The sequence below is a fragment of the Bremerella sp. JC817 genome (assembly GCF_040718835.1).
Classification (GTDB): Bacteria; Planctomycetota; Planctomycetia; order Pirellulales; family Pirellulaceae; genus Bremerella.
The window spans coordinates 115,344-230,686 of sequence record NZ_JBFEFG010000253.1; the positions used below are offsets into that span (position 1 = coordinate 115,344).

91 protein-coding genes and 3 tRNA genes (1 of these 94 only partly in view) are annotated in these 115,343 nt (G+C 54.8%); 45 read left to right on the forward strand and 49 right to left on the reverse strand.

What is annotated here, in order from left to right:
* A protein-coding gene (locus AB1L30_RS04370; RefSeq protein ID WP_367012185.1) for a hypothetical protein crosses the window boundary here: on the reverse strand, nucleotides 1-641 show its beginning. The gene continues 646 nt to the left of window position 1, outside the view; 641 of the gene's 1,287 nt are visible here — the first part of the coding sequence; its start codon is at nucleotides 639-641; the stop codon falls past the left edge of the window.
* 540 nt (nucleotides 642-1,181) lie between these two features.
* Here AB1L30_RS04370 and AB1L30_RS04375 point away from each other — a divergent pair.
* Entirely contained in the window at nucleotides 1,182-1,907 is a 726-nt protein-coding gene (locus tag AB1L30_RS04375; protein WP_367012186.1) for a PHB depolymerase family esterase, read from the forward strand.
* Here AB1L30_RS04375 and AB1L30_RS04380 read toward each other — a convergent pair.
* Nucleotides 1,876-2,661, reverse strand: a complete 786-nt coding sequence (locus tag AB1L30_RS04380) for a VOC family protein (RefSeq protein WP_367012187.1) — start codon at nucleotides 2,659-2,661, stop codon at nucleotides 1,876-1,878. The genes AB1L30_RS04375 and AB1L30_RS04380 overlap by 32 nt on opposite strands.
* A 146-nt stretch (nucleotides 2,662-2,807) precedes the next feature.
* Between AB1L30_RS04380 and AB1L30_RS04385 the strand changes: the two genes are divergently transcribed.
* Both AB1L30_RS04385 and AB1L30_RS04390 read left to right on the forward strand, forming a co-directional pair.
* Nucleotides 2,808-3,302, forward strand: a complete 495-nt coding sequence (locus AB1L30_RS04385; protein WP_367012188.1) for a peptidylprolyl isomerase — start codon at nucleotides 2,808-2,810, stop codon at nucleotides 3,300-3,302.
* A 139-nt stretch (nucleotides 3,303-3,441) separates the two neighbouring features.
* Nucleotides 3,442-5,283 (forward strand): UbiD family decarboxylase, encoded by a 1,842-nt coding sequence (locus AB1L30_RS04390; protein ID WP_367012189.1) that lies wholly within the window; start codon nucleotides 3,442-3,444, stop codon nucleotides 5,281-5,283.
* Between the two features lie 39 nt (nucleotides 5,284-5,322).
* Here the strand turns inward: AB1L30_RS04390 and AB1L30_RS04395 are convergent, their stop codons facing one another.
* Both AB1L30_RS04395 and AB1L30_RS04400 read right to left on the reverse strand, forming a co-directional pair.
* Nucleotides 5,323-6,474, reverse strand: coding sequence for a VCBS repeat-containing protein (locus AB1L30_RS04395; protein ID WP_367012190.1), 1,152 nt, complete (start codon nucleotides 6,472-6,474; stop codon nucleotides 5,323-5,325).
* 47 nt (nucleotides 6,475-6,521) lie between these two features.
* Nucleotides 6,522-6,785, reverse strand: coding sequence for a MoaD/ThiS family protein (locus AB1L30_RS04400; protein ID WP_367012191.1), 264 nt, complete (start codon nucleotides 6,783-6,785; stop codon nucleotides 6,522-6,524).
* 130 nt (nucleotides 6,786-6,915) lie between these two features.
* Here AB1L30_RS04400 and AB1L30_RS04405 point away from each other — a divergent pair, with 130 nt between their 5' ends.
* The 3 genes from AB1L30_RS04405 to AB1L30_RS04415 all read left to right on the forward strand — a co-directional run bounded on the left by AB1L30_RS04405 (nucleotide 6,916) and on the right by AB1L30_RS04415 (nucleotide 12,501).
* Entirely contained in the window at nucleotides 6,916-8,325 is a 1,410-nt protein-coding gene (locus AB1L30_RS04405; RefSeq protein WP_367012193.1) for a HAMP domain-containing sensor histidine kinase, read from the forward strand.
* Nucleotides 8,326-8,335: 10 nt separating this feature from the next.
* Nucleotides 8,336-9,754: a sigma-54 dependent transcriptional regulator gene (locus AB1L30_RS04410; RefSeq protein ID WP_367012194.1), complete on the forward strand. Its 1,419-nt coding sequence runs from the start codon at nucleotides 8,336-8,338 to the stop codon at nucleotides 9,752-9,754.
* Between the two features lie 104 nt (nucleotides 9,755-9,858).
* Nucleotides 9,859-12,501: a M1 family aminopeptidase gene (locus tag AB1L30_RS04415; RefSeq protein WP_367012195.1), complete on the forward strand. Its 2,643-nt coding sequence runs from the start codon at nucleotides 9,859-9,861 to the stop codon at nucleotides 12,499-12,501.
* A 107-nt stretch (nucleotides 12,502-12,608) separates the two neighbouring features.
* On the opposite strand, the gene AB1L30_RS04420 is transcribed toward AB1L30_RS04415, so the two are convergent.
* The 5 genes from AB1L30_RS04420 to AB1L30_RS04440 all read right to left on the reverse strand — a co-directional run bounded on the left by AB1L30_RS04420 (nucleotide 12,609) and on the right by AB1L30_RS04440 (nucleotide 17,275).
* Nucleotides 12,609-13,829, reverse strand: coding sequence for a glycosyltransferase (locus AB1L30_RS04420; RefSeq protein WP_367012196.1), 1,221 nt, complete (start codon nucleotides 13,827-13,829; stop codon nucleotides 12,609-12,611).
* Nucleotides 13,830-13,901: 72 nt separating this feature from the next.
* Nucleotides 13,902-15,113 (reverse strand): hypothetical protein, encoded by a 1,212-nt coding sequence (locus AB1L30_RS04425; protein WP_367012197.1) that lies wholly within the window; start codon nucleotides 15,111-15,113, stop codon nucleotides 13,902-13,904.
* Between the two features lie 31 nt (nucleotides 15,114-15,144).
* Nucleotides 15,145-15,996, reverse strand: a complete 852-nt coding sequence (locus AB1L30_RS04430) for an FkbM family methyltransferase (protein ID WP_367012199.1) — start codon at nucleotides 15,994-15,996, stop codon at nucleotides 15,145-15,147.
* Nucleotides 15,997-16,139: 143 nt separating this feature from the next.
* Entirely contained in the window at nucleotides 16,140-16,901 is a 762-nt protein-coding gene (locus tag AB1L30_RS04435) for a glycosyltransferase family 2 protein (RefSeq protein ID WP_367012292.1), read from the reverse strand.
* Between the two features lie 53 nt (nucleotides 16,902-16,954).
* Nucleotides 16,955-17,275, reverse strand: a complete 321-nt coding sequence (locus AB1L30_RS04440) for a hypothetical protein (protein ID WP_367012201.1) — start codon at nucleotides 17,273-17,275, stop codon at nucleotides 16,955-16,957.
* Nucleotides 17,276-17,536: 261 nt separating this feature from the next.
* On the opposite strand from AB1L30_RS04440, the gene AB1L30_RS04445 reads away from it, so the two are divergent.
* The gene (locus AB1L30_RS04445; RefSeq protein ID WP_367012203.1) at nucleotides 17,537-18,208 is read left to right on the forward strand and encodes a hypothetical protein; all 672 of its coding nucleotides are present in this window, start codon (nucleotides 17,537-17,539) and stop codon (nucleotides 18,206-18,208) included.
* A gap of 3 nt (nucleotides 18,209-18,211) precedes the next feature.
* On the forward strand, nucleotides 18,212-18,859 hold the full coding sequence (locus AB1L30_RS04450; protein ID WP_367012204.1) for an HAD family phosphatase: 648 nt from the start codon (nucleotides 18,212-18,214) through the stop codon (nucleotides 18,857-18,859).
* A gap of 121 nt (nucleotides 18,860-18,980) precedes the next feature.
* Here AB1L30_RS04450 and AB1L30_RS04455 read toward each other — a convergent pair whose 3' ends face one another.
* From AB1L30_RS04455 to AB1L30_RS04465, 3 genes are all read right to left on the reverse strand, one after another.
* Nucleotides 18,981-19,907 (reverse strand): hypothetical protein, encoded by a 927-nt coding sequence (locus AB1L30_RS04455; protein WP_367012206.1) that lies wholly within the window; start codon nucleotides 19,905-19,907, stop codon nucleotides 18,981-18,983.
* A 449-nt stretch (nucleotides 19,908-20,356) separates the two neighbouring features.
* Nucleotides 20,357-20,429, reverse strand: a tRNA-Ala gene (locus AB1L30_RS04460).
* Between the two features lie 70 nt (nucleotides 20,430-20,499).
* Nucleotides 20,500-21,915 (reverse strand): extracellular solute-binding protein, encoded by a 1,416-nt coding sequence (locus AB1L30_RS04465; RefSeq protein WP_367012208.1) that lies wholly within the window; start codon nucleotides 21,913-21,915, stop codon nucleotides 20,500-20,502.
* A gap of 249 nt (nucleotides 21,916-22,164) precedes the next feature.
* On the opposite strand from AB1L30_RS04465, the gene AB1L30_RS04470 reads away from it, so the two are divergent.
* Nucleotides 22,165-22,932, forward strand: coding sequence for an SDR family NAD(P)-dependent oxidoreductase (locus AB1L30_RS04470; RefSeq protein ID WP_367012209.1), 768 nt, complete (start codon nucleotides 22,165-22,167; stop codon nucleotides 22,930-22,932).
* On the opposite strand, the gene AB1L30_RS04475 is transcribed toward AB1L30_RS04470, so the two are convergent.
* Nucleotides 22,929-23,432: an RNA methyltransferase gene (locus tag AB1L30_RS04475; RefSeq protein WP_367012210.1), complete on the reverse strand. Its 504-nt coding sequence runs from the start codon at nucleotides 23,430-23,432 to the stop codon at nucleotides 22,929-22,931. The genes AB1L30_RS04470 and AB1L30_RS04475 overlap by 4 nt on opposite strands.
* Nucleotides 23,433-23,559: 127 nt before the next feature.
* On the opposite strand from AB1L30_RS04475, the gene AB1L30_RS04480 reads away from it, so the two are divergent.
* Nucleotides 23,560-24,150: a TlpA disulfide reductase family protein gene (locus tag AB1L30_RS04480; RefSeq protein WP_367012211.1), complete on the forward strand. Its 591-nt coding sequence runs from the start codon at nucleotides 23,560-23,562 to the stop codon at nucleotides 24,148-24,150.
* A gap of 91 nt (nucleotides 24,151-24,241) precedes the next feature.
* Here AB1L30_RS04480 and AB1L30_RS04485 read toward each other — a convergent pair whose 3' ends face one another.
* Nucleotides 24,242-24,733: a metalloregulator ArsR/SmtB family transcription factor gene (locus AB1L30_RS04485; RefSeq protein ID WP_367012212.1), complete on the reverse strand. Its 492-nt coding sequence runs from the start codon at nucleotides 24,731-24,733 to the stop codon at nucleotides 24,242-24,244.
* A 499-nt stretch (nucleotides 24,734-25,232) separates the two neighbouring features.
* On the opposite strand from AB1L30_RS04485, the gene AB1L30_RS04490 reads away from it, so the two are divergent.
* From AB1L30_RS04490 to AB1L30_RS04510, 5 genes are read left to right on the forward strand one after another with little or no spacing between them, the layout of a single operon-like run.
* On the forward strand, nucleotides 25,233-27,233 hold the full coding sequence (locus AB1L30_RS04490; RefSeq protein WP_367012213.1) for a peptide ABC transporter substrate-binding protein: 2,001 nt from the start codon (nucleotides 25,233-25,235) through the stop codon (nucleotides 27,231-27,233).
* Nucleotides 27,230-28,153 (forward strand): ABC transporter permease, encoded by a 924-nt coding sequence (locus tag AB1L30_RS04495; protein ID WP_367012215.1) that lies wholly within the window; start codon nucleotides 27,230-27,232, stop codon nucleotides 28,151-28,153. Before AB1L30_RS04490 ends, AB1L30_RS04495 begins: the two co-directional genes overlap by 4 nt.
* Before the next feature lie 24 nt (nucleotides 28,154-28,177).
* Nucleotides 28,178-29,350, forward strand: coding sequence for an ABC transporter permease (locus AB1L30_RS04500; RefSeq protein ID WP_367012216.1), 1,173 nt, complete (start codon nucleotides 28,178-28,180; stop codon nucleotides 29,348-29,350).
* A gap of 8 nt (nucleotides 29,351-29,358) precedes the next feature.
* Nucleotides 29,359-30,414: an ABC transporter ATP-binding protein gene (locus AB1L30_RS04505; protein WP_367012217.1), complete on the forward strand. Its 1,056-nt coding sequence runs from the start codon at nucleotides 29,359-29,361 to the stop codon at nucleotides 30,412-30,414.
* Between the two features lie 24 nt (nucleotides 30,415-30,438).
* Complete coding sequence (locus AB1L30_RS04510) at nucleotides 30,439-31,440, forward strand: oligopeptide/dipeptide ABC transporter ATP-binding protein (protein ID WP_345094828.1); 1,002 nt, start codon at nucleotides 30,439-30,441, stop codon at nucleotides 31,438-31,440.
* Here AB1L30_RS04510 and AB1L30_RS04515 read toward each other — a convergent pair.
* The 8 genes from AB1L30_RS04515 to AB1L30_RS04550 form a co-directional block, all read right to left on the reverse strand.
* Complete coding sequence (locus AB1L30_RS04515; protein WP_345094827.1) at nucleotides 31,437-31,943, reverse strand: hypothetical protein; 507 nt, start codon at nucleotides 31,941-31,943, stop codon at nucleotides 31,437-31,439. The two genes, AB1L30_RS04510 and AB1L30_RS04515, sit on opposite strands and share 4 nt — an antisense overlap.
* Nucleotides 31,944-31,993: 50 nt before the next feature.
* Nucleotides 31,994-32,365, reverse strand: a complete 372-nt coding sequence (locus AB1L30_RS04520; RefSeq protein ID WP_367012218.1) for a hypothetical protein — start codon at nucleotides 32,363-32,365, stop codon at nucleotides 31,994-31,996.
* Complete coding sequence (locus AB1L30_RS04525; RefSeq protein WP_367012219.1) at nucleotides 32,365-33,720, reverse strand: amidohydrolase; 1,356 nt, start codon at nucleotides 33,718-33,720, stop codon at nucleotides 32,365-32,367. The genes AB1L30_RS04520 and AB1L30_RS04525 overlap by 1 nt, the downstream gene beginning before the upstream one ends.
* A 134-nt stretch (nucleotides 33,721-33,854) precedes the next feature.
* Complete coding sequence (gene rdgB, locus AB1L30_RS04530; RefSeq protein WP_367012220.1) at nucleotides 33,855-34,496, reverse strand: RdgB/HAM1 family non-canonical purine NTP pyrophosphatase; 642 nt, start codon at nucleotides 34,494-34,496, stop codon at nucleotides 33,855-33,857.
* A gap of 169 nt (nucleotides 34,497-34,665) precedes the next feature.
* Entirely contained in the window at nucleotides 34,666-35,787 is a 1,122-nt protein-coding gene (locus tag AB1L30_RS04535) for a hypothetical protein (RefSeq protein WP_367012221.1), read from the reverse strand.
* Nucleotides 35,788-36,036: 249 nt separating this feature from the next.
* Nucleotides 36,037-36,984, reverse strand: a complete 948-nt coding sequence (locus tag AB1L30_RS04540; RefSeq protein ID WP_367012222.1) for a chemotaxis protein — start codon at nucleotides 36,982-36,984, stop codon at nucleotides 36,037-36,039.
* 137 nt (nucleotides 36,985-37,121) lie between these two features.
* Nucleotides 37,122-38,402, reverse strand: a complete 1,281-nt coding sequence (gene mtaB / locus AB1L30_RS04545; RefSeq protein ID WP_367012223.1) for a tRNA (N(6)-L-threonylcarbamoyladenosine(37)-C(2))-methylthiotransferase MtaB — start codon at nucleotides 38,400-38,402, stop codon at nucleotides 37,122-37,124.
* A 66-nt stretch (nucleotides 38,403-38,468) separates the two neighbouring features.
* Nucleotides 38,469-38,828 (reverse strand): ATP-dependent Clp protease adaptor ClpS, encoded by a 360-nt coding sequence (locus AB1L30_RS04550; protein WP_345094813.1) that lies wholly within the window; start codon nucleotides 38,826-38,828, stop codon nucleotides 38,469-38,471.
* A 185-nt stretch (nucleotides 38,829-39,013) separates the two neighbouring features.
* Between AB1L30_RS04550 and AB1L30_RS04555 the strand changes: the two genes are divergently transcribed.
* From AB1L30_RS04555 to AB1L30_RS04565, 3 genes are read left to right on the forward strand one after another with little or no spacing between them, the layout of a single operon-like run.
* Nucleotides 39,014-40,384 carry a dipeptidase gene (locus tag AB1L30_RS04555; RefSeq protein ID WP_367012224.1) on the forward strand — a complete coding sequence of 457 codons (1,371 nt, stop codon included), beginning with the start codon at nucleotides 39,014-39,016 and terminating at the stop codon, nucleotides 40,382-40,384.
* 24 nt (nucleotides 40,385-40,408) lie between these two features.
* Nucleotides 40,409-41,689: a serine--tRNA ligase gene (gene serS / locus AB1L30_RS04560; RefSeq protein WP_367012225.1), complete on the forward strand. Its 1,281-nt coding sequence runs from the start codon at nucleotides 40,409-40,411 to the stop codon at nucleotides 41,687-41,689.
* Nucleotides 41,690-41,717: 28 nt separating this feature from the next.
* A complete protein-coding gene (locus tag AB1L30_RS04565; RefSeq protein WP_367012226.1) occupies nucleotides 41,718-42,302 on the forward strand; it encodes a hypothetical protein in 585 nt (194 codons plus the stop codon).
* Here the strand turns inward: AB1L30_RS04565 and glmM are convergent.
* Complete coding sequence (gene glmM / locus AB1L30_RS04570; RefSeq protein WP_367012227.1) at nucleotides 42,299-43,645, reverse strand: phosphoglucosamine mutase; 1,347 nt, start codon at nucleotides 43,643-43,645, stop codon at nucleotides 42,299-42,301. The genes AB1L30_RS04565 and glmM overlap by 4 nt on opposite strands.
* 218 nt (nucleotides 43,646-43,863) lie before the next feature.
* On the opposite strand from glmM, the gene AB1L30_RS04575 reads away from it, so the two are divergent.
* From AB1L30_RS04575 to AB1L30_RS04585, 3 genes are all read left to right on the forward strand, one after another.
* Nucleotides 43,864-45,681 carry a phospho-sugar mutase gene (locus AB1L30_RS04575; protein ID WP_367012228.1) on the forward strand — a complete coding sequence of 606 codons (1,818 nt, stop codon included), beginning with the start codon at nucleotides 43,864-43,866 and terminating at the stop codon, nucleotides 45,679-45,681.
* A 146-nt stretch (nucleotides 45,682-45,827) separates the two neighbouring features.
* A complete protein-coding gene (locus AB1L30_RS04580) occupies nucleotides 45,828-47,213 on the forward strand; it encodes an excinuclease ABC subunit UvrC (protein WP_345094801.1) in 1,386 nt (461 codons plus the stop codon).
* A 126-nt stretch (nucleotides 47,214-47,339) separates the two neighbouring features.
* Nucleotides 47,340-48,362 (forward strand): WYL domain-containing transcriptional regulator, encoded by a 1,023-nt coding sequence (locus AB1L30_RS04585; RefSeq protein ID WP_367012229.1) that lies wholly within the window; start codon nucleotides 47,340-47,342, stop codon nucleotides 48,360-48,362.
* On the opposite strand, the gene AB1L30_RS04590 is transcribed toward AB1L30_RS04585, so the two are convergent.
* The 10 genes from AB1L30_RS04590 to AB1L30_RS04635 form a co-directional block, all read right to left on the reverse strand.
* Nucleotides 48,347-48,757: a gamma-glutamylcyclotransferase family protein gene (locus AB1L30_RS04590; RefSeq protein WP_367012230.1), complete on the reverse strand. Its 411-nt coding sequence runs from the start codon at nucleotides 48,755-48,757 to the stop codon at nucleotides 48,347-48,349. The genes AB1L30_RS04585 and AB1L30_RS04590 overlap by 16 nt on opposite strands.
* 1 nt (nucleotide 48,758) lies before the next feature.
* Nucleotides 48,759-52,307 carry an AAA family ATPase gene (locus AB1L30_RS04595; RefSeq protein WP_367012231.1) on the reverse strand — a complete coding sequence of 1,183 codons (3,549 nt, stop codon included), beginning with the start codon at nucleotides 52,305-52,307 and terminating at the stop codon, nucleotides 48,759-48,761.
* Nucleotides 52,304-53,563, reverse strand: a complete 1,260-nt coding sequence (locus AB1L30_RS04600) for a DNA repair exonuclease (protein ID WP_367012233.1) — start codon at nucleotides 53,561-53,563, stop codon at nucleotides 52,304-52,306. Before AB1L30_RS04600 ends, AB1L30_RS04595 begins: the two co-directional genes overlap by 4 nt.
* Complete coding sequence (locus AB1L30_RS04605; RefSeq protein ID WP_367012234.1) at nucleotides 53,560-56,727, reverse strand: UvrD-helicase domain-containing protein; 3,168 nt, start codon at nucleotides 56,725-56,727, stop codon at nucleotides 53,560-53,562. The genes AB1L30_RS04600 and AB1L30_RS04605 overlap by 4 nt, the downstream gene beginning before the upstream one ends.
* Nucleotides 56,724-59,528, reverse strand: a complete 2,805-nt coding sequence (locus AB1L30_RS04610) for a PD-(D/E)XK nuclease family protein (protein ID WP_367012235.1) — start codon at nucleotides 59,526-59,528, stop codon at nucleotides 56,724-56,726. The genes AB1L30_RS04605 and AB1L30_RS04610 overlap by 4 nt, the downstream gene beginning before the upstream one ends.
* Before the next feature lie 134 nt (nucleotides 59,529-59,662).
* A complete protein-coding gene (locus AB1L30_RS04615) occupies nucleotides 59,663-60,832 on the reverse strand; it encodes a glycosyltransferase family 4 protein (RefSeq protein WP_367012236.1) in 1,170 nt (389 codons plus the stop codon).
* Nucleotides 60,833-60,973: 141 nt separating this feature from the next.
* Nucleotides 60,974-62,707, reverse strand: a complete 1,734-nt coding sequence (locus AB1L30_RS04620; RefSeq protein ID WP_367012238.1) for an Nramp family divalent metal transporter — start codon at nucleotides 62,705-62,707, stop codon at nucleotides 60,974-60,976.
* Between the two features lie 148 nt (nucleotides 62,708-62,855).
* Nucleotides 62,856-63,089: a hypothetical protein gene (locus AB1L30_RS04625; RefSeq protein WP_367012239.1), complete on the reverse strand. Its 234-nt coding sequence runs from the start codon at nucleotides 63,087-63,089 to the stop codon at nucleotides 62,856-62,858.
* A gap of 190 nt (nucleotides 63,090-63,279) precedes the next feature.
* Complete coding sequence (locus AB1L30_RS04630; protein ID WP_367012240.1) at nucleotides 63,280-64,053, reverse strand: NTP transferase domain-containing protein; 774 nt, start codon at nucleotides 64,051-64,053, stop codon at nucleotides 63,280-63,282.
* 146 nt (nucleotides 64,054-64,199) lie between these two features.
* Nucleotides 64,200-64,865 carry an HAD-IA family hydrolase gene (locus AB1L30_RS04635; protein ID WP_367012242.1) on the reverse strand — a complete coding sequence of 222 codons (666 nt, stop codon included), beginning with the start codon at nucleotides 64,863-64,865 and terminating at the stop codon, nucleotides 64,200-64,202.
* Nucleotides 64,866-65,068: 203 nt separating this feature from the next.
* Between AB1L30_RS04635 and AB1L30_RS04640 the strand changes: the two genes are divergently transcribed.
* Both AB1L30_RS04640 and AB1L30_RS04645 read left to right on the forward strand, forming a co-directional pair.
* Nucleotides 65,069-65,150, forward strand: a tRNA-Leu gene (locus AB1L30_RS04640).
* 505 nt (nucleotides 65,151-65,655) lie between these two features.
* On the forward strand, nucleotides 65,656-65,958 hold the full coding sequence (locus AB1L30_RS04645; RefSeq protein ID WP_367012243.1) for a hypothetical protein: 303 nt from the start codon (nucleotides 65,656-65,658) through the stop codon (nucleotides 65,956-65,958).
* A gap of 37 nt (nucleotides 65,959-65,995) precedes the next feature.
* Here the strand turns inward: AB1L30_RS04645 and AB1L30_RS04650 are convergent, their stop codons facing one another.
* Nucleotides 65,996-67,195, reverse strand: coding sequence for a HEAT repeat domain-containing protein (locus tag AB1L30_RS04650; RefSeq protein ID WP_367012244.1), 1,200 nt, complete (start codon nucleotides 67,193-67,195; stop codon nucleotides 65,996-65,998).
* A 174-nt stretch (nucleotides 67,196-67,369) separates the two neighbouring features.
* Here AB1L30_RS04650 and AB1L30_RS04655 point away from each other — a divergent pair, with 174 nt between their 5' ends.
* On the forward strand, nucleotides 67,370-68,428 hold the full coding sequence (locus AB1L30_RS04655; protein ID WP_367012245.1) for a hypothetical protein: 1,059 nt from the start codon (nucleotides 67,370-67,372) through the stop codon (nucleotides 68,426-68,428).
* Between the two features lie 249 nt (nucleotides 68,429-68,677).
* Here the strand turns inward: AB1L30_RS04655 and AB1L30_RS04660 are convergent, their stop codons facing one another.
* Both AB1L30_RS04660 and AB1L30_RS04665 read right to left on the reverse strand, forming a co-directional pair.
* Nucleotides 68,678-72,508 carry an MFS transporter gene (locus tag AB1L30_RS04660; RefSeq protein WP_367012247.1) on the reverse strand — a complete coding sequence of 1,277 codons (3,831 nt, stop codon included), beginning with the start codon at nucleotides 72,506-72,508 and terminating at the stop codon, nucleotides 68,678-68,680.
* A 201-nt stretch (nucleotides 72,509-72,709) separates the two neighbouring features.
* Complete coding sequence (locus tag AB1L30_RS04665; protein ID WP_367012249.1) at nucleotides 72,710-73,105, reverse strand: response regulator; 396 nt, start codon at nucleotides 73,103-73,105, stop codon at nucleotides 72,710-72,712.
* A 313-nt stretch (nucleotides 73,106-73,418) separates the two neighbouring features.
* Between AB1L30_RS04665 and AB1L30_RS04670 the strand changes: the two genes are divergently transcribed.
* Nucleotides 73,419-73,721, forward strand: a complete 303-nt coding sequence (locus tag AB1L30_RS04670) for a hypothetical protein (RefSeq protein WP_367012250.1) — start codon at nucleotides 73,419-73,421, stop codon at nucleotides 73,719-73,721.
* Between the two features lie 35 nt (nucleotides 73,722-73,756).
* Here the strand turns inward: AB1L30_RS04670 and AB1L30_RS04675 are convergent, their stop codons facing one another.
* Nucleotides 73,757-74,686, reverse strand: coding sequence for a hypothetical protein (locus AB1L30_RS04675; RefSeq protein WP_367012252.1), 930 nt, complete (start codon nucleotides 74,684-74,686; stop codon nucleotides 73,757-73,759).
* A gap of 273 nt (nucleotides 74,687-74,959) precedes the next feature.
* Here AB1L30_RS04675 and AB1L30_RS04680 point away from each other — a divergent pair, with 273 nt between their 5' ends.
* The 4 genes from AB1L30_RS04680 (at nucleotide 74,960) to AB1L30_RS04695 (ending at nucleotide 76,763) form a co-directional block, all read left to right on the forward strand.
* On the forward strand, nucleotides 74,960-75,373 hold the full coding sequence (locus AB1L30_RS04680; RefSeq protein WP_367012253.1) for a hypothetical protein: 414 nt from the start codon (nucleotides 74,960-74,962) through the stop codon (nucleotides 75,371-75,373).
* A gap of 221 nt (nucleotides 75,374-75,594) precedes the next feature.
* The gene (locus tag AB1L30_RS04685) at nucleotides 75,595-75,954 is read left to right on the forward strand and encodes an STAS domain-containing protein (RefSeq protein ID WP_367012255.1); all 360 of its coding nucleotides are present in this window, start codon (nucleotides 75,595-75,597) and stop codon (nucleotides 75,952-75,954) included.
* 163 nt (nucleotides 75,955-76,117) lie between these two features.
* Nucleotides 76,118-76,546 carry an ATP-binding protein gene (locus AB1L30_RS04690; protein ID WP_367012256.1) on the forward strand — a complete coding sequence of 143 codons (429 nt, stop codon included), beginning with the start codon at nucleotides 76,118-76,120 and terminating at the stop codon, nucleotides 76,544-76,546.
* A 144-nt stretch (nucleotides 76,547-76,690) separates the two neighbouring features.
* Nucleotides 76,691-76,763, forward strand: a tRNA-Asn gene (locus tag AB1L30_RS04695).
* A gap of 360 nt (nucleotides 76,764-77,123) precedes the next feature.
* Here AB1L30_RS04695 and AB1L30_RS04700 read toward each other — a convergent pair.
* From AB1L30_RS04700 to AB1L30_RS04720, 5 genes are all read right to left on the reverse strand, one after another.
* Nucleotides 77,124-80,255 carry a type I restriction endonuclease subunit R gene (locus AB1L30_RS04700; RefSeq protein ID WP_367012257.1) on the reverse strand — a complete coding sequence of 1,044 codons (3,132 nt, stop codon included), beginning with the start codon at nucleotides 80,253-80,255 and terminating at the stop codon, nucleotides 77,124-77,126.
* Nucleotides 80,252-81,409 carry a hypothetical protein gene (locus AB1L30_RS04705; RefSeq protein WP_367012258.1) on the reverse strand — a complete coding sequence of 386 codons (1,158 nt, stop codon included), beginning with the start codon at nucleotides 81,407-81,409 and terminating at the stop codon, nucleotides 80,252-80,254. Before AB1L30_RS04705 ends, AB1L30_RS04700 begins: the two co-directional genes overlap by 4 nt.
* A 1-nt stretch (nucleotide 81,410) precedes the next feature.
* Nucleotides 81,411-82,613, reverse strand: a complete 1,203-nt coding sequence (locus AB1L30_RS04710; RefSeq protein WP_367012259.1) for a restriction endonuclease subunit S — start codon at nucleotides 82,611-82,613, stop codon at nucleotides 81,411-81,413.
* Nucleotides 82,610-84,172 (reverse strand): type I restriction-modification system subunit M, encoded by a 1,563-nt coding sequence (locus AB1L30_RS04715; RefSeq protein WP_367012261.1) that lies wholly within the window; start codon nucleotides 84,170-84,172, stop codon nucleotides 82,610-82,612. The genes AB1L30_RS04710 and AB1L30_RS04715 overlap by 4 nt, the downstream gene beginning before the upstream one ends.
* A 242-nt stretch (nucleotides 84,173-84,414) precedes the next feature.
* Nucleotides 84,415-85,227 carry a GIY-YIG nuclease family protein gene (locus AB1L30_RS04720; protein ID WP_367012262.1) on the reverse strand — a complete coding sequence of 271 codons (813 nt, stop codon included), beginning with the start codon at nucleotides 85,225-85,227 and terminating at the stop codon, nucleotides 84,415-84,417.
* A gap of 382 nt (nucleotides 85,228-85,609) precedes the next feature.
* On the opposite strand from AB1L30_RS04720, the gene AB1L30_RS04725 reads away from it, so the two are divergent.
* The 4 genes from AB1L30_RS04725 (at nucleotide 85,610) to AB1L30_RS04740 (ending at nucleotide 88,977) form a co-directional block, all read left to right on the forward strand.
* Entirely contained in the window at nucleotides 85,610-86,392 is a 783-nt protein-coding gene (locus AB1L30_RS04725) for an HTH domain-containing protein (protein ID WP_367012263.1), read from the forward strand.
* Between the two features lie 15 nt (nucleotides 86,393-86,407).
* Nucleotides 86,408-87,103 carry a hypothetical protein gene (locus AB1L30_RS04730; RefSeq protein ID WP_367012265.1) on the forward strand — a complete coding sequence of 232 codons (696 nt, stop codon included), beginning with the start codon at nucleotides 86,408-86,410 and terminating at the stop codon, nucleotides 87,101-87,103.
* Between the two features lie 108 nt (nucleotides 87,104-87,211).
* Entirely contained in the window at nucleotides 87,212-87,748 is a 537-nt protein-coding gene (locus AB1L30_RS04735; RefSeq protein ID WP_367012267.1) for a hypothetical protein, read from the forward strand.
* 251 nt (nucleotides 87,749-87,999) lie between these two features.
* Nucleotides 88,000-88,977: a hypothetical protein gene (locus AB1L30_RS04740; protein ID WP_367012268.1), complete on the forward strand. Its 978-nt coding sequence runs from the start codon at nucleotides 88,000-88,002 to the stop codon at nucleotides 88,975-88,977.
* Nucleotides 88,978-89,537: 560 nt separating this feature from the next.
* On the opposite strand, the gene AB1L30_RS04745 is transcribed toward AB1L30_RS04740, so the two are convergent.
* The 3 genes from AB1L30_RS04745 to AB1L30_RS04755 are packed head-to-tail and all read right to left on the reverse strand — an operon-like array spanning nucleotide 89,538 to nucleotide 91,986.
* Complete coding sequence (locus AB1L30_RS04745; RefSeq protein ID WP_367012269.1) at nucleotides 89,538-89,936, reverse strand: hypothetical protein; 399 nt, start codon at nucleotides 89,934-89,936, stop codon at nucleotides 89,538-89,540.
* Nucleotides 89,933-91,492, reverse strand: a complete 1,560-nt coding sequence (locus AB1L30_RS04750) for a recombinase family protein (RefSeq protein WP_367012270.1) — start codon at nucleotides 91,490-91,492, stop codon at nucleotides 89,933-89,935. The genes AB1L30_RS04745 and AB1L30_RS04750 overlap by 4 nt, the downstream gene beginning before the upstream one ends.
* Nucleotides 91,489-91,986, reverse strand: a complete 498-nt coding sequence (locus AB1L30_RS04755; protein WP_367012271.1) for a DUF2924 domain-containing protein — start codon at nucleotides 91,984-91,986, stop codon at nucleotides 91,489-91,491. Before AB1L30_RS04755 ends, AB1L30_RS04750 begins: the two co-directional genes overlap by 4 nt.
* Nucleotides 91,987-92,656: 670 nt before the next feature.
* Between AB1L30_RS04755 and AB1L30_RS04760 the strand changes: the two genes are divergently transcribed.
* From AB1L30_RS04760 to AB1L30_RS04795, 8 genes are all read left to right on the forward strand, one after another.
* A complete protein-coding gene (locus tag AB1L30_RS04760; RefSeq protein WP_367012272.1) occupies nucleotides 92,657-93,871 on the forward strand; it encodes a hypothetical protein in 1,215 nt (404 codons plus the stop codon).
* Complete coding sequence (locus AB1L30_RS04765) at nucleotides 93,852-94,736, forward strand: hypothetical protein (RefSeq protein ID WP_367012273.1); 885 nt, start codon at nucleotides 93,852-93,854, stop codon at nucleotides 94,734-94,736. Before AB1L30_RS04760 ends, AB1L30_RS04765 begins: the two co-directional genes overlap by 20 nt.
* Nucleotides 94,737-94,919: 183 nt before the next feature.
* Entirely contained in the window at nucleotides 94,920-95,537 is a 618-nt protein-coding gene (locus tag AB1L30_RS04770) for a sigma-70 family RNA polymerase sigma factor (RefSeq protein WP_367012274.1), read from the forward strand.
* A gap of 66 nt (nucleotides 95,538-95,603) precedes the next feature.
* Nucleotides 95,604-95,897 carry a hypothetical protein gene (locus tag AB1L30_RS04775; RefSeq protein WP_367012275.1) on the forward strand — a complete coding sequence of 98 codons (294 nt, stop codon included), beginning with the start codon at nucleotides 95,604-95,606 and terminating at the stop codon, nucleotides 95,895-95,897.
* A gap of 39 nt (nucleotides 95,898-95,936) precedes the next feature.
* Nucleotides 95,937-98,615, forward strand: a complete 2,679-nt coding sequence (locus AB1L30_RS04780; protein WP_367012276.1) for a hypothetical protein — start codon at nucleotides 95,937-95,939, stop codon at nucleotides 98,613-98,615.
* 550 nt (nucleotides 98,616-99,165) lie between these two features.
* Complete coding sequence (locus tag AB1L30_RS04785; RefSeq protein WP_367012278.1) at nucleotides 99,166-100,449, forward strand: DNA modification methylase; 1,284 nt, start codon at nucleotides 99,166-99,168, stop codon at nucleotides 100,447-100,449.
* Nucleotides 100,446-101,354, forward strand: coding sequence for a hypothetical protein (locus tag AB1L30_RS04790; RefSeq protein WP_367012279.1), 909 nt, complete (start codon nucleotides 100,446-100,448; stop codon nucleotides 101,352-101,354). The genes AB1L30_RS04785 and AB1L30_RS04790 overlap by 4 nt, the downstream gene beginning before the upstream one ends.
* Before the next feature lie 132 nt (nucleotides 101,355-101,486).
* Nucleotides 101,487-102,110 carry a site-specific integrase gene (locus AB1L30_RS04795; RefSeq protein ID WP_367012281.1) on the forward strand — a complete coding sequence of 208 codons (624 nt, stop codon included), beginning with the start codon at nucleotides 101,487-101,489 and terminating at the stop codon, nucleotides 102,108-102,110.
* 72 nt (nucleotides 102,111-102,182) lie between these two features.
* Here AB1L30_RS04795 and AB1L30_RS04800 read toward each other — a convergent pair whose 3' ends face one another.
* The 3 genes from AB1L30_RS04800 to AB1L30_RS04810 all read right to left on the reverse strand — a co-directional run bounded on the left by AB1L30_RS04800 (nucleotide 102,183) and on the right by AB1L30_RS04810 (nucleotide 103,787).
* Nucleotides 102,183-102,848 carry a hypothetical protein gene (locus AB1L30_RS04800; protein ID WP_367012282.1) on the reverse strand — a complete coding sequence of 222 codons (666 nt, stop codon included), beginning with the start codon at nucleotides 102,846-102,848 and terminating at the stop codon, nucleotides 102,183-102,185.
* Nucleotides 102,849-102,962: 114 nt separating this feature from the next.
* Nucleotides 102,963-103,208: a hypothetical protein gene (locus AB1L30_RS04805; RefSeq protein ID WP_367012283.1), complete on the reverse strand. Its 246-nt coding sequence runs from the start codon at nucleotides 103,206-103,208 to the stop codon at nucleotides 102,963-102,965.
* A gap of 219 nt (nucleotides 103,209-103,427) precedes the next feature.
* Entirely contained in the window at nucleotides 103,428-103,787 is a 360-nt protein-coding gene (locus AB1L30_RS04810; protein ID WP_367012284.1) for a winged helix-turn-helix domain-containing protein, read from the reverse strand.
* Nucleotides 103,788-103,918: 131 nt separating this feature from the next.
* Here AB1L30_RS04810 and AB1L30_RS04815 point away from each other — a divergent pair, with 131 nt between their 5' ends.
* The 4 genes from AB1L30_RS04815 to AB1L30_RS04830 all read left to right on the forward strand — a co-directional run bounded on the left by AB1L30_RS04815 (nucleotide 103,919) and on the right by AB1L30_RS04830 (nucleotide 114,215).
* A complete protein-coding gene (locus AB1L30_RS04815) occupies nucleotides 103,919-104,092 on the forward strand; it encodes a hypothetical protein (protein ID WP_367012285.1) in 174 nt (57 codons plus the stop codon).
* Between the two features lie 720 nt (nucleotides 104,093-104,812).
* Nucleotides 104,813-106,903: a tetratricopeptide repeat protein gene (locus AB1L30_RS04820; RefSeq protein WP_367012287.1), complete on the forward strand. Its 2,091-nt coding sequence runs from the start codon at nucleotides 104,813-104,815 to the stop codon at nucleotides 106,901-106,903.
* An 884-nt stretch (nucleotides 106,904-107,787) separates the two neighbouring features.
* Nucleotides 107,788-113,559 carry an RHS repeat-associated core domain-containing protein gene (locus tag AB1L30_RS04825; protein ID WP_367012288.1) on the forward strand — a complete coding sequence of 1,924 codons (5,772 nt, stop codon included), beginning with the start codon at nucleotides 107,788-107,790 and terminating at the stop codon, nucleotides 113,557-113,559.
* A gap of 2 nt (nucleotides 113,560-113,561) precedes the next feature.
* Complete coding sequence (locus tag AB1L30_RS04830; protein ID WP_367012289.1) at nucleotides 113,562-114,215, forward strand: hypothetical protein; 654 nt, start codon at nucleotides 113,562-113,564, stop codon at nucleotides 114,213-114,215.
* 388 nt (nucleotides 114,216-114,603) lie between these two features.
* Here the strand turns inward: AB1L30_RS04830 and AB1L30_RS04835 are convergent, their stop codons facing one another.
* The gene (locus AB1L30_RS04835) at nucleotides 114,604-114,729 is read right to left on the reverse strand and encodes a type I restriction enzyme endonuclease domain-containing protein (protein WP_367012293.1); all 126 of its coding nucleotides are present in this window, start codon (nucleotides 114,727-114,729) and stop codon (nucleotides 114,604-114,606) included.
* Nucleotides 114,730-115,343 lie beyond the last annotated feature (614 nt).

The following is a 115,343-nucleotide window of genomic DNA, read 5'->3' on the forward strand; positions in this document are numbered from 1 at the left end:
TCGTCCGTTTGCGAAGCCAGATCGCAGAGGCTGCTCTGCAACTTCCAATGCGAATCGACCGTGGCGGTCAGTTCTGGCATGAGGCACTGCTGGTTGATCAACTGCTGCTGGACAAGTTCGATCGAAGCCAGCGATTCCTGGGCTTTGTAGACCTGTGGACCACTCTTTTCCAGGCGAGCTGCCAGGGTTTCCAGTTCGTCCACACGCTGCTGGGCGGCGGCCAGCTTCATGTTGGCGTAGTCGAGGTTCGACTGCAGGGTGGCCAGCTTTTCGGCCGTTTGTTCTGCTGATCCAAGCTTCGTGGCGAGCACGCCGATTTCGGTGTGCAGGTCATTCGAGCGTTGGATCGTTTGACCCGACTTGTAGAGCATGCCGCTCTGCGATTCGAGTTGTGCCAGAAGCGAATTGGTTCGCTGGGTGGCGTCGCGGAATCCAGTCAGTTGGTCGAGCGGGTGGTGTGTTGCTTTGACATCCCGTTGAACCGCGGCCAGTTGTTTGACCAGATCTTGTTGCAGCCAGTACTGGGTGAAGGCGACACCCAGAGCGATTCCAAGTACGAGACAGAAACCGCCAATGATGCCCGGGTTGTGCGTGGCCCAACCGAGATCGGCATCGTCTGAGTAATGATCGTTAATCGGCATATGAAACTCCTCCGTGTTTTGATTGGCAACGTCCGTGCTCCTCGTGAGCACTTATCTTATCGAAAAGGACGCCTCGTTCGGAAAAGTCATCCCCTACCAATTCCCAAAGGTTTACTAGCACCCCGCACCCATCACCCAAATAACCGACACAGCCTGACCGTTATGTTAAGGTGATACAAATCTCTTTACCGAGCCGTAAAACTCGCGGTTTTCGCTCAAGTAGCGATCTCCCCCGGGCATGCTAAAAGGCTCTCATCGTTAAGCTTTTTCAAACGGTTGAACCCGTTTCGAGGGGAAGTTGGGGCGACTTATGAAGTTGCGGTGATTGTGAAAAAATGTTTAGTATTTTGTAAGTAGTGTTTGTGTCTCTAGTCACTTTTCATGCAGCGATCAGCCTCGTTTCAGCCATTCAAGGGGCTGACGCATCGCGATTGACCAATTCGTGGTCATGCTTATTCGTTCGAGGTAGGCTGACAGGTATAATCGGCCAACTTTCTATCGATACGATGTGTTCAATCGGTATTCTCGTTACGGCTACGCATGGGCAAGACCATTCTCCTGCTGATCATCACCGCCGCGGTCGTTGGTTGTCAGTTTGACTCACCACCGCAATTGCCGACGCAGACTTTAACTGTCGACGACGAGGTGCGACGTTTTCAATTGAGGGTGCCTTTGGACACGTCCAGGGGGCTGCCGCTGGTGATTGCCTGGCATGGGATCGGTGATTCCGCCGATTCGTTCATGCAGTATTCGCAGTGGGATCGGCTCGCGGTGAAGGAAGGCTTTGTGTTGGCCGTGCCTGATTCCGGAGGAAAGATGTGGCAGATCCCGGCTACGGACGATGATGCCGAGGCGACGTCTCGCGATATAAAGTTTTTCGATCATCTGGTGAATGATGTTGCCCGTAAGGTGCCGGTCGACCGCGATCGTATCTATGTCATGGGAATGTCGCAGGGAGCGATCTTTGTCTATGCCTTGGCAAAGCAGCGACCAGACGAGATTGCGGCGGCGGTGGTGCACTCCGCGAGTGTGCCGCGTGGAATGAAACTCGATGCGACGATGCCGCCGCTGTTCATGATTGCCGGGACGGAAGATCTCGTTTGCGAAGCGATGCGAGAGGATGCCGAGTCACTCGCGGCGTCTGGGGTACACTGTCAGATGACCGAAGTGCCAGGGATCGGGCATCAATGGTCGACGCAGCACAATGACGCGATGTGGACCTACTTAAAGTCGTTCAAGCGAACTGTTCCGGCTGAACAAGAATGACTGTTCTTCCGTCCGGATCGCGAACGATTGCCTGACGGCCCCATTCCATCGATTCCGGTTGCCGGACAATATCGGTTCCGCTCGCGGTCAGCCCAGCAAGCAGATTGTCGACTTCGACCACGTTGAATCCAATGCTCGTCGTCGGCTTTTCAACGGTCCCTTCTGTTCGGGGATAGATCTCGAAGACAAACTGTTCGACCGTGGTTGACCAATGCAAGGGACCAGAGCCGTGACGTTCTTCTTGAAACGTAAGCCCCAGTTGTTCATAAAATGCGACAAGTCGACTTGGCTCGCTGGTGCGAATGACCAACAAGTTTGGGCGAGAGGCGAGATAGGACGCGTCCGGAAAGGTCATCGCGACTTCCGACAACAGGCCAGGCGAAAGATCGTGTGGGCCGCTCGCGGTGACTTGCTGGACGGCAGACTCGAGGGAGATCTTATTGACCTGGGCGAGAGCTGCCGCCGTAATGATTGGCGAACGACTCATGCCGCCGCTACAAGCAACCACGGTAGGGCGTTCGTCTTGGATCAGTTCGACGAGCGAGAGCACCGAACAATTGAGAACCGCCCGCTCGTTTCCGCTTCCATCGAGTAGTGGAAAGCGGGCATACAAGATGTCTCGCGGAAAGGCGATGGGAGGCTCTTCCATCGCCAGGTCGATGATTGCCGTGACCCCTTCTGCCAGCACGCTTCGGATGTCGCGGACTTGACGGGCATTGGCAATCCAGAGCTTTCCGGGAAGGATGTTACGCATGACAGGGGCCTTTGCTAGTAATCCTACGGTTTCTCCCTCGACTTTCCTATGAGCCGAGATTGAGCCCAACCCCCTCGCGCAGTATGCTGAGGACATCGCGCCCCATTGATTCGTAGGGCCTTCATGGCATTGCCTGGGATAATTCGATGAAAGTTGCCAAGAATACGGTTGTTTCCATTGCTTACACGCTGAAAGACGCGGAAGGTAACGTCCTCGACGCTGCCGATGCCTCCGAGCCTTTGGCCTATCTGCATGGTATCGGAAACTTGATTCCCGGCATGGAAAAGGCTCTGGATAATCGCGATTCTGGCGAAAGCTTCGAGGTCGTCATTCCTCCGGAAGAAGGCTATGGCGCCTTCGACGACGACCTGGTCTGGGAACTGGACAAAGACCAGTTCGGTGAACTTGGCGAAGTGGAAGTCGGCACTCAGTTTGTTCTGGAAACCGAGGATGATCAGGTCCTGGTGACCGTGGTCGAAATCCGTGACGAAGTCGTGATTGTCGACGGAAATCACGAACTCGCCGACGAGACACTTTTCTTCGAGATCACCGTCCTCGAAGTTCGCGATGCCACTCCGGAAGAGCTCGACCATGGCCATGCTCACGGTCCCGGTAGCGCTCACGATCACGACCACGGTTAATCCGTCGGTCTGCTCCAGACGGCTAAGGTCGGTTGCGACCGGCCTGGGTTCGCGGTAACTTCCTTGGTTTCCGATTGATATTCAATCTGCGGAATTCCCTGCGCTGCCGGGAGTTCCCGCTGTGATGGATCCCAAGACGATGGGTTATCGAACTCTCAAAGCATGCGTGGACGACTTGAAACGGCATGGTCACCTGGTGGTGGTCGATGCGCCAGTCGATGCGCGACTCGAAATTGCCGAGATTCAGCGTCGTATCTATGCCAATGGTGGCCCAGCGGTTCTGTTCACGAACGTCCAGCGATGCAAGTTTCCGATGCTTGGCAACTTGTTCGGTTCGATCGAACGGGCTCGGTTCATCTTTCGCGATACGCTCGAAACGGTTCGTCGGCTGATCGAATTGAAGATCGATCCGAATCAACTGTTCAAGTCGCCTTTTCGCTATGCCAGGGCTCCGCTGGGGGCCCTGTCGATGCTGCCGAAAAAGGTTCGCGGTGGGGCGATCTTTCAAAATGAAATCCCGCTGAGTGAGTTACCGCAGTTGGTTTCGTGGCCGGACGATGGCGGCCCGTACGTAACCTTGCCGCAGGTCTACACCGAAGATCCACGCAGCGGCGGGCTCGCGCACTCGAACCTTGGGATGTACCGCGTTCAGTTGGCGGGTAATCAGTTCAATCCCTTTGGCGAAGTTGGCCTGCACTATCAGATCCATCGCGGGATCGGGGTGCATCATGCCGCCGCGATTGCCAAGGGAGAACCGCTGCGAGTGAACATCTTTGTCGGTGGCACGCCATCGATGACCTTGTCGGCCGTGATGCCGCTGCCGGAAGGTTTGTCGGAACTTGGTTTCGCAGGCGCCTTGGCCGGACATCGAATTCAGATGGCAACGTCGCGTTCAGATCTGCCAATCTACGCCGAAGCCGACTTCTGCATTCAAGGGACTATCCACGCTGGCGAAGAAAAGCCGGAAGGCCCGTTTGGCGATCACCTGGGTTATTACAGTTTGAAGCATCCTTTCCCGACGATGCGTGTCGAGAAGGTCTATCATCGCAACGGAGCGATCTGGCCATTCACCGTCGTTGGGCGACCTCCACAGGAAGACACGACGTTCGGTGAACTGATTCACGAGATCACCGGACCGGTCATTCCCACCGTGCTGCCAGGCGTGAAAGAAGTGCACGCGGTCGATGTTGCCGGGGTGCATCCGCTGCTGCTTGCGATCGGTAGCGAACGCTACGTACCGTACGAAGAACGACGACGTCCCAAAGAGTTGATGACCCAGGCCTCGGCGATTCTTGGACAAGGTCAGATGTCGCTGGCCAAGTATCTGTGGATCTCTGCCGAACAGGACGCTCCGGATCTGAATCTGCACGAGATCGCACCGTTCCTGCTGCACATGCTGCGACGCGTGAACTGGCGCCGCGATATTCATTTCCTCACCGAGACCACCATCGATACGCTCGATTATTCGAGTGGTGAGTTCAATCATGGATCGAAGGCGATCATCGCTGCGGTGGGGCCACCGATTCGAGAGCTATCGACCGAACTGCCGTTGGGATTGAATCTGCCCGATGGTTTCCATACGCCGAAGGTGGCGATGCCGGGCGTGTTAGCGGTTTGCGGACCGAAATATACGGCGGCGCATCAAGAGGTGGAGCCAGCCATCGAACGTTTCGCCGGAGCGTTTTCCAGCAGCGATCCGATCAACCAGTTTCCGCTGATCCTGGTGGTCGACGACAGCGACTTCGCCGCGAAGTCGCTCGATAACTTGCTGTGGGTGACGTTTACCCGCAGCAATCCGGCTGCCGATGTGCATGGGATCGGCAGTTCGACGCGTCAGAAGCATTGGGGCTGCGAGGGTTCGCTGATCATCGATGCCCGGCTGAAGCCTTGGAATGCACCGCCACTGATCGAAGATCCAGCGGTCACCGCAAAAATCGATGCGATGGCAGCCGCAGGGGGCCCGTTGGCCAAGTTCCTGTAATCAGGCCCCCCAAGAGCAATTGCCCGTGCGAGTTTCGCACTAGTCCTTCAACGGATTGTACAAGATCTGCGTACCATCCTTGCCTGCGACGACGATATCGATGTCGCCATCGCCGTCGATATCCGCGGTGCGAATTTGCAGGCCGATGCCGACTTCGCCTCGGTTGACGAAGTGGCGGGTGAAGTTGCCTTCGCCATCCCACTTGTAGTAGCTGACCACGGGCGGTTCTTTGCCACCAGGATCGTTGCCGTTGTGGGCACGAACGCGTTTGCCGGTGATCAGTTCCTCTTTGCCGTCACCATCCAAGTCGGCCAGATGGAGGCAGTGTGCCTGGCTAAAGGTGTCGTCGATCATCTTCTGTTCGAAGGCGAGCTTGCCATCTTTGTCGACGCCTTGTCCGAGCCAAACCCACAGGCCGAAACCATGCGCCTTGCTGGCGATGATGTCGTTCTTGCCGTCGCCGTTGACGTCGGTCACCAGCATTGGGCAAGGAAGGCCTTCATTCCAATCGGCGTGGAAAGTCCACTCGCCGGAGAATGGTCCTTGCTCAGGCCCTTCGTACCAACCTTGCCCCACCAGGATATCGATGCGGCCGTCATTGTTAATGTCGCCCACGCCGATGCCATGGCCGTTCTGACCACCGATCTTGAACGAGACCAGTTTCGGTTCGCCCTTCTCGGTTTTGTCGAAGCGACAAGCGAGCAGTGGGTTCGATGGATTCCATTGGTTCGTGATCCACTCGGCGACACCATCACCATCCAGGTCGGCCATGATGGTTGCTTCGTTGGTGGTCAGCTTGGTGTCGATCAGGTTGTGTTCTTTCCAGAGGTAACCTTGCGTCAGGCCAGGGTTGCCGGGGTTCTCGAACCAATTGACTTTGCCCTGGAAGAAGTCGCCCGCGACAACGTCCACTTTGCCATCGCCGTTGACGTCCATAGCGAAGTCGCCGTTGGAATGAACGTACCCGTTGGCATCTTCAATCAGGCGAACCGGACGAGGAAGCCAATCGCCGTTGCGGTACCAGTTACGACCCGCGACGACGTCGAGCTTGCCGTCGCCATCGAAGTCAGCCACATCGCACCCTTCGTTCGCATCGACGCCGAGAACTTGAACGCGGAAGTTTTCCGGCGGGCCTGCCATCGCCAGGCAGGGGAGAGCACAAAGAAGGGTTAGCGAGAAAAGGGATCGCATGGTCAGTTTTCCTGAAGGTGGGAAATGGTGAGGGGTGGTGGCCAGGTCTATCCTCCGCCAATTGCGGGAAGGAAATGGACTTCGTTTTCCGAGGTGAGTGGCGTGCGGAGGTTGCGGGAGGTGAGGATGCCATCGACCGAGATTTGAATCGAGGGTCGGACGGCATCTCCCTGGCACAAACGAGTATGAATTCCCGGAAACCGCCGATCAAGCTGGTCGACCAGCTCTCGCAGGGAAGGGGCGTCGATTTCGACGCGACTTTGCTGGTCGGTCAAATCGCGCCATTGAGCCGGAATGAAAACCGTTGCCATCGGCGGCACCAAGGGGAATGGAACGACGGAAATTCAACTACGAACTATAATAAAGGGTTTGGGGCCCTGGTTTTAGCATCTAGGGCAAGTTTTCAGCAATCTTCCTGCTTCCCTGCTGGTGAAAGCCACGATGCGTTGGCCGTTGATTTATCAGGTAACCTTGCCGCTGGCGTTCTGGACGCTGGTTACCGTCTTCGCGCTTTCGCTGCTGAATCTGTGGTATGCCCAGGTCGAAACGGGAGAAGAAGTGGAGGCCCGGCTGGTCGCCATCAGCCAGCAACTGGCGGACGTTCGTTTTCCCCTCTCACAACCGGTGCTGGAGCAAATCCAAGGGCTGACCGGAACCGAATTGGCCGTAACCGACAGCCAGGGGAAGTTGCTTCGCTCGACCACCAAAGTGTCTCCTGAAGAATTGCCGCTGCTGGTCACCAAAGAAAAGCCAGGCGTCGTCGACCTTTCGGAAGTGATCGAGATCGACGGCCAATCGTACTTCCACAGCACGACTCGCTCGCGCTTTACAGGCAGTGGCGAGGTGACGGTCCACCTTCTGTTCCCCAAACGAAATTACGATCGCCGTGTCGCCCAGTCGTTCTGGCCGCTGATGCTTTTGGGGCTGGTCGCGGTCGGGCCGATGCTGCTGGTCGCGTCGTTTCTGGCCGCACGCATTACACGCCCGATCGCTCGTTTGCAAAAGCAGGTCGGGCGAATCGCCGAAGGGGACTTTGTCGAGGTGCCACCAGGGAACACGAAAGACGAGCTCCGCGACCTTTCGCTCGCGATCAATCAGATGTCGCAGCAACTGCAGAGCTACGAGACCAAGGTCCGCACAATGGAACGGGCCCAGGTATTAGGGCAAATTGGTGCCGGGTTCTCGCATCAGATACGCAATGCCATGACCGGCGGACAAATGGCGTTGGGGCTGCATCGCCTCGACTGCAATATTCCCAACTGCGAAAGCCTGGAGGTCGCTCAGCGGCAGATGGCGATGGTCGAGCATATGGTTCAGTCGATGCTTCGGCTGGGTCGCAAGCAGCAGATCGAACGCAAGTCGATCAATGTGCCGCAGTTGATCGAGAACACGGTTTCGATGGTCGCCCCGCAGGCCCAGCATCATAGCCTGACGATTCGGCAATCGATCACGTTGCCCAGCGACGCGACGATTCCTGGCGACTTTGTGCTGCTGCAGACCTGCCTGATGAACCTGCTGCTCAACGGCATCGAAGCGATGCTGGCCGCCCATGCGATTCGCGTTGGGGAAGGGCAGGGAGGCGGCGATCCGGGCGGACTGGATATTGAAGCGGCTCCCCATGAACGGGAAAATTGGATTACAATTCGAATATGCGACGAGGGAATGGGCCCGTCTCCGAATATCGCCGAACAACTGTTCGAGCCGCTGGTCACCACCAAACAGGAAGGGACCGGCCTTGGCTTGCCAGTCGTTCGGGAGATCGTCGAGCTGCACGGGGGAACGATAGAGTGGTACCGAGTCGACGAGAAAACGTGTTTTCAAATCACCCTTCCTCGTGCCGAATCGAAATAGCGGTCCCTCTATGGCGAATATCCACGTAATTGACGACGAATCAAGCGTCTGCTGGGCAATTGAAAAGCTTGGTACCAAGCTCGGCCACGAAGTGCGAGTCGCTTCGACCGCTGAGCAAGGACTCGACCTGCTCCAAGAATCTCGCCCTGACCTGATGTTTCTCGATGTCCGCCTGCCGGGGATGTCGGGGCTGGAAGCGCTTCCGAAGGTCAAGTCGATTGTCCCTGACACGCCCGTGGTTCTGATCACCGCGTTCGGCGATCTGGAAGTTGCCGTTGAAGCAGTTCGCCAAGGAACGTTCGACTACCTGGTCAAACCGTTCTCGGTCGAAGATATCCAAACGGTCATCGATCGGGCACTGACTCAGCAATCGGAAATTACCGAGGTTCGCCCGGCAAGCGTCTCGGCCGATCTCGTCGGTACATCTTCGTCGATGCAAGAGGTATTCAAACGAGTTGCCCTCGCAGCCAGTAGTGTCGCCCCGATCTTGATTCAGGGGGAAAGCGGAACGGGCAAGGAACTTGTTGCTCAGGCCATCCATCGTTATGGCCCTCGTCACGAACGTCCCTTTGTCGCCGTGAACATTGCTTCGCTCGCACCTTCGCTAATCGAGAGCGAACTGTTCGGCCACGTGCGCGGAGCGTTCACTAATGCGATTCAAGACAAACGCGGCTTCCTGCAATTGGCCAACGGCGGAACGTTGTTTCTGGACGAGGTCGCCGAGATTCCGTTGCCGACCCAGGCCAAGCTGCTACGAGCCCTCGAACAGCGAGAAGTGGTTCCCGTTGGTGGCGCGGTCGGCGAAAAGACCGACTTCCGCATCGTCTGTGCGTCGCATCAAGACTTATCGGAATGCGTCAAACAAGGAACGTTTCGCCATGACTTGCTGTTCCGACTGAATACGTTTCGTATCGATCTGCCACCACTGCGTGACCGCCGCGAAGACGTTCCGCCATTGGTGCATCATTTCCTCAATTTGCTTGAGAAAGAGTATGGCAAGCCGCTTCGGATTTCGGCGGCTGCAATGGAAGAACTGCAGGGGCGACCATGGTATGGGAACGTTCGCGAACTGCGGAACGCAATCGAGCATGCTCACATTCTGGCGCGAAGCGGCGTCATTGAAGTCGAGCATCTGCCTGCGGCGGTGTCGAAGGCCTGGTTCGATCGGAGCGACGACGAAGGGAGCATCGAAGAGAATCTGGCTCGCGAGATCGGAGCATGGACCCGGAACCGGCTATCGGTGGGGGATTCGGAGAATTTGTGGGCACGTTTCCAGGCTTTGGCCGAGAAAGAGATGCTGCAAGAGTTGCTCCAACAGTGTGATGGACAATATTTAGCAATTGCAAGAGTTTTGGGTATCCATCGAACTACCGTAAAAAAGAAGTGCGAGCAGTACGGACTCCTTTCCCCTGACCAGAAAGATGATTAGGCTGGACTTGTCCATCTACGAAAAAGCGCACTAAATCGACGGGCCTGCGGTAGTAAGACGCATGCTTGTAGCGCTTCCGCACTAATCCTCTAAGTCGATTCGATATGAAATCTATTTTCCGCGCTCTTATTGTGGCGGCCGTGATTCTGGCGGCGCCGATGGTTCAGTCGATTGCTTTGGCTGAAGAAGCTTTTTGTACTTGTCGCTATTGCGAGTCGGCCGCCGCGCGAGTTGCGTTTGGGGTCGACCTTGGGAACGACGGGCCGCATTACGCCCCGATTCGTGAAGTGGATATTGAGCATATCAAGCTGGACATCACGCCTGATTTCAAGAAGCGAACCGTCGGTGGAACGACGACCATTCGATTTGTTCCCCTGCGTAAGCCGCTGGAAAGCTTGAAGCTCGACGCAGTCGAACTGACGATCAACAAGGTCGAAGGTTCTTCGCCGGTTGCCGATTTTGAAAGCACCACCTCCGACCTGACGATCGCCTTTGAAAAGCCGATTCCGGTGGGTCAGGAAGCGTGGGTTAGCATCGAACATCATTGCGAACCGAAAGGTGGTTTCTACTTTCGAACGGCTGAACTGGGCTACCCCGAAGAAGACACCCACTGCTGGACCCAAGGTGAGTCGCACTATGCCCGGCAGTGGTTCCCTTGCTTCGACTACCCGAACGAAAAGTCGACGACCGAAGTCATCTGCCACGTTCCTTTAGAAATGACAGTCGTCTCGAACGGTCGCCTGCTGGGGGATAGCGTCAATCCCGACACCAAGCTGAAGTCGGTCCACTGGCTGCAAGACAAGCCGCACGTGAACTATTTGATCTGCGTCGTCGCAGGCTACTTTGACAAGCTGGAAGACAAGGCAGGCGACATTGCCCTCGGTTATTACAGCCAGCCAACGCTGTCGAAGTACGCGGCCAATTCGTTCCAGGATACGGCTTCGATCATGAAGTTTTATCAGGAAGAGATTGGCGTTCCTTACCCTTGGCACAAGTACGATCAGGCCACCATCCGCGACTTCCTGGCCGGTGGGATGGAAAACACAACCATCACCACGCTGACGCACAACACGATCTTTTCGTCGGCTACGGAAAACATCCGTTCGTCGCGCGGTCTCGACGCTCACGAACTGGCCCACCAGTGGTTCGGTGACTATGTGACCTGTGAAGACTGGAGCCATCTTTGGCTAAACGAAGGTTTTGCAACCTATTACACGCACCTTTACGAAGGCTCAAAGTTTGGCCGCGATGCCACGCTGTACGGCTTGTACAAAGACGCCAAGAACCGAGTTCTATCGAGTGGTGTCCGGGACCATCGTCCGATTGTCTGGAAGCGTTATTCGAACGCAGGTGACCAGTTCGACTTCCGAGCTTATCCGAAAGGGAGCTGGGTTCTGCATATGCTGCGAAGCCAACTCGGCGACGACATGTTTCGTCAGGCGATCCAGGCTTACCTGGCACGCCATGGTTTAACCACCGTGACCACGCCTGAGCTTCAGGCCGCCATCGAAGAAACCAGTGGTCGAACGTTCGATCGATTCTTCGATCAATGGGTTTATCATGGTCGCCACCCAGATGTGAAGATTCGCTATCGCTTCGATCCGAAGCTATCGCTGGCCAAGATCACGCTCGAGCAGACCCACAAGGTCGAAGACGACGTGATGATGTTCCACTTCCCAGCGACGTTCGCTTTCCTTTGCGATGGCGAAGTCGTCCTGCACACCGAAGACATTACCGGTCCGAAGAGCGAGTTCTACGTTTCGCTTCCATCGAAGCCGACCATGGTGCAGTTCGACCCTGAGTACACCCTGCTGGCGACTGTCGACTTCGAGAAGCCAGAAGAGTTGTGGTTGGCGGAACTCGAAAACTCGAAGCGTGCCATCGGTCGTATCTTTGCGATCGAAGCCTTGGCCAAGAAGAAGACGAACAAAGGAATCGAAGCGATCGCCAAGGCGTTGGAATCGGATCCGTTCTACGGCGTGCGTGTCGAGGCCGCCCAGGCCCTTGGCAAGATCGGTAACGAGGACGCTCGCCAGGCACTGCAGCAGGTTCCCGCTCAGGAGGACGCACGCGTTCGCCTGGAGGTGGTGAAGAGCCTGGTGCGTGGCTATCAGCCGGAAATGGTCGATCAGTTGATTGCCGGTGCCCAGAAGGAAAAGAATCCAGCCATCGAATCGGCCTGGATTGCTGGCATGGCGAAGTACTCGGACCCGGCTGTTGGTCAGTATTTGCGAGCCGCGTTAAAGAAGGAATCGTTCCGCAACGAAATCGCTGAATCGGCGGTGGAAGCGATGATTGCCAGCGGTTCGCCGGAGTACGTCGCCGACATCACCGCAGAGCTGAAGTCGAATTCTGACAACTACACCAACCGCGGTGTCGTAAAGTTGCTCTCAGGCCTGGCTCTGTTGAGCGACGACGAAGAACAAAGCCGCAAGACGATGGACGTCGTCACGCCGTTCGTCAACGATCCACGCACCGACATCCAAAAGGCCGCGATCATCGCCCTGGGGCAACTCGGCGTGAAGGAAGCCAAGCCCATCCTGCAGTCGTTTGCCGAAACGTCGAATGACGAAGAACTCTCGAAAGCAGCGGAAGGAGCCATCACGGCCCTCGACAAAGATCGCAACCTGAAACCAGCCGAGATCGTCGAACTCCGCAAGCAACTCAAAGAACTCGAAAAGTCGAGCGAGTCGCTAGAAGAGAAAGTCAAAGACCTGCAAAAGCAACTGGAAGCCACCGGAAGCTAAAGCAAGACGGACGATTATTCAAGAAGTAGAAAAGGTCCTGGTCCCACGAATGTGAGACCAGGACCTTTCTTTGTTTTAGCTTAGACTGCCGATGCAATCGAGCGCTTTTAGGCAGCAGCCAGTTGAATCGCGGCACTTGTGTTAATCTTGGGATTATGATCCCCCAGGGCAGCGCATAAAGTCTTGAGTACGTGAACTGTGCTGAATGCGTCCACGGTCCACCGCTGAAGGCTTTGGTGATCAAATGGCTCATCGATCATTGCCTCCAGAATCTTGCCATTCTCAGCGACATCGTCCGCCAGGAATTCGGCGCCTGGGCCGGTGAGATCGCACATCGGTCGCTTATCACGAACCATGACCCGACAACCGTGTGCCTGGGCTTCGAGAATCGGCAGACCTAGTCCTTCGTCAAAGGAAGGGAAGAGCAATGCCTTTGATTCCCGGAACAGTTGATGGGTAATGGCCGAAGATGCGTTCGGATACCAGACGACGGACTCAACCTGCAGGTCTTCAAAGAACTCGTACACATCTTTCGGTGCGCAGCGAACGCCGCCATAAATGACGAGCTTTTCGATTTTGGATTTGGCTTGGTTGAGGATCGCAGGCATGACTTTCAATCCCTTTCGAAGATCGAAAGGCGAAGCCAGAATCACTTGGGCATCACGCTTATTTTCCGCGACAGGTATCCGGTGATAAGACGATGGTAGCAGCGGCGGAAGGCCGGTGACACGTCCTTCTGGGATTCTAAAAGTCTCTTGGAATGAAGAGGCGACTTGTTCGCTGATTGTCAGGATCGCGTCGCAGTGATCGCGATAGTAAACAAAGCCCTGGCAATGACGGGCGGCAAAGTCGTATGGCTTCTCTTCTCGGGCGAAAACATAGGTGTTCGGTACCATGTCGTAGACGATACCGACGAGTTGTTTCATGGGAAGGCGGTGCGTAAATTCGACGAGCCATGGTGTCGTGATAATTCCCAGGTCGTAGTTCTCCACCTGCAGGTCTGGGCCAATGTGTGACTTATAGAACGTGGCCGCACCGTGGGCACCGCTTTGATGGTCGGTAGCATCGAACTGAGTTAGGATCTTCTGAGGTGTTCCTGAAAAGGATAGATCCTCGGCGGATGTGTTTCCCCATAGTTGGTTGGGATTTTGCGGCGTCAGGCGATACCAGTTGAGGGCACCTGTTGGCGAACGGTAGTAGGATACGAAATCAACATGGGAATTTGTTGAAAGAAGCCGCGCCAACGAATAGATATAATTGCGAACACCGACGTGGTGATACATGAACAACGGCTCGCAGATTAATGCAATTCGGTTCTTCATTTTCATCTACGCCTATTCCATTCGTTTAACATGATGCTCGCCCGAATGTCCGGGCCTTTCAATCGCACTTGGTCGGAGCTATGCGGAACGCTTCTTCAGCTTCCGCAGGTAAGGGCGAAGTCGTCGTTCAATCTTCCGGCCCGAGTCCTTGAGGATGTTCTTGAACGAGATAATCGCCTTGGAGGGTGCTTTGGGGAAGGGGACGAATGTCTTGGTGTATTCTGGTGTGATACCCAAAGTCGTGGCTCGCGAGAAGCAATTCATTCGAGGTGGGAGGCTATGCAAACGGAACGTGTAGGACAGCTCCATATCTTCTGCTTGATTCCAAAGTAGCATGTCGTTGAAGCGGACCGCTCGTAAGGTTTCGGTCTTCGCAATCAGAAAGCCACCATTTAGAAATTGGTTGGGATGAATTTGGTTGTAGTCTTCACAAACCAACGGGACCTGCCAGGTGAGTTCTGGTCCAATCATCCCGACGTAGGCTGGAAAATGACTGCCACATTCATATTGCTGCAAGACAGCGAGGAAATCGAAGTCATAACCATATCGATCAAAACCGTCGAAGAAACCTTCGTCAAGGACGTACCTATCGTGGATAATTAGTAGGTTGGCACCAGTAGCGATTTCCGCGAGATCGTTCTTCTTGCGAGAGATTTCCGCGAGTTTGTCTCTATAAGGCCGACCATTCGCGGGGCCCGAGTGGTAACGTACCTGGTACTTCTCGTACGCTTCATTTTCCGGCCCACAGACAATGATCTCGTGCGAGAAATTTGGATCGGCGCTGCGGACGCTTTCAAGAAAGCGGACGACGTTCTCAACACGGGTTCCTTGCGTAATGATCGCCAGCGACCAGTCTGTTCTTCGGTATTGATCCAGGTTCAAACGCTTGACGGCGAACACCGTCGTGAAAACACCATTGTGTTGTGATTCGGATTCAATGGATATTTCAGTGTTATATCGCCGACCAAGGAAATGTTTGAGGCGGATGACAGTGAAGTGTTCGCTCTGCGAGTATCGAACGACCAGTTTCCCTTCTTCGCCAATGAGTCGTAGCAACTCGTCAAATAGAAGTTCGTATTGATTCCCCACGAGAGTGGCAGGGTCCAGTTCATAGCACCAGACAACGTCGTAACGGTGGTGATGTCCCGGCGTCAATCGGAAATTAATACTATCGGTGATGTTTGCCGTCGCGAAGTCAAACGGTGGATGCTGACCGACCCAGAAATGGTTCTGGTTGTTCTTGACCAGGTCTAGCAGTTGTTCTTCGAGGTGCGGGGGTTGGAGTTGCATGATCGCTCCACGCGTAAACAAATTGGGGGGTCTAGAGCTGAGCCAAGTAATCAGTGTGGACTAGCAGGCAGTCCAACTCGGTAAGCCGGCCAATTGGACGTTCTTGGAAGATTCGCTTGTGCTCGCGATAGAACGGATTGATGTCGTAAACGACAAAACCGTAGCCTTTAAGTTGGTTCAGCAACTCCAACAGGTCTGCCGACCCTTCGTACTTTGCTTCGGTAACAAGTTCGATAAGGATCGTCTTTACTCTTCCACTCTGAAGCAGCTTATCTGCACCAGCAAGCACCTTGTCTTCGAATCCTTGGACGTCAATCTTCAACGCGACCTGTGGAAACACTTCCGTCGCAGGGGTTTCTGCGAGAAAGTCATCAATGCGGATGACTTCCACATCATGCAGATGGAACGTCTTGTCGTCGAACCACTCGCCGAGGTAGTGGTAGCCTTCCTCAAAAGGCAAGAGCGAGCTGAGGCCATCGCATTGAGGATAGACCCGAAGCGACAATTGACCAGGTGCATCGCCTACTGCTTTGGGAATTACAGTCAGGTCGTCAAATACACTTTGACGGGCTTGAAGGTTTGCGGTCATTGCCGGATTGGGCTCGAAGGCGATAACGTGCAAGTTCTTTTGGAAATTGGCGATTCGATCGAGGAACCATCCATCATGCGCTCCGATGTCCAACAGCAGGAACTCCTGATGGTTGACTATCGTCGTTAGCATATTTTTGATGATGGCGTCTTGAGCAGCATTGATCTGGCGAATGCCCAAGTACGCCTCTCGGTTCACATCCTTCTCGGCCAGACGTAAAACGACCTGCAGGAGCTCTCGGAAATCTTCGAGCGAAAGTGAGTCTGAGCGTTCTAACTGGCGAAGGGTTCGCATGAAGTGCTCTGAGTTACCAGAGCTTGCGGAACGTCGTAAGATTGAGAACACGTTACACTCCGGGAGCAGGGTCGTAAGAGGAGAAGGGATAAAGTGCGTCTGGATATGAAGTTCCAGACGCACTATTTTTGTTCCCGAAAGTATTATGCAGCGGCAGTTCGTGATGGTTTGGTTACTGCAGCAAGGGCTTTTTCGCAGGCATCGTTCTTAAGAAACTTCTTCAAGTCTTCAGGAGTGCCAAGTCCGTGCATGCCATTGCCTACGGTACCAATGTTGAACGGGACGATTTTCTTTCCCTGCTCAATCATGATGTTGTAAGCCGGGGCCAGATAAAACTCGTTGTTGACTCGCAAGTCGCGAACGATCATCTCTTCCGCAGCGGCAACGAAATCTCGACCGTGTTGGAAGTTGTAGATCCCGACGGTAGCTTCATTCGAGATAACTTGTTTCTCGGCGACTTCGAGAATTGCACCTTCTTTGTTCATGCGAACAAAAGACCACTTGGGATCGTCGGCGCTCATCGTCATGATCAGCCCATCCGCATTAGACTCGGATAAGGCATCAAGGTAAGCGTTCACGTCCAGATCAACCCATTGATCACTATTGACGACCATCAAGGAATCGTCAGAGTCAATCAGACCCTTCGCGAGCAGGACGGTGCAAGCGGCCCCCTGGGTGACACCTTCGACAGGGACGATTTCACAATTGGGATCAATGCTTCGCAGGATCTGCTCGGTCGGATATTGCTCCAAGTGGTCTTGCAGGCAGAGAAACACAAATCGATGCGGGCGATTCGGGCGAAGATTGCTCATTGCAAGCTGGATCATCGGGACGCCGCGTACATCGATCAGTGGTTTCGGGAGCTTGAAACCCTCTTTCGCAAAACGGCTCCCTCGGCCCGCCATGGGAACGACAATATTTAACACTTGCGATTCCTTTCGCGTTGTGACTGATTTATTTAATCAAGGTATTTGTCGCCGGGTACGCTTGGGCGTTTTACGACAACGGTGATTGTTGGCTCGAGAGCCTCGAACGCAGTGGACTCCCCTGGTTCGAGTTGAACGATAGTTCCCGCTTCAATGACTTGATCACACATCACGACCTTCCCAGAGGCAATCACCGTGATTTCTTCAGCGATCTTATGATGGTGTTTGGGTTCTTTGTCGCCAGCCGCATAGGTCTTGATGGCCACTTCTAGTTCTTTGGTAGGCAAGATCGTTGGATTGAAGTCCCCGACGATCCAACCCCCCTTCATATCTTCTAGACGATGCGTCTGCATGTTTTGTGCAGTCCTGTGCGACTCAATTTAAATTGATGTGCGAGGAGCCGATTAAACCAGTAATGCCTGGTTTTCCAAAGCACAATCCGCGTGCGGAATTCCGCAAATAAATCGATTTGATTTTCGATCGCAGCAAAATACTTCAATTGGCCTCGTCAGCCAACGGCAATTCGGGCCGACGGTTGATTTATCGCAATTTCGACATTGAGAGAAATTGCCGACTTTGATACCTATGGGCACGAACCTGTGCAAAGTTTGACCGTGAGCAAGAATGTCATGGCTTTTATCGAGTTGCTCGCCCATCGTGGGCTTTGGGAGCAATTGGAAGAACGTAATCAGCCGAAAGCCCTAGAAGCCGCACTTCGGGCGGGGTTTGGGGTAGAGACCGATATACGTGATTTCCAGGGAACGTTGGTCATCAGCCACGACATGCCGAATGGGGAAGAACAGACTTTCGAGCAGTTCCTCGCCCAGTACCAGGCTCTCGGATGTAAATCCACACTGGCTTTGAATATCAAGGCCGATGGAATGGCAAAGCAGATTCAAGCCTTGCTTGAACAATTCCAGGTAACGAATTACTTCTGCTTTGACATGGCAATTCCCGACTTGCTGGCATATTGGCAAAGTGGCATGACCTACTTCGCTCGTCGCAGTGAGTACGAACCATTAACACCGATTACTGATATCGCACCTGGTATTTGGCTGGATGCGTTTCAAGGGCAGTGGTTTTCGGTTGACGACATTTGGGAGCATTTGAAACGAGGACAGGATGTCTGCGTTGTATCTCCCGAACTTCATCGCCGAGACTATGAGACGACGTGGCATCAATTGGTGGAACTGCGAGATCGATTGAATTCGCTGGATTCAGCGACTCAAGAGGCGGCAGGTCAATTGATGTTGTGTACTGACTTTCCTCAAAAATTCCCGGTCTAGACAATGTCTATTAAAGCAATCGTTTTCGACATGGACGGCGTTCTGATTGATGCTAAAGAATGGCATTACGACGCTTTGAATCAGGCACTCGAGTTGTTCGGTTTCACAATTCCCCGAGTGGACCACGAGACTCGTTACGATGGCCTCCCGACGAAGACCAAGCTAGGCCAGCTTTCTGAGTGCACGACGCTGCCGACTGCACTACATGGTTTCATTAATCAGATGAAGCAAGTGTATACGTTGAGTTTAGCCCGTGAATTGTTGCGACCTGATCCGCAGCATGTAGAAATGCTCAGCACACTGAAGGCGAATGGTTACGTCCTAGGTGTCGCTTCGAATTCTGTGCGAACGAGCGTCGATCTGATGATGGACCTGGCTGGTCTGTCTCCGTTTCTCGATTTCACGCTCAGCAACGATGACGTCGTTTCGCCAAAGCCAGCTCCCGAGATTTATACCACGGCCATGCGGCTTGCTCGGGTGATGCCTCATGAATGTCTGGTCGTCGAAGACAATCCATTTGGCTGGAAAGCCGCTTTGGGGGCTGGTGCTCATTTGCTGAAAGTGGCAAACGTCCAAGAGGTGAGTTACGAAAATGTCATCGGCGCTGTAAATCAGGCCAACGCCGAAGTGCCACGTTCCCGGGCCGCCTAACGAATCTGAAGTTCGCCGAACCAGCAAAGTGCTAGCAGCCTTCGACCTGCTAGCAACACACCATGGTCGGCTTCAGCATCTAACGAAGTCTATGAGTTAATGCAACGAAGCCATCTTCACGCTAACCAGCCCAACGCTGCCCGGGCTTGATCTCTTTTACGCGGTTGGCCGATTGGTAAAGATTGCCGGTCGAGCCGAGGACGCCTCGGTGGAGGTGTTTGAGGGCCTGACCTTCGGCGATTTCCGTCGGTGTCCACTGGGTGTAGGCCAGATTATAGAGCCACTGGCTTCGTGAAGGCATCGACGGCGTTTCGATCTCTTCCAGACGACGGTTCAGTACTGCGTCGCCGTTCTCACTATCTTCCGCGACGAATACCGGGATTCCGGCCAGGGTTGCTTCGACTCCGGCGTTGGAGTTGAACGTGACCATCGCCCAGGCATCGTACAGATCTTCCTGCAACCTAGGGGCGTTTGAGATCTGCACGTCGACACTTCGCATGTCGATTGCATCGCGGTGCAAGGGATGCGGTCGAAAGACGATTGGGCGACGGGTCAGGTAACGCAGTTGCATCGCGGTCGCGCGGCACCACTGGGCGTGGTCGGTATGCTGGACCGAACTGCCCCAGGGAATCTGACCGCAAAGCAGGACATGCTTGCCAGTATTCCGCCAGGGCATCACGCGAACTTTCAGCAGCTCCCAGCGATCGGCCGGGCAATTCAAATTGCAAAAGTTCACGCGTCTATCCGGCCCGCCCCAGCCAACGGTGAAGTAGTGCTCGCGATGGATGATCCCGTCCTCGACAACGATATGCTGTCCCGTTCGCGACGCTGACTTGTGCTGGGCAACGATCGAGCTATTCCCACATTTGGCGTCGGGGATCGTTCTTGCCAGGCCAAATGTGACGGCAACTTCGCACGGCGAATATCCTTCCTCTATCGGAAAGATCGAGCAGGGAACGTCGAGCGATCTCAAACCCTCGGCAAATGCCAAAAGGGCCTGCTTGTGACGTGGTTGATCGTTGGGAATGAAAACTCCGAAGTAGGTCATAAACAACAGTCCTTGTCGTTGTTATGTGAAGACCTGGGGTGGCATTCAGCACTGGAACTTGGGACAGCGAATCTTCCTGGGGTGTCGAATTCAATTCAGGTATCGTCTAGCACTTCTGCAAGGCACGATAAGAGACCGTTACTACGGCTGTCGATATCAAAGTGCCGAATCCTGCCCTGCTGCTATCCGCAGCGTTTCTCTCGCGTTGTCGCGGGTAAATGAAAGAGTCGCCAGATGCAGTTTCGTTTGCACGGAAAAACCCAGTGGTTGCAAGTCGAAAGACCTGGTCCCCAGCGACGGTCAGCAGTGCATGCAATTTCCAAGCGAGAGACGCGGCGAATGCGTATTTCAGGCTGAAATGCCAGACAACCAATCTGTCGCCGCGATAAAGTGAGCCAACGGACTCACTTGAAGAATGCCTTCCGAAGGAGATGGAAGGAAAATAAAAGTGGAGCTGATGAGGATTGAACTCACGACCTCTGCATTGCGAACGCAGCGCTCTCCCAGCTGAGCTACAGCCCCTTGGTATCGTTTTAATTTTAGGTTGGCGAAATGGTGTCGTCCAGATGAAAGCTGAAGGAAAACTATCTGGTTAAAAGGCGTTTTCGCCGATGCTCTGGCTGTTGCGGAACGACTTAATGTGCGTTGGCATGCCCTGTTTTTCGGACAGCGAATCCCATTCGGAAGCCGCCTCTTTCCAAATGGTGTCGATATCTTCTGGTCTGGCAATTGTCTTCTGAATCGCTTCCGCGACCACCTGGCGATAGGCATCCCGCTCGGGGATTCGCAGTGCCGACAGGTGCTTGGGCGACTGAAGCTGTTGCATCGAGACCTGGGCGTATTGCCGTAGGGCTGTCCCTGGCAGGTTGCCCGGCATCCACGCATCGGACATTGGTAAAGAGGAGATTCGGCACAAAGTGGTTCGCGAAGAAGCAGGAGAAATCAACGGCAAAACCTCTGCGCTGGTAAGCAAAGCCAAGAGGTCTGCGGCTTTGACTGTCTGTCCACTGGACGAGGATACCGAGCCGACCAGGCCTGAAGTCGAAAGCAGCGGAACGCTTACGACTTCACCGCTTGGGCTAGACAGCCACTGGCCGTTGGAGATTTGGTAAGTCTGTTTCGAACCGGGAATTGGAGCGAAGATGATGTCGTCCGGCACGGTATCAGCCACGATCGTTTCTTTGCAGATCCAACCCAAGGCCAGCACTGATTTGCCGGAAAGGAAGGCTTCGGCCGAGGCTTTCGGATCAAGCGAGTTGTACTCGTCTGGAATGGTCGCCGCGATTTGGGCGAGTTCTTTGGCGGCCCGAGTGAAGCCAGGCGTATCGATCCGGGCCTTGCCGCTGGTGAAATCGAAGTAGGTCGAAAGGTTCTCGCCATGCTTCACGTACGAGGCACTGCGGGCAAGCCAGAGACTTGGCACGTACGCTTCGTCGAGTGGCTCGAGCGTGGCGGCGGCGATCACGTCGTTCGTCTTCAGAAACTCGCTGTTGTGGATCTTCTCGACTGCGGAGGCGTACTCTTCCCAGGTTTGTGGAACTTGAAGGTCGAACTGTTTCAAGATGTCGGTCCGTGCCATCAGCATCAGGACGGGGCTGCCGAGCGGAAGGGCGTAGGGCTTGGCGCCCCAGCGAAGTTCGGAGTGGGCGATACCCTGGGCAATATCGGGCATCTGCACCATGTCGCCATTCAACGTGGCACTGGGAACCGGAACGATCCAGTCGCGTGCGATCAGGTCGCCCATCATCGCTGGCGGGTAAATCAAGATGTCCTTCGTGAATCGCTTTTCGTTGAACAGCACTTCGGTCGTTACGACATCGACTGTGATGGCGTCTTCGCTACGGGCAGCCAGTTCGCGGCGAATCGTTTCGGCGATTGCTTGGTCGCCGACGATGGCAATCGACAGTGGTGGCGTCTTGATTTCTGGCAGGTCCTTCGAGCCGGAACGGCCGGTACAACCCACAAACCAGGCAGACAGGAATAGCAGCAGCGAGATGCGAAACGTCATGAGATTTTCAAACGATAAGCTGTTGTTCACCAATAGAGAACCCGCATCGTAGTCCGATTATCGATGGGCCACAATGCTTCCAGGGGGCTTCCGTCATCGCTCGCGATAACTTCAGAAAAGTCATGAACACCTAGCCCATGCAACCCGTAGAAAAAGATTTGGCGTGCGTCTCGATAAGTCCGCTGATAGACTGGCCAGCCAGGCAAAAGAAACGATCCGGCAAGTTCGACTAGGGCAGGGCGGTTGGTTATGCGAATGCACGAGAAGGTCGCGGTGGTCACCGGCGGCGCTCAGGGTATCGGGGCAGGCTGTGTTAAGATTCTGGCACGTGAAGGGGCTCATGTTGCCATTTTGGATGTGAATCGCGAAGCTGCCTCTTCTTTGATCGACGAGATCAACTCCGCCGGACTTGGTCGAGCGTTCTTTGTGCCGTGCGATGTGACCCAGCGTGAAGAACTTCGCGAGGCGATCGACGAATCGTCCCGGGCCTGGGGAAGGATCGATTGCCTGGTCAATAATGCGGGGTATCATCCACCGGCAACTTCGCTGGAAACATCGACGCCGGAACTGTTGCGAGAAACCTTCGCCATCAATTTCGACAGCACCTTCTTTGCCTGTCAGTTCGCCTTGCCTCACTTGCGTTCGTCGCGAGGAACGATCATCAACATCAGCTCGATGACGGCCGTTCTCGGGCAGAAAGATTCGACGGCCTACGCGGCGACGAAAGGGGCTCAACTTAGCTTCACGAAAGCCTTGGCCTTGGAACTGGGGCCTGAAGGAATTCGCGTTAACGCGGTTCTTCCCAGTAACGTCGATACCCCCATGATGCATCGCTGGGCGAACACGCTCGATAATCCGGAAAGTGCCTTGCAGCAAATCGCCGAACTGCAAGTGCTCGGGCGGATGGCTTCGATTGAAGAGATCGGCCGCGTCGTACTATTTCTGGCGAGCGAAGACTCCAGTTTCATCACCGGTCAGGGAATCGAAGTCGACGGCGGCGCGAGTCTCGATTACTAGCCGCCAGGAAACTGTCGGCAGAACTCGTACAACGCCATGCAGGTCGCTGTGGCGGCATTGTAACTGTAAGGCATGCCATAAACCGGAATCTCGACGGTCGCATCGAGCAGGCTCAAGATGTCTTCGGTGATACCTAGGCGTTCGTTGCCGATCACCAGGATCGTTTTTCTGACGAACTCGAAGTGGTGAATGTCGTGCGAGTTGGTCGTCTGCTCGAGACCGACCAGGGTGTAGCCTTCCTTTTTATAGTCTCGGAGCACAGGGGCGAGGCTACGGTGTTTCGAGATCGGAAGTTTCTCGGCGCCATCGCGGGCGATCTTCGGATCGATCTTCACGTTTCCGCATACGATCACCTTGCTGACCGCGCAACACGATGCTGCTCGAACAATTCGAGAAACGTTGACGTTGCTTCGCATCGGACAGCAGGCGACGATCAAGTCGCGCGGCTTGTCCAGCACGGTAGGTGGCTTGTGGCGAAGGTGTTCGAAATCGGAATCCATGGTCGATCGGCCTTGGGCAGGACTGGGTTGCTTGGGGACCAGTCGCTACGATACAAACGAGTTTGGTAGATATCCCTTGGGGTTATCGTAATCTGCGGACAATTGATCGAGGAAGGCGGGGCGAGATATGAAATCCCATTGGTATGCCATCTTACTTTTGGCGGCCGTTTGTGGCTGCAATGCCGAGTCTCCGGAAGGGATGAGTTCGCCGGTCGAAGTCGCCTCGACTCCAGAGCCTGCCTCGACCGAGGTGACCACGAAGGTGCTGGATTCCAGCGGAATCCAGATGCTGATCGAGTCGTACCGAGGCAAGGTGGTTGTCGTCGACTATTGGTCGACCAATTGCCCACCTTGCATTCGGGAACTGCCTGGGCTGGTGAAGCTGTCGCAAGAGTATCCGGCCAGCGAAGTGAAGTGCATGACGGTCAGTCTCGACTATATCGGTGTCGCGGGTGAAAAGCCGGAAGACAGTACTGAAGCGGTCATGAGGATTTTGAAGCACGTCGATGCCCGGTTCGACAATATTATCGCCGCCGATGATTCGGAAGCGATGCTGAAGAAGCTCGACCTGAGTGCTCCCCCGGCCGTTTACGTTTACGGAAAAGATGGCAAGCTGGTCAAGCGTTTCGATAACGAGAACGCGACCGGTGAAGGTGACGAATTCACCTACGCCAAAGACGTACAGCCGCTGGTGGCAGAGCTGTTACAGCAGAAGTAGAGCCTGGAAGTGGCTCAAGAAACAAAGAAGGCTACCTGAGGACACGTTCAGGTAGCCTTCTTGCGAGCCTCGTATTGAGGAGTGAGGGTTCTTACCGGGCAGCGGCAACCTCTGGCGTTTCCGTTTCTAGTCGTACCATCATGGCTTCACCGAAGTCGATCTTGTCGTCTTCGAGGCCTGGGACGCGGCGGAACAACACTTCCGCAAAGCGGCCGAATTGTTCGGGGATCACGCGATAGAAGTTGTTCTTGCCATCGCGACGCGATTCGATCAGGCCACAAGTCTTCAGCAGTGCCAGGTGATGGCTGACTGCGGGTTGGCTTTGGTCGAGCAGGTCGCAGAGCGAGCGAACATTCAGCTCCCCAGCTTGCAGCAAGTAGCTGAGGATCTTCAGCCGAGTTTCGTCGGCCAGAAGCTTGAAGAGTTGCACCAACTGGCGGGCAACGTCTTCGTTCAAGGGTTCGTAAGGCGAGGGTTCTTTGCCTGAATCAACAGGCTCGGAAACGTGAGCGGGACTATCGCTCTCGGCGTAGTACCCTTTGGACAGCGATTGTCCGTTGGCTGGTGTGGCCAAGAACATCATGGTAGTTCTTCTCCGTGAGAGTAAGGCTTGGGCCCCTACCTGAAAAGTTAAGTCAACTGGCCCCATAACTGGATAAGTCACGCCTCGGAGATAGCTTGACGCGGCCAATGCTTAACTCGTATTCGCCCAATGATGGCGAAATGGAGAAATGCAGGTTCCAACGAAGACGCGTAAAGTTAAACCAAGCGGCGCTGAGCAAACCCAAATTCGGTAGTTGAACCAAGCGCTAACGGCTCGCTTACCAAAATCGAGCCTCGCCACACCGTACGACCGACATGACGAAGGGGTTCGCTCATTTCCGGAGTATCGAACAATTCACATCAAACTGCAACATTCCATCGAAATTTGAGGGGGTGCTGTTGCGCCTTTGTTGCGGGTGGTTCGATTGAGATCAGCATATCGTCATCTCTTGCGGGATTTGATACAATCATTAATTCGGGTGATAATAAGCCCTTGCACTACATGCTGCCGACTGCCTGATCGAGCGAGAAATCACCGGATGAAATGGTCATTGCGTGGATTGTTCCCTTACGTTATCCCGCTAGTCTTCGTAGTCGCCCTCTTTTTCGCGTTCCGGATGGGGTCGCTCCCCCCGGCCGATTTCACTTTTTCGAACGGTACCGAAATTCAATCGGTCGACCCGGCGAAAAGTACGGGTGCCCCGGAAGGACGGATTATCGATGCCATCTTCGAGGGGCTCTATCGAAAACTGCCTGATCCGACGAGCCCCGACGACATGGTGCCCTTGCCCGGAATGGCCAAGTCGCACGACCTGTCGGAAGACTTGAAGACCTATACCTTCCACATGCGGGAGGGGGCCAAGTGGACGAACGGCGAACCCGTGACCGCTTACGACTGGACGTTCTCTTGGATGCGATTCTTGCATCCCGAATCGGGGACCCAGTACGCCTACCAGTTGTGGTACATCAAAAACGCCAAACGCTACACGACCGGTGACCTGAAAGAAGGGGATCGCGTTGAAGTCGAATTGGCTGATCGAAAAGACAAGGCCCAGATGTTCCCGCGAGGCACGATGGTCTCGGGGATCGTGAAGAAGATTGATACCTTCGAGGAAGGAGGTAAGCAGTCGAGCGGCGGACATGATGAAGAGGAAGCAATCCAGTACCACGTCTACACGGTGGACTGTGTCCCAGAGAAAGATGGAGAGCCTGATTGGGAGGGCCCTGTCAAACAGCGGGTCTTCTATACCGAAGGCACCCCTGCGAAGTACCTGACCAAGTTCCCAGGTGCGGAAGCTGCCATGCATGTGTTGTTGCACTTCAGCGAAGTCGGTATCAAAGCTCCTGACGAAAAGACATTGATCGTCGAACTGGAAGCACCGACGCCTTACTTCCTGGAGCTGGCGTCCTTTTACCCAATGCATCCCGTCAATCGCACTTGTGTCGAAACGTTCGGTTACCCCGATTGGACCAAGCCTGAAAACATCGTCACGTGCGGGCCTTATCAAATCAAAGAACGTCGCATTCGTGACCGAATTCGTTTGACGAAGAATCCTACTTATTGGAACGCCGACGAAGTCAGCCTCGAGACGATTGATGCCCTGGCCGTCCAGTCCGATACGACGCAGCTCAATATGTTCATGAGCGGGCAGATGGAATGGGCGACCGTGGTACCGAATTCGGTGCTCGACCAACTTCGCGAACGAGATGTTAATAAGAAGGAAGACCCGCAGCGCGAAGAAGAACGGGACGACCTGCTGATCGCACCGATGCTGTCGACCTACTTCTATCGGGTGAATACCAAGCGACCTCCGCTCGATGATCCTCGCGTGCGTCAGGCCTTGAACCTGGCGATCAACAAACAAGAGATTGTCGATCACGTGACGCGTGGTGGTCAGGTTCCGGCTGGCTCGCTCGTTCCGCCCGGGATCACCGGCTATGAAGGTCCAGTGACCCAGTCGTACAACCCAGAGCGAGCTCGCGAGCTGTTGGCCGAGGCAGGCTTTGGTCCCGGCGGCAAGACGATGCGACCGATCCAGATTCTGTACAACACTTCGGAAGGGCATAAGTCGATTGCCGAAGTAATTCAGCAGCAGTGGAAGAAGAATCTGCACATCGATGTTCAACTGCGAAATGTCGAGTGGGGGGTCTACCTGACCACGCAGCGGGAAATGGATTACGACGTCTGCCGTGCCGGTTGGATTGGTGACTACCCCGATCCGAACACTTTCCTCGATATGTTTATCACCGATGGTGAGAACAACGAGACCGGCTGGAGTAATCCCGAGTACGATAAGTTGATCGAAGAGGCTCGCTCGGAGCCAGACCCCGAGAAACGCATGAAGATCTTGCAGGATGCCGAGCAACTGCTGGTCGATCAGATGCCGATCTTGCCGGTCTACTTCTATGTTTCGATCAACATGGTTCGACCCTACGTAAAGAATTTCTATCCCAACCTTCAGGATCTCCATCCATTGCACATCCTGGAAATTGACGAAGAACAACGCGAGAAGATTCGCGAGATGGAGGGGCTGAAGTGATTCGCTTTTTGCTGAAGCGGCTGATGTGGATGGTGATCACCATGTGGGTCGTCTTCACTATCAGCTTCTATTTGATGTGGACGGTCTCGCCGGAAGGGGCATTGCTGAGCGAACGCCAGTTGCCAGCGGCGATCAAACGCAACCTCGAGCAGTACTACGATCTCGACAAACCGCTTACCACCCGATACTTCAAGGTGATGGGCAACTACCTGACGCTCAACCCAGGGCCGAGCATGAAGCTGATCGACAAGTCAGTGCTCGACATCCTCAAAGAAGGTCTCCCGATTTCGGTTTCTTTGGGTGTGCTCGGGCTCAGCTTCGCGCTCCTGATTGGCTTCAGCACCGGGATTGTATCTGCCTTAAGGCGGCAGTCACTGATCGACGTGACCTTCCGTATGGTGGCGACCTTAGGGATCGCGATTCCTAACTTCGTGTTGGCTGGCTTCGCGATCATCATCTTTGTGTTTACGCTCAACTTGTTCCCGGCTGGTGGCTGGGGACGGCCGATCGACCTGGTGCTGCCATCGCTTTGCCTGGCGGCTCCGTTCGCGGCCTATATCTCTCGTCTGACACGAACAGGCATGTTGGAAGTGCTGGGGCAAGACTATATCCGAACTGCTTACGCCAAAGGTTTGATGCCGACTACGGTCGTGCTCAAGCATGCCTTTCGCGGGGCTATCTTGCCGGTCGTTTCGTACCTGGGACCTGCCACGGCAGGTATCTTGACCGGTTCGCTCGTGTTGGAACGCATCTTCTTTATCCCTGGTTTGGGAAGTCACTTTATCGAGGCCGTGTTGCAAAAAGATCACCCGGTCAGCCTGGCGGTGGTGATGGTCTACACGTTCGTACTGTTCTCGATGAATACGCTGGTCGACCTTTCGTACGGGTTGATCGATCCTCGGGTGAAGTTGGACAAGTAATTACTCTCTGCGAAGGTCAGAGCTTTGGATTCCCTCGAAAAGAACGATCCCTACGCAGCCGCATTGCCGCCGATCGACAAGTATCGGGACATGTACAACGAGGCGAAATCGATTCGCGGTATCTCGTTGTGGCAAGATGCCTGGCGACGATTGCGTCGTGACTGGGTATCGATGACGGCACTTTGTTTTCTGGTATGCCTGGCATTGGCAGCGATCTTCACGCCGCTGTTGCCGCTGCAATCGCCACGGGAACAATACCTAGCAACACGCGTTGCCTTACCACCTCAGTTCAGTTCTACGACCAAAATCACTAACCAGGCCGGAGACGAAGAGACCGTGCCCGTTAGTTTGAACCTGGCAGACTTGGAAGGTGAGGAATTTGAGCGACGCGTTGGGGAACTTTGGTCAGATCCAAGTCCATTCGATCGCGGATTGTTGAATGTGCGGTTGGCTTTGTTTCACGACTGGTGCATGCCGAGCCTTTGCGGCACCGACCTGCTAGGACGCGATTTGCTGGCGCGACTATTTTACGGCGCTCGCGTTTCGTTGATTGTGGGTCTGGTGGCAACGCTCGTCTCGCTGATCATTGGGGTCAGTTACGGCGCGATTGCTGGCTATTCAGGTGGGATCGTCGACGACTTCATGATGCGAATCGTCGATATCATGTACTCGGTGCCGTTCATCTTCTTGGTGCTGTTTGTGATTACGATCCTCAGCGAAGACTCGGTGAAAGCCCAGCTCGAAAGCTATGGCATCAGCCGAATCGTGATCTTGTATATCTTGATCGGCGCCGTTTACTGGCTGACGATGGCCCGCGTGGTTCGTGGTCAGATTATCAGTTTGAAGAACGAACAGTTTGTCGACGCCGCTCGCACGATTGGAGCAAGTGGCCTGCGAATCGTCTTTTTGCACCTGGTGCCGAACGTGCTGAGTATCGTGATCGTGTACCTCACGTTGACGATTCCCGCGGTGATGCTGTTCGAGGCATTTCTTTCGTTCCTGGGGCTGGGAGTCGAGCCGCCAGACGTGAGCTGGGGGATGCTTTCCGAAGAAGGTACCCGCGTGATCACGCCGGTGAAGATCTATTGGTGGTTGATCGTGTTTCCTGCCCTGGCGTTAGCATCGACGCTGTACTCCCTAAACTTCCTGGGGGACGGCCTGCGTGATGCTCTCGACCCACGAATGAAGAATCGATGAGGTAAGTCGTGGCTGAAGAAACAACAACGAACCACTCCTCGACGACGTCTTCCAGCGGCAAAGCGCTGCTGGAAGTGCGTGACCTGGCGGTCGAGTTTCGTACCGACGATGGTATCTACAAAGCAGTGCGCGGCGTCAACTTCGACCTGCGTGCCGGTGAAACGTTGGGAATCGTGGGCGAGTCTGGCTCTGGCAAGTCGGTCACCAACCTGGCCATGCTGGGACTGATCCCACAACCTCCCGGAAAGATTACCAGCGGGTCCGCCATGTATGCCGGCAAAGACCTGCTGAAGATGAGCGATAAAGAGCTCTCGAAAATTCGAGGCAACCGCATCGCCATGATCTTCCAGGATCCGATGACGACGCTCAATCCGTTTCTGACCATCGACGAGCAGTTGACCGAGGTCACGCGCAAGCACCTCGGGCTGTCGTACAACGAAGCACTCGACCGCGCGATCGAGATGCTCGAAAAGGTCGGCATCCCTGGGGCTAAGCGTCGCGTCTTCAATTACCCGCACGAATTTTCTGGCGGGATGCGTCAGCGTGTGGTGATTGCGATGGCATTGTCTTGCGATCCTGAGATTCTGATCGCCGACGAGCCGACCACCGCCTTGGACGTGACGATTCAGGCCCAGATTTTGGAGCTGATGCAGAAGCTTCAGGAAGAGCATAACACCGCGATCGTGATGATCACGCACGATCTGGGGGTGATTGCCAACATGGCAACCGACGTGCTGGTGATGTATGCCGGCCGCAAGGTCGAGCAAGCCAAGGTGCACGATTTGTTCGCCGATCCGCGGCACCCTTACACGCTGGGATTGTTGAACTCGATTCCACGCATCGACGAAGAAGTCGGTGCAAAGCTTTCGCCCGTTAGTGGCCAGCCGCCAGAGATGAGTCAACCAATTCCTGGGTGCTCGTTCTACCCGCGCTGCCCGTACCATATCGAGCAATGCTTGCAGATCGATCCACCGCTGATTCAAGTTGATTCCGGAACGCAGCACGCGTGCCTTCGCGACGTGACAACGCTCGAACCGCCGGTTTCGCAAAGTGCTCACATCTAACGACTCCAATCCACGATTGCATTCATGTCCCTAGATATCACGCCCGTTCTCGAAGTTCGCGATCTGCAGGTACATTTCCCAGTTCGTCGTGGCAGCTGGTTTGCTTCGCAGACTGAAGTGGTGCGCGCTGTCGATGGAGTTTCGTTCGACGTCAAGCCAGGTGAAACCTTCGGCCTGGTCGGGGAAAGTGGCTGCGGCAAGTCGACCACGGCCCGCGCGATCATGAACCTGGTGAAGCCGACCAACGGCGAGATCTACCTCAATGGCAAACGCATTGATGGTCTTTCTCCGTCCGGCATGCGGCGTTATCGCAGCGACCTGCAGATGATCTTTCAAGATCCGTACGCCTCGCTGAATCCGCGCATGACGGTCGGCTCGATCATCGGTGAACCGCTCACGATCTTTGGACTGAAGAGCGGCATCGATCGTAAGCTGGAAGTGATGCGGTTGATGGATATCGTCGGACTGAATCCTCGCTTCGTGAATCGCTATCCGCACGAGTTCTCTGGCGGACAGCGTCAGCGTATCGGCATTGCCCGGGCGTTGGCGGCACGTCCCAAGGTGATCGTGTGTGACGAACCGATTTCCGCACTCGACGTTTCGATTCAAGCTCAGGTGATTAACCTGCTGATGGATCTGCAGCAGAAGCTGGGGGTCGCGTATGTGTTCATCGCCCACGACTTGAGTGTCGTGAGGCACATCTCGCACCGCATCGCCGTGATGTACCTTGGTCGAATCGTGGAAGTATCGCAGTCGCAGGAACTGTTTCAGCATCCAATGCATCCTTACACCCAGGCGTTGCTCTCGGCGATTCCGGTGCCAGATCCTGATATCGAACGCAAGCGGAAGCGTATCGTCCTGCAGGGCGAAGTGCCGTCGCCAGACACGTTTTATCCTGGCTGTCCGTTTGCCGATCGTTGTCCGATTGTTCAGCCAGAGGTATGCACCCACGGTGCACCTCCGCTGGAAGGCACGCCGCATCCGGCTGCTTGCTACTTCGCTGGCAAAGAAGCCCCAGGCGTTTAAGACGCTTCCGACTTCGAGTTCGAGAAGTCGTCTGCCATGCGAACAATCGAAGAGCCAGTTCGCAGGCGACGCGATTCCATGTAGAAACGGACGATCGATTCCAGTTCTGGCCGCATCTTCCGGCAAGCCAGGTCAATCGAGGTGAAGCCGGCCAAAGGTGATTCGTCCTGGGTCAGATAGAGGACAACCCCTTGCTCGTGTAGTTCATACCGGGCGATCTCGCGCCAGGGGGTCTTCCGGCTTCCGAGGAACGATGTCTGAATGATCCCGCGCGGTCCCAGGTCGATTTTCACCGGAACGAACATCTTCCAACTGGCGACCAGACAGGCCAGCACGACGACTAAAGAGATCCAGACGCTGACGGTCCCTGAGTAGGTCAACGAAGCCAGCACGACCAGCATCACGGCCATGGCGGCCTGAGCGAAGTGGTCGTCGCGGATCGGCAGCCGTACCAGGGATAACTCCGGCGATTGGGTCTCGAATTCCCGGCTGGATGGAGCCATAAATCGCCGATCAATACTTCCCGATGAAACGGGGCGTTCTGGTGTCTAAATCAATGGGGTGCGTCATCATCCGACGCAGGAACATGACTAGGTGTTCGCAGTGCACCGACCATCATTATTCCCACGCTCCAATATAGGATACTCAGAAAAACGACCGACCAGATGACGATAGCAGCAAAGTTCTCTGAAAACAGAATCTTGATAGGGGGCTGCTGGCTACCTGGAGTCCTTCGTTTGACGGGCGAATGGCCTTCATTTTGCCCTTCGCTAATCGCCTGACGAAAATCGTTCCACTTTTCTGTCTCGCTGGGGGTGTCGTACGTTGCCAGCACCCAGGTGCGCGCCTGCACCAGGCCGGTGAGGCCCAGTGCTACCAGAAGGGCATACACGATACCCAGAACAACCCACGTCCGTCCCGGCATCACTCTTTTTCCGCGGGGTTCTGGAAGAGTTCCAGCAGCGCGATCGAAGTGGCCGTGACCCCGGTTGACAGGCACTCATCGGCATCGGGGTAATAAAGAGGCGAGTGAAGCGATGGTGGCTCTTGTCCCAACTGCTTGAAACGAGTCAGACGCTTCTGATCAACCGACCCCAAGCGAAACATGAAAATCGGAACGCCGGCGATCCCGTAGCGGCTGAAGTCTTCACCACCCATCGAAGGCTCGACCGGGACGACTTGATCCGCACCCAGGGCATGGTTGAACGTGCGAACGATTTGCCAGGTCAACTGCTTGTCGTTGAACAGGCTGGGCGTACCTTCCGAGACCGTGATCTCTGGTTCCGGTGCACGATAGCTGATCGCGACCGCCTTGGCCTTTCGTTTGATGGCTTCAATCAGATGCTTGCGTGTTTCGTCCCCATAGCTGCGAACGGTCAACTGCAACAAACAGTCATCGCCAATGACGTTGTGCTTCGTGCCACCATGGATGGCCCCAACCGTGATCACGGCGGGTTCCGCTGGATTCAACTCGCGGCTGACCACCGTTTGTAAATCGAGGATCAACTGAGCGGCTTCCACGATCGGGTCGACTGTGGCGTCAGGATGGGCACCATGGCCTCCTTTGCCTTTGATCCGAATATCGACACTGTCGACGTTGGCCATCGCGTAGCCGCTGCGGTAGCCGACGGTGCCGGTTGGCAGATTCGGGTCGACATGCAGGGCAATCGCGAAGTCTGGCTTGGGGAAGCGCTCGAACAGGCCGCCTTTCAGCATCGCTTTGGCCCCTTCGCCTTTTTCTTCGGCCGGCTGGCCAATGATCATCAGCGTTCCTTTCCAGTAGTCGCGGTGCGACGCCATGAAGCGGGCAACACCCACGACGTTGGTCATATGAATATCGTGGCCGCACGCATGCATCACGCCGGTCGAGGTCCCGTCTTCAAGCTGAACGACCTTCTTCGAGGCATAGACGAGCTCGGTGTTTTCGGTCACCGGCAGGGCGTCCAAGTCGGTTCGCAGCATGACGGTCGGGCCGTCGCCGTTCTTCAGAATCGCCACCAACCCATTGCCGCCAATCGATGGCGTCACATCGTAGCCTGCCTCGGTGAGCAGCTTGCCGAGGTGCTTGGCCGTCTCGACTTCCTCGAACGAAAGCTCGGGGGTGGTATGGAAGTGGCGATAGACTTCGATCAGCGAGTCGTGCTCCCCTTTCACCCAGGTCTTCAGCGTTTCGATTTGCGGTTCTGGGGGATCGGCCATCGCACGCGAGGGGGTGCCCAGTGTGGTCGAGGTAAGAAGCAACAGCCCAGCAATGCGCAGAAGAACGTGAGCCCGGCTCATGGGAGAATTTCTCAGAAAAAGGTGCGGTTTACGGCTTGCAATTTCGGGGAAAAAGAGATTAAGATCCCCGGTAGATTATAGCACGGTCTAATTTTATACGAGCAGACGTCGGCGATTCATCCAACGGCGTCTGCTTATTTTGTTTCTTGCCGCAAAAGTTCTGGGTTTTGCTCCAGCATCTGGCGGAGACCGGCCACAAAGGCACGCGTGGCCTTCGCTCGGTGGCTGATCAGCCCTTTTACGGCTGGGCCGAGTTGGCCGAAGGTCAGGTGGTACTCGCGAATCTGAAAGAGCGGATCGTAGCCGAACCCGTGCGTTCCGTGTCGCTCTGTCATAATCCGGCCGTGGCACTTGTCTTCCGATTCCAGGATCACCTCGCCGGCCGGGTTGGAAAGGGTGATGTGGCAGACATAGTGCGCGCCACGCTTTTCGGGCGGCAAGCCATCCAGCTTTTCGAGTAGCAGATCGTTGTTCTTTTCGTCGGTCGCATCTTCGCCCGAGAACCGGGCCGAATAGATTCCCGGGGCTCCCTTCAGGGCATCGACACACAGCCCGCTGTCTTCCGCCAGGACCCACTGGTTCAGGTGCACGGCCTGTTGGGTAGCCTTCTTGGCGGCGTTCTCACCGAACGAGTTCCCGTCTTCGACCACTTCGATGGCGGCCGGAAAGTCCTGGAGCGACTTCAGCTCGATTCCCAGCGGGGCCAGCAGTTGCTGAAGTTCGTTTCGTTTCTTTTGGTTGTAGGTGCCAAGCACCATCTGCCGTGCATCAGGCATCGGGCAACTCTTTCGGGCCAGGTTTCCAGCGGGAAGGTTCGACAACATATCGGCGGATAGAACCACGCCGAGAGGGCCATCGTAGCGGGAAACCGGCGCATAAAAAAGGTTCCACGCAGAGGTGGAACCTTTCGATGATTTCCGTTCAAGCGGCTTTCGCTGCCGGCCATTAGCGAACTGGTGGGCGAGCGTAATTCGCCGCGATACTAACACGCGGGACTTCCACAGGAACAGGCTGCACGTCGAACATAATCCCGGCAAGCGACTTTGGCTTGAAGCCTGGGGTCAGGGTGCTGGTGTTCGCCGTTTCCGAACCTTTGTAGCCGTCCATGATGCGTTTGACCTGAGGATTGATCTCGATCTTGCCGTCTCGGCGAGGCGAGCCAACGGTCTCGAAACTACCAACGGTCACAATGCTCTCCGAGCGATCGTGGAAGCAATAGGCTTCGACGCCCTGACCGCGGAGGGCCGAGGCGAGTGTCTCTGCCTTTTCAGCGGCTTTCGCCAGACGCGTTCCGCTGACGATGTTTTTCTGTTCGATCTCTTGGATCTTCTTCTGATCCATTTCGACGGCACCGCGGAAGGTGGCAACGCGAACGGTGTACTTGCCAGGACAGTTGAGCAAGCTGTGCTTCGAGTCTTTGTTCATGGCGATGACCAGCTCGTCCATGCCTTTAGGACGGAAGTATTCTTCCGGCAGCAGGGGATTGCGGGTCACAAAGGCAGTGCCCATCGGGCCCTTTTCTTTGTTCTCTTCTGACTTCATCGCGTTGGTGATCTGGCGGCGGATCGACTTGATGGTGTCGTCTTTGACGCTGTAACCGGTCTTAAACACCTTCGGATGAATGGTCTTCACCTTCGACAGAACGCCTTCGAGACCGTTCTGGTCAACCGATTCGTAGTTTCCGACCAGCACCGCATAGCTGGTGTACGAAACGTCGTTCATGTACTTCATCTTCTTCGGGCCGCCGTAACGGTCGTAGCCCTTGCCGACCACGGTGTCGGTGTAGTCGTACTTTTGATGCCAGACGTAAGCTTCGAGGCCGAAGTCTTTGCGAAGCTCGAGCACCAGGTCGTTGGCGTCCTTTTCGGCACCGGTACCGGTGAAGCTGGTCGCCATGATCATCCAAGGGCCATTCGCTTCGGTCAGTTCGTACTTCTTCTCAGTGCTCGCTTCCACACGCTGGAATGGAATCAGGCTGGCCCAAGGAGGCGCGGCCCAGGTTGTCGAAGCAGCAGCGGCAACCAGGGCGATCGCAAGAGCCTGGCGCAAATTAGTGTGGACAAACATCCTTGCTTGTTCCCCTCATTTGACAACAATACGTCGGCGCCGGTCCGAGCCTGGACCGGTTTCGTGTCGGGGAACAGTAGCAAGTCGGTGTCGGTCACGACAAGGCGAATCTTGAGAGAAAACGCCCCGAATTCAGACGATCTCTCCGCTAGACTGCTAGCGGAGTGGTTTTCATGGCAAGTCGGATCGGTACACCGAATCTAAAATCTGGTCGTTGGACCATCCGTCTCACGCAGATAGCGACTTCGCTTAGGCTTCGACCAGTTCCGACAAGCCAATCAACTGGCGAGCCTTTTCGACCAGTTCACCGTAGCGTGGTTTCGAGACCTGAGCGTCGACGCCGACTTGCAGGCCCTTCTTCTGATTGTCTTTGGAAACCAGCGACGAGAAGATCAGGATCGGAATGCGTGCCAGGACTGGGTGCATCCGCAGGTTCTTGGCCAGGCTGAAACCGTCCATGCGTGGCATTTCGATATCGGTAATCAAAATGCCAACCTTATCGAGGATCGAATCAACTGTTTCGTCTTCGGCGAGTGCTTCCAGGTATTCCCAGGCAGCCTGACCATCGACAAAGCCATGGATGTTCGAGAAGCCTGACTCCTGCAGGTGATCTTGAATCATCTCCGAGATCATCCGCGAGTCTTCGGCGAAGACAACAGGAATGTTCGGAGCGTCGATCCGGTTGACACCGGGCAAGGTTTCGTCGCTGATGCCGGCAACTTCGGTTCCGATCGACTCGAAATCGAGGATCTGGACCAGTTTGCCATCAATCAACACTACACTGGTGATCGGGGCGTTCATGCCCAACGTGTTTGGCAGCGGTCGTGTTGCTTTCCAGCTCACGCGATAAATGCGATGGACGCGATTAACACGGAAGGCGAGGGGACGCTGGTTGAATTCCAGCAGCAGCAAACAATCGGTTTCGTGCGAGGCGGCTTCTTCTGCGTCGCCATACAGGAAATGGCCCAGGTTGATCAGCGAGACCACGTCTTGGCGAATGCGGACGACACCTTCGATCGAAGGGTGACCTTCGGGAAGGCTGGTCACCTTCGTGATGCCCAGAACCTCTTTCACTTTGGCGACATTCACGCCGAAGGTTTGGCCACCGACTTCAAAGACCAGAATTTCTGCTTCGTTGGTGCCTGCTTCCAGCAGAATGCCGGTATTGATTCCGATTTTAGATGCTTGTGATGTCATGATTTCGCTGCTGCCCACTAAGACCGACTTTGGAGAACGTTCGCCGAAAACGGTTGATTCAACGATCTTCTAATCGGAAAGCTAGCACACAGATGCTAGCATTTTTGATGGGCAGCGAAATTTGCCAATTGGATCGATTAAACGATCGATCCGAAGATACCGTGCGAAGCGGCACGATCGATTTTGACCTGGTAACGCTGGCCAATTTCGACCTTCGATCGGTCCACAAAGGTCTGAGCGTACCGGCAAGACGTTCCGGTTGCCAAAAGCGGATTGTCACGATCTTCCGCTTCAATCAGCACGTCCAGCGTATCCCCGACAAGGCTCTGGTAATAAGCCTCGCGGGTGCGGTCTTCCACAGCGGCAAGTCGGGCACGACGGTCCGACTTCACGTCGCCAGGGACCTGGTCGATCATCTCGGCGGCCGGGGTTCCCTTGCGGGGGCTGAAAGGGAAGATATGAATCTTCGAGAATCCGACCGTTTCCGAAACTGCGCAGGTCTCGAGGAACTCTTCTTCGGTCTCGCCAGGGAAACCGACGATGATATCGGTCGAAATTGAAGGCTTGTCGAGCGAATCTTGCAGCAACTTGCAGCGATCAACAAAACGCTGACTGCCCCAGCGGCGACGCATCCGCCGCAGCACCGAGTCCGATCCGCTTTGCATCGAGATATGCAGGTGCGGACAGATCTTGTCGGGGTACTGAGCCATCACTTCGATTAGCTCTTTGGTGACTTCGGTGGCCTCGATGCTGGACAATCGGATTCGGAAGTCCGCGTCGATTTGCGAAAGCTGGGCCATCAACTGGGCCAGGCGAACCCAATCGGTTTTCGGCTTCCCTTTGTTCAGGTCGACCCCGTAGTGTCCCAGATGGATACCGGTCAGCACGATCTCGCGGAATCCGTTCTCGGCCAGACGTCGGACTTCGTCGACAATCTCTGTCGAAGGACGGCTGTACATCTCGGGGCGGACGTAAGGGATGATGCAAAAACTGCAGCGAAGAAGGCAACCATCTTGCACCTTCACGTACGCACGGTGCCGATCGCCAAAGCGAGAAATGCCATCCGGGATGTCGATCACACCCATGCGGCCCAGAAGGTCTGGGATCTCGCGTTTGTCAGTGACGACTTCGGAAACGTTGGGGAGCTGTTTCAGCTCTTCCGGGGCCCGGGTCGCATAGCAGCCCATCACCACGATCCGCGAGTTTGGGTTGTCCCGAGCCAGGCGACGAATGGCCTGGCGGCTCTTGGAATCCCCCTCGTTGGTGACCGTGCAGGTATTCACCACGCACACATCGGCCGATTCCGCATCTACCGCGTCTCGGTAGCCACCGCGTACCAATCCCTCGCGAACGAGTTCGGTTTCGTATTGGTTGACCTTGCACCCTAGCGTCAGGGTCTTCAGCTTGAGATCGCTCATCGGCAGACAGATCTGGGACGTGGCAACGCCCCATGAAAGACGGAGATTACAGGGGAATCCCCGATTTTAGCACTCCGGCTCGATCGTGGAAGACATCGAACCCCGACAACGGGCAATCAGTTCGTCCTTGCCATAGGCATGGATCTGGTCCCGTTTCAGCTCGGCGTGCTCTTTGGTGGTCGTCAGACAGATCGCTTTTCCATCAGCATCGACCGTTTTGGCGATCTCGAACCCCTTTTCAACCGGGTGGCCGAACAGTTCGTGCATCATAAGGATGACGTATTCGTAGGTGTGGTCGTCGTCGTTCCACAGCACCACATGGTACCGCGGTTGACGCTTCGGTTTTGGCTTCTTCTTCGGCTTCGACTTCGTTCTGACGATAGTCTCTTCCTGAGGTTCAGCTACGGACGTATTGGAGTCACCCACGGGCAAAATCTCAAAAATCAACGGGAAAAGGGCCCAATAAGAAACCTCGAATTGATCGCGGGGGGCCCCTGTGCAATGTCCATTTCCTGCGAGTCGTATTATATTGTACGGCTTTGCGGGTCGGAAGTTAATTTCGGCGTTTCCCGACGCAAAGCCGGTCTCGCTCACGTTCGATTGGATAAGACATGCCGGATCTGAAAACTTTTCTGGAAGAGAACCGCGAAGCCTTCGTCGAGTCGCTGAAAGAGCTGCTCCGAATTCCCAGTGTTAGCACCGACAGTCGGCATAAAGGTGACGTGAAGGCCGCTGCCGAGTGGGTGGCAGATCGCTTCCGAGAACTTAACTTCGAGACGCAAGTGATTCCCACCGAGGGACATCCGATCGTCTTCGCACAAAGCCCACCAGTTCCCGGCAAACCAGTAGCCCTGGTTTATGGACACTATGACGTCCAGCCTCCAGAACCACTTGAGCTGTGGACGACCCCCCCGTTTGAACCCACGGTCCGTGACGGCAACATCGTCGCCCGAGGGGCCACCGACGATAAAGGCCAGATGCTGACTCATGTTTTGGGAGCGATGGCCTGGATGAAATCGGTCGGCGAGCTGCCGATCCAGGTTAAGTTCCTTATCGAAGGGGAAGAGGAAATCGGTAGTGCCAGCCTCGGTCCATTCATCGAGCAAAACAAAGAGCTGCTGGCCAACGATGTGGTCGTGATCAGCGACTGTAGCCAATTCGGCCCAGGCCAGCCTGCGATTACCTACGGGCTGAAGGGGATCGCTTACTTTGAATTGAAGCTGACCGGTCCGAACCGTGACCTGCACAGCGGAACGTTCGGCGGCAGTGTGCGTAACCCAGCCAATACGCTCTGCACTATGCTGGGCTCGCTGGTCGACGAACATGGTTGGATTCATATCCCTGGCTTCTACGACGACGTGAAGCCGCTGACCGGGGACGAACGCGAGAACTTCGCGGAACTGCCATTCGATGAAGAGAGCTTTAAGAAGCAACTCGGTATCGACGCGGTCCATGGCGAAGAAGGTTACACGACGCTCGAACGCCGTTGGGCTCGTCCAACCCTCGATATCAATGGCCTGACCAGTGGTTACCAGGGGGAAGGCGCCAAGACCGTTCTGCCGGGCGTCGCTTCGGCCAAGTTCAGTTGCCGCCTGGTTCCGGATCAGTGCCCTGACAAGATCGCAGCTGCTCTGCGTGAACATCTCACCAAGATCTGCCCTCCAGGTATGAAGATGGAGTTGACGGCACATCATGGTTCGCCTGGTTTTGTGGTATCGACCGATAGCCCCTACATCCAGGCTGCGAAGGATGCCATCGAACAGGGCTTCGGCAATGCTCCTGTCTTGATTCGTGAAGGTGGATCGATTCCGATCGTTGCCAACTTTGCCGAACAATTGAAGTCGGACGTATTGCTGCTGGGCTGGGGCCTGGATGACGATAACACCCACAGCCCGAACGAAAAATTCAACCTCGGCGACTTTCAGCGTGGCATCGAAGCCAGCGCTCTGCTCTGGGCGGAAATCGCAAAAATCACCAAGTAGGATTCAACCAAAAAGACCTCACCCATGCTCGACCGGAAGTTTGTTGTCGAAAACGTCGAACTCGTAAAGAAGAACTGCGTCAATCGTGGCGTTCAGGCAGACGTCGACCAAGTCGTCTCGCTGGAAACGTCACGTAAGGCCAAGCTGCAGGAAGCAGAAGAGTTCAATCGCCAGGCCAACGAGATCAACAAGTCGATCGGCAAGGCCTCAGCCGAAGATCGTCCGAAGATCGTGGCCGAAGGCAAACGCCTGCGAGAATTGAAAGACGCGGCTTCGACCGAAGTCGATTCGCTCGAAGCTCAGATCGTCGACATCCTGCGGATCATTCCGAACCTGACACATCCCGACGCTCCGATCGGGGAAGATGATAAAGCGAACCTCGAACTGCGCCGCGGTGCGACTGAAGCCCGTAAGTTCGACTTCCCGGTCCTCGACCACGTCGAACTGGGCGAAAAGCTTGACCTGATCGACTTCGAGGCAGGGGCTCAGGTCGCTGGTGCAGGGTTCTATTACTTGAAGAACGAAGCCGTTCTGCTGGAGCTCGCGCTGCAGCAATATGTGCTCAGCTTGTTGATGAAGGAAGGCTTTGTCCCGACGATCACGCCCGACATGGCTCGCACCGAGATTCTGCACGGGGTCGGCTTCATTCCGCGTGGTCCTGAAACGCAGATCTACAGCATCGAGAACACCGATTTGAATCTGGTCGCAACGGCTGAAATCACCTTGGGCGGCATGTATGCCGGTAAGGTCTTGGAAGCCGAGCAGCTGCCGCAGCTGTTCTGTGGGATCAGTCACTGCTACCGCACCGAAGCAGGGGCAGCCGGCCGTGCTTCGCGTGGTCTTTATCGCGTGCATCAGTTCACGAAGGTCGAGATGTTCGCGTTCACGCTGCCAGAAGACAGCGAAGCGACGCTCAACAAGTTCTGCGAACTGGAATGTAAGATTTTCGATGGCTTGAAGATCCCTTATCGCGTGGTCGATACGGCCACCGGCGATCTGGGCGGACCAGCTTACCGCAAGTTCGACCTGGAAGCCTGGATGCCTGGACGTGGCGAAGCAGGCGAATGGGGCGAAGTGACCAGCACGTCGAACTGCACCGACTATCAGGCTCGTCGACTCAACATTCGCTACAAGGTCAAGGGAGAGAAGGGAACGCACTTCGCGCACACCCTCAACGGAACCGCGATCGCCTTGAGCCGTGGTTTGATCGCCGTACTGGAAAACTATCAGCAGGCCGACGGGACGATCGAAGTGCCAGAAGTGCTGCGACCATTCATGGGCATCGACAAGATCGGTCCGCGTTAATCGTCATCGCATCAGGGAGGCAAGAATCTTGGCATCACCCAAGCTAGAACTGCCTCCCTGGTGGGCATGGCCGCTGATCGTACTGATGTTTCCAGTCGCGGTCGTCGTGATGATGGCTCTGCTGATCGCGATCATGGTCGTTGGCCCGATCATCATGTTCTATTCGCTGCTGAATTTTCCTGCCCATCGCCGGGCGAGGCAGCGACTGCGAGAAGAAGACGAATCCCTGAGGCTTTCGCTAACGGCTCAGGGACGATACATCTCGCCTGGTAAGCTTCCAGAGTTACAGCAGGTCTCGCGCGGGACGTTTCTTGTCGAGAGTCGTTCGCCCAAAGAATGGGGACGCATATGGTGGACTGCGGACGATCTCTCTCAGCAACCACCACTCGACTCGATGCGTGAAGTTCCCGTGAACTCTTCCGCCTGGAATTCATCGGAGCTGGAACAGTTTGCTCGGCAGTGCCAGGAAACGCAACTCGATCCCGCCGAGGGAAAGGGCTATCTGGTGGAAGGTAAACCGCAAGAGGTCCTACGCCAATTTCCTGAAACACCGGCCTACTTGCTCGCCAAATGGTTTCCCGAGGAATACCAGATCTACCCGATGGTCGACTAGATCCCGCGGAGTGTGCGAGCGGCGCTGATGCACATGTTTTCGCTCTCTTCCAGCGACTTCGATTCAGCGATCACGCGAATGATTGGCTCGGTGTTGCTGGCTCGAGCGATCAGCCAACGATCTTTCCAGGTAAAGCGAAGACCATCCCCTTCATCCAACTGAGCATCGCCGTATTGATGCTTCAGGCGATCGAAGCCTGCCGGAAGTTCTTCCGGGTTCAGCTCGACCTTGTGCTTGACGATTTCGTAGCGGGGGAGGGCGTCGGCCAGCTTGCTGATCGTCTTCTTCTTTTTGGTCATCAGTTCCAGGATGTTAGCCATCCCGACGAAGCTGTCGCGAATGTAGCCCACCAGCGGATCGATCGGACCACCATTCCCCTCGCCGCCGAAGACGGCATCGCGGAGCATCATTTCCTGGGTCACGTTCGCTTCGCCGACGGCGCTGCGGTAGATCGGGCACTTGAAGTTCGCCGCGATTTCTTCGTTCATGCGGCTGGTCGCGCCATTGATGACGACGGCACCTTTTCGCTGCGAAAGAACATTCTGCAAGCAAAGTGCCACGGTGTACTCTTCACCAATGTAACGACCTGTTTCGTCGATCACCGCCAGGCGGTCGGCATCGGGATCTTGGCAGAAGGCAACATCATATTTCCCTTCGCGAACGTCTTCAGCCACCGTTCGCAAGTTGGCTTCCGTCGGCTCTGGAGAATGAATGAACTCGCCGTTAGGCTCTCCGCCGCGTACTTCGACTTCGCAGCCCAGCTCTTCCAGCAACTTCTTGCCGACGATACTGCCGGAGCCGCCATTCGAGTCGAGCAGGACTTTGTAGCTCTTCTTCTGGATCGGACCGGCCGAGATCGTGGCCAGGACCTTCTTGATATGCTCGTTGACGGTTTCTTCGCAGCGGGTAGTGACGCCGATCTCGTTCCACGGAGCCCAGGTAATGGGCTGGTTGAGATAGGCGGCTTTGACCTGGGCACCCCGTTCGGCCGAGATCACCCGACCATCGGCTCCCATCAGCTTCAATCCGTTGTATTCGGGGGGATTGTGACTGGCAGAAATCTGGATGGCACCGGTGCAGCGGTATTGCCGCGTCAGAACACCCACGGTTGGGGTGGCCGCCACGCCAGCGTCCAGCACGTCACGACCAAGCAGATTGATCGTTCCCTGGATAATTTGACCAATGGCATGGCCACTAGGTCTTCCGTCGCGGGCCAGCAGAATACTCCCGTCGGGAAGCTGCTCGACAAAGGCGGCGACGTAACGGCTGATCGTCTCCGGAGAGAGGCTCAGCCCTAAAATTCCTCGCAATCCGGAAACACTGATGATCGGTTGTTGGGTCATGCCTGAGCGATGGTTCGATTGTGGAGGTTGCTAATGCCAGCGGCGTACGATCACGTCCCACTACTATAAAACAAAAACCGCGCCGTTGGCGTGATCGATTCGATCGGCATTTCATGAAAGTGAAGAATTCCCCCTGGGGCAGTTCGCCCAATTGATGATTGTGAGGGGGTTGCCTTAAAATCGGGTGATTCCGAAAGACTTTGTAATGGGGACAACCTATGAGCGGCAGCGATCTCGATACCAGTGCTCTTCTCGAGCAAGTCAAACAGGCCACCGTCGACGGCAAGATCACCGCTAGCGCGGCCGATAACATCGAAATCTGGTTGACCGAAGCCCGATACGCTCGCTATGCCGACCAGGTCGCCGAGCACATCACCTCGGGCAAGTGGAAAGAGCTGGACGACGCTTTCTGGACGATCATTCCGTTTGGAACCGGCGGTCGCCGCGGCAAAATGTACCCGATCGGCTCGAATGCCATCAACGAACGCACCATCGGCGAAAGTGCCCAGGGCCTGGCCGAATACGTCAAGGCAACAGTCAGCGGCGATCTTTCGTGTGCGATTGCCTACGATACCCGCCATCGCTCGCGTGAATTCGCCGAGCTTTGTGCCCGGATCATGGTGTCGAATGGCTTCACGGTCTATTTCCTGGATGATTATCGCAGCACGCCAGAGCTTTCGTTCCTGGTTCGCTATAAGAAGTGCTCGTGCGGGATCATGGTCACCGCCAGCCACAATCCACCAAGCGACAACGCCGTGAAGGTCTATTGGTCGACCGGTGGTCAGGTGATGCCTCCGCACGACGCAAAGATCATCGACAACGTGATGAGCGTGCAAGAGATTCCGCTAGGTGTCGAGTTCGACGCCGCGGTTTCCGAAAACAAAGTTGTGCTGTGCACGCAAGAGACGGACGACGCTTTCGTCAGTGCCGTTTCGCAGCAGAAGTTCGACGGCCCACGCAATCTGAAGATCCTTTACTCGCCGCTGCATGGTGTGGGGGCTTCGGCCGTTTTGCCGGTGCTGGCCGCAGATAACTTCAAAGACGTTGCCCTCTTCGGCCCCCATGCGGAACAAAGCGGCGACTTCCCGAACGTCCCAGGCCACGTCTCGAATCCCGAGAACCCAGCCGTTTTCGATATCATCATCGATCAGGCCAAGAAGGACGGCTCGGAGCTGATCCTGGCGACTGATCCCGATAGCGATCGCCTCGGCTGTGCCGCTCCTCGTTCGATGGACACCACCGGCGAATGGGGCACCTTCACCGGCAATCAGATCGCCGTTCTGCTGGCCGATCACGTTTTGTCGGAACGCAAGAAGGGTGGCGGTCTGACGGCCGATCACTACGTTGTGAAGACCCTGGTCACCACCGAAATGGTTCGCCGGATTGCCGAAAGCTACGGCGTGCGAACTTGTGGCAACTTGCAGGTCGGCTTCAAGTACATCGGCGGAACGATGGACGAAGAAGGTCCCGACAAATTCCTATTCGGTTGCGAAGAGTCGCATGGCTACCTCGTCGGGCAATACGCTCGCGACAAAGACGCCTCGGTCGCGGCGATGCTGCTGGCCGAATTGGCTGCCAATTGCAAGAAGGAAGGCAAGTCGCTGCACGAGAAGCTCGAGTCGCTGTGGTGGCAACATGGCTACCATGCCGAACGTCTGCTCAACCAGAAGATGCCTGGCAGCGAAGGCATGGCCAACATGCAGAAGCTAATGGGCAAGTTCCGCGCCGAGCCACCAGCTTCGGTGGGTGGCTTGAAACTGGTCCAGGTTCGCGACTATTTGAATGACACGATCACCACCGCCGACGGTCAGACCTCGAAGCTGAACGGACCAAAGGGCAACATGGTGATCCTCGATCTGGAAGACGACAATTACGTCGCTGTGCGTCCTTCCGGAACCGAGCCGAAGGTTAAGTTCTATATGTTCTCGTACGTTCCGGCCGAGCAGCTTTCGCTGATGGATGCTGCCCAGGAAGAGATGGAAGCCCGTCTCGATGCCTTCGAGAACGACCTGAAGGCATTTGCCGAAAGCGTCTAAGGTCGCTGCAAGCACGTTGCCCCTGCCCCATGGGCGGGGGCAATCGATGCACTCCTGTCAGGTTCGCGGTTGTTCGTACTGCCAAAACTGCGGGTTAGGGTTAAAATCCAATGATGGAATCTTGTACACCCTAGCCTCGTTGAGTCATGGCAGAAAATCTGAATCCGGAAGCCGAATCGACCCCGCCAGAATCATCGGACAGCCAAGGTCGGCCTGCCGAGCATGTCGCCTTCACGCTGACTGCGGACAAGGTCCGTAAATTTCCGACCACTTCAGGCGTCTACATCTTTAAGGATGATAAGGGACGCGTCATCTATGTCGGCAAAGCGAAGAACCTCCGATCGCGGGCCGGTTCTTATTTTCTGGCTGAAGCGGCCATCGATCAGCGAACCGGCTATTGGGTGAACGAGATCGCCGACGCTGACTTTCTGGAAACCGAGAGCGAAGTCGACGCCCTGCTGGCGGAATCGCGGCTGATCAAAGATGTCCAGCCGAAGTACAACAAAGAGCAAAAAGACGACAAGACATTTCCGTACTTAATGATCACCCAGCGCGAGGACTTCCCCCGCGTCGAGTTCACGCGCGAACCGCAGGACAAGAACGCCAAGCTCTACGGACCGTTCACTAGTGCTAGCGCCTTGCGTGGGGCCATCCAGGTCTTGCAGCGGATTTTCAAGTTCCGAACCTGTGATCTCGATATCGACGAGAACGACGAACGCTGGAAATGGTTCCGGCCCTGTTTGCTGGCGAGCATCGATCAATGCACGGCTCCCTGCAATCTGCGGATCAGCAAAGAGGAATATCGCAAAGACATTCGCCGGTTGCAGATGTTTCTGGAAGGGAATCGGTCTCGCCTGACCAAGCAGCTTCAAGACGAAATGATGGAGGCTTCCAAGAACCTCGAATTCGAGAAAGCCGCCAAGCTGCGTGACGAGATCAGCATGATCGAACGCCTCGACGAACGAGGCGAACTGGAAACTCACGCTCAGCCAGAAGTCTTCTACGTCGATCCGAAGAAGGGGCTCGCCGGTTTACGAAAAGTGTTGGGGATGTCGATCACGCCGCGGACGATCGAAGGGGTCGACATCGCTCATTTGGGCGGCAGCGATACGGTCGCCAGCCTCGTGCAGTTTCTGGATGGGTTGCCATTCAAGCCTGGCTACCGGCGTTTCAAGATTCGTGGGGTGGATGGCGTCGACGACTTCCGCAGCATTCACGAGGTCGTCGCGCGCAGGTTCAAGCGTTTGAACGAGACCTCGGAAGTCTTCCCCGATATTCTGCTGATCGACGGTGGCAAAGGGCAGTTGAACGCAGCAATGGCGGCGTTCCGTGATCTGCGGATCGAGCCGCCGACGGTCATCTCGCTGGCCAAACGCGAAGAAGAAGTCTATCGACCGGGCGAGAGCGAACCGATTCGCTTGAGCCGTCACTCGTTCGCCCTGCGTTTGCTGCAATACGTGCGAGACGAATCGCATCGCTTCGCCCAGCACTACCATCACCTGTTACGCGAAAAGCGGACGTTTGGGAAGTAAATTGCGTCGCTTTGGCCCTGGCCTGGTTGGATGGCTGAGAACCGGTTGTGGTCGATGGAAACGAAACCAACGCTGGGGTAAACTCGTGGTTCGGCGACACCCCCTTTCGGCACGGAGGCATTCGGCATGGCTCGTAACGAGCAACTCATTCGGCAGCACAAAATCCTGCAGATCCTCGAACGTTATCGGTATGGCTGCCTGCTGGAAGAAATCCGTGACGCGCTGGTCGATGAACTTGGCCTGACGTCGTTGCATACCCGCACCGTGCGTCGCGATATCGAATCGCTGCAATCGGCCGGTCTCGATATCGATGTCCATGACTCCGGTCGTGGTCGCGTCTGGAAGCTGGGCGCCAGTGGCCGCGGAATGCATAAGATCACCGCAACGGCGACCGAGTTGATCGCCCTTTCGCTGGGACGCGATCTGCTGCTGCCTTTGTCAGGCACGCCGTTCTGGGTTGGTGTCGAGTCATTCTGGACGAAGATTCAAGAGCAACTCCCGGAGACGACCTGGGATCACTATCGCAAGTATCGTCAGGTACTTTATGTGACCGGTCTGGCCGCGAAGAACTATTCCGCCCAGGAAGGAGCGTTAAAGAACCTGAACCGGGCCATTCATCAGCATCGCGTCGTCGAGGTTGCCTATCAGAAGCCTGGTCAGCCGTCGCCAAGCCAGCGTCGGTTGGAACCGTACGGCATCGTCTTCCATCAGGGCAGTATCTACATCGTGGCGGCCGCCAACGAACTGCCGGAGGAAGATCCCGACCGCATCCGTCACTGGAAGCTCGACCGCTTCAAGAAGGCGGAAGTGACCGACGATTATTTCAAGGTGCCGAAAGATTTCGATTTGGAAGAGCACCTGGGGGGCTCGATCGGGATCTTCGCCGCCCATGAATCGATGGACTTCAAGATCAAAGTCTCGGCGGTCGCGGCCAACTGGGTGACTGAAGATCCCTGGCATCCCGAGCAGAAAGTCGAACGCCTGGACGATGGCAGTGTTCTGCTGACTGTGAAAGCGGCTCACGAACTGGAGATCATCCCGCGCGTGTTGGCATTGGGGCCAGAGGCTGAAGTACTTTCGCCCAAGTCGGCGCGTGAAGCGATCAAGGCTCGCGTGATGAAGATGGCCGAAGTCTACGAGAAACGCTGAGTGTTACCGCGCCAGTCGATCATGCCCTGGGCGTCGGCTTCCACCTTTTCAAAGGTCGGCTGAATCGGTCGATTGTAAACGTACGTGGTCGCGGTGATCGGCTGACCATCTAGCGTCTCGCACTCGACCACTTCGCGCGTGTAGAGGGTCGGATAGCCTTCGACTTCGTCCAGCACTTCCAGCAGTTTTGCTTCGTGCTTGGCATCGAACAGCCACAGCTCGCCCACCACGCGTGTTTCACCTTCGAGCTTCAGGCCTGGGTAGTCGGCGACTTCCCATAACGATCCTGGCGTCGAACCACGCAGCACCGCCACTGGGCGGTAGGGCCAGCATTTCTCGCGGCATTCGCCCCGCTTCAAGGTGCCGTAGGCGAAGAAGGCAACGATGTCTGGCATGTTAAAACAAGCTCGGCGTAGAGGACTTGGTGGTCGACTTCTTGCGAGCAGGCTTCGCTTTTGGCGGTGGGACTTCGACCGGCTGGCCATCCATTCGCGTCACACGGATCGATTCTTCCAGCGACTGCACCTTGCTCACCAGTGGCTCGTGACAGGTCAGCATGATGATCTGAATGCGCGGGTCAAAGTTCATCAAGACGCGTAACGTTGCCAACTGACGGCTGTCGTCGAAGTTAACCAGGATATCGTCCATCAGCACCGGCAACGGCTCGGCCTGTTCGCAGTAATGTCGAATGTAGGCGAGGCGAATCGCCAGGTAAAGTTGTTCCCGCGTCCCGGTGCTCAGTTCCGAAGGTTTCCGCCGCAGATCGTTGGGGCCGCTGAGGATCAGTCCCCCTTCCTGGTCCGGGTCGTGCTCGACCTGGGTGTAACGTCCCTCGGTCATTTGCTCGATCAGTTCGCTGATCAACGCGAGCAGTTGTCCGGAGCTTTCCTCGCGAAAGGCGGCCATCGCTCGGTCGAGCATCTCTTTGGCAATCAGTAGCGGCCCCAGTCGATCGAGGCAGTCCGACAGTTCGGCCTGAAGTGCTTCGATCTTCCCTTGAGCCATCACGGCCCGGCTTGTCTGGTCGACTTCGGAAAGGCGAAGCTTGAGTTGCCCGAGCTGCTGATTGACCTCGGCTTGAATCTTGCCGGTCTCGGCATATTCGGTCTTCGCCCCGGAGAGATCGAGTTGCAACGTATCGACATCGATCGCTTCCAGTTCCGCAGCGAAGCGTTCGGCGTCTTCCGATTCACGAACCAATGCCAACCTGTTTTCGAGCGAAGCAATTTCCGATTCGAGCAATTGCCGCTGCCGAACCGTTTGCGAAACGACTTCCAGCTGATCGTCGGTTTCAACGTTCGTTTGCGACCGCCACTGCGACAACCGGGCTTCGACGTCGGCAAGTTCCTTGCGGCTCTTTTCGAGCGTCTCGGTACGAAGCTGACGCTTGATTTCCAGTTCTTTCCGAAGACTAAGTTGGTTCTCGGCTTCGGAAAGCAGAGTTCCTAGACGCTGGGCAGCATGTTCCGGCGCCATCTCGCCCAGCGGTTCGCCGGTCGCGGCAACCACGGATTGAACTTGTTCGGCGAACTGAGCCAGTCCCGCTTCCATATCCGAGATTCGCTTCTGCATGCTCTCGGCCGCGGCCAGCGTGCCTTGGATCTTTTCGACCGTTTGAATCAGTTCGGCCGCCATCTCCAGGTCGACTTCGCCGAGCGAAGCAAACACGGTTAGCAGTTCTTTGGCCTCGGCTTCGATGCCAGCCACCTCTTGCTGGCGTTTTTCGTTTCGCTCGAAGTTCTGCCGTCGGGCATCTTGGTTGAGCTGCAATTTGCTGGTGAGTTGCTGGCGACGGTCCCGTTCGGACTGGGCCCGTTTCAGGTACGAGGCAATCCAGGCCGCGACATCCGCTGCGGAACTTGTCGACTCGGGAAGTCCCGCGGTCCGGGCCAACGTTGTCGCCGCTTCGACACGCTGCTGATGCGGTGCGAGATCTTCTTCGAGCCGCGAGATTTCCGTTTGCGTTTCCTGCAACGAACAGAATGTCGTTCGCCACGGAAGCATTTCCTGGGGCGACTTGGGAACGATGCCACACGCTTGCCATTCCGTTTCCCAGCTCTGTTGGAGTTCATCTCGCTTCGCGATCAACTCGGCGACATACGATTGACGCTGGGCCAGGCGTTCTTCCAGCAGGCGAATGTTCCCCTTCATCGCTTGCTGATCCGCCAGTATCTGAGCGTGATGGTGACGCTGGTCGGCTAGTTCGTCCGACTGCTGAACCTCGCCCTCGAATCGCTCGGCATCTTCGCTCGTCTTTGCCGCTTCGGGCTGGGTGCTTCCTTCGAGGATGGATCGCAGCGTTTGCCAGGTCGCGTCGCGTTGATCACGCGATGCCTTCAATTCGTCTTCCGAAACCAGCCGAGCACTTTGCTCCAGCCGGCGAAGCTCGTCGTTCTTCGAGGTCAGCTCGTCGGTTGTTTCCCGGGCTGCTTGCTCGGCCGTACGAAGCTGTTCGGCAATCGCCTGAAAGTCGGCTTCGTAACGGCGAATTGTCTGCTCCAGCGGCATCGGGAAAGGGGCCGTAAAGTCGAGTGTTTTGCCTGCGATCGTCTCGATGGTGACGCGGCGTTGTCCCATTTCGGACTGCAGCTTACGAAGCTGCCGCTGCATATCGCCAATGCGGTCGATCGACTGTCGCAGCGGATCGATGGCCGCTTGAAGTTGTTCGATCATCTCGCTCGACTGCGAGGGCAGATCGCCCAGGGCCGATTCGAGTTCGCGAATGTCTTGATCCAAGCGATCGACTTCTCCGGCATGCGAACGGATTTCCGTCTGCAAACGTTGATAAGTCTTGGTTAACTGCTCGATCTTTTTACGCTGGGCCAGCGTCAGTTCCAACTGAGCGACTTCGTCCAGCTTTAGCTTCGGGCCGATCTGTTTCAGGCTCGCCGTGGCACCATCGAGCTCGTGCTGGCGATCTTGCTTTCGCAGCGGAATATCGCGGCGATAGCCCTGCATCTCTTTGATACCGAACATCAGCGAACGGATCGCCTCGTTCGATTCGATCAACGCTTCGTTGAACGAGATCGCGGCGATCTCGGCATCGAGCCGATCCAGGTCCTGGGTCAGGCTTTCGACTTCCGCTGAGAGCTTCGTGCCTGCCTTGCGGGTTTGAGACAGCTCTTCCAAAGCGTCGGCCGGAAAGGACTCCGGCGTTTCCATGCGTTCAAGTTGCTGCTGTTTCGACTGGCGATCGATCCACAGCGGATGCGCCTTCTTCAACCGATCAAGATGCTGCTGCCGCCGGAAAACTTTAGCGAGGGCAGCATTCAGTCGGGCAAGCTCTTCTTCGCAGCGTTGGGCTTCGCCGAGCCACTGTTCGTATTCAACCGGGCGGAGCGACGAATCTTTGAGTTCTGACTTCAACGCCTTGATGTCAGAAAGGATGCTGTTGATGCGCTGCTTCTGACCGCGACTTTTGAAGAGAGCTTCCGTTTCGTCGTCGATGTTTTTCAGCAGCAGTTTGTAATCGTGCAGTCGCCCCAGACCGCCGCCGAATAGTGCTTCGTCGAGGTTCGCCTCTTTCAGGCTCTCTTCGCCGGTCGCTAGTTCCTTCAGCGAGAATCCGAAGACATGCTCGTAAAGTCGCTGGTCGGCGCCACTGATCAGTTGCTGCCAGCGTTCTTCGTCAATGGCGGCGTTGCCTTCTTCGAACTCGCCGGAGAGCGTGTTCTTGGTTCCTTGCCGCCGCACGATCTCCAGCAGTTGCGATTCACCCGAGATGAGCTTGGCCGTCGCCTTCATCTTTTTCTTCGACGAGTCTGGCGCGAACGGATTGCTTTTGGCGTGTTGGAAACCAAACAGAAGTTGGCGAACAGCTTGCAACAAGGTCGACTTGCCTGCTTCATTACGACCATAAATGATGTGCAGGCCATCGGTCGAAAACGCAAACGACTGCTCAGTATGGATGCCGAAGTTTTCGAGTTCTAGGTGTTCAATCTTCATGCGCTGGGTGCCCCCAATCGGCTTCGCAAAAGCTGCTGGGCCGCTTCAATCCATTGTGGCATTCGTTCGTCCAGGGTCCCTTCTTCGCTGATCGAGACATGCTGGGCACTGACCTTATCAAGCACCGGTTTCACCAGCTCCTCCAGTTGCCGCAAAGCTTCGGCGTTGTCTTGAACCTGGTCGAACTGCGTGGCGATGGCTCCCCACAGGTCGTGTGCGTCTTGGACGTTCCCGGCCAACTGCGGCGAAGTATCGAAGCGGATCTTCTCGAGCCAGATCTCGTCGTCGATCGACTCGGCCGAGCCATGTAGTTCCTGTAGAATCTCGCCCCGTTTGATCAGGTCCGAAAGCTCGTCATGGACTTTCGTGGCTCCCTGGAAGGTCAAGCGAAATGCTGAGCTAAGACCTTCGTGGTCGCGATGCCCTTTTTCCAGAGCAGCCGATGCTTTGGCCAGCACGCCGTCGAGGTTCTTTTCGGCGGAAACGTCAACAATCAGTTCCTGCCAGCGAATCGAGTCGGTTGCGTGGAAGGTGACGTTCTTAAGCGTCTCGCCGTCGATCTCTCCGAGCAGGCAACCTTTGGCACCTGGCTCGCGAATATGACGCCCTTGCGGATTACCACTGTAGGCAACGTACGGTTCGGTCGACAGAGGATCGGTGTTTCGCAGGTGAATGTGGCCGAGGGCCCAATAGTCATAGCCCCGGGCACGCAGTGTTTCGATGGTCGTTGGAGCGTACGTATCGTGATGCTCGCTACCGGTAAGGCTGGTGTGCAGCATGCCGAGGTTGAACATGCCAGGCACACGCTGCGGGTACCGGGCCGCCAGGTCGATCGTTACCTCACGGTCTGCGAAGCCTTGCCCATGGATTGCCACGCCGAGATCGTCGAGCGTGATGGTGGCGGGCTCGTCGTGAGGAAGTTCAACCACGTTATCAGGCCAGCGAATCTTACGTTGGATCTGGCTAACGGCATCGTGGTTACCTCGGATGTAGTAAACACCAATGTTCGCATCGGCCAACCGACGAAACTGCCCGGCTGCCCATTGGCCAGAGTGCATGTCTTTCCAGTCGCCATCAAACAGATCGCCTGCGACGACGATGAACGCGACTTGCTGCTCGATCGCCAGGTCGATGATGCGTTCGAGTGCCGTTCGCGTGGCGCGCTGGACACGCTTCATCATCGCTTCGTCACGCATCGCCAAGCCGCGAAGCGGGCTGTCGATATGCAGGTCGGCAGTGTGAATAAACTTGGTCATGAGCGAGTTTCGTCCTGCCAGGCCACAATTTCAGGGCCGTGGACAAAGAGCAATGCTCCGCGAATGGAATTCAGCGGAAGCTTAAATATCTGCGATACCGCGCTGCGGTAGGAATCGATTTGCGGACGGTAATGCCGCACCTTTTCTTTAAGGGCCGATGCATCCTCGAAGGCGTCGGTTTTAAAGTCGACAACGTCGGCGGCGATCACTTTGCCTCTCTGTTTTATCAAGACAAGCCGGTCGATGGAGCCCCGCAAGATCGAGTCTTCGTAGGTGATCGCGAAAGGAAATTCGCGATGAACGCTCAGAGAATCATCGGCGTTGGCATCCGGCCACCAGGCATCAGCCACGTATTGTTCGCGACGAAGCAAACTAGCGGCTTTGTCAGATTGCAAGATGCTGGTCAGGTGCCCGAACGCGTTTTCGTAAGGGAACTCGCCGAATAGTCCGTGGGCCGAAGCGATCATTTTCTCGCGATCTGCGCGGAAGTCTTCCAGCCACCCGATCGATTCGAGCCAATGATGCATGGCCGATCCATACCGCATGCCTGCCGTGACCGACTCGGCTTTGAGCAAGTCTTTCACACGTCGCAGACGGCCTCCTTCCAGTGAAGAAGGGGAAACGAATTCGCTGAGTGATTCGTGCGTTGCCGACTTCAGTCGAATCGGCTGGCGAATTTCGGCGATGGCATGTCTTGCTTCTTCTTCCGCCGCTTCTTTCTCAACCGATTCGTACCAGCGAGGATCGCCGTCGCTGTAAAGCCGCTGCTGCTCGGCAGGGTAGGGGGCTTGCGGGGCGAGGCCATTGAGGACGATCCCAGAGAACGACTTCGAGTGCCCTTCACCGCCGGACTTCGGCTGAGGTCGTGGCTTGACGATCATGTGCAGCGAATGGACGGCCCGGGTCAAAGCGACGTACAAAACGCACAACGATTCGACAACATTCTTCTGCTGCGTCTGCTCGAAGATCTGCTGCACGTTGTCTGGCAGCATGGCCTGAAGCGATTCCGACACGTAATGCGTGACGCCGTTGATCGGGCCAATCTGTTGGTCTCGCTGCAGGACGAAGCTGTCCGATTGCGGCGGAATACGATTTTCGAGTTCCGGCAGGAAGACGGCGTCGAACTCCAGTCCCTTCGACTGGTGAATGTTCATTACGCGAACGGCCGCACTTGAAGAGTCGCCGACACGCTGCGATTCGATGAACCGCACGAAGTCTCGGCAACGAAGCGTCGCTTTGCCTTGATACGAAAATGCCAAACGCTGGAACTGTTCCAGACGGCGTTGTTCACGTGGAGTGCACTTCGGCTGAATCAACTTCGCCCAACGGCTTAGGGCGGCACCATAGCCTTCAACGAGCAGCTCGCGCCGCAGATCGTTCGCGAGTGCTTCCCAGGCTTCGGTCGAGCTATCGGCAGGCCGAAGCAACGACGACAACGGGGAATGCTGGATATGGAATCGAGCGGAAGTGTTGCCCGGGTGATCGAGCCATTCCAGGAGCGAGAGCATCAACTGCACCGCCGCGGAATCGGTCAACGGGTTGCCACCTTCTTCACTGGCCATCACGTTCCGCTGCCGCAGCAGGTAAATCATCGAAGCAATCGTCGCGTTTCGGCGAACGAGCACCCCGATCGAAACATGCGGTGCCTTGTGATGCAGGTCAGCGACCTGGTTGGCCGCGGCGATCAGAACCTGATCGTCGCACGGCTTGCCTTCAGCGTCGAAGGCCGCCGAGTCGACGGTGACAAAGCCTGAGAGTTCCGTTCGGGCCGTTTTATGCGGATTGAAAAACTTCAGCCAATGCTCGATGCCGTTTCGCATCTTTCCGGCACCCTGGAACTTTTCAAGGTTGCCGAAGATCTGATTAACGGTCTCCATGATGATCGGGGCCGAGCGGTAACTGCGGTCCATGTCTTCGCAGTGGATGCCCGGCAGTGTTTCCTGAACCGCATCGAAGATCTCGGCCACGCCGCCACGCCAAGCATAGATCGCCTGCTTCATGTCGCCGACGCACAAGATCGAGCGGTCCTTGGGCTGTTCTGCGATCTTGCGAGCCACGGGACGAATCACATCCCACTGAACCGGGGCGGTATCCTGAAATTCATCCAGCAGCAGATGTTCGATCTTGCGATCGAGGCGGAACTGATTTTGAATTTCGGCATTCGTTTTCAAGGCATCGCTCAAGCGACGTGTGACGTCGTCAAACCGGTAGCCACGCTGCATGAACTTGAGTCGTTCGTAGTGCTCGTGGAATCGATCGAGCAGTTGGTAGGCCCCGCGATTCTGATCGACCGTTCGGCCAATCAGCGTGCAGTGCACATACCGCACCAGCGTTTGATAGACCTTCATGACGTCGTCAGGGATTGGCTTGCGGCTGTAGGTGTCTTCCCCTGCCACGATCTTCGGCGGAAGACCGGTGTCGAGAAACTTGGCCCACTGCGAACCGCGAAAACGATCGACGTCGGCGGTCATGGCCTTCTTCAAGGCTTTGGAATCAGGCGGATAGCTGTCGAGGAAATGAATCGCGTCCTCCACTTCCCGTTCCGATGGGACGGCAGCGACCGTCAGCACTTGCCACGACTGCTCGTCCGAGTCGAGGTAGATGCCATACAGGTCATTCACCAAAGTCATCACCAGACGCGATACGCTTCGCTCGGAACTTCCTTTGCTCAGCAAGTGCAGAAGCTGAATGACTTCGTTCGTTTCCGGATGGGCCAGGACACGATTGACGGCGTCCATGCGGATTCGCTGATCGTCGACGTCGTCCAGAATCGTCCAATCTGGCGGCAAGCCAAGCTCGAAGCTGAAGCACTGAGCGAGTCGGATGAAGTGACTGTCGAGCGTTTTGACCTGCAGCCGATGCATCTGCTGCGGAATCTGGTGGAGCGCTCGCAGGCAATCGTCTTGTGTGATCGGCGTCCCTTCCAGCGAATCGTTCAGTTCCTTCAGACGTTTTGGATCAGCAGCGGCGGCGGCAAGACGCATCATGATGCGGTCGAGGATTTCACCCGCTGCTTTTCGCGTGAAGGTGGTCGCCAGGATTTCGTCGGGGCGACCATTATGCGCGACCAGGCCTAAATATCGGCTCGACAGCCGATAGGTTTTTCCACTGCCTGCCGAAGCGCGAATGAGCGTGTTGGGGAAAGGGCTTGAAGTTGGGCTCATGTGGCAGGCTCCCATTTGCCCAGGACCGAGTCCTGGCAGATCCGCGAGAATTCGTCTTCGTAGGCAACACTGGCGGAAGAAAAGAACTTGCCTTCGCGGATGTCACGAATGGCCTGAACGATGGTGGCGTCGGCTTGATCGAGGTCTTCGTCGGTCCAACCAGCCGCCCGAAAACGAACCTCTTCGCCAAGTTTGGCCAACGTGATGTAGCCGAGCGAAACTTCGCCGCGCACGCCAACGCTTTGCACCAGGTGGCGATAAAACGGCAACTGCACGCCGATCCACTTTTTGTCGCCGCGAGGCCCTTTCTGGTGATCCTTTTCCGGATCGCTCACGCTGTCGCCCGTCTTGTAATCCCAAACAGCCCATTCCCCTGTTTGCGGATTATGGTCGATGCGGTCGATACGTCCCTCCAGAATCACTGGCGTACCGTCGACATCGAGCGTGCGCGTCGGATCGGCGACATCAATTTCGCACTTATGGATCACCCACCCTTCCTGGCGATGTTGGGCCTGGGCGGTGGCGAAGGCACGCATTCGAAGCCGTAGCTGTTCGATCTGCAGCTTGATGGTGGCCAGCGGACTGCTGCCGTAGCGGCCGCCTGCGATCTCGCTCAGCTTGGACGAAAGGAAATCGAAGATCACCTTCTCGTCGGACGAGTTTTTGATGTCGCTGGTGCCGAAGGCCTGAAGCGTATCGTGAGCCAGATTACCGAAGGCGCCCCCATGCAGTTCCGTGGCAATGTCGTCGTCGCCTCGAAGTTGCATCACGTACCGCAGAAAGAAGCGGTAAGGGCACTTCAGATATAAGTTGATCGCTGTGGCGGAGAACTTTTCCCAGTTGGGATAACGTTCAATCTTCAACGACTCCGGCACCGGGATCTCGATTTGCTGTCGATGATCGCGGGTGTCTTCGCCGATCGACTTGGCTGCATTAATTGGATCTTCGGGCGTGCCGAAAAACTTCTGTACGCGTTGCGGGAGGTCTTCGGTTGAACCGGTGAAAAGCAAGCGGCTCGGCGCCAGAGGATCGCCATCGGCGCTTCGTTTCGGAACGATCCAGGTCGCCTTTTCCCGAGTATGCTGGATCACTTGAACCTGGTACGCGTCACGGGCATATCGCAGCGAATCGTCTTCCAGGCCCAGCAATTTGCGGAGTGTGTTGGGTAGAAACAGGTCGGCCGAGTTGGCGCTGGGGATTAAGCCATCGTTAAAACTAGTGACGACACAAACCGGAGCGTCCATCAACGGCAACTCCAGCCAACCCAACGCTTCGATCGCGTCGGGGTCGTGCTCGGCCGGGACCATCGCACTGCTCAATTGGTTCCGCAAGATTCGCATCATTTCGGAAGCAGTGCAGGGCTGAAGCAGCGAGGCCGGAATCTCGTTCCACTGGGCCATCGCGTCGTTGATCGCTTGCAGTGGCCTGGCCAGGGTATAGTTCGCCGAGGTATCGAGGTCGACCCACTGTTCGCCATAAACAATCAACAGTAAGTCACGCACCTGGTTCGACCACTCTGGGAGTGGATGCGTTTCTCGGGCAAAGGGCGCTGTTAATTCGGTCAGTCGTTGGATGGCATCGAGCAGCTTCTCATCGCTGATGGAACTGTCGACTTCGTTCGGCATTCGGCGATTGAACCAGGCATCGAGCGACGCGATTCCCAACTGATCTAGGTGCAAGGTCGCGAATAAGTCGGGATGACGCATGGCAGAAGCCAAGGCGTGGTATTGCCGCGACTGGGCGAGCTCGACGATTGTTTCCAGCAGGCGGAATGGGAGGGTGCTGACCACCGGCGTGCCGGGACCATAACGGCAGGTGAGTCCGTGCTGCTGAAAGATCCGGCGGACTTCCCCCAGCAGCGAGTCGTCCGGCAACCCAATGATGATTTGCTTGGCGGTGTAATCGCGAGCGACCGAGGCAATCGCCCCGGCGGTGTGATCGGCTTGCTGCGTCGGGCCGTCGACGATCGCCACGTCGTGCCAGTCGATGTCGATCTGTTCGTCTGCCCAGGCATCGGCCAACAAACAGCCATGCGAATCGAAGTGCGTCTGCCAATCGGCTGGTGCTCCGACAAGGGCTGTGACCTGACCTTGTTTTTCCGAAACCTGATCGAGCATCTGCCGCGTGACGCGGTTCAAGTCGACCGTGCCGAGCAGCACGATATGAGCATCGCAGTGGCACTCGCCATGCTTCACGGCATAGAGGCGTGCCGACTGCTTATCCCACATCTCCAGGGCATCGAGCTTGCGGAGGTAGGCATCTTGCAACTTGGCCAGAACATCCCAGCGAGGTTGCTCGGTGAAATCTTCCAGCGAGTGAGCGGTCTGGGCGACTTCCGAAAAGTCGAGCGATTCGGAAACAAGTTCGCGATAGACGCGGCGAATCGTGTCGCCATAGTCACGCCAGGAGCCAAAATCGGAGGGCTCCGGCGGGAAGGGAATCAGCGGCTTGAGGACCTCCGCTGAGAAACTTCGCAGCGTATCACCCCAGGCAAACTGCTGTGTCAGCTCCGACGCGAAGGGAAGCTTGGCATCGTAAAGGTGTTCCGGCAGATAACCAACGGTGATGACTTCTGGCGGAATTAACGAGCGGCCGGTCCCTTCGACGCGCTGGACCAGTATTTCCAGCAGCCGACGACCCGCCAGACCACCCGGTACGACGACCAGGCAGTGCGAAAGGTCGACCAGGGGGAGGTCTTCTGCCGACTTCGCTCCACGCGCGATCAGCCACTCGGCTGCCGAATGGAGAATGGGTCGGTCCCAAGATAAAAACTCGCGTGAAATCGCCATCAGGCCGTCCATGGGAAGGTCGTGTTCATGCCATTGGTAGGATACAACTCCTCGCGCTGGAAGAGAAGTCACCCCACCGATTGGCAACGCCTTCTTACTTTCGGACAGCCCGGTGACACGTTTGGTCCACGGACGCGAATTGGGAGCTATTTCTGCAGGATCTTGTCATAAACGCTCGCGACACCGCGGGCCATTGCGACGTCTGAGAACGAATCGGCATGGCGTTTCAGGGCGGTCTTGCTAATTTCACGCCAGTCTTCGCGGCCCGTCAGAACCGCTTCGATTCGTTGAGCGAGGTGCTCTGGATCATTTGGCTTGGCAATAATTCCACTTTCGCCATCAACAATCGCTTCGGTCACGCCTTCGACGTCGGTTGCCACCACCGGCGTACCGGCCGCCATCGATTCGAGGACCACCATCGGCAGGCCTTCACCAAACAGGCTCGGAAGAACGAACAGATCCATTTGGGTGAACTGAGCATTCACGTCGCGGGTAAAGCCAACCCAGTCGATGGCGTCGCCCAGATTCAATTTCTCGACCAAGGCGTGAATGCCTGCTTCGTACTCGGGGGTCTCGAACGGGCCAACCGCACGCAGGCGGATCCTATGTCCCCGATCGCGAAGCTGAGCCATTGCTTCCAGCAACACTTCCAGGCCTTTACGAGGTCGGAAGAGGGCCACGGTCCCCAAGGTCCACGTTCCGATCGGCAGTTCGCGATCGACGACATGTTCGACCTGGGGAACGCCGTTATGAACGACCGTGATGCGGTCTTCTTTCACGCCGAGGGTTCGCATGTGCCCGGCGAGGCTGTTGGAAACGCACACCAACTGAACGGCTCGCGCGATCGACATCTGTTCGATTCGCTGGTTCATCCAGTTGTGCCAAGGACGCGTCGAATCTCGCGAGGTTGGACTGTGCACGTGATACACGAACGGCACGCCGGTCAGGTGCGAGGCACCCATGCCGATCAATGCGGTTCGAGGGGTATGGGCATGAATGACCGCGAAGTTCTCTTGCTTCACCAGGTCGGCCAGTCGTTTGGCTTGCCACAGATCGAACTTGTGCTTCATCGGCAAGTCGTGGATCGGGCTGGTGCTGGCCGAGCGAGCTTCAGCGAACTTGCCAGGCTTCACGCAAGCGAAGCTGGCGTCGTAGCCGAATTGTGGGAGGCACTTTCCGAGAAGGTCTTGAACCCGTTCTGCTCCGGAGTAATGCTCGCCATTGATCACATGCACGACCTTGGCCAGCGTTGGCGGAGCCTGGTCGGTGGAAGCGGTCGATGGCTGGGATGGGGTGCTGACGGCCGTGTCGGACATGGGAGGGGCCTCGAAGGATTGAGCAAAATGGTTTCTCAAACCTACGTGATGGGCCGCAGCCCAGCGGCAATCAATTGCTGGGCAATGGGGATTCGTCCTAGCTGTTTTTCAGGTCGTAGCGATTATGCCGGGCACATTGGCTTACCCCAACTTCGCAATCACCTTCGAGACTTCCGAGTAGAACAGGTAGCCACCAGCGATGGTCATTCCCAGCGACGATAGCCACAGTCCGGCATCCCAAAGTAGTCCCGGTCGAAGACGCATGTCGATGCGGCGATAGCGGTAGAACAAAGCCGCGACCGAAAGCATCGGCAGCATGATGGCCTGCATCACACCGCTAAGTAGCACGAGCTGCGCAGGGTGAGGAATCAGCACGTAAACGGTGAGGCAGAACAATGGAAATGCGATGTTGAACACCGAGACCGTATTGTGCAACGCGCGATTCGTCGGAGGGATGACCCCAAATAATCGCACGCCATCGGCATCGACGCGGGCATGCCCTGCGTTGGCAACGAAGAAGGTCGAGTACAAGACGGCAAAGGCACCGAACAGAAAGAGCGTTGGGGCGATCGATCCGAAGACTGGTTCGTACATCACGCTTAACGTGCGGATCAGTTCCGACTTCTCAGGATTGAGTCCAGATCGGCCCAGGATTGCGGCCCCCAGCAAGTAGAAGGCAATCGTGGCGAATGTGTAGACCAGCATCGATCCCCAGGCATCCCACTGCATCACTTTCAACCAGCCGGTGGCGCGACGTGCCCAGCCTTCGCTTTCGTCTCGCTTGCCGGTGAAGCGAGCGTAACCTTTCTCGACACACCAATAGGGATACGCAATCAACTCGGCCGCACCGACACCAATAATCCCGAAGGTCGCCAAAGCGGTGACCACTGGGTTGATCCCGGCCAGAGTATTACCTGGAAGCGAGAAGCTGAGCCCTTTCAAGACTTCACTTCCCGAGATCGCCCAGTCAGGTGAGAACTGTAACGCGACCAGGTTGCCGATTGTTACCAACGTGAAGCCAGCGACCAGGATTGTCGAGAAGTTCTGGATGAAATGATAACGCCCCATGTAGAGTAAACCGGCAGTCAGCACGGCGATAATGCCCGCCCAGATTTTGTCGTCGTTGCTGGAGAACTGGCTTTGGATTGATTGCATGGAAGCTTGCATCTCGACAATCTTCGCCTTCGATTCCGTCGCGGCCACTTCGTCGGTTGTGGGAGTTTGCTGAAGGGCTTGTACCTGGCGACGCAGTTTCAAATACTCGAGTGCTTCCGGGCTTTGGTTCGCTTCTAGTTCTTTGAGATGGTTCTGGGCCTGGACGACCGCTTCGGTATCGCCACGACCCTCAGCCAGTCGAGCGAGGGTCTCTTGGAATTGAAAGTCGGCCTGGGCCTTAGCGAACTCGTTGCTGATCCGACCGGTTTCCGTAATCGGAATGCTGATCTGCAGGGCCTGACCGACAGCGCCGACAATGCCCCCGAGCTGAGCAAGGCTGGCGATCGTCATTACCAGCCAATAGATCATCAGCCAGTTAACCCGGTAAGGTTGCCCCCAGGCGCGAAACTTGACGGCCGGACCAGGAATCTCGTTCAAACCATCCAGGGCGGTCTTGCCGGAGGTGATGGTATAGCGGCCGAATTCGACCTGAACGAACACCTTGATGATGCAGCCCAGGATGATGAGCCACAGCAGACTGAAGCCCGCTTCGGCACCGGTCTTGGTGGTGGCGATCAGTTCGCCGGAGCCAACAATCGAGCCTGCCACGATCAGGCCAGGGCCCAACCAAGAGAGTGTTTGCCAGAAACGGGTTGGTGGTTCGACAGTGATGTCGATATCGTCCGGCGCATCGCCGGACGGAGGCGTCGCTTCGCTCATGGAGGGGCATACAGAGGTATGGGGACTGAGTGTCCCAGGGGATGATGGAGGAGGTCGGGGTACAAACTACCCCATTTTGACAGGCTTGAAAAGAAGATGCCTGCCACAGGGAGGTGGGGAGAGCGAGAGATTCAGAACCAGAGTCAGCCTAGTCGGCGGTCTCGTAGTACATCACTTCTTCTTCGATGGCAGCTTCCGTGGGGCCGACTTCGGTAACGACCGACTGCGAGCTGTACGGAGCGAAGGCCGAGCCGGCACGCTGGCCGCTCAGTTGAGCTTCGTCGAAGGCTGCGTATTCGTAGTCGAAGGGATGGCTGCACATGGTGCATCCCACATTGGCCAGAAGCATCAACATTGCGACAACGGTAAGCAGCTTTTTCATGGTTATGGCGGCCTTACAAAGGGGGCCCAATCGATTCAGTGAGTCGTTTCAGAATTCTTTTCGACCATCGGCACGTGGTAAATTAAGACGAATTTGACGATTGTGTCGGTTTTATGGCCATTGGCCGCTAGCATAAAAATAGGGACGCGCGGGCGTCCCTGGTGTGTCGGCACCATGTTGGGGAAGGGAATCAGGCGATCAGCTTATTACGCTGAGCCATGCGGTGACGGATCGTCGGCTGCGTGTCGATGATACGGACGACATCTTGCCACTGCAGCATTTCAGCTCCCAAGGCATCGACAATCGCGAGCAAATGTTCCCAGTCTTCGTCATCGACCACCGAGAATCTAAGATCATCGCGATTGAGCGACTGCGGAACCGGCAGCATTTCTAGCTGGAACAGTTCGGGATAGTTCAAAAACGAGCTATCGATGCGATACGAGTCGCTCTTCGATTTCAGCTCGCGGTTGGCCTTGGCCAAGGCGGCGGGGCGGATCCATTCGGTGAACAAGCCGATGCTCGACTGCGATGCCGGGCAACCACCTTCCAGGCAGAAGCCGATGTAATCGGCACCTGGTTGGCTCTGGGCAGTTGTCAGCAAGCGATCGATCAAGACTGGATCGCAGAATGGCGTTTCCAGTGGGACGCGAACGATCGCTTCCGAAGGATATTCCTTCGAGGCGTCGGCCAAGCGAGCCAGTGGTGTCTTCTTGTTACTGAAATGGCAAGGAATATCTAGGGGAACCAGCGAGGCCAGTTCGCGATATTCCGGGGCATCAGGCATGACGACCACAATGCCATCAATGAGTTCCGCTTCCGAGATTCGGCGAACCAGCCATTCGATCAGCGGGGCCGAGTTCAGCTTGCGACCGGCAAGCCTGCTGGGAAGTAAACCGGCAGAATTATTCGTCGCCGGTAGCGGAGAGAGTTCGTCGTCGATTTGGACGATGGCGAGATTCTTCATCGCGACAATCCTTTTGTTGCGGGGGAGAGCAGTGTCCGACACTGTGCATTGGTGGGGTGCACCTTTGCAGTGTAAGTCCCCAGCGGAAGTTCCGTCAATCGACTTCAGAAAGCTCGGTGATGACTCGAGCCATCGCCATTATCAAGCTAGTTGTGAAGTGGCAAATTAAGGACCTCGTAGATCCGCGGATCATGCAAGGTCTTCGCCACCATTTTCGCCCCATCAAAAGAGTGCTTTTCGCTATGAGAAGCGGGAACGGCAATGGCATAGGTGCCGGCATCGATCGCCGCAGTGCAGCCGGTCTGGCTATCCTCGAAGACCGCAATTTCGCTCGGTGAAACTTCCAAACGTCTTGCCGCAGTCAGATAAATTTCGGGATGCGGCTTGCCGCGTTCCACCTCATCGCCGCCGATTACAAATTGCAGGTCTGGGGTAATGTTAAACCGTCCCAGCAAGTCGATCGCGGTACTGCGACTGGCGCTGGTGCAAACCGCAACTGGATATTTGGCTGCAAGAATCGACTTGAACAATTCGGTGAAGCCGGGCATCAAGCCAAGGGAAGTCTCGAGGATATCACTGAAGATCTCTTCTGATTCTTTGGCCAGCGTCTCGATGGTGTCGGCAAGGTCATGCCAGTCGATCATGGCCTGGAATGCCACCGGAGCAGGACGCCCCATCATGGCATCGGTCAACTCTTGGGAAAGCGTCAAACCGCGTCTACGCAAGATCTCGGACGAGACCTGGGGGTAGAGCATCTCGGTGTTCAAAATCGTGCCGTCCATATCGAAGACGACGGCTTTGAGTGGCGCCATGAGCTTTCTGCGTAGTTAGGGCAATCAGCGACTGCCACTTATCGAGCAACGCTGATCCATCGATCTAGTTTACCTGCCTCGGTTTTCGCATCTTTTCGGTGTTTCCCCAAGAGGGGGCCACGTTGCCAAACGGGGAAGCTGCGTGATATACTAGGCGACTTGCTTCAAATCCCCTCTTCTAATTGGGGATCTTTGAGGAGCCAGGGGATGTGGCGAAACTGGCAGACGCGCTAGATTTAGGATCTAGTTCCGCAAGGAGTGCAGGTTCGATTCCTGTCATCCCCACTCTTACTCCTCATTACTCTTCCCATAATGTGCAGTTTGTCCGCAACTGCGCGATTTGCCCGCCTGTCCAACCTTATGCAAATTGAAGCCTGCCGATGTTGTGCAAATACCATTCTGGTTGAGGGCTGCTCGGTTACCTCGTTGTGGGGTCATTAGCTTGGCAGGCGAATGATTGCTATTAGGGTGGTGCAAGGATGGAATCGAATTTCGTCACCGATCTTAAGACGGTGTTTCATGCGAGATTCTCACCGATGTCAGAGCATATGTACCATCTATCGTATGAGAGTCGTACTGATATATTGGATCGATTACGGTCTGCGCTTCTACGTGTCCAGGGTCGACAAAAACCGAGAAACACGCTGTACAAAGCAATCAGTTGCGGTTTCGCAGTAATCTAGTTGCTTATGCGTCGACTTACTAAAAATGTGAGTCTAGACTAGAAGAGGGCCTTGGGGCGAGGCACAGTACCAAAACAGTATTCCATAGAAAGAAAAAAGTAATCAACATGGCCAAACGCGCTACGAACAAGCCATCTAAAGCGGATGCCATTCGCAACTATCAGAAGGACAACCCTGACGCTTCTCCTACGATTGTTGCAGATGCCTTGAAGAAGGCTGGTTACAAGGATGTGACACCTCAATACGTCAGCACCATCAAGTCGATGGATAAACGCAAGTCGCAAGGTCCGATCAAGTCGGGCAAGATCACCGCGGAAGACCTGATCTCGGCTAAAGAGTTTGTCGACAGCATGGGCGGCGTTGGCCGTGCCAAGCAAGCGATGGATATGCTGAGCAAGCTGACTCACTAGATTGAGTCCGCAGTTCTACTCACGCGCCATCGCGCGGCTATCTCTTGATTAACGTTTGAACGCGCGGGCTTGGATCCGTCGCCAAGTCCGCCTTCAGGCGTTTCAAGAGACGGGGATCGGAGGAAGTTAGTAGAGCCGACGCGGCTCCGTAGCGAACCCCATCGTCAGGATCTTTGGTCATATAATAGAGCCAATTGGTCATGTCGTTTCGCCCCATACTGGGCAATTCTCGCACTAATTGCAGGCGTTCACTAACTTGTGGGTGCGTCATACGGGTCGCAAGTTGCAAATCTTCTGGCGAGAAGCTTCTAGCCTTCAAGGTCTCTCGTACGTGCTCCGCGAGCTCTTGATCCTGGGCATGTAGCTTCCACATGATCTCTAACGTGGTAAGCCGGCTTAGGTCTGGTAATGGTTCAGGTCTATGTGCTCCTGGTTCAATCTGCTTAGGAGAAGCTACCAAGGGAGGAAGCTTTAGCGGCTGCGAAATAGAACTTCGATGGTTGGCGGTTAATACACCGGTCGGACGCGCATTCGTTGTGGTGGTAAACGATGGTATTGCCTGCGCTTCGACAGGTGGATCAGTGATCGTCGCTTGTTGCATAGGAAGCCCATCGTGCAAGCTGACATCGACCGACGATGTGATCACGGGCGTTGTCAGCCGCGAATTCTCTTCTCCTAGAAACTGATCAAGGGCTGCTTCGCTGGCGGCAACAGGACTATCCGAAAGTGGCTGCGAGATGGTCTCGCGCAAGATCGATTCTAGTGCTAGCAGCATCGGGCCATCGTCGGCGGAGTTCGGTCCCAGCTTCCACGAGGCCATCCGAATGGCGATATCACGCACCTCGCGCCGGATCGGTTCTGGATAGTCGCTTACTTTCTTTTGCAGTTCTTCCGCAAGTTGGCGGGCCTGGGGGGCGATGGCGATCCCGGGGTGCTGTTCCCACTGCGAAAGCTGAAGTTTCAGCCGTCCAACCGCTTCCAAAGCGATATCGCCTCGCTCGGAACCCATCCATTTCAACAATTGTTGCTGCGGTGGTTGCGCAGAAGAAGCGAGAATTTGGTCCATTCGCTGGCCAACTTCCGATTCTGGGGCGTCTTGCAGCAAGGCATCCATCCGCGCGGGGATCAGATACCACTTGGCAGCCAGGTGAAACGTACCGCCCGCCGCGAGCAGCCCGCCCAGCATCAGCAGGACGGTCGTGACAGGTCGGTAAAGGGGGCTGGCAGGGAGTGCCATCGATTCGGTGCTCGCAATACTAACGTCAGCAGATGCGTTCTTTCGGCAAAGACAGCGTTTGCTAGCGTACTGTTCGGGTTAGGAATCTGAGAATGATTGTGGCGATCATAGCGATTCAACCGAATTAAGGGTAAGGCCATCTCAGCCGCCGCGAAGCCATGGGGGAATGCTTGCATGCCGATTGTCCGAACTCCATCTGTCAATGAACGCGTTCCCGGTCTGTTCATCTTCGCATGCTGGTTGCTTGTGAGTGGTTTGTTTCTAACAACTGCTCCTACGATCCAAGCAGAAGAGCCAGAGGCGACGCTGGTCGCGTTCAATCGTGAAGAGAAGCAGGATGCGCTCCGGCAGATTCCTTTCCCACAGCTTCGTCCCCAGGATCAAAACCGGGTCGCGGAAGTGGTGAAAGATCCGAGCATCTTCCGCCGGCTTCCTGTCCAGGTCATCAACTGCGACCCAGAACTGTATTCCTTCCTGGTTTCATATCCCGAAGTGGTTGTGAATATCTGGGAGCTGATGGGAATCACCACCGTCGAAGTGCAACGGCTTAGCCCCACGACCTTCCACGCCAACGATGGTGCTGGCACGGTCAGCAAGGTGGATATCATCTACGCCGATGGTCAAACCAATGTCTTCTTTGCCCAAGGCTATTATGAAGGGCCTTTGGCACCGACGCGGATTGTGGCCAATTGCGTGCTGATCCTTCGTTCCGGCTATACCAAGGCGGCGGAAGGGAAGTCGTTTGTCTCGAACCGTCTCGATGTCTTCGTCAAGTTTGAAAGCCGCGGGGCGGACTTCCTGGCGAAAACCTTGCATCCACTGATTGGGAAGACGGCCGACTACAACTTTGCAGAGACCTCGTCGTTCATTGGTAAGATCTCGAAGAATGCCGAAGACAACGTCAATGGAATGCAGCACCTGGTCGGTCGTCTGGAAAAGGTCGATCCGGTTGTTCGCCAGCAAATGAGTGACGTTGTCACGCGGGTTTATCAGCGACGTGTTGTTGCCGAGAAAGCCTTGCAGGAAAAGTTCTCTGGCCCGGTTCCGACAGAACAGCAGCCGGTGCCGGTGGCGTCTGCGCCGGTAAGAGAGCCGGCATTGCTGCCGCAGCAGTCGCAGGCTTCGCCTGTTATTCCTGTCGAGTCCGTTCCGGTGACCTCACCCATCATTACGGCCGATGCTTCTGCGTTGGGACCGGTACCACGAAAGCGATTTGCTGAACTGCGTCGCTAACCAATCAATTAGCCTGGAATCGCTTGCTGCCTGGGACGTTGCGACGAGAGTCCTGCAGGCACCTCTGCGGTAACGCCGAGCGATTCCATCTTGGTGTGGCGACCACGGATTTCACGAATCGGCACTGTCGGAGGCATTATGCTTCGTGGACCCAGGCCTTCGGGCTGTGTCTATCCGTGAAATCCGTGGTCGGAGAGCAAGTGGCTGGTGGACGATTCGGTCAGACACAAGGTCGCGAAGCCAGCCTGACTACGAGGCGGCGGTTCCATTAGAAGCGAACCGCGTCTTGGCAAGTTCTTTCAGCTCTCGCAGGTCAAGCTTGCCGGTGCCCAAGACCGGAATCTTCTCGACTTCCACAAAGCTTTCAGTGGATGGAATAAATAGATTCGGAAGGCCCGATTCTTTCAGTCGCTGACAGATCTCTTGAGGCGAGAGGCTCAATGGCGTGTGAAGGACGACAATGCGTTCCCCTTTGGTTGGATGATCGACCGCGGTAACGGCGATGGTCAGTTCATCACTTTCGTCGGGACCGATGATCTCGGTAATGGCTTCTTCGATCCGGACGTGCGGAATCATTTCGCCACCGATCTTGGAGAAGCGGCTGACGCGACCGGTGATCTTCAAAAAGCCGTCTTCGTCGATCAATGCGACGTCGCCTGTCTTGTACCAGCCGGAGTTCAAGACCTCGCTGGTTTCGTTCGGCATATCGAGGTAGCCCTTCATCACGTTCGGACCGGTGATGTAAAGCATGCCTGGTTCGTCGACGCCCCGTTCTTCACCGGTGTCGAGATCGATGATCTTGGCGGCCACATTCGGAATGGGCCGGCCTACGGTTCCTTCTTTTCGATCGATCTGGAAGTTGTCGATCGAACGGGCCGGAGGAATGTTGACCGAGACCAGGGGCGAAAGCTCGGTTGCTCCGTAACCTTCGACCGGACGGACACCAAACTTCTCTTCGAAGGCTTCACAGAGATCCATGGGCAGCTTTTCGGCACCCGCCACCACGATCTGCAGCGAGGCGAAGTCGTCCTTGTCCACCCGACGCAGATAGCTACGCAGGAACGTCGGCGTGGCCAGGATCACGGTGCCATGATGTTTCTTGGTCAGGTTGCCGATGATCTTCGGTTCGAGTGGACTGAAGTGATAGGCACACTTCACGTCGATCCCCAGCAGCGTCCACAGGGTGACCGTATAGCCAAAGGAATGGAAGAACGGCAAGATGCCGATGATCACGTCGGAGCGGTTCAAGTGCACCATCTGCTCGATGGCCTGGACGTTCGACGAAATATTGGCGTGGGTGAGCTGAACGCCCTTGGGGATACCGGTCGAGCCGGAGGTGAAGATCACCGTCAGGGTATCGTTTGGCCCGATCTTATTGAGTTTGTAAACGCGATCGAGAATGAAGCTCGGAACGACGAATGCCTTGAACGCACTGATAATCTTATCACCGAGCGTTGGCTTGTCTTTCAGGTCTTCCAGATAGACCACTTCGCATTCCAGGTTCCAGTCGAAGCGTTCCATGAACTTGCGACTGGTCAGCACCGATTTGATACCACACTGCCGGATGCAGTGGTTCATCACCTCGTTGCTGGTCGTGTAATTCAAGTTGACTGCGATGCGACGATCCAGGGCCAAGGCAGCGTTGACCGCAGCGCCGGCGACCGAAGGAGGCAGCAGCACGCCGACGTAAGGCTCTTCTTTACGTGGCTTCAGGATGTGGCGGTTGAGCAGGTTGAGCAGCACCATGATTCGCGTCAGGAAGACGCCGCCAGTCAGGTCGGTTCCGACCGAGTCGGCAACCTTCGAGCCGAACAAGCGACGCTTGCAAATGCGGAGCATCGTTTTCGCGGGCGGGATGACTCGTTCCATGCGGCGTTGGAAGGCCACGGCGCCCAATTGCTGGACTGCCTGACGAATGCTGTGGATACCGTAAGGGGGCTCGATTGGTTCGCCGAAGTGAATCGAAATCGGGGTCTGCCAACTACGAGGCAGCTTCCAGAAAAAACGGCCGTCACTGAACGTGAAGACGCTGCCCCACAGTTCGTCGATAAAGACGGGCACAACCGGAGCCGAGGTTCCTTCGACCATCTTCAACAGGCCAGGACGGAAGCCCTGAATCTGGCCACTACGCGTGATGCCACCTTCGGCAAAGACGCAGACCAGTTCGCCATTTTCAATGGCTTCGCGGCCGACTTGCAGGGCACGCTGGATTCCCTTGGGCCCCTTGTCGATCAGGATTGCTCCGTGATATTCGACAAAGCGGCGGAACCAGGCACTCTTGAAGTTTCCACCCCAAACCAGCATGCGGACTGGCCGGCTACTGGTGAGCATCAGCAGCACGCCATCGAGCCATGAAACATGATTCGAGACCAGCAGCGCGCCACCTTCGGCGGGCAGGTTCTCGCGGTCGTGAACACGAATACGATAGAACGTTTCACTCGCCAACCAAACCAGGAAGCGGAGCGAGTTCTGCGGAAGCAGGTACAAGATGTAGAACAAAATCGGAATCGTCACGATCCCGCATAGCAGAAAGATCTGCCGTGAACTGAGCAGGGGCAGGTTTGTGGCTTGGAAGTAGATCTCTGCCACCAACTGACGCTGGTGAGGGTATTTCTCGATCACTTCGCTACGGTCGATCGGGTCGCCCACACTGAAGGTGTGATGCAACTGGGTCATCAACAGCGTCGCGAACGCGAACGACTGCTCGGCCGGATTGCTCGATAAGCGCTGAGCGGCCGCCAAAGGGTCTTCGTAGTCGCGACCATTGACCAGATCGTCACGAAATGCGGTCGAAGCTCTGCCAACTTCTTCTTCAAACTGCGGCGTGATTTCCAGTTTCCCGATCTGGTCGAGGTTGCGGACGTCCCCTTCGTAGACGGGCCATCGCAAGATCGAGAAGACCACCGAAATCAACAAGATCCCGCCAAAGGTCAGGAAGTTGGTCGCGGCGAGGATGGTGCCTCGTTTCTCGGCCGGCGCACGATGCTGCAGGAACGAGGCCAAGGGGACCTCGAATAGCCCCGCGGAGATCCCCAGCAGGAAGAGCAGCGAACTGGCAACAAAGAACACAAAGTTCCAACTGCCGTCAGGCGTGACAATCGGGGAAGGGCAGAGGAACAGCAGGAATGAGCAAATCGCCAGGCCTGTAGCCCCCAGCGGCAAGATGCCCATTTCGACGTGCCCTTGCGACCAGTAGCCTGCCAACACGCAGCCCACCGCGGTCCCGACCACAAGCACCGCCAACAGCGGGCCAACATCGGTTTGCGTAGTCGTGCCACTCTCGGCAGCGAATTGGTCAATATTCAACTGAGCCAGCGCCGCCAAGGTCCAGAAGAAGGTGCTCCCCAAGGCGACGTAGAAGATCGCTTTGTTTTTGCGGAGTGCCTTCAAATCTAGAAGTGTGCTCTTGATCGGATCCCAAGGGAACTTGAGCACCGGCTGATTGATGGGAAGGTTTTGAATCCAGAGGCTGGTCACAATCCCGACGGCGGCAAAACCGACCATGATGATGCCCGCCAGCCAAAGGTTCGTTTCGCCTTGGTGCGTAATATCGCTAAGCAAGTTTCCAACGACGGTTCCCAAAGCAGTCGCCACCACCGTGGCCAGGCCAATGATGCCATTGGCGGAGGATATATGTTTCGTCTTTAAGATTTCAGGGATCGCGCCCAGCTTGGCGGGGCCATACATGGCGCTTTGAGCACCCAGCAAAAAGACCACGCTAAAGAGCCAGAAAAGGTGACCGCTCCACGCCAGGCAGATCCCCAGCAACATGATCACGATTTCGGCCAGCTTACAGGCGACGATTACGCTTCGCTTGCTGTACCGGTCGGCGAAATAAGCGGCATGGGGCGCGAAAATGAGATAGGGCGCCACCATACAGGCCGTGCCGGCCATCAAGATCGAGCCGACATATTCCGGATGTTGTTCTTTGCCGATGCCGATGGCGAACCAACGAAAGATATTGTCGTTCGCTGCACCGAAGAACTGAGTTAACACCAAGCCAATGAAACTGATCGACGAAAGATTCGTCCTCTCGTCGTCATGCTCTCGGATGGTGGGCTCGTGGACGCCTGGGGCCATACGTCTATTCCGCGCGGTGCTTGCCTTGATTGCAATTCCGTTAGACTAGCCGATTTGGGCCATTTCACCAACGCCACAAGACGGCTATCGGCTTCAATGCCGACCCTTTCTACGCGTATTTTCTGTACGCTTGTGGCACAATCGCTACGGAATTTCGGAAATCAGCGCGTGTTAGCCCCAACCTGAACCCCAACCGGGCGGTTAGGCGGGCAGATTGGCGTCGACCATGCGTCGCAAAGTCTCTTGCAGATGTTCCGGCAGGAACGGCTTAACGATGAAGTCTTGAGCTCCTTTACGCACCGCTTCGGCGACCAGGGTCGTCTGGTTCAGCGCACTGACCATGACGATCTTGGCATTGGCATCGAATTCCATAATGTTTTCGAGCCCGAAAATGCCGTCGAATTCAGGCATCACAATGTCGAGCGTTACAACGTCCGGTTTCAGGGCTTTGTATTGATCGAGCGCTTGCTTGCCGTTCTGCGCTTCGCCTACGATCGTCCAGCCATCTTCGGCCAGCGAGTCGATAACCAGCTTTCGCATCAACATCGAGTCGTCGCAAACCAGTGCGCGACCTCGGGAAGGTGTCGGTGTACTCATGTGACTTAAGCCCTGTCTGAAACGACGTCAAACGCGCAGGAAACAACGCACGTTTTTACATAAGTAGGTCAGGGAAAAAGGGAAGCCTCTGAGGAAATTCAGATTTGCGGGTGTCCCGCACTTTTTGGTGCCTTAAGGAACCGAGTCTCCGGATTGATCGTTCTCGTTGGAGCAATCCGCACAGAACCTACCAACGGTGGTCCTCGAGAATTGCTGAGTATCAGCTACGAAACTCTTCGAATAGAAGATATGACGGACCTTGCCGTCCCACCCCATTCTCAGTGCAGTTCGCAGCGATTCGGCGGAGCAGATCGTGGAAATCAACCGCAATCAATACTTCATGATCGGGATTGTCCTCCTCGCATTGGGCATCCAGTTCCGAATGGTCGACTCGGTAACGTTGACCCAAGAGGCAAGCCATTTTCTGACCAAACGTTTTGCCGCCAAGCCGGCCGAGGCCAGCGATGTGCCCACAGCGTTTGTTGCCGCGGCCGAAGATGCCAATATCGTTTCGGCCAAGAAGACGATCAAACCACCCCAGTGGTTAGGATGGGCTTTAATCTCGATGGGGGCAGTCCTGGTACTGCATAGCCTGGCCATGCCCAAGCCTGGGTAGTCACACGCCCAGGCTCTCTTGCTGGAAGGTCAATGCTACGGCCGGGCCTGGGGGACATAACGTGGATTTTCATGCCCGAAATATCGAGGGTTTCCGCGGAGTTGGTTCGCATCGCGGATGGAACTGTAAGGCCGCAATCGGACGTCGTCCAGGCTGGTCGTAAAGGTACCTTGCCCGGGCACTACCAGTCGCACGATCAGTGTTCCATACGGCGAAATGCTTCCGTCGGTGATTGGTGAAGGGGACTGATACGGAAGGCGAGCGACGCGGGAATCGTAGCGGGCAAACGTCTGATCGAGCGGAATCCGCCAGGTCCCGATCTTACGGAACTGGGCGCCCTGACCCTGGGGAACGTCCAGATATCGTTCCCCTTGGAACGTGTATAGATCCGCTTCCAAGTGGCCGCGGACAGATGTCGGATTGCCATGCTCGTCTTCGGCCGCGAAGGTGACCTCCAGCCCGTCGATCATCGGATCGCTATCCCAGTTTTTGAAGGTCGCCCAGGCCGAAAGACTGGCCGGAGGCGTCGACTGAGGGCTCGCCTCCATCTGCTCGACCGAAACTTCATGCTCCCGCGGAAGCGGACTCGGGCCAATGGTCACCAACCCCGTATCGTCTTCTTCCACGTTATTGGCTCGATGGACGAGGTTGATCAGGGCCGCCAGGTTCTCAAACGAGCTGGGTTGTTCGTCGATCGTCAACTGCCGGATTGCGGTCCAGGCAATTGGCCGTGTCAGCGAGATGGACCCTCGGCTAGTTGTCAGATGGACCGCGTTGAAATCGCTTTTTGGCGAGATCGTGCCGCGGAATGTTCTGCCACTAGAGGTTGTGAGCTCGACAATGGCGTTGGCATTCAGGTCCTGGGCAAAGACCTGGCCGGTCGCTACCGCCAGTATCCCGCTGATCGCAAAGAAAAACGCGATCAAAAGGGGAGCGAACGAAGTGGAAGGAATCGGATCGAACATAACCTGCCTGCCGGTCGAAGAAGGGATCGAAGAACCTGACAGACGAAATAGATTGCACCCCCTGTGCCAGGATGCTGGTTTAAACAGCCGTGAATCGCTGTAAGATATTTGTATATAAGATGTTGCAGTGATTTTTGTCACGTTTCCTATGGGTGGGGTTCAACACCGGGCGATGTCATTTGGCAACCTCAATGATTTACGAACGCAACAAGGAAAACGGAAGCTAGACTTCCCTAGTCTCTTGGCGTCATGTGAACAGTGAGATCCCCTGCGATGAAATCCCCACTTAATCTCTGCACGATTCTTGGAATAGCGGCTCTTTTATTAGCAATGCTGATACTGCCAGGTGCCGTTGTTTCCGGCCAGGAAGGAGCGACGCCGATCTCGGATCGGGCGCGGATGGCAGAAGAGCAAGAGAAGAAATCAAAGCGGCTCCGCGAAGGCGCGGAAGTCGTTGATACCAAGGGCTCTTTTGAGTGGATTGGCGATCGACTCAGCTTCAATCTCGACGGCGAGCAGGTCTCGCTGAAGATCCTCGAGAACCGCATGATGGAACGGGTCGTCCAAACCCAGGAATCATCGACGGGAGAGCTGGTTTGGGTGGTCACCGGAACCGTGACCGAATATCGGGGTGGCAACTATTTGCTGATGACGCACGTCGTTCTCGACGGCAAACGAGGCAACTAAGTCCATAAATCTTCTAGGGTTCCCAGTTTCTCGGAGCCCAATGGGCGCTGTTTGGTCGTTGACAGCACGTAAGTGAAAATTATCATAGGGTTTAGCGTTTGAGACGATTCTGGCGCTCAGCTGGCCTGTAAGTTTCTCAGAATGCTTGTTTTTCCTTTGTGTCGACGATTCCTGCTGCGTTAGAATTCTGCGAAGTCTTCAGGTTAAAGGAAATGAATACGATGTCGGATCAAAAACGCCTCAAAATCTCCGAGGTGGACGACGTTACCGTCGTTGAATTCAAGGATCGCAAGATCTTGGATGACGTTCAGATTCAGGAAATCGGCCAAGAGTTCAGCGACCTGGTCGAGGTCGAAAAGAAGCGGAATATCCTGCTGAACTTCTCCCATGTTGAATTCCTCTCGAGTTCGGCCCTGGGCAAACTGATTAGCCTGGACAAGCAGGTTAAACAGCAGGAGGGGCATCTGAAGATGAGCAATATTCGTCCTGAGATCATGGAAGTGTTTGCCATCACCCGTCTGAACAAGTTGTTCGATATCAAAGACGACGTTCCGGACGCACTGGCAGCCTTTCGCGGCTAATTGAGGTCTCCCTGTTTTCCGTAAACTGACTTTACGGCTACACTAGTGCTATCACCGCGTCTTTCGATGCTGTGCGTAGCGGCCAGCAGACATCAGTCGGGAAGAAGGAATCCCTGACTGGCTTTTCCCGTAACACTCCTTCCATTCGTGATTGCTCTCAGTTATGGGCGACGACAACAACTGGCTATGGTCCAATCAGGAAACCATTCCTAGTGATACGGCGGAAGGGCAGCGACTCATTAAGGAACTGCTTGCCCAACTCGACCGCGCCGAATGGGCCTCGCACGATTCGTTCGGGATCCACCTGGCGGCTGAAGAAGCGCTAGTGAATGCTATCAAGCACGGGAACAAGCAAGATCCCAACAAGTCGGTCGAAGTCGACATGCGTGTCGGCAAAGAACGGGTGCTGATCCATATCACCGACGAAGGTCCTGGCTTCGATCCAACCGATGTGCCAGATCCTACCCTGGACGAGAATCTGGACGTACCCTCGGGTCGCGGCGTGATGCTGATTAAGGCCTACATGACCGACGTTCAGTACAACGAAAAAGGGAACTCGGTACGGATGGTCAAGGACCGCACGAGCAAGTAAAATCTCCCCCTCCGCGAACCCTTCGTGAGGCGAGCCTGTCTTGTTCGATACGACCAGAACTTCGCCCCATCCCACACCAAAAAGTTTCGTACGGGGTGCCCTTGAAAGGAAAAGGGAAAGAAGTAAACTTAGCTGTTCATCTGATCCCCTGTAGCTCAGTTGGTAGAGCAGGCGGCTGTTAACCGCCTTGTCGCAGGTTCGAGTCCTGCCGGGGGAGCCTTTCTTTGAAGCGGATTTTCCGCCGACAAACCCGTTAACGACAAACGCCGAGAGTGCAGACTCTGGGCGTTTTTTCGTTTGGGGTTATCTGGTAAGAAGTTGCGACTTGGTGGGTTCTCTGGGAGAGTTCTCTGGTAAACGCCGAGCGAAGCTAGGTAGGGCTAGATTGGCTCCTCTCCTCGATGACTCTCGTGCTCTCTGATTTGAGCGGGGGTTTGGGTTAACAACCCGGTTGAGGGTGGTACCCAAGCGGAACCATCGAATGTTCTGCCTTAATGTTTAGTTCTAGAGCACCAATTCTTCGTCGATCAGTAGATTGAACGTATTTTTTGATAGCAACGAGCAATGGCTGAGATCTTCAAACATCCCCACCAACCCCTTTGAACTTCTCTACGAACGCTGCGATCTTTTGAAACACGCTTTGCTTCTTCGTGAGGTACTGGGGGTTAAGCGGACTCATTTTCGGCAAGATTGCATTCAACTCCGTGCCATTTTCACTGGCATACTCACGTCTTAGAGAAGTGCTGATATACCGCTTTGCTTCTAGCGCGTTCAAGTTTTCGTCGGTAATCAGTTCGTCGGCTTCCCGCTGCTGCTCGGCCCGGGCGAAACCAAAGAAGGCTTCGATCACACTGGCTTTGTCAGGCAGTCCGTCAAGATCCGCTTGGTTGATGAAGTCTACAACCAAGCTCTCTTTCGCGCGATTGCCAACGCTAGCACGAATCAACCGGCGTACTTCATCAAGCAACTGCGATTTGTCTTTGGTCTTTTTGTTATGCTCAAAGATGAGTTCCAGAATGTAGTCCAGATTGATCTCTTGTGACTTCAGCAGATCCACCTCGAAAACCACGTCGGTCCAGTCGATTGTGGATTCCTCCGTTTCGTTGCTGGCTTTCTCACGCCGCAACCAGTCCCGAATGTCGTTGTACGTCGAGCGGTAGTCTTGAATCTTGCGATCCGGTGGCACTTGGATGTTTTGCAATTCTTCTAGATCTTCGTCGCTGAGGTAATGCTCTTCTTTGAAGGCTTCGACTTGTTCCGCGTCGTCCATGTCGATGGATTGGAGAGCTTTCAGGCTCGCAAACTCATCAAAGTTCTGCAGGACATTCTCAACTCGCAAATATTCGCCAAACAGCTTCGCGAAATCCTTCTTGTCTTTCTCCCGAACAATCTCATCAGGGTTTGGGAAGCGTTCCTCCAATTCCGCAACGACTTCCTTGAACCCGCGTCTGGCCTGACCAGTGACGATGTCGGTGAAGCCCTCCATGTATTCTTTGTAGCTCTTTTCAAGCACCACGTTCTTCGTGTTGCTATCACCGAACAGAGTGATCGCATCGACTGTTGGCTGTTCTAAGTCACGGAACGTAACGATATTGCCAAACGTCTTGGTGGCATCGTAGATCCGGTTCGTACGCGAGAATGCCTGGATCAAGCCGTGGTAACGAAGGTTCTTGTCCACGAACAAGGTATTGAGCCGTGGTGCATCGAAGCCAGTAAGAAACATCCCGACAACAACCAGCAGATCCACTTTCTGATCTGGCGGGAGTTCGACTCCACTGTTGCTTGTCCCCCGCACACGCATCGCCAAGTCGCGGTAGTAGTTCTGGAACCCGTTGCTATCAACGCTGAAACTGGTTTTGAAGTAGCCGTTGTAGTCGGCAATCGCCGTGTTCAAAAACTCCTTCGCACTACTGTTCATTGCCGAGACATCGAAACTCTCATCTTGAATCTCACCAACGGCATCTTGTTCTTCGTTTGCCGCAAAGGAAAAGATGGTCGCGATACGGAGCGGCCTTTCGCTGTCCTTCTGCAACTTGTTCAGAGCCTCGTAATAAAGCTTGGCCGCGTCCACGCTGCTAACTGCGAACATGGCGTTGAAGCCCGTCCGGTTTGCACGCAAGCGATGCGTTTTCTGACGGAAGTGAGTCAGAACGTATTGGGAAATTTCACGAATTCGGTCGGGATGCAAAAGAGCCTGACGGTTCTCGGCAGCCGTAAGCTTCTTCTCATCCTGCTCAGTTTCGATCGCTTTAAACTGTGGGCGGACGTCGTTGTAGTCCACCTTAAACTTCAGGACCTTCTCGTCGCGAATGGCGTCCGTGATCACGTAAGAATGCAACTCACGACCAAACACGCTGGCGGTTGTTTCCGCTCCCAATGCGTTTTGAGGGAAGATCGGAGTGCCGGTGAAACCGAACTGGTAATATCGCTTGAACTTCTTCTGGAGATTTTTTTGTGCCTCACCAAATTGGCTGCGGTGGCATTCGTCAAAGATGAAGACGACCTGCTTCTGGTAGATCGGCAGGTCGGACTCGCTCTTCATCAGGTTGTTGAGCTTCTGGATAGTCGTCACGACGATCTTGTTATCATCAATATCCAGGTTGCGTTTGAGCCCAGCTGTACTATCGGAGCCATTGACGCTATCAGGTGAGAAACGCTGGTACTCCTTCATCGTCTGGTAGTCCAGGTCTTTCCGGTCCACCACAAAGAACACTTTGTCGATGAAGTCCAGTTCGGTCGCTAATCTCGCTGCCTTGAAACTGGTCAACGTCTTACCGGATCCCGTTGTGTGCCAGATGTAGCCTCCGCTCTCCGGCTTGCTCCATGCCTTCGCGGAAAACGAACTGCTGATCTTCCACAGGATCCGTTCTGTGGCAGCGATTTGGTAAGGGCGCATCACCAGCAGCGTGTCGCTGACATCAAATACCGCATACTTCAAGAGTACTTCCAGCAATGTCTTCTTCTGAAAGAAGGTCGCGGTGAAATCCTTCAAGTCTTTGAGCAGGCTGTTGTCCGACTTCGCCCAGTTCATGGTGAAGTCAAAGCTATTCTTGTCACGCCGCGTCGTGTTGGCAAAGTAGCGGGTGTCGGTGCCGTTGGAGATGACGAACAACTGCAGATACTTGTACAGCGAGTTCGCACTATTGAAACTCTCCTTGCTGTAGCGGTGCACTTGATTGAACGCTTCGCGAATCGCCACTCCACGCTTCTTTAGTTCCACCTGCACCAGCGGCAACCCGTTGACCAAAATCGTGACGTCGTAACGGTTGGCGTGGGAGCCCGTCTGCTCGAACTGCTGAATCACCTCCAACTTGTTGCGAGCCGGATTCCTTTTGTCGAGCAGGTAGATGTTCTGGATGCGTCCATCGTCGAACACGAAATCATGGATGTAGTCGTCATGAATCTTGCGAGTCTTATCGACGATGCTTTCGCTCGGCTTATCCAGGAACGTCTCGACAAAGCGAAGCCATTCTCCGTCGGAAAACTCCACAGCATTCAGCGTTTGCAGATGCCCGCGCACGTTGGTTAGCAACGCTTGCTGTGATTTCAGGTCCTTACGAAATTCATAGCCTTGGTTCTCCAAGTCCTGAATCAGTTCACGTTCGAGATCGCCTTCGCTCTGGTAGCTTTCAGCGACCATCCACTCCCGGTTGTATTTTTCCAGGATGATGAAGTTGCTCGATTCGGCGATGGTTTTGTATTCGGTCATGGATGTTCAACCTCGCTCCAGAAACGATAGTTCGTCACGAGATGATTCAAAAGCAATCCAACCGTGTTCTTCTCTTGTTTGGTTGGCACGGCTACCGATTCATTGGACAAAGTTGAATGGCTCGTGAATTGGATGATGCGATTCAAATACGCTTGCTTGTCGTCGGGCAAGAGCTCCGACCACCTGGGGTAGCCTAAAAAGCTGGCGGACTTCTCGTAGAGGTTACGCAAGAGGGTGAAGTGGTATCGCTCAATTTTGTTTTCCGCGACTGCCTTCTCTAAAATTTTCTTCAAATACAAGTGATACGAGAAACTCTTGTTTGAGTCGCCGTGTTTCTCGGTCAATCCGAAGGTGCCGTCCTCAAAGTTCTCAAGCAAATAGCATGTCTTCCTGTTCAACTCATTGAACAGCACGTTGTAGAAAAGCGGATTGTGCGTCGTAACGATGAATTTCAAATCGGACTGACTCGACGAAATCAAGGCCGCCAAATTTACCGCCAGCTCAATCAAGTGGTTTTCATCGAGCGAGCTGACGGGGTCGTCAATGAACACAAACTCGAGCCGGTTGAAATGATCCGTCTCGCGATCGTCGGGCTCGGCAACATTCAGAATCGTGATCACCAAATCGAGCAAGGTATAAAAAAAGCCCCAAACAAAGTTGCTCTCTTCACCTTTGGAAATCTTCAAGTTGCCGGAGTCTTCATCATCACCGCTCTGGTTTGAAAACGTCACTTCACGGAAGTCCGGGCTGAACCTTGGCGTCAGCGTTTGGTTAGCGTACTTCTGAAAGTTGGTGATGATATTTTGATCCTGCCCTTGCTCTTTTAGCACCCAATCAGTGAAAGAGTTTGGTTGGATTATTAGCTTTGGCTCCGCGTCAAGCTCCAGGTCGTTATCCCAGTAAAAGAGATCCTCCGTGAATGCGTTGTAGTACAGGATTCTCTCTCGCGAGAGTTGAGATCCGTCAGCACCTGAGTCAACCGGGCTCGCGTCGGATGTCGCTGGCTCAGAGCCAGTAGCGACCCCTCTCGCAATAAGTTGCTTGAATTCTCGCGAGAGACGCGTTTTGCCCGTGCCGTTGAAGGCGTAGATCAATTGCACCTTCTTGTTGGCGTTTTTTAGCTGCTGTGCAATCTCAGCCAGTGTGCTACTCATGTTACGCTTCCACCTCTTCCGGCTTGGGGAAGCTCAACAGCAGATCGCGGTAGTACTCGTATTGCTTCTGACGCAGCTCGATTTCGCGTGGTAAACCTTCGCTGATCGAGTTGGTTAGAGTGTCGAACTTGTCGAGGATGGAGACGATGCGATTTTGCTCAGCAGGTGTTGGCACTGGGATTTTGAATTGTCTCAGTGACGTCAGGTTGAGCATCCCGTAATCGCTCATCGTTGACTTTAGTACGTCGTACATATTTGTCAGGTAGTAAAAGACAAACTTGTCGTTGATCAGATCAGGGCGTTTTGATTTTATGCTCGCAATATTTTGATTGGTCGCTGCCTTAAACTCGATGAATGCGGTTTTGAAAATGGTTGCGCCAACGAGGGCCATTAATGTCGTCTCTGCCTCCAGGAGCTTCGCACTTGATTTCTTCAGTCCGAGGTCCGTTATAAAGTTCTTGGCCGAAAAAACCGGTCTGTTGTTGCAAGACTCTGACTTGAGCCATGGAATAGTTCCACCATCCCAGTATTCAGGCTTTGACTTTGAGGGAGTGCCACCCGACCCAGTTTCAAAACAATCTTGATCCCCCAGCGTTGTCCACTCGACATCGCCATCTTCAAAACGCAACAACTGATCGCGATAGTAGTTGTATTGTTTCTTGCGGGCGGTCAGTTCGGCGGTCAGCTCGGCGGTCAGCTCGGTAAAGGTGTCCAGAATGCGGACGATTTCCCCCTGAATATCAAGCGATTTCTTCGAGTCCGATGGACAAGGGATCGGGATGGGGATTTCCACCAGCCTTCCCTTGGTTAACTTTGCCCGACCGCCGCCAGACAAGAAGGGAAGGAAGTTGGCGATGCACAGATAGTGAAAGAGAAACCTTGAATTGAGCGATGCTAATCCCCGGAGGACATGAACATGATTGTTCGCCCAAAACTTTCCGGTTGCGTATTGGATTGAATAATTCTCCAGGCTTGTGGATCCGTCCTCAGCAACAAGTACATACTCGCCTTCATGAGTATGCCCTTCAACATAGTCTTGGATGTTATTCGCGCCGTAGTAAGGAGTTGGACCGGGTGCACGCAGAGAAGCTTTCACCGGCTTTCTCCCGCGGTTAGCTACTTCGACAAGATTCTCATTTCCGAGCGTAGTCCATTCCACCTCAGCGCCGTCAAGAAGTCTGTTCAAGAAAGTCACATTACTCATACGCCGATCTCCTCTCCTTCGATCTCCGCCAAGATCGCATCAATCTCAGATCGCAACTGATCGATTCTGGCGACCGTGGTTTTCAGCTCGGCGTTGAGTTCCGAAATATCGATCTTGTCGCGAGTGTCTTTGGGATCGACATAGCTGCTAACGGATAGGTTGCATTCGTTCTCGACAATCTTTTCGTAAGCGACCGATTGAGCGAAATGATCGACGTTCTCCTTACTGTCGAAGGCCTTTATAATCGCTTCGATGTGCTGATCGAGCATCACGTTGTTGTTGGTCTCCTTCTTGAAGTACTCCTCACCGCTGGCATCGATGAACTGAACGTTCGTGTCGGTCTTGTGCTTGGACAGCACCAGAATATTCACGGCGATGGTGGTGCCGAAAAACAGATTCGGAGCGAGCGAGATCACCGTTTCCACGTAGTTGTTGTCGATCAGATACTTGCGGATTTTCTGCTCGGCTCCACCACGATAGAAAATCCCCGGGAAGCAGACAATCGCCGCCCGGCCTTTGCTAGACAAATAGCTGAGGGCGTGCAGCACAAAGGCGAAATCTGCCTTCGACTTGGGAGCCAGCACTCCCGCCGGAGCAAAGCGGTCGTCGTTGATCAGCGTCGGGTCGTCGCTGCCAATCCATTTCACGCTGTAGGGAGGATTGGAGACGATCGCGTCGAACGGTTTTTCGTCTCCAAACTCCGGTTCCGTGAGGGTATTGCCCAACTTGATGTTGAACTTGTCATAGTTGACATTGTGCAGGAACATATTCATTCGAGCCAGGTTGTAGGTCGTATGATTGATCTCCTGTCCGAAGAATCCCTCTTCGATGATGTGGGCGTCAAAGTGCTTCTTCGATTGCAGCAGCAATGAACCGCTGCCGCACGCCGGATCGTAAATCTTGTTGACCTTGTCCTGCTTGTGCATTGCCAACATGGCAATCAGTTTGGACACGTGCTGCGGGGTGAAGAACTCGCCACCGGATTTGCCTGCGTTCGCCGCATAGTTCGAGATCAGAAACTCGTAGGCGTCGCCAAACAAATCAATCTGGCTGCCTTCAAAGTCGCTGAAATCGAGCTCGGCTACTCGCTTGAGGACTTTCGCCAAGCGTTCATTCTTGGCCTTCACCGTGTTACCCAAGCGGTTGCTGGTGGTGTCAAAATCGGCAAACAAGCCTTTGATGTCGTCTTCGGAGGGATATCCGTTTGCGGAGCTTTCGACCGCAGCAAAGATCGCCGCTAGATCGGTATTCAGGCTTTCGTTGGTGTTGGCATCTTTGGCGACGTTGGCAAACAACTGGCTGGGATAGATGAAGTAACCCTTGGTCTTGATCGCATCGTCTTTGATTTCCGGTGTAATGACGGAATCATCGAGGGCGGCATAGTCGATGCTCTCATCGTCGGCTTCGATGTACAGCGAAAAGTTCTCGCTGATAAAGCGGTAAAACAGGGTGCCCAGGACGTACTGCTTGAAGTCCCATCCATCCACGCTGCCACGCACGTCGTTGGCGATGTCCCAGATTTTGCGTTGCAGTGCGGCACGTTGTTGGGTTCCGGTCATAAGTAGTTCTTTCGTGAATCATTTGGCCCTGCGCCAGATAGCTATTTCGTTGGGGGAGGCGAACAGGCTTCACATCTACGAGAAAGTTAACGCATTTGCGGCTTGTCGATGGGGCGTTCTTCGAGTTCGTGTCGCGGTCCGAATCAACTGGTCAGTTCGAATCGCTATCGTCATGAGTCGCAATATAAGGAACAAGCGTTCGCACCAAGGTTTCAGAGCAAAATCCTCCAACAGACGTTCTCTTAGTCGAAGGAGGCATTGTTGTCTACGTCACCGGTTTGCAGTTCTTTTAGGGTGGTGCCGTCCTGGGTCCGCCACCGTTTACGTCCGCTTACGGATTGCCCCAAGATAACGCCTGCAGCGGTCGATGGGGAGCCGAAGATATGATCCTGAGAGAACAAAAGCGAATCGTTCTGGCTGACGATCACACCTTCGCTGATCAGATCGCGCCGGAGAGCGGATACATAGGGTTGAATAGCGGGAGTTTCTTCTCCAACAACGCCTGAGCCGGCGCAGACAACGAATCCACTAGAACCTTCATATCCGGTCGCCCGAATCCCCTTGGCTTCGATTTGAAGCAGCTCCTGCGCGATTGACCGGGATTGGGGCTTCTCAAATGCCGTTAGGCCTACGAGTGGTAAGACGCTGAGCATGTCTAGCAGAAAGCTATCGACGTCCGCCTCATCGGCTTCTGAGAGGGTCGGCGGATTCGGGCAATTGCGATTATCAAGTCGACACTGTTTGGCCTCCCTGGCCAATTCGAGCAGGCGACATTCCATCCGCTGGACATGTGCTTTGTTGAGACTGTTATCCTTGGTGACAAAGAAAACGCACCAATCCCAGAAGTCCTTGTTGCTATTGTGGGACTTAAGGCGCTCGCGGACTGGATCACCTTCGCCTACATAGACGATCGGTAAGGCACTATCTTCGGGACGGCCTACGAGAACGTAGACACCCGTTCGATCGATCTCTGGTCGACCGAGGGCTTCTTTGATGTTTGATCGGTTAAAGACTACACCGATGCCTGTCCAGTTGGACTTCTCGACGAGGCGCAAACCGTCTGGATCTCCGTTGGGAACGAAGATCCGGATGGAGAATGGGGCGGAGTGAGGCGTCGAAGATCATGTAGATTCCCTATTTCTGTCGGCTGCGCCGTACTCTTCGGATTGAAAGAATATCTTGTGGGGTGGCAGATATCAACGACTGGGGCAGGTAATAACGCCATCGGTTTGTGCGTATTAATTGACTTAAACGTGAGAGAACTGCCAGATTCATGCTTGTAGACTGCTATAGTGGCATTCTCGCGTGGGTAGCGAATTGACTCTTGCTGATCAGATCATCAAGAGGGCTATTTCTAGTCATGTTTGAGTATGCTTTCATTTAGACAACGTTGTCCGTTTCGGATATTCGCCGATACGCTAATTCTTGAGGTGTAGTATGACCGATTTGGGGTGGCGGGAGGCCATTGTGAAAGTCCTCCAAGACGCTGGTGAGCCGATGCACTATACGGAAATTGCTGAGGCAATTGCCGACCAGGAATTAAGAACTGATTTTGGCGCAAATCCCGCAACTTCAGTAAACTCGACAATTTCGCAGTCGCTGCAAAATGATGCTGATTCGTCTCTCTTTATACGTGTGGCAAGAGGGCAGTACTACTTGCGGAATCCACCAGAACGATTGCCGGCAACTGGGACTGAGCTAAATGACATTGTCGAGGCAGCTAGTGAGGAAACAGGGCTAATCAATGCCTTCGGGATGTATTGGGCGAGAGACAAGGTTCTGTGGAAGTCGACGCCCCAGATCTTCGGGCAACAACAACCGGGTAGTACGCCAGTGGATTTCACCGGGCAGAAGGGAGTATATCTTCTACACGACGCGAGAGACGTTGTTTACGTTGGACGGACCACCGAACAACCACTTGGAGTGAGATTGAAGCAGCATACGACCGACCGTCTAAATGGTCGTTGGGATCGCTTCTCTTGGTTTGGCGTCTTTGATGTTACCGAAGACGGAACGCTTTTAGGCGAGCACTCTGAGCGATTTTCTCTAGAAAATCTTATTGTGACCATGGAGGCGTTGCTCATCGAGGGCCTTGAGCCACCGCAGAATCGAAAGCGCGGTGACGACTTTCGAGCAGTTGAATTTCTTCAGGTTGAGGATCCGGAGTTGGAGAAGTCGCATATCCTCAAGCTAATGGACGAATTGAAGAAGAAACTTTGAGCCAATGGTAAGCACGTGTTCCAAGTCGATTTCGATCTCGTACTTCGCTTCGTACCTCCAATGTCGGAACATGAAGCAGGCTACCGGCTGAACCGAACCTTTGAGCTTCCATTCGCTCCATCGAATGGCACGGCAGTGTTCAGTCGGGATTGGGAAGGAATGGAAGATCCCTTAGGTTATGTTCTGAAGGACGTTACGTGGGATATCGATCGAAAGTGTTTCCTGGCCGAGACTGTTTCAGAGATTTGTGATTTCCCAATCGCCATGATACCGCTCGAGATTTGTCGATTCGTGGACTACGGTTGGACGATCGGAAGCTATGCGGACCAGTACTCGACAGTGCGTAAACGCGGGAGAAAGCGTCGGAAGTTCCCAACGATGACAATTAGCGACTGGGATGAGGAAGATACCGAAGCATGGAATTCGGACAAGAATGGACGTCCGAAGGAGTTTAAAACTGTCTGGCATGCCGTCGTGGCAATGATGGCGGGCTTATGGAACAACTGCCCCGTCGCATACGCCATGCTAAAGACCGGTGTTCACGTTGAAGTTCCTAAAGAGGGATTCGGAGATCTTTCTCCCTTGCAAACTCGCTTTCGCGATGCCATTCGGGAGTATGAGTCGCTTACGTTTGACCAGAGATGTGAGTGGCGAGATCGCGTGGTGGGACGGTACCCACGCATGTCTGATCTGGTTGAAGCGATTAAGTAACAAAGTCGGTTTGCTGCACGGTGCTACTTAGCTCACAGTGATTTGTCTGCTCGTGAGTTTGAACGGACGCCTGTGAACTAATTCCTGGCAAACAAGGAGCCATAAGTTATGACCGAATTCAACTACGATAAGCTGATGCAACGTATTGGTGAGTTCGTGGTCTGCTTTCAATGGATTGAGGACAAGTTCCGCTCTATTGGCTGGCTAATTGAGGATCCCAATCGTACCGTATGGCCGCCAAGAACTCTGAGGAGCTTAAATAATCGCGATCTGTTGAACGCCGTGGAGGTGAAGTACTGCAGTTTGATGGATACTTTGAATATTGACGATGCGGATGGTCGCAAAACAGCATTTAGCGAACTCGTCGGTGTTTGTCATGAGATTCGCAAGTTTCGAAACAGCTTTCTGCACTCCGCTTTTATTGAAGTAAAAGCCGGAAGGGAAATAATGGGTATTCTACGATCGAATCCAAAACTCACATTTGATCCATCCACAGGCACACCGGAATTTGACCAAGAAGCACTGACTGAAGAGTCAATAATGTCCCAGATGGAGGAGATTGCGCAGGTGTCGATGACGCTCTGCCATATTTACACGCAGTTGCTTCACTGGACGCCGTTTGCTCCAGTGAACAACGAGCCATGACGTGCTAGTTCGCCTTCTTCGGCGTTGGCAACGTAGACGGGATGTCCATTGCTGACGCACTGGAATGATTGCGCCAAGTTAACCATGACGATAAGCTTGACGTCAGATAAGTAATGGCAATCTAATTCAGCCACAGGATTTACGGCGGCGACTTATAGTTTGTGCGGTGCATATAGATTTGGAGACTATGCTGCATCCGCTCTATGGCGTCTTCTCGTCTCGATTTGTGTGTCTCCAAATGAAAACATCTCATGTCCAATGCGATCCCACTTGCCGCGCTAAAAGAAATTCCATTCCTCAAACCTGACCTAGAGCCACGTCAACCGATAGTGTCGCTTTCTTTCTTCGTTGAAAATGAATGGCATTGCTGGCTACCGCATGGCGACAAACTCGTCAAAATGAAGATGTGGCCAGCTGAATCGACATACTTTGGCGACAAGCCTGAGCTAGATTCAGACCAAGACTTTGCTCTTCTCAACCTTATGGCTCAGCGAACCTTTAGTGGCGAAATGCACCGCTGCTACAGAGCGATCTTCAATGATTTTCAAGGCCTCAGTGCATCACTGGCGAAAATGAGGATGTTTTTCGAGAACCGAGATAACAAGGACTACGGAGTGTCACGTCTTGTTCAATCGGAAATCGAGAATCTGGCAATCCTGTGTAGGAGCGTGTTCGACTTGCTTCAGGAGATCGTTAAGTATCACGTAGCACGAATGTCAGTTATCGATGGGCCAACACCGAAGAAACTGCCCAACTCCTTTCGTGAAGTAGTGTACAAAAGTGATCGCGATCAGTCGGCTTCTGAAATTGCAACAAGATATTCGTTGCCGATGCCAATTGCGGAGTGGTATGAGCGTCATCGAGACTTTTTTATGCGAGTTCGATCGATTCGCGACGGGATCGTGCATCGTGGCAATAGCATAGATACGGTCTTCTCGACGGAGCACGGTTTTGCAGTGTCACGGAAGAACGATCCTTTCCGCGGTATCTACAATTGGCCTGACGACTGCGAACTTCCAAATTCGCTCGTTCCAATGCGACCGGCACTGGCAACCATGGTTTGGAAAACAATCTCCGCTACGAACGATTTTGCAGAAACACTTGAGTCCAACGTCCACATGCAGTCTGATCTAGCACCAAAGCTCAGGCTCTACGCCCGTGGTACAAACGACCGAGAGTTCGTTGGAATTGAGGAAGTGATCGAGAATTCGCTTTGGGACGGAATTTGACAAAATCGCGAACGTGGTAATAGTCGCGGAGATAGCCTATGTCGTCACATCTATCTGATTCATCGGTGCAACGGAATGTGGAGCCAGCATGTTTGCAGTTGGTTTGCGAAACTCTTGGAGTAAGTCTAAGTCCTGACAATGTTCAGCTAGATGATGGCACAAGATTTCAAGTTGACGGGATCGATCGACATCATCGAATTGTTTGCGAGATATTTGCTCACGTCGGAAAGATGCGGGATGGACAAAGGAAAAAGTTAGCCCGTGACATTCTTAAGTTACTTGCTGTTGAGAACGCTATGGGAGGGAAGTGGCGAAAGATTATTTGTGTTACTGACGAACCAGCAAGACACTTTTTGACTGGGAGATCTTGGTGCGCGAGCGTCATTCGGCAGTTTCAGTGTGAGGTCGTAATGGCGAGTATCGGAGATGATATCTGGCTTCAAATAGAAGGAGCTCAGAAGTTGCAAGCAAGAGGGAATGCGGCAGTGAAAGTGAACTCTGCAAGAGTGTAAAACTCATAGATTCATTGGTGAAGAAAGGTTCGTCAGCTAGAAAACTGGCTATTGTTGATCTGGTGATGCTCCCGAAGCTAACGTTTGCCAAAGATTTCTCTGTCGCTTCCAAACGCTTAACTTGGCAATTGGCCTCAACTCCTTTTCCGTAGGTTTATCCCGTCCATGCTCCGTCACCGGCAAGAACAAAATCTCCTCCTGGATATCAGGCGCCAACTGCAACAGATTCATGATCTGCGTCAGCCTAGCCCGAGTCACATGACCAACCCGCGCCAGTTCCGCCTGGTCCGCAACCTCACCGCTCTGGATCAAATCGTTGAGCCGAATCGCCAACGCCATGAGTCGCGACACACGTGGCACACGACCGGTCCTGGTTGAAGGTTTCGCATTGCGCTTTCTCTCGCGTCCACGCGCATTAAAATCCACCTTCCGCTTAATTGTCGTCATACCGCCACCTCCTCTCGATGTGCCAATTCACTCGCCAACGTCCGAATCCCGCTGGGCCGAAAAGTAATTGATACGTCCCCCGCTTCACCGTCGTACTCGATCCGATCGATCAAGAGCTCTACTACCCGGATCTGTTCGTGTGGCTCCAGGCATTGCCATACAGCGTCGAAGTCGGCCAAAGCTGCAGTGACCTCAGCCTCGTCAATGAGATCGCAAGCGTGCATGGCCAGTTGATTTTCAACCTCGGTCAGTCGTCGCTCTGCATCACCGATCCGGTCGTGAGCGTTTGCCAGTCGAGCGTCGCCAGGACCAACCGTCGCGGCCACTCGCGATAGTTCGGCGTGTGCTTCGCGTAGTTCGCCCCGAAGGTCGTTACGTTCGACGGTGAGCCTCTGGGATTGGTTCTCCGCGTGAATACGTGCTTCTTTTAACGTTGCTTCAATCACCTGGGGATCGCGCCCAATTGCCTTGATCTCATCGACGATGAATCGCTCAATTTCACCCGCAGGTATCGATGGGGCAGGGCAGTGCTTCCAGCCTCTCTTCTGGGCTTTTTGGCAGACGTAATACCGATAGAGACGGCTTCCTTTCTTCTGCGAGTAGGAATGGCTCATTCCACAGTTGCAGGACCCACATCTCAGGATTCCTCGTAGCAAAGCGTTGTGCTTATTCCGAACCGCCCTGCCTCCACTCTGGCCATTCTTCTGCAGCAGATTCTGAACCTTGGCGAACGTCTCTGGGGCAACAATCCCGTCCTGCTCGCCGTCGTGAATCTCGTTCTTGTAGCGAACCTTGCCGATATAGATCACGCTGGTCAGCAGGGCATAGAGCGACCCCTTGTCGAATCGTCGACCACCCCGTTCGGTTCCGCGTCTCGTTTTCCAGAGTTTGTTCCGCCAACCGCGAATATGGAGTTCCCCGGCTACAGCCAAAAGTGACTTCCGTTCCAGGTACATCCCGAAGATCTCTTGGACCCGTCGTGCTTCGGCTTCGTTGATGACCAACTTCGTGTTCTCGACGTTGTAGCCCAGGATCGGCGTCCCACCGGACCATTTGCCTTTGCGGCGAGCGGCGGCCATTTTGTCGCGGGTACGTTCCGAAATCATCTCGCGTTCGAATTGGGCGAAGGAGAGCAGCACGTTGAGGACCAGCCGCCCCATGGAGGAAGCTGTGTTGAACGCCTGGGTCACGCTGACGAAGGAAACCTGATGTTTATCGAAGACCTCCATGATCCGGGAGAAGTCGAGCAGGCTCCGGCTGAGGCGATCCACTTTATAAACGACCACGCAGTTTACCTTGCCTGATTCGATGTCCGCCAATAGTCGCCGGAGGGCAGGTCGTTCCATATTGGCTCCGGTGAAGCCACCGTCGTCGTATTGGTCCGGGAGACATACCCACCCCTCGTGGAGCTGACTCTTGATGTAGGCCTCACCCGCTTCCCGCTGGGCATCGAGAGAGTTGAAGTCCTGATCGAGACCCTCCTCGGTCGACTTTCTCGAATAGATCGCACATTTGATCGTTTTGGGTTTGCACGGTAGCTTGACGCGTTGGTTCATTTACCACCTCCGTTCTTACGAAGGCCGAAGAAGTGAAATCCGTTCCAGTGCTTGCCAGTTACTGCCTTGGCTACCGCGGTGAGCGATTTGTAGCGTTCGCCTTCCCACTCGAACCCGTCGGTTAGAACCTTCACGCGGATCGTGTGGCCTTTGTACACGCGCTGTAGGAGCATGCCTGGAAGGAGGTGGGTACTTAGCTGGGTCTTGGATGGCGCGGAGACAGTTATCGCCTCGGCGCCAGGTTTCGGTTTCTTAGCCCTTGGCATAGTGACCCTCAGATCGGCATCGTTGGCCAACTCCATCGCGCGGCGCCGGGCACGTTCAGAGAGGCCACCTTCGGCATTGGCTTGCATCCGCCAGGCAATCCGTTTGATCAGCCATTGCTTGTGCCTACCGTTGGTCGGCTCGCCGAAGACCTCGTCATACTTCTCCCGCAGTTGATTGACGGTCATCCGCTCCATCGCGGCGACCTCTTTATCAATGTTCAGAATCATGCGTTTTCTCCTGGGTTGAGAGTTGGTGCGTCAACAGGAGTGTCCAGAGAGCGGGATCTGGCGGTGGAACTCAAGCGGTCGTTGGGAGAAGTTTCCGAGTTCGGCAGGAGAGTTTGCCGATAGCGCAGAACACCTCGGGCCAAGAGGCAAACGATCTCTGCGCGACGTTGATCTGGTGTTGATTCTTGGGCCGGAAGCGGCGATGGCACGACGACCTCCATTTCTGTGCTGAACAAACGGTCGGGTAGGATTTCCTTATTCCGTTAACAACCCAGTCGAGGCCCGAAATGACGAAAGAAGGCCCCAGAAAATCGATGCGGACCTTTTCAGGTAAAAGGGTTGTGCCTGCTAGCGGCGTCGCTATGATAGGATTCGCTATCTGGACATGTGTTCACTCTTGAGGTTATCCGGTGCCGGGACGAACGGGCTCCGGGGATATCTGCGGCTCTCCCCGTTTCAATGCCGCAACCATCCATCGCACGCGCGTCTGCGCTGCTTTCTTTGCCTAATTAATTCGATTTAGTCGCATTGCGTACAGGATGGTCTTCAAGACGCCATCATTACGTCCTGGAACACTTCGCGCTTTGGCAAGGGAACGCCTGTGTCGATGGAGTGAGGGTAAAAATGCACAATGGCTACACGACCCTTTGAACTTAAAACGTCTTTGCGGATGATCCCGAATCGCTTGCTGCGTGAGTACCTGGTAAAGCTTGGGCACATCGAGTTTGCGTCGGAATGGAATGAGCCCAGAGAAAAACAAATTGACCCGTTGTTCAATTACACACAGTTGCTTTCCGACGTCGAGCGAGATGAGTTTGAGAGCGGTTTGCACAGTGTGTCAGACCTTGCCTCGGATGCAGGACTGACCGTTCTTTTCCAGGCGGCCAAGGACTACAGCTTGCCTGGCATCGTGAATGAAGCACCTGAAGAACTCGGGATCTGGGGCCGGACGATGTGGGTCTGGTTGCACTATCCTGGCATCTTCGACAAAGGCCAGATCCTTTTCCAAATCGATCAGATGTCGTTCTGGCGGAAGCGAACAGACTTGCCCAACAATGATTCACCAGACACTTCCGATCCAGCGCTCGAGCATCTGAAGGAAGAGATCACGGACCTACTTCGCGAACAGGGCCGCGGCAAAGACTGCACCGTCGACTGGTTGAAGCGTGGCGACCTGTACTACTTCTTCGCCTATCCCGACGACTTCGTTTCCAGTGTGTTGGTGCACGACAAGGAAGGGCACCTCGCCCCCAAGTCGATCCGGACAACTTTATCGATCGTCTTCGCGTACGATCCGAAACACGAGTCCCTCGAGCTATTTGCGAAGGGGCTGCACAAGCCGGTTAAAGAACGGCTTGAGAAGATCTTCGCCAAGTCGATCTTGCACTGGAAACTCAACGACTATGACCCTGACGCCGCGTACGATCTCGATCGACTGAAGTACGTGTTTGATGGTCTGACGGTTGAGCCTGCGGATAAGGTCAGTGTGCGAATCCGTAAGCTGCGTCTCTCTAGTCTCGTCGATGGGAGAGAAGTTGAAATCAAGATCGACGACGCCGATCCCAATGACACCATTGGCAAGGCGATCCAAGAGGTTATCCAGATCGAGGAGAGACCACTCGCTCAGTGGCAGGTGACTCGAGCCTCGTTCTGCTTTGTCTTTCACCCCCTAGATGGTCGCAAGCATGGTCGACAGAGTTTTGACATTGGATATCCACGTTCATGCTCTCTGAGAAACGCCCGGCCCGAACGCGTCGAGTTGATTCAAAAGTACCTCAAGAAGTGGGATATCGACCTTGCCGACCCTCCTAAATACGCTGCTGTCTCGATGGGAGAGTGTGACGCCAGTTTTTCAGGATTCCGAGATGATCCGCTGGAAGAGTGAAGACTGGGCGGTCATTGAGAAGTACCAACTCCTCCGTGAAATTGAGCCTTCAGGTTCTGCAAATTGCAGTGACTGTAGTCGTCGCTACGAGGTTGAGTACATCTGTGATCGATCCGGAAACGCCACTGGCTACATCAACTGCGAAGACTGCGGGTTGGAGCACGTCAGCACAGATAGGCTCAGGAGATGGCAGATCGATACGACTGCCATGTTTCAGGCTTTGTTCGGTGATCTGAACTTGGCGATGGATGAGCAGGTGCCCAACTGCCTGTGGAAGATCGGACGAGCCAATTGGGCGGGGTATTCTCGTTATGTGTGGTTCGTGCGGTCGTTTTCTATCCGTTATAGAGACGCTGTGGAGATCTTGAAGAAGAACCCAAAGGCGATTGTATTCGCGCCAATGAAGGATGGTTCGGACCGATGGCGTGATGCGACTGGGAGTTTGCTAATTCCCCTCGAGGGAATCACTTCGTTCGAGACCGGAAAGCTGGTGATCGATGTCGAGGAGATTGAAGGACTCATTGATGACGCGGGGCTAGGCTCTTCCGAAAAGAAAATTCGTCCGATTCGGAAGCGTGCTGAGATGACTGCCAAGATTGAGCTATTGACGAACGCCGTCATCGAATTCATTCAGTCGGCACGTGATTATGCATTTTTGACACTGCGTACGGTTGGCGCTCCAGAACTTCTGCCACGACCGACTCAGAAAAAGCTTGGTGAGTCAGTCGGTTTAAAACCCTATGAGGTGAGCAAATGCTTTAAGAATGCATCGTCGCGAGAACTGCGAATGCTTTGGAATATGGCCCTCAACATTGACATGATCATGAAGTACGACAAGCGATTCAGGAGGCGGCGAAAAACCTAGCAAAATTGCACTTTGCATGATTTCGTGTAACTGCAATTCGAACAAACAGAAATTGCAAAAGCCTGCGGAACAGTGACTTAGGTCGACCCGCAGGCTTTTTTGCTTGATTTGCTGCAATTCCCACGGCGGGTGTAACCGTGCGTTGGCACGGGGTGGAACTCTCGCCCAAAAGGAATTGTTGCCATGATGCAGCGCAAGATGACTGCGCGTTCTCGTGAGGTAAATCGGAATTCGGCCGACTCGTTCACACTTGGCTTCGTAAAGAAGCGTGCACGCCAGCTAATTGGCCGGTATGGCTTTCGAGAAGCAGACCGAGAAGACGTAGAGCAGACGCTTCTCAAGAAATTAGTTTGCTATCTAGATCAGGCTGATCCCGAATGTCCAAAGTGGAAGGCCTTTGTGGCCAAGACGATCCATCGGCATATCGCCACGCTCATCCGGGATCGAACCGCTGGCAAGCGTGATCATCGCCGAACCATCTCTCTGCAGACGGTAATCGGGGTGGAGGACGAACAGCCATTGGATCTGGCTGCCATTTTGCAAGGTTACGAGATTCCTTCCCGTCGCAGCCAAGAGCCTCGTAGCACGCACGAGTCAGTCGAACTCGACATGGACGTGAACGAATGCATCGAGGTTCTGGAGGACGAACGCCATCGGGAGCTCTGCTGGAGACTGATGGAAAATTCCATCACGCAAGTCGCTCAGGACATGAACGTTCCGCGTACCACGATCCACTCTTGGATATGCAAAATTCGGTCGCGGTTCGAGGAATTCGGATTGGCGAATTATTTGAAAAAATGATCGTCATTTCGTCGCGCAACCGGGTTACTAAGAAATAGGGAAACATTTATTTGCAAGGAATGAAACATGAGCACAGAAGTCTACCACTACCAGTTCCAAAACGACGTCTCCAGCGATGACATTGAGGCCGCTTTGCTTCTAGCCATTTGGGGATGCGAAAGCCTGTGTGGCGAGTCGCAAACGCGGATGGATGCGGCTCACTATTTCGATGCAGACGAGCGTACTTGCGTCATCGATGCACGAACGAAGGTTGGAATCAACTTCAACCGTTTGTTTGTGGGCTTTGTCTCGCGTGAGCTTGGTCCGGACGCTTTTCTGGTGAAGCGAATCGCCGAGATGCCGGTCCCAACAGCGGCCTAGTTCGACAGGCCATTAGCCAGGTTCAGGAGGCTTGATTGAATGGAATCAAACACGCAGGAAGATCAACCTCCAGGCGACATGCTCGAAAACGTTAAAACCGCGACGCGGTTCTTGACCACACTATTCGGCGAGCAAGACAAGATTCTACTTCGGCCCATTGAGTCCTGGGATGAAGGCGGGAAGAAGCATAGCCGAGTCGACTACCACAATACGCGTTATCCCAATGCGACGAATCTCCACCTGGAAATCAACCTCCTGCTGTTGCTTCGCAGATCTGCAACAAATCAGCTGAATCTCTACTTCGGAGTTTGTCCACGATTAGGCGGTGACGGCAAGTACGATCTGGCTTGGCAAATCAGGACCGTTCGGACGCTGTGGTGTGATATCGATCATGCCACCCTCGACGAGGTTCGCGCACGTTTAGACAAGTCATCGCTGCCTAATCCGTCGATCATGGTTCACTCCGGGAATGGAGTACATCTTTATTGGCTGCTCGATCAGCCCTATCTCATTGATGATGTGGGCGACCCACCTGCTGTATTAAACGAATGGAACGAGCTGCCGGGAGGGAAGAGAAAACCTCGCAAGTACGTTGTGCTGGATGGTGAGCGTGTCTACCTCGACATCGACCGACAATTATCCAAACTGAGCCCTAAAGCCCAGCAGCTTCAGGACGTTCTCGCAGGCGTTGCCCAGCAGGTCGGTGGCGATCACACGATCGACCTATCACGTCTGCTTCGAATTCCGGGTTCTATGAATCGGAAGAATGAACGTAATGGTTGTGAGCCAGTTCCCACTCAATTGATTGAATGCGACCCGACGCGCAGATATCCACTTTCTATATTCGAACCGCTGAAAATTGCATCGCCTGACTCACAGCGGGCCAAGCAGATCGAATCGATGCCGTTGCCCCAGCCGCGGAAAATGACTGTGTCGAAGGCGGATAAGCTGGCAGAGCTCGTTGCTGCGAGTAGCCTAGCCGAAGCGGGACGTCGATCGGAAACCGATTTCTCGTTGTGCTGTTATGCCGTGCGTCATGGCATCGACCGTGAGGAGGTCTGGCGGCAGGTGGAATCGGTTGGCAAATTCGCCGAGCAGGGCCGCAGGTATTTTGACCACACCTGGATGAACGCCGAGGAGACGGCTCGCGTCGAGGTCTATGAAAAGCTGCAGAAGAAGTCCCAGGGGAAAGCAACTCCATCAACGGACGAAGACTTCGATAATATACCCTCAGACGATGTAGATGTCGCACCGTCGGATGATGACGCACGTCCGACCATACGCGTTGATCCGGCGTACACACCGGTTGGCGATACGATGCGTCGCATCACGAATCTGCTGTTGAAAGTGGGGGGCTGCTATAGCCGCGTCGACCAGCTAGTGATCATTCGCGAACAGGTGATTGCTACTATCCTGTCTTGTGCCGAACTGGGAGGGCTACTAAACCATTACGCCGAGTTCTACTTCATCAGAGACGAAGGTGGAGAGTACAAGCCACTTCCTACGTCCTACGGCAACACGTGGCTTCACCACCCAGGTGAACGTCAGCGGCTGCCTAACATTAAGTTATTCACTCGAAATCCCGTCTTCACAGATGATTGGCGGCTGACCACGCCAGGTTACGATCCCACTTCTGAAATCTACTATGCCGGGCCTGAAGTCGCCTCACGCGAGGATACACATCACCTCGATCTGTTGCTCCGCGATTTTTGCTTCAAGACGCATGGAGACCGAACCAACTACATCGGTATGCTGCTGACGGCGATCTTGGTCCCGCGGTTCATTGGCTCGAAGCCTGCGGTTCTGTTCAACGGGAATCAGCCAGGCCTGGGTAAGACGGTCCTCGGTCAGATCATCTCGATTCTGCGCGATGGTCAATCGGTCGAAACGGCCAGTTACAACCCTAACGACGAAGAGTTCGAGAAGCGGCTCGGATCGATCGTCCGTCGTGGCGCGACCACGATCATCATCGATAACGCCAAGGCAAAAGGTCGCAGTCCACGCATTGATTCGGCTTGTTTGGAACGTAGTATCACGGATGCGGTTCTTTCGTTTCGCCTCTTGGGGCAGTCGCAGGATATCCGGGCCGAGAACGCGCACATCTTTTGTTTGACGGCTAACTCGCCCGATGTGAGCCGCGATCTTGTTACCCGTAGCGTGATCGTCAATCTGCTACACGAGGGGAATCCGGAACGTCGCACGTTCTCAATCGCTGACCCAGAAGGGTTTGCCCAGGAACATCGCCTGGAACTACTCGGCGAGCTGATCGGAATGGTCGAGCGTTGGAAAGCGTCTGGCATGCCCCAGGCGACGACCCACTCCCGCTTCAACAAACGCGGCTGGGGCAACATCGTGGGTGGCATCCTCGAGGCCTGTGGTGAACCGGACTTCCTGGCCAACAGCGAGGACGCAGCTACACAGTTGGATGATACACGGCGTGAGTTCAGCGACCTGGTCGAGGCTCTGGCAGATCATCCTCAGGGAACTTGGACACCCAAGGAGTTGGTCGAGTACTGCGACAAGCACAGCATTCTCCAGGACGAACTCGGAGATGGGACTCCCCGATCGAAAGCCACGAAATTAGGCGGCCTCGCAGGAAGGTACGTCGCGGAGCAATTCGACCTGGAAGATGGTCGCGTAGCCACGTTTATCCGGCGTCAGGAGCGTAAAGGAAATGTATACCGAGTTGGAATCTCCGATAAGTTGCCGAACCTTTGACCGTTTGCCGAACCTGTGCCGAACCTCGAATTCACGGACGTTCGGCACACCTAAGTTTAGGAGCACTTACAAGATGCGTCACGTTTGCCGAACCTGCCGAACCTCAACAAGTAACTCCACACATGTACACGCGCCCACGCATGCACGCACACACGCATGTGAAGGGCGGTTACGGATTAGGTTCGGCAACGTTCGGCACTCAGCGCTAAGTCTTGGACTGACCAACATTTGGACGTGCTGCAAGGTTCGGCATAACGTTCGGCAGAGGTTCGGCACTCTATCGATCACTGCACGCCTAAGTTGCTGTGTGGATATTAGTTATGCAACTTTTGCAGGTTCAGCAGAGGTTCGGCAGAAGCAGATTACAAGTGCATTCATCCGCTTTTTGAGGACGAACGTCATGACCAGATGGCACACCGCCATCGTGCACTGCCATCGCGCTGGAATGGGCCTGTGCCCGCTCTCGACTCTTTCTCATTCTTCCTCGCGTTGCCCTTAAGCGGCACCTTTGTTCAACGCATCGTCAGCCAATAACCCCACGGATGAAATCATGAAAATCGAACATCGAAAGCTGTCGGACATTCGTCCTTATGACAAGAACCCGCGTAAGAACGATCAGGCCGTGGAAGCGGTGGTGAAGTCGATTCAGGCATTCGGCTTTCGCCAGCCGATCGTGGTCGATTGCGAAGGTGTGATCGTCGTAGGGCACACACGCTGGAAAGCGGCCGAGCAATTGAAACTTGAGTCAGTACCGGTCCACGTGGCCACGGAACTCACACCGGAGCAGGCCCAGGCTTATCGGATTGCCGACAACCAAACGGCCTCGATCGCCCAGTGGGACAAAGATCTGTTGAGGATCGAACTGGTTGATTTGCAGGGATTGGAGTTTGATCTGGACCTGCTGGGTTTCTCGCCGGACGATCTGACCAAGTACCTCGGAGAATCGATCGGAGATGGACTGGTCGATCCGGACGATGTGCCTGAGCCGCCGGACGAAGCGACGACCCAATCTGGCGACCTGTGGATCCTGGGGGATCACCGACTGCTGTGTGGTGATTCTTCCAAAGAGGCAGATGTCGATCGTCTGCTGGACGGCCGGTCGATCCAACTGGTGAATACGGACCCTCCTTACAACGTGAAAGTCGAGCCACGTTCTGGCAACGCGATCGCTGCAGGCAATTCGAGCTTTACCAAGAAGGCCCATGCCAAGGGGGCTCAGGATAAATCCCAACCGCGAAAGATGCGCGCCAAAGACCGACCGCTGGCCAATGATTTCGTGAGTGACGGTGAGTTCGATCTACTGCTCGACGCCTGGTTCGGCAACATGGCCCGCGTACTGGACGTGGGGCGTGGCTTCTACATTTGGGGAGGGTATGCCAACTGTGGGAACTATCCACCAGTCCTGAAGAAGCATGGATTGTACTTCTCGCAGGCGATCATCTGGGACAAGGAGCATCCGGTTCTCACCCGGAAAGACTTCATGGGCGCCCACGAATGGAGCTTCTACGGTTGGAAAGAGGGGGCTGCCCATCAGTATTTCGGGCCGAACAATGCGACCGACCTGTGGCGGGTGAAGAAGGTCAATCCGACGGCGATGGTCCACCTTACCGAGAAGCCGGTCGAGTTGGCCGTGCGTGCGATTCAATATTCTTCCCGAGCCGAGGAAAACGTACTCGATCTATTTGGCGGCAGCGGAAGCACACTCATCGGTTGTCAGCAGACGGGTCGAAAGGCGTTTCTGATGGAACTCGATCCACCTTACTGCGATGTCATCGTGCAGAGGTGGGAGAAATTCACGGGGCAAAAAGCGGAGTGCCAACACGCAGCATCATGAGCAATCCAGGTAAAGTGATCGTCAAATCGGACAAAGCCACCGTGGTACGGCGAATTAACGAAGTCCTTCGAATTATCCTCGTAGGGGGTGACTTCGAGGAGATTCGGCAATACGCCGAGGCACAGGGTTGGGGAGTCTGTGATCGCCAACTACGTCGTTATCAGGAACGCGCCTATCAGAGATTTGCCCAGCAGACGCACCGCGATCAGAAGCAACTCATGGGGCGGCACCTGATGCAGCGTCGTGCCCTCTATGCTCGGGCGATCAAGACGAACGACATTCGGACCGCCCTGAACGTGCTTCGCGACGAAGCGGCGCTTCAAGGTCTGTATGAATTTGGGAAGCAAGGCGAACTGCCTGGACCGGTCCAGACAACATCTGTGTCACGACGAGAGCGATTCAAGCGAATGCTGGCCGCCAAGATGCGAAACGACCAGCTAGAGGTCCGCTTGCTAGAAGAATCCTCTCCAACCGTGTCGTATGCATTGCCAGATACACAGATGGCAGAAATGGCCATCCACACTTTGTCGCTAATGCACATTGCCGAACAACTCGACCGCGCGGCCGTGGCGTTGCTCGCCGTACTACGGTTGTCGCAAGACGACCCACAAAGCGCGTTCTGGGAAGAGTTGGCAATACTGCACGGCTGGAACTTTTCCGTCGAACGGGAAGGTTGGGAATTGTTTGCCAAGGAACTGGGCGTCCGCGCAGGGTGGTTGATCGAAATGAATCATCGAGGATTGTTCCTCGAGTACTTTGGCGACCAACTGGCCGCGCTGTCGCCCGAGCGTGGCGAGGTGGAAAAGCTCCTCGAGAAAAGGGGCCAGTCGGCAAGTGAACTAGCTACGGCGCAAAGTGTGGCCCGAAGTTGGCGAGGGCTTTTAGAGGCACACCTAGCTAGATAAATAAAAGTTTACGAGAACGGACCCAACATGGGCGAAGTGTGTCCGTCCTTGCGTTGCTGTCGCCGCCCAGTCGAGGTACTCACTGTGTTTCCAAACGTTGTCAGGGATTTCCCTCAGATTACAGGAACAGTGATGATTACCTCCCAGATCACCGGCATCGATGGTACGAAGATTTTGATGCGGGGCGAGCTAATAACCGTGCTAAACGACCTGCACCGCAAGGCACCACGATCCGCCAATACACGCATGAATTTGGCGATCTTCCGATTGGCCGTATGTTGTGGCCTGCGGGTGAGCGAGATAGGAAGCTTGCGATTGCGCGATGTGTATCTGGTCCGACCGCGACCACACATACGCATTCCCCGAGGTGCGGCGAAAGGGGGCAAACCCCGGACCGTACCGCTGTGGTGGGACGCCGGTACTCTAGCCGATCTTACGGCGTGGAAAGAGCAGCGGTTGGCGGAAGGGGCAAAGGAGACTGATGCGCTGATTGCATCGCGACGCCATGGAGGGGCCCTGTCACGCTATACATTACGCAAGCGGTTTCTCACGGCCTGCAAATGCTTGGGAAACTCGCGAGTGCACACGCTCACGATCCACCACGGAAGGCATACGTTTATTAGCCACGCCCTGGCAGGCGGACGAACCTTGGCCGAGGTACGTGACGCCGCGGGACACGCTAACGTCAGCATTACCTCTGGCTACTTGCATGTGGTGATCGAGGAGGAAGAAGAGTCCGGAACGTTGTTCGCGTAGAAAGCGGAATAACAGCAATGGATGGTTCTATCGCAAGGCGGAGCGATGAGAAAAACAAACGGCGGAAGTCAATCACGAACCAAGGGGCGGAATGCCTACACGAAGCCGCTTCAGGAACTTCAAGAATTGGCGTTCGGGCACCGCTCCTGGGTTTTGAGTTCCGGGAACGCGTCCGAAAGCTTTGATGAGATCGTCATCTTGGACGATGGGAGCTTCCCAGCTTACGTCACAAAAGAGCTTTCGACAGATTGCGTACGAGCCATAGCGACTTGCTCGTATTCGATATTGTCCGTCCCATCGCCTGCTCAGTTTGGCGTCGCTCAATTTCTTCCTGTCGACGTGTCGTTGATGACTGTGCTCGAGAGGTTTAGGTGGATTGCCCGGAACGATGCAGTTGTTTGGCAGGTGCTTGTTCTTTCGCACATACCATTCGGATGCGAGTTCATGGTTTTCAAATATCTTCTTCACCCTGAGAACAGCGGTCAGTCGCCGGTGGGAGAAGCTTTCGCCGAAGCGGCGTTTGCACGTCAGATAGGCGATCGTGTCACCCATCTTCAGCCTAGGAGCAAATTTTCCGGCTCGACAAAGGCAACTGATACCAGGGAACTTGTGTTCAAGATCCGGTTCTCGCCGGATCGACCCATCCACGAATGGAGGCAGTTGAAAATCTTCACTGGCCTTACGCCCAATCGGGGAAACGACGAGCGGCGAGTAAGTATTGAGAAAATAGTCCGGCATCGTGAAAAACGATCACGTCTTGAGTTGACCCGAATTGAATTGCATCAACCTCGGACACCATCGGATGCCGTAGATGCGGAGCGGTTGAAGTCAAAGGCGAGAGCCTATCTTGCTCTACAGAATCTTCCCCAGCAAGCTCTGGTTCATCACGTGGATCGCCTCGACTGCCGTCAGGTGTTCCTGGATCAGGACATGGTCGTATGTGTCACCCACCCCGATGTCGGCGAACTCGAGCGATTGGGCCAAGCTCTGCAGACCCTCAACCGCTTTGTAGTACGCTTCGCGGACCTCCTGGTATTGGTGTGGGGCCATCTTTTGGAAGGCGTCGCGAAGTTTGGTTTCTTGGTCTTCGGCGGGCATGGTTCGTTCTCCGGTGTGGGTGGCGTTTCGTATACGACACATGAGCCATGGAAAGCTGAAAACATCAAGCTTGGTTCGGCACAATTCAACAGCTTTCCTTGGGGTCGCGAGGTTGGGCCGTGTGTCGCCGGAGTAGAAGACTGGCCTGACGATGCCAAGAACGAAAAAACGCCCAAACGTGGCGAACGTCGGGCGTTGTGTGGCAAGTTACCGTGTGGCCTAGCCGTTGGTCGTGAACTTGCCTCGTTCGATCTTCTTGAACCGAGCGTCTTTACCCTTGGTGTTAATCTCTCGAAGGATCGCCGAGTAGAGCGTGGCGTGCGGTGTCTTGCCCCCTGGGCTGGACCAATACTTCTTCTCGGTCATAGCGTCGATCATTTGTTTGGCGTTGAGCGGTTCTTTCGATTCGGCCAGTACCTTGGCCGCGGCGTCGAGGGCCGACAGGCGTTTGATGGCTGGTTGTTTAGCGGGTTTTCCATCGGCTGGCTTCGTGGACTTCGCCGGTCGTCCCTTCGTGGTGCCCTCGGTGCTGGCCTTTTTTGTAGCTGCGGTCGTGGAAGTCTTCTTCTTCGTGGTCATGGATCATCTCCAAATGCTGATTGGTTGGTCGCGAACCGTGTCGCGTTGACACACATGAGCCATGCTTTTGGAAACACATCAAGCGTACTGAGCAGCAATTCGAGAGATTCTTTTCAGGTGGAGGTCGTGCCATGCCTAAGCGTTTGAAACGTCGAAGCGACACCATACGACGTATTGGTCGCGATATCTACGAGGTGCGGCGTGGTTCGTCTTCGTCGCAAGGCTACGACGCCGACTGGGAACGGGTCGCCAAGCATCGGCGCATCTCCGGGGGAAGTCGCTGGTTGCAAGCACGTCGAAGTTAGGACCAACAAATGTGGAAGTCGATCAGGCTTGAGGAACTCGCCATCAAGTGGTGGACTGCCTCGTAATAAGGAACGCAGTTAGATGGAGGTGGAAACAAGGTTGCTTTGATCGTCTAAGGCATCGCGAGAATGTCGGCGCCGACCCAGAAGCTGGAGGAACAAGAGTGGTCTCGAGAGATCCGCCATGTCGATCACCCTGCTCACCGTCGGATTGATGGAATCGTCGCGCTCTTCATTGCGGTGGGCTTGGCTACCATGCAAGTGGAGCAAGGAAGTATCTACTCCGAGAGGGTTACATTCTTGTGACGAATCGAGCTCCTAAATTCTCGAATCACAAGTGTGCTACCCCCTCATGTCTTCATCTGGGAAGTCATCAAGAGAAAAAGCTAAAGCCTCCGAGAGCGATTCCGGCAAACAGTACCGGAGTGAATTGTACTTTCAGCGGGGTTAGTGGAACTCGGCATTGTCTTGTCAGTTTCCATCTCTCAGTCATACGTGTGGTGAGTCTTCCTCTGCAAGACAATGGCACTGTCAAGTCGTTCTGTTTCCCCGAACTGCAACGCGAAATCTATTTGTGCACAAACTGTGCAAATCTAATGGAATTACTTTTGTTTCTAACAATCAATCGCTACGATTGGCACTCGCTCTAAAAGAGGTGGTATCGCACCCTCATTGGGATTGGGGTCCTTTGGGGTAGTTAACAGGAGGTTCGAGACGGATATGACGGAGGACTCAAAAAAAGAAATTGTGCAGCGTCTTTTTCAGGAGGGCGTGGCACTACATCAAGCCGGGCAGACAAGTGATGCGCAGGACAAATACAACTCGGTCTTACGGCTAGATCCGCAATATGCAGGTGCCCTTCATTTGCTAGGTGTCACTTACCAGCAATTTGGGGAAATCGACCGTGCAATTGATCACATTGAGCGCGCAATAGGAGTAAGAGGCGATAGTGCGATCTACCACAACAACCTTGGTGTCGCCTACCTTCAAAAGGGCAACGTCGATAAAGCTCAGGTTACTCTCAATCGCGCTGTAGTCCTCAATGCCAACTATCCCGATGCCCATGCCAATCTCGGTATCGCACTTGGACGCCTGGGGAAGCGGTCCTCGGCTGAAGCCTCACTTAGGCATGCTCTTTCACTGAATCCTAATCATGTCGATGCACTAAATAATCTTGGGAGATTGCTCCTTGATCAAGGTAAGTGGATTGAAGCAAGTGAGATCTTTTCCCGTGCGGTGACGGTAAATCCCAATCGTCCCGATTTACAAAACAAGCTTGGAAGCACTCTATTGCAGCTGGGCAATCCAGACTTGGCGATTGAGTGCTTCAAAAAGGCGAATGCACTGGACCCAGACGACGCTGGCATCCAGATTAATCTAGGGCAAGCTTTAGGAGAGATAGGACACCCTCAAGCCTCATCGGAGTTCTACCTTCGTGCGAGTACTCTAAAAACAGATAAACCGTGGTGGCGATGGAAGTGGCTCGGGCACTGCCCGTCAGTGTTCAAATCGGCGTCGGCGATAGACGAATATCGCAGGCTTCTACTTAGTGGCCTTGAAGAGTGTCGAGCAGCTACTGCGAGAATGGACTTATCAGATCCATTTTATGACGGCTTCTCCCCTCCTTTTAATCTTTCACATCACGGAAAGAACAATCGTGAAATCAAGGAGAAGTATGCCTCCCTCTTTTCGCCTCATATTCTGCAAGAGAAAACAAAAAAGTGCGGCGTTGGAAAACCTCGTATTGGATTCATAGCGACCCACGGACATGAAGGTAGTCTGATTCGTGGGCTAGGAATGCTAATACGTGGCCTTGATCGAAAGCAGTTCCAGGTGGTAGTGCTCTGCTCAGCGTCGAGCCTAAAGATGTGTCAAAAGAGTTTGTCGGCAGAATTGGTTGAATGGGTGCCTCTACCATCGCGATTCGATCAAATGCGGACGGTCATTAGCCAGGCAAAATGCGATGTTCTTTATTTTCGGCAAATCGGAACAGATCCAATTTGCTATTTCCTGCCTTTTGCGAGGCTTGCTCCAATTCAATGCACTTCTTGGGGATCACATCTGACAACTGGGATTCCTACTGTTGATTACTTTTTCAGTAGTGAACTACTGGAAATCGAGCATGCCCAAGATCATTACACTGAACAACTGGTGCGTTTCCCAGGATTAATCGCGAGTGTTGCTCCGGAGCCACCGAAGAGAAAGTTTTCTCGCGCCGACTTTGGACTTCCCGATCAGGCAGGCCTATTCCTCATTCCACAACGGCTTGGAAAGTTTCATCCTGATTTCGATTGGTGGCTCGCAGAATTACTTGAGCGGTGCCCCTCAGCTTATGTGATTTTATTGGATGGGCACCTCCCCTACGCAAAGGCACAACTTCAACAGCGGCTTCAGCAGCACCTTGGCAGTTCGTTCAATCGAATTTGCTTCTTACCACCCCTGTCAAGCGATGATCTGCTTGGCCTTATGTCGGTTTGCAACGCAATCCTTGATATCCCTCAATACAACGGAAGTTTCACAACGTCGGATGCTTTCAGCGTTGGTCTTCCGCTTGTCACCATGCCGGGGGAATTGAAGGTAGAACGTTATGGACAATTTTTTTATCGGTTGATCGAATGCCCCGAGTTGATTAGTCGAAACAGGGATGACTACCTGGAACATGCAGAGCGGCTGGTTACCGACATGGATTACCAGCAGACAATCCACCAGCAGATATTGAGTCGACGTGACATCTTATTGGATGACAGGGGGCTCACACTTCATTACGAAGAGTTTTTCAACAGCACGCTATCCGTAATGCATCAAATCTAATCGTGCCATAGTTATTCTCCTCCAATTGCAGCTTTAGTGGGAAAATTGACGTGAAATCTTGGATTACTACACGGATGAAACGAAATCGCAAATCACGTACTTCCCAGCTTCGGAAGCGTCGAAGCAAAGGAAGAGGACGCAATTCGCAGCTTGAAACTCTCGAGGTACGAAACCTCTTAGCGACCGTTGAACTCTCGGTGACTAACTCGACGATATCGGAGGATCTAGGTAATACCGCATCTGTAACTGTTACCAGAAGTGGGGGGGCTTTCACGTCTGGCCACCTATCAATCGGATTCAAGCCCCAAGCTGGCATGATACCCGGAAGTGACTTCACTGTGTCGTTCTCGCCATGTGTCGGTGGGTTCTTTTGGCATGAGGAATACGAAGGCTATATTGCCAACATTCCCCAGAGTAACCTGACCTCATGGACGGTATACATAACAGCTTCTGACGACTCTATCATTGAAGATCCGGAGGTCATGCAAATTAAGTTATTGAATGGCCATTGGACCAACTGTGGTCCTCCAACATTTCTTTCTACGGAGACCTTTTTAAACACTACCGGCACCATCACGATTGAAAGCGACGATGTCGCAAATGGTCCTGCTATTGCCGAAGCCCAGCCTACGGACGAGAATCCTCCCACCTGCAATTGCGATTGCGGGTGTTCAAGCGAAGGCGCCCCAGCGGAAGCAAGCGAACCCGCAAAAAATATGGGCGATACTAAGCCCGCCACGTTCAATATGACATTTACCGGTTCCAGGCCATCTGGCAGCATTGTGCAGATAGATTGGCAGCTTGCGGGAGGAGCAACTGAGACCACGTATTTCTCGCTGGATGGACTGCCTTCCTCCGGGCCGATTACTGTTCCTTTCTCACATGTGTTTAACACCTCAGGCCTAGCAACCGGGGCCTACAACTACACGGCAACTCTCAGCAGCACGTCCTTCGATGCATCGGTCAACAATTTTGAGTTCAATGGCGAACTCCTGGTCTCGAAGCCGAACGACGCTCTTGGCAATGGCGTGGTAGAAGATCTTGCCAAGCTCACCACGACTGCTGATGGGAAACTGCTTGACCTGGGCAATGGGAATCTGGCTCACTTCCTCGATAATTTAGACGGTACGTACTCGGCTGCGAATGATCCTTACAGCCAATTGACATGGGATGCTGGCAGCAGCACCTACACCCTGACGAATCAAGAAGGTGAGGCCTACACCTTCAACAGTGCCGGGCTTGCGATTACGAAGAAGGATAAAAGTGGCCGCGAAACCTCTTACAGCTACACTGACGGCGATGGCGATTCGGTCGCGGATGAAATTTCTAGCATCACTAGGCCGGGTGGCCAGACTGTTAGCTATGGCTATGCCTCTGGCATGCTGGCTACGGTTACGGATGAGCTGGGACGGGTTACCTCCTATACGTACGATGCCAACGACCGAATTGAAACGATCACGTCGCCTGACCCGGACGGGGCTGGCAGCCTGGCTCCGATCGTCAAAACCTACAGCTACGACAGCACCGGCAGGGTCAGTTCAATCGCCAAGTCGAACGGCGAAACGATTCAGTACGTCCGCGATTCTTCGGGGGCTTTGATCGAAACCATCTCGCCGGATGGTAGCTCGACGGAATACAAAAATTATGCCTACCGAAACCTTCCAGCCTCGGGAACAGGCACGTCGATGAATCCCGCCTCGCTAACCCTGGCAGCGGATACCTGGGGCGAGATGACGACCAATGGAGTTACCACCTATTACAAGACCGACCGAAAAGGCAATCTGCTGGCGGTGAAAGATGGGGAAGGCAACATTACGACCTACGACCGCAACGCCGCAGGCTATGTCACCAAAATCACCGAGCCTGACCCGGACGGTGCTGGGCCGCTGGAAGCCGCGGTCTACGAATACACCTACGATTCGCGCGGCAACATGCTGACCGAGACGCTCCCGGACGATTCGGTGCGAACGTGGGAGTATCACGCCACCTGGAATGAGCCGATCAAGTACACCGATGCCAACGGCAATATCACCCTCTACACCTACGATGCCACGAACCAGTGGCTTCTGAGTGAAACGTATGTCATCGGAGAAATCGATGACGCAATGAACCTCGAAACAGACGACCTGACCACTAGCTACACCTACACCGATGCCCCCTTCTGGGTGACCGATCCGCCGATCGGCTTGGTTGAATCGATAACTGAAGCGGACGGTGTCGTCACCGAGTTCGGATACGATGTCGACGGGAACCTCACCTCGGCTACCTATGCAGTGGGCACGGCTGACGAAGCAACCATTTCGGCCACCTACGACGCTGCTGGCAACATGCTCACGGAAACCGATGAACTGGGCAATGTTACGACCTACACCTACGACAACTTCGATCGAGTTACGTCGGTGACATCCGCCGATCCAGACGGGGCGGGGGCACAAGTCGCCACGGTCATCACCTATACCTACAACGATTTCGACCTTGTCGCCACCGAATCAATCAACGGTAACACCACCACTTACGCCTACAACACCAAAGGCCAGGTCACCTCGGTCACCGAAGCCGATCCGGACGGAGCCGGTTCGCTGACTGCCCCGGTCACTTCCTACACTTACGACAGCGATGGCAACGTTCTCACGATCACCGATCCGCTGGGTAATGTGACGACTTACGGCTATACCGATGGCCTGCTCACGTCGATCACCGAGGCCGATCCCGATGGCGCTGGGCCGCAAAGTTCGCCGGTGACCAGCTACACCTACAACGACGCCGGTCAGGTACTGACCATTGCCGATCCGCTGGGCAACGTCACCACCTACGAATACGACAACCTGGGGCGCGAAGTCTCAGTCACGCTACCAGACCCGGACGGTGTTGGCACGCTTGAGTCGCTGGTCAGTACCACTGCGTACGATGAGTTCGGGCAAATTGTGAGCATGACCGACTTTGACGGCGTGACGACCTCGTACTCGTACGACCACGAAGGCAATCTGCTTGCCGAAACCACGCCGCTCGGCACCACCACTTATACCTACGATGAACTCAATCGCCTCGAAACGATTACCACGGCAGATCCTGATGGTGCCGGTGCTTTGATCGCCTTGGTGACGACCTATTCGTACACCGCTTCCGGCCAAGTCGCTTCGGTCGCGACGCCGAAGGGAACCACCTCGTACACCTACGACAATCGTCGCCGTCGCACGAGTACCACCTTGCCCGATCCAGATGGGGCCGGATCGCAGTCCGCGCCATCGACAAGCACCACTTACGACGACGCAGGCAATGTTCTGACAGAAACTGATGCTCGGGGCTATGTAACGACGTATGAATACGATGCCCTGAACCGAGTCGTGAAGGTCATTTCGCCTGATCCCGACGGGGCGGGTGCACTCACTTCGCCGGAGACGTTGTACGCTTACGATGAATTCGGCCAGCAGGTCAGCGTGACTGATCCCAACGGCGGCATGACGACCTATGAATACGACGACCTGGGGCGTCAAACGAAGATCATCTACGCCGATCCGGATGGGGCTGGAGCGTTGACGTCGCCGGAGGTCTCGTACGAGTACGACGCCGCAGGGCAGCTAATCAGTATGACCGACGAACTGGGGAACGAGACGACGTACCAGTACGATAACCTCGGTCGCCAGGTAAAGGTGACGCTGCCCGATCCCGACGGCGCGGGAGCGTTGACCGCCCCTGAGACCACCTACAGCTACGACGCCGCAGGCCAGTTGCTCAGCACGACCGATCCGCTCGGCCGCACGACCAGTTACACCTACGACAATATAGGGCGTCAACTGACGGTGACCCTGCCTGACCCGGATGGTGCGGGAGCACTCACCGCGCCGGTGACCACTTATGTCTACAATGCCGACGGGCAACTGGCCAGCGTGACCGATGCCGCTTCGCAGGCGGTCAGTTATACGTACAACACCGCTGGCCAGATCGCCACGATGACCGATCCGACCGGCACCACGACCTACACGTACGACGCCCTCGGTCGCCAGGTATCGATCACCGAACCTGATCCCGATGGGGCCGGGCCACTCTCGGCGCCGACCACGACTTACACCTACGACGACGAGGGGGACATGGTCAGCATGACCACCCTCGACGGCACCACTTCGTATGACTACGACGACCTGGGCCGCATCACTAAAATGACGATGCCAGATCCGGATGGCGTGGGCAGCGCGTTGGCGGCCTGGACCGTTTATACGTACGACGCGGTCGGTCGCACGCTGACCGAAACGAATCGCCTCGGCAATTCAACCAGCTACGCATACGACAACCTCGGCCGCCTGATCAAGACAACCGACGCCGAAGGAGGTGAGACCGAATACACGTACGACGCCAACGGCAACCGTCTGACGCTGACCGATCCGGAAGAGAATACGACGACCTGGACGTACGACAAGCTCAACCGGATGCTCACCAACACGAATGAGCTGAACGATACGCGAAGCTACGAATACGATGCCGCTGGAAACGTGGTCGAATACACCGATCGCAACGGCCGCGTGACTACTTACGAGTACGACAACCTGCGGCGCCGGACCGCCGAAAAATGGATGGACGGGGCAACCGTTGTCGAAACACTCAGCTACGCTTATGACGCCGCATCGCAACTAACTGAAGCGAGTGATTCGCAGGCGACCTACACGTTCACCTACGATAACCTCGGCCGTAACATCAGTACGGAGCACGACCTGGCTGCTCTTGGTTTCGACGTGATGATCGAAGAAGCATACGATGCCCTCGGCCGCCGCACGAGCCTTGCCGCCGAGATCGACGGCACTGACGACCTGGTAAACAACTACGCCTACGACTACTACAACCGCATGACCCAGGTCACCCAAGGTGGCCAGGTCGGCGGCAACGCGGTCGCCGAAAAGCGAGTCGACTTCGCTTACGATGCCGAGGACAAGGGGCAGTTTACCTCGATCACTCGCTACGCCGACCTAGCCGGGACGGACCTGGTCGCCACCACCACCTACGGCTACGACAACGCCGATCAGATCACCAGCATCACGCACACCGACGGCAGTTCCAGCACGCTGGCCGGGTACACTTACGCCTACGACGAAGGCAACCGCCTGACCGCGTTCTCGGTCTATGGTCACTCCGCTGAAGATGCCGACTACAGCTACGACGACACCGACCAGTTAACCGGCGCCGATCGCACTGGCACAACTGGCGATGAGTCGTACACCTACGACGAAAACGGCAACCGAACCGGCGGCGGGTACAGCACCGGCGACAACAACCAGCTTTTGTCGGATGGGGCGTTCAACTATACGTACGATGACGAAGGAAATCGCCTCACCAAGACGAACATCAGTACCGGTGAAGTGATCGAGTACACCTGGGACTACCGCAACCGCCTGGTGAGCATCACCAGCAAAACCAGCGGCGGCACAGTCGCCCACGAGGTTGACTACACCTACGACATCTTCAATCGCCGCATCGTCAAAACAATCGACGCCGACGGAGCCGGTGCTGGCACCGCCATCGAAGAAATCTACATCTACGACGGCCTGCGAGAAGAACGAGGCGCCGCCGGAGATCACATGCTCCTCCGCTTCGACGAAGCCGAAGACCTTACCGACCGCTACCTCTACGGAGCCAACGTCGACCAGATCCTGGCCAGCGAAGAGGTTACCAGCACGGCTTCTGCGGGAGATGTTCTGTGGGCACTAACCGACCACCTGGGCACGGTGCGTGATGTGGTCGACTACGACAGCGGAACGGATACCACCACGGTCCAGAACCACCTGGCCTACGAAGCCTATGGCAACATCACCTCGGAGACAAACTCCTCGATTGACTTCTTGTTCGCGTTCACTGGAAGAGAACGAGACGGGGAGAGCGACCTCCAATACAACCGGGCACGTTACTACGATGCTGCGGTCGGGCGTTGGACTGGGGAGGATCCGCTTGGTTTTGAGGCGGGGGATGAAAACTTATCGAGGTACGCAGGGAACAGTGTTCTGCATTTCGCGGATCCAAGTGGAAATGCCGTCACTTTCGGCAATCCGCCGAAAGTACCCACGAATCCAGCTACTGAGGCGATCCTTAAGTTAAGTGAGCGGCTAAGCGACATCGAAAAGGCAATCGACATATGGGGTACAACACCCGAGCTACAGAAGCTAAAAAATCAATTAAAGGAGAGAATTGCGCGATTTAGAAAAGAGATCGCCGAAGTAAAATCGCCAAACCAAACTTGCACTGTAGCGACAACTACTGCCATCACACCACAACAGGCGATTGGCGGGGTCTTACTAATTGGAGCTGCTTATTTTGCCGCTGCATGTTATAATCCCTATTCTCCTATTGCGTCGGAAATCGACCGTTTTTCGTCTGACCTTGCGGCTGATCTGCAAGCGCTAACGCAGAATCTAAGTAGTCAGCAGGGGGATTCATTGCCGTCACTTGACGGTACTGGAAAAGTCCATGGAGAGCTACCTCATCCCAAAGACCTCAGCAAATTTGATGCTGATGAACTCGAACTACTTGCTGAGCAGCTCAGGAAAAGTGTCGGAGAGCGAATAAGAAAGACTATTGAGAAGGGTGCAGATCCTGGCCATAGTGATCGCATTACGGCTGAGCAGGATTTGATCAAGTCCATTGAAAAGTACCTCGAAGGCTTGGGATTTTAGTCATGAAGCCCTATACACGCCAACTTCTCGAAAATCTCACCACAAATCCTAAAGAGTTTTACTATTCCAACGGTGGAGCTACATCTCTATTGAAATGTTATTTTGGAGGTGAGGACATCACAACACTCATTCCCCTGCTTTCAAATGAGAATGAATATGTTCAGAGATGTGGGGTATTTGTTGCCTCTGAAATGGGGGGCGAGGCATGTATCCTTTTGCCATACGTTTTGAATCTACTAGAATCTGATCCGTCTCCGGATGTCATGTGGGACGCTCTTGACATTGTGGCGGTTTGTTCGGTAGGACAAAATTCGAGCTGTTTTCAAATAGTCCTGAATTGCCTTGGAAATCATGACAAGGCACTAGCAAAGCGCGCGATGAGGCTTTCATCCCTCGCCACTGAATCTCAGTTGCTTGCAGTCAAAGAATATTTTGCAAAGACTACGTCTACCGCATCCGAACATATCTTGGGACTTGACATGCTACTTAATGGAAACAAAGTGGATGCATTGCGTGGTCTCGCGTCAGACCGTTTATTGTTAGCGTCATATTCGGCTGTTTACTTTAGTAGGGCTAATTTGCCTAAGGAGCGTTTGAAAGATATGGCGCAAACGTGCCAACATGAGCATGTCGTAGAATTTTTGAAAGATGATTAACTTCAAGGAAGAATAACCCATAACAGCCGAAGCAATCGAAGTCTTGGTTGTCACGCCAGGGTGCCACTCAACGCTGGTAACGATTCTACAGGAACTCTCTTGCCCGAGCGATTTACTGTTTTGTCGCGGTCGTCACGTCCGGTGGGCCGCAACTGGGTCGTTGTTTCTTCCTTGGATAGCTTCGGCTTTGTTTCTGTTGTTCGATTCGACTCATCCGCTTTCAGGCAGGCCCTGAAGTCGAGTTCCGTGCGGCAGTGGCCTGACAGCCGATCGCACATTGCTTCTTGCAGAATGTCAACCACGCGGGTTGGGCTTAGCTTGTTGAGCGAGAGGTTTGCTTCGCGACCAACAACGAAGTCCAAATCGCCAGCAACATTGCAATCACACTTCACCTTGAAGAACCCCACCCCGAGCACAAAGCCTCCGCCTGCTCCAGAACCAGTTTCGTCGCTTCCGCTTCCAAGTCAGGGGGATAGCCGTGCTTTCTGAGGACTCGGCGGACGAGAATATGGATATTGGCTCGGGAATTCTAGCGGTGCTGCCAGAATCGACATCCCTGCCCTCAAGAACGATCGGGCTGCGCTCAGCAGTGCGAACCTAACTTACAAAAGTCCAGTAGCTGACGATCGTAATTAGTTGGCGAATCGCTGGCCCCAGGACTCGGCCAAGCTTGAGAGGTCGTTCGCGTTCTTCCTTCCGCAGCGGGGTTTTCCACTTGGGTGCCAGCTGGCTGGGGTATACTCGGCCTTGAGGAAATCGACATCGTATCGAAGATGTTTTTCTATGGACTTCGCCAGGAGAAGCAATAGCGGCTGGAAAATCTCGCGCACGGATGCAAAAAGCTAAGATAATCTGGAGAAACAAGGTGTGGCATTTTTTTGTACCGCGACGCCTCGCCTACACAGGCTTAGAAATTCGCGGAATTGCTAACCGAACCCGACGATTTGATAGGGGATTACGGATAGGAAATATTCTCGAGTTGCGCGGGTTCCGTTCGGGGTGCAAAACCATCCCTCCACAATTCAGAAAAGGGATCAGTTCTCTCAGGCTTCACCTGAAGACTACGCCGAATTGCTAAACCTTTTCCCCGGTATCGGATAGCAATAATTCCGCAACAGAGAACTCTCA

Excerpts from the sequence above, each read along its gene's own strand:
- AB1L30_RS04375 (WP_367012186.1), top strand. The coding sequence starts at position 1,182 with ATGGGCAAGACCATTCTCCTGCTGATCATCACCGCCGCGGTCGTTGGT.
- AB1L30_RS04380 (WP_367012187.1), bottom strand. The coding sequence starts at position 2,661 with ATGCGTAACATCCTTCCCGGAAAGCTCTGGATTGCCAATGCCCGTCAA.
- AB1L30_RS04385 (WP_367012188.1), top strand. The coding sequence starts at position 2,808 with ATGAAAGTTGCCAAGAATACGGTTGTTTCCATTGCTTACACGCTGAAA.
- AB1L30_RS04390 (WP_367012189.1), top strand. The coding sequence starts at position 3,442 with ATGGGTTATCGAACTCTCAAAGCATGCGTGGACGACTTGAAACGGCAT.
- AB1L30_RS04395 (WP_367012190.1), bottom strand. The coding sequence starts at position 6,474 with ATGCGATCCCTTTTCTCGCTAACCCTTCTTTGTGCTCTCCCCTGCCTG.
- AB1L30_RS04400 (WP_367012191.1), bottom strand. The coding sequence starts at position 6,785 with ATGGCAACGGTTTTCATTCCGGCTCAATGGCGCGATTTGACCGACCAG.
- AB1L30_RS04405 (WP_367012193.1), top strand. The coding sequence starts at position 6,916 with ATGCGTTGGCCGTTGATTTATCAGGTAACCTTGCCGCTGGCGTTCTGG.
- AB1L30_RS04410 (WP_367012194.1), top strand. The coding sequence starts at position 8,336 with ATGGCGAATATCCACGTAATTGACGACGAATCAAGCGTCTGCTGGGCA.
- AB1L30_RS04415 (WP_367012195.1), top strand. The coding sequence starts at position 9,859 with ATGAAATCTATTTTCCGCGCTCTTATTGTGGCGGCCGTGATTCTGGCG.
- AB1L30_RS04420 (WP_367012196.1), bottom strand. The coding sequence starts at position 13,829 with ATGAAAATGAAGAACCGAATTGCATTAATCTGCGAGCCGTTGTTCATG.
- AB1L30_RS04425 (WP_367012197.1), bottom strand. The coding sequence starts at position 15,113 with ATGCAACTCCAACCCCCGCACCTCGAAGAACAACTGCTAGACCTGGTC.
- AB1L30_RS04430 (WP_367012199.1), bottom strand. The coding sequence starts at position 15,996 with ATGCGAACCCTTCGCCAGTTAGAACGCTCAGACTCACTTTCGCTCGAA.
- AB1L30_RS04435 (WP_367012292.1), bottom strand. The coding sequence starts at position 16,901 with ATGGCGGGCCGAGGGAGCCGTTTTGCGAAAGAGGGTTTCAAGCTCCCG.
- AB1L30_RS04440 (WP_367012201.1), bottom strand. The coding sequence starts at position 17,275 with ATGCAGACGCATCGTCTAGAAGATATGAAGGGGGGTTGGATCGTCGGG.
- AB1L30_RS04450 (WP_367012204.1), top strand. The coding sequence starts at position 18,212 with ATGTCTATTAAAGCAATCGTTTTCGACATGGACGGCGTTCTGATTGAT.
- AB1L30_RS04455 (WP_367012206.1), bottom strand. The coding sequence starts at position 19,907 with ATGACCTACTTCGGAGTTTTCATTCCCAACGATCAACCACGTCACAAG.
- AB1L30_RS04465 (WP_367012208.1), bottom strand. The coding sequence starts at position 21,915 with ATGACGTTTCGCATCTCGCTGCTGCTATTCCTGTCTGCCTGGTTTGTG.
- AB1L30_RS04470 (WP_367012209.1), top strand. The coding sequence starts at position 22,165 with ATGCGAATGCACGAGAAGGTCGCGGTGGTCACCGGCGGCGCTCAGGGT.
- AB1L30_RS04475 (WP_367012210.1), bottom strand. The coding sequence starts at position 23,432 with ATGGATTCCGATTTCGAACACCTTCGCCACAAGCCACCTACCGTGCTG.
- AB1L30_RS04480 (WP_367012211.1), top strand. The coding sequence starts at position 23,560 with ATGAAATCCCATTGGTATGCCATCTTACTTTTGGCGGCCGTTTGTGGC.
- AB1L30_RS04485 (WP_367012212.1), bottom strand. The coding sequence starts at position 24,733 with ATGATGTTCTTGGCCACACCAGCCAACGGACAATCGCTGTCCAAAGGG.
- AB1L30_RS04490 (WP_367012213.1), top strand. The coding sequence starts at position 25,233 with ATGAAATGGTCATTGCGTGGATTGTTCCCTTACGTTATCCCGCTAGTC.
- AB1L30_RS04510 (WP_345094828.1), top strand. The coding sequence starts at position 30,439 with ATGTCCCTAGATATCACGCCCGTTCTCGAAGTTCGCGATCTGCAGGTA.
- AB1L30_RS04515 (WP_345094827.1), bottom strand. The coding sequence starts at position 31,943 with ATGGCTCCATCCAGCCGGGAATTCGAGACCCAATCGCCGGAGTTATCC.
- AB1L30_RS04520 (WP_367012218.1), bottom strand. The coding sequence starts at position 32,365 with ATGCCGGGACGGACGTGGGTTGTTCTGGGTATCGTGTATGCCCTTCTG.
- AB1L30_RS04525 (WP_367012219.1), bottom strand. The coding sequence starts at position 33,720 with ATGAGCCGGGCTCACGTTCTTCTGCGCATTGCTGGGCTGTTGCTTCTT.
- rdgB (WP_367012220.1), bottom strand. The coding sequence starts at position 34,496 with ATGCCTGATGCACGGCAGATGGTGCTTGGCACCTACAACCAAAAGAAA.
- AB1L30_RS04535 (WP_367012221.1), bottom strand. The coding sequence starts at position 35,787 with ATGTTTGTCCACACTAATTTGCGCCAGGCTCTTGCGATCGCCCTGGTT.
- AB1L30_RS04540 (WP_367012222.1), bottom strand. The coding sequence starts at position 36,984 with ATGACATCACAAGCATCTAAAATCGGAATCAATACCGGCATTCTGCTG.
- mtaB (WP_367012223.1), bottom strand. The coding sequence starts at position 38,402 with ATGAGCGATCTCAAGCTGAAGACCCTGACGCTAGGGTGCAAGGTCAAC.
- AB1L30_RS04555 (WP_367012224.1), top strand. The coding sequence starts at position 39,014 with ATGCCGGATCTGAAAACTTTTCTGGAAGAGAACCGCGAAGCCTTCGTC.
- serS (WP_367012225.1), top strand. The coding sequence starts at position 40,409 with ATGCTCGACCGGAAGTTTGTTGTCGAAAACGTCGAACTCGTAAAGAAG.
- glmM (WP_367012227.1), bottom strand. The coding sequence starts at position 43,645 with ATGACCCAACAACCGATCATCAGTGTTTCCGGATTGCGAGGAATTTTA.
- AB1L30_RS04575 (WP_367012228.1), top strand. The coding sequence starts at position 43,864 with ATGAGCGGCAGCGATCTCGATACCAGTGCTCTTCTCGAGCAAGTCAAA.
- AB1L30_RS04580 (WP_345094801.1), top strand. The coding sequence starts at position 45,828 with ATGGCAGAAAATCTGAATCCGGAAGCCGAATCGACCCCGCCAGAATCA.
- AB1L30_RS04585 (WP_367012229.1), top strand. The coding sequence starts at position 47,340 with ATGGCTCGTAACGAGCAACTCATTCGGCAGCACAAAATCCTGCAGATC.
- AB1L30_RS04590 (WP_367012230.1), bottom strand. The coding sequence starts at position 48,757 with ATGCCAGACATCGTTGCCTTCTTCGCCTACGGCACCTTGAAGCGGGGC.
- AB1L30_RS04595 (WP_367012231.1), bottom strand. The coding sequence starts at position 52,307 with ATGAAGATTGAACACCTAGAACTCGAAAACTTCGGCATCCATACTGAG.
- AB1L30_RS04600 (WP_367012233.1), bottom strand. The coding sequence starts at position 53,563 with ATGACCAAGTTTATTCACACTGCCGACCTGCATATCGACAGCCCGCTT.
- AB1L30_RS04605 (WP_367012234.1), bottom strand. The coding sequence starts at position 56,727 with ATGAGCCCAACTTCAAGCCCTTTCCCCAACACGCTCATTCGCGCTTCG.
- AB1L30_RS04610 (WP_367012235.1), bottom strand. The coding sequence starts at position 59,528 with ATGGACGGCCTGATGGCGATTTCACGCGAGTTTTTATCTTGGGACCGA.
- AB1L30_RS04615 (WP_367012236.1), bottom strand. The coding sequence starts at position 60,832 with ATGTCCGACACGGCCGTCAGCACCCCATCCCAGCCATCGACCGCTTCC.
- AB1L30_RS04620 (WP_367012238.1), bottom strand. The coding sequence starts at position 62,707 with ATGAGCGAAGCGACGCCTCCGTCCGGCGATGCGCCGGACGATATCGAC.
- AB1L30_RS04625 (WP_367012239.1), bottom strand. The coding sequence starts at position 63,089 with ATGAAAAAGCTGCTTACCGTTGTCGCAATGTTGATGCTTCTGGCCAAT.
- AB1L30_RS04630 (WP_367012240.1), bottom strand. The coding sequence starts at position 64,053 with ATGAAGAATCTCGCCATCGTCCAAATCGACGACGAACTCTCTCCGCTA.
- AB1L30_RS04635 (WP_367012242.1), bottom strand. The coding sequence starts at position 64,865 with ATGGCGCCACTCAAAGCCGTCGTCTTCGATATGGACGGCACGATTTTG.
- AB1L30_RS04645 (WP_367012243.1), top strand. The coding sequence starts at position 65,656 with ATGGCCAAACGCGCTACGAACAAGCCATCTAAAGCGGATGCCATTCGC.
- AB1L30_RS04650 (WP_367012244.1), bottom strand. The coding sequence starts at position 67,195 with ATGGCACTCCCTGCCAGCCCCCTTTACCGACCTGTCACGACCGTCCTG.
- AB1L30_RS04655 (WP_367012245.1), top strand. The coding sequence starts at position 67,370 with ATGCCGATTGTCCGAACTCCATCTGTCAATGAACGCGTTCCCGGTCTG.
- AB1L30_RS04660 (WP_367012247.1), bottom strand. The coding sequence starts at position 72,508 with ATGGCCCCAGGCGTCCACGAGCCCACCATCCGAGAGCATGACGACGAG.
- AB1L30_RS04665 (WP_367012249.1), bottom strand. The coding sequence starts at position 73,105 with ATGAGTACACCGACACCTTCCCGAGGTCGCGCACTGGTTTGCGACGAC.
- AB1L30_RS04675 (WP_367012252.1), bottom strand. The coding sequence starts at position 74,686 with ATGTTCGATCCGATTCCTTCCACTTCGTTCGCTCCCCTTTTGATCGCG.
- AB1L30_RS04680 (WP_367012253.1), top strand. The coding sequence starts at position 74,960 with ATGAAATCCCCACTTAATCTCTGCACGATTCTTGGAATAGCGGCTCTT.
- AB1L30_RS04685 (WP_367012255.1), top strand. The coding sequence starts at position 75,595 with ATGTCGGATCAAAAACGCCTCAAAATCTCCGAGGTGGACGACGTTACC.
- AB1L30_RS04690 (WP_367012256.1), top strand. The coding sequence starts at position 76,118 with ATGGGCGACGACAACAACTGGCTATGGTCCAATCAGGAAACCATTCCT.
- AB1L30_RS04700 (WP_367012257.1), bottom strand. The coding sequence starts at position 80,255 with ATGACCGAATACAAAACCATCGCCGAATCGAGCAACTTCATCATCCTG.
- AB1L30_RS04705 (WP_367012258.1), bottom strand. The coding sequence starts at position 81,409 with ATGAGTAGCACACTGGCTGAGATTGCACAGCAGCTAAAAAACGCCAAC.
- AB1L30_RS04710 (WP_367012259.1), bottom strand. The coding sequence starts at position 82,613 with ATGAGTAATGTGACTTTCTTGAACAGACTTCTTGACGGCGCTGAGGTG.
- AB1L30_RS04715 (WP_367012261.1), bottom strand. The coding sequence starts at position 84,172 with ATGACCGGAACCCAACAACGTGCCGCACTGCAACGCAAAATCTGGGAC.
- AB1L30_RS04725 (WP_367012263.1), top strand. The coding sequence starts at position 85,610 with ATGACCGATTTGGGGTGGCGGGAGGCCATTGTGAAAGTCCTCCAAGAC.
- AB1L30_RS04735 (WP_367012267.1), top strand. The coding sequence starts at position 87,212 with ATGACCGAATTCAACTACGATAAGCTGATGCAACGTATTGGTGAGTTC.
- AB1L30_RS04740 (WP_367012268.1), top strand. The coding sequence starts at position 88,000 with ATGTCCAATGCGATCCCACTTGCCGCGCTAAAAGAAATTCCATTCCTC.
- AB1L30_RS04745 (WP_367012269.1), bottom strand. The coding sequence starts at position 89,936 with ATGACGACAATTAAGCGGAAGGTGGATTTTAATGCGCGTGGACGCGAG.
- AB1L30_RS04750 (WP_367012270.1), bottom strand. The coding sequence starts at position 91,492 with ATGAACCAACGCGTCAAGCTACCGTGCAAACCCAAAACGATCAAATGT.
- AB1L30_RS04755 (WP_367012271.1), bottom strand. The coding sequence starts at position 91,986 with ATGATTCTGAACATTGATAAAGAGGTCGCCGCGATGGAGCGGATGACC.
- AB1L30_RS04760 (WP_367012272.1), top strand. The coding sequence starts at position 92,657 with ATGATCCCGAATCGCTTGCTGCGTGAGTACCTGGTAAAGCTTGGGCAC.
- AB1L30_RS04765 (WP_367012273.1), top strand. The coding sequence starts at position 93,852 with ATGATCCGCTGGAAGAGTGAAGACTGGGCGGTCATTGAGAAGTACCAA.
- AB1L30_RS04770 (WP_367012274.1), top strand. The coding sequence starts at position 94,920 with ATGATGCAGCGCAAGATGACTGCGCGTTCTCGTGAGGTAAATCGGAAT.
- AB1L30_RS04775 (WP_367012275.1), top strand. The coding sequence starts at position 95,604 with ATGAGCACAGAAGTCTACCACTACCAGTTCCAAAACGACGTCTCCAGC.
- AB1L30_RS04780 (WP_367012276.1), top strand. The coding sequence starts at position 95,937 with ATGGAATCAAACACGCAGGAAGATCAACCTCCAGGCGACATGCTCGAA.
- AB1L30_RS04785 (WP_367012278.1), top strand. The coding sequence starts at position 99,166 with ATGAAAATCGAACATCGAAAGCTGTCGGACATTCGTCCTTATGACAAG.
- AB1L30_RS04790 (WP_367012279.1), top strand. The coding sequence starts at position 100,446 with ATGAGCAATCCAGGTAAAGTGATCGTCAAATCGGACAAAGCCACCGTG.
- AB1L30_RS04795 (WP_367012281.1), top strand. The coding sequence starts at position 101,487 with ATGATTACCTCCCAGATCACCGGCATCGATGGTACGAAGATTTTGATG.
- AB1L30_RS04800 (WP_367012282.1), bottom strand. The coding sequence starts at position 102,848 with ATGCCGGACTATTTTCTCAATACTTACTCGCCGCTCGTCGTTTCCCCG.
- AB1L30_RS04805 (WP_367012283.1), bottom strand. The coding sequence starts at position 103,208 with ATGCCCGCCGAAGACCAAGAAACCAAACTTCGCGACGCCTTCCAAAAG.
- AB1L30_RS04810 (WP_367012284.1), bottom strand. The coding sequence starts at position 103,787 with ATGACCACGAAGAAGAAGACTTCCACGACCGCAGCTACAAAAAAGGCC.
- AB1L30_RS04815 (WP_367012285.1), top strand. The coding sequence starts at position 103,919 with ATGCCTAAGCGTTTGAAACGTCGAAGCGACACCATACGACGTATTGGT.
- AB1L30_RS04820 (WP_367012287.1), top strand. The coding sequence starts at position 104,813 with ATGACGGAGGACTCAAAAAAAGAAATTGTGCAGCGTCTTTTTCAGGAG.
- AB1L30_RS04830 (WP_367012289.1), top strand. The coding sequence starts at position 113,562 with ATGAAGCCCTATACACGCCAACTTCTCGAAAATCTCACCACAAATCCT.